The following is a 115,343-nucleotide window of genomic DNA, read 5'->3' as shown; positions in this document are numbered from 1 at the left end:
CATTCGAATGGCCCGCAGCCCGGGACGCGCACAATCCGAGCGGCAGCGGCGACAATTCGAACGGCCGCGACAATTCGAACGGCGGCGACAATTCGAGCGACAACGCCCAGGATCGGAACGGCGCCAAGGCGGCCGGGCAGGATGGTTTCAAGCCTGAAAATCGTTCCGATGACCGCGGCTCCCAGGGGAGCGATCGCGGAAGCCAGGGATCGGATCGCAGCGCCCAGGGACCGCGAGTTCGCCGTCGCGGCCCTCGCGACGGGGAGATCGACATCGTTCTGCCCGAATCCAAGGGTTCCGAAGACAAGCCCGAACATCTTTCGCGGCGTCAGAGGCGCGAACGCAACGAGCGTGTGGCGCGCGAGCGCGCCGAACGCAACAACGAGCGCAATGGCAGGGGAAAGAACCGCGACGATCGCGGGCGCGACGGCGGCATGACCGAATCCGACAAGCGCGCGGCGCTCGACGCGATCGGAGATGCGGCGGAGCGCCGCGCGGGCGGGGACGACACGGCGTCCGACCGTCGGTCGCGCAACCGCAACAGGAACCGCAATCGCGACCGCAGCGAGTTTCAGGAGGCCACGCAGCGCGACGACGAGGACCTTCTGCAAGTCGCCGGCATCCTCGACTTCGAAGGGAACAACGCCTTCCTCCGCACCGGAGGGTATCTTCCGGGCGGGAACGACGCCGCGGTCTCCCAGCAGATCGTCAAGCAGCATGGGCTGCGCCGCGGCGACGCCATCGTCGGCGCGGTCCGGCCGCGCACCGAGGCCGATCAGCATTACAACAACCGCAACCGCAATCGCAACCGCAACCATTACAATCAGCTCAACCAGCTCGTTCAGATCGACACGATCAATTCCCTCGACGTCGAACGTTCGCTCACGCGGCCCGAGTTCAACAAACTCACCCCGCTCTACCCGCAGGACATGCTGCGTTTGGAGACGACGCCGAAGGCCATGACGCCACGCGCGATCGACCTCGTCGCCCCGATCGGAAAGGGCCAGCGCGGCCTCATCGTCGCCCCGCCGAAGGCGGGAAAGACGATGGTGATGCAGCAGATAGCCATGGCAATCGCGTCGAACAATCCGCGCGTCCACCTCATGGTGGTTCTCGTTGACGAGCGCCCCGAGGAAGTCACGGACATGAAGCGCCTGGTCAAGGGGGAGGTCATCGCCTCGACCTTCGACCGCCCGGCCTCCGACCACACGATCGTCGCCGAGCTCGCCATCGAACGGGCCAAGCGCCTCGTGGAGCTCGGCCAAGACGTCGTCGTGCTCCTCGACTCGCTTACCAGGCTCTCTCGCGCCTACAACCTCGCGGCTCCCGCCTCGGGGCGCATCCTTTCGGGAGGCGTCGACGCCGCTGCCCTCTACCCGCCGAAGAAGTTCTTCGGAGCGGCCCGCAACATCGAAAACGGGGGGTCCTTGACGATCATCGCCTCGGCGCTCGTCGAAACCGGCTCGAAGATGGACGAGGTGATTTTCGAGGAGTTCAAGGGCACGGGAAACATGGAGCTGCGCCTGTCGCGCCAGTTGGCGGATCGGCGCATCTTCCCGGCGATCGACGTCAACGCCTCCGGCACGCGCCGCGAGGAGCTGCTCTTCAGCCAGGAGGAACTCAAGGTCATCTGGCAGCTGCGCCGGGCCCTTGGAACGCTCGATGTGGCGGAGGCCTCCGATTTTATGCTCGGGCGTCTGCGCAAGACCGAGTCGAATGCGGAATTCCTCGTGCAGATCATGAAGTCAATGCAGGCGAATTGATCTGCGCTGCAGGCAGCGCCGGCAGCGCCGCGATTCGCCTGTCCTCCCACGGCGTAAGCAGATGTACAAAAGCGGCGAGTTGTGTAAAAATAGCTCGTCGGCTTCCGGTTCACCGGTGTCGCGGCCGCAGGCGCTTTTGCTTTGCGGCAAGGGCGGTCTCCTCTGAGAGCTCGTCCGCGCATCGGACCCGGGGCGTTCAACGATCCAAGGAGCTCAAATGAAGCAGGGAATCCATCCCGAATACCATGCCATCAAGGTTTCATGCACATGTGGCAACGAGTTTGAAACTCGTTCGACGATTGAGGGCGACCACCTTCGCGTCGATGTGTGCAGCGCCTGCCACCCCTTCTACACGGGCAAGCAGAAGATTCTCGATACCGGCGGCCGCGTGGCCAAGTTCGAGGCCCGTTACGGCAAGCGGAAGGCCAAGTAGTTCGTGCTCTCGGCGCCGGCGCAGGAAATGCGTCGGCGCCGAGGTGTATTTTCTTTGAGAAGGAGTGTGGCGAGGAATGAGCAGTCAGATTGAGCTTGCCGAGCAGGTGCTCGCCGAGCACCGCAAGATTGAAACGGAGATGTCCAGCCCCGAGGCGCTCTCCAGCCCCGAGAAGATGAAATCCCTCGGGCGCAGATACGCCGAGCTGGGGCGGGTTGTCCGCGTTTATCAGGCCTACCGGCGCGCCGAGGCAGATCTTTCGGAGACCCGGGAGATCGTCGAAGCCGGCGGCGAGGACGCCGAGCTCTTCCGCCCCGAGCTTCCTGGTTTGCAAGAAGCCTATGCGCAGGCCGAGGCTGCGCTCAAGGATGCGCTTATTCCCCGCGACCCCGACGACGCCCGCGACGCCATCGTCGAAGTCAAGGCGGGGGAGGGCGGCGAGGAATCGGCCCTCTTCGCCGGGGATTTGCTGAGAATGTACGAGCGTTACGCCGAGCGGATGGGCTGGCAGACGCAGATCCTCAGCTCGGTGCCCACCGAGCTTGGCGGCTTCAAGGACGTGCAGCTGGCCGTCCGCCTGCGCTCGGCGCCAGAGGACCCCGCCGACGGCGTGTGGGCGCATCTCAAATTCGAGGCCGGGGTGCACCGCGTTCAGCGCGTCCCCGTCACCGAATCGCAGGGCCGCCTGCACACCTCCGCAGCCGGAGTGCTCGTCTTCGCCGAGGTCGACGACCCCGGAGAAGTCGAGATCGCCGACGCCGACATCCGCGTCGACGTGTTTCGTTCCTCGGGCCCGGGCGGGCAGTCCGTGAACACAACGGATTCCGCCGTGCGCATCACGCATATTCCCACCGGCTTGGTCGTCTCTTGTCAGGACGAGAAATCGCAGATCAAGAATCGAGAGGCCGCCATGCGCGTCCTGAGGGCGAGGCTTCGCCAGATGCAGCTCGAACAGCAAGCCGAGGAAAACGCCGCCATGCGCCGTTCGCAGGTGCGCACGGTCGATCGCTCCGAGCGAATCCGCACCTACAACTTCCCCGAAAACAGGATCTCCGACCATCGCACGGGATACAAGGCGTACAACCTCGACCAGGTTCTCGCTGGAAACCTCGGACCCCTCGTCGATTCGGCTCGCGAGATGGACGAGGCCGAACGGATGGCCTCGCAGGAGTGACGCGGGGAAGCTGGCATCGCCTGATTGCTGAGGCGTCCGCGCTTTTGGGCGACGCCGGAGTGACCTCCCCGACGTCGGACGCCCGCGAGCTTGCCGAATTCGCGGCCGGCGTACGCCGCCTGCCGGCCGCAGACCCGACGCCTGACGAACGCGCGATGTTTTCGCGCGCCGTCGCGCGCAGAGCCGCCCGCGAGCCGCTCCAACACATCACCGGGCGCATGTACTTTCGCTGGCTTGAGCTCGTCAGCCGCCCGGGCGCCTTCATAGTCAGGCCCGAAACCGAGGCCGTTGCGCAGGACGCCGTCGACGAGGCCCGGCGAATCGCCGATCGGGGCGAGCGGCCGCGCGTCCTCGACCTGTGCACGGGATCGGGCGCCATCGCCCTCGCCGTGGCGACGGAGGTCCCGGGGTCCGCGGTCGTCGGCGTCGACGCCTCGGCCGAGGCCCTTCAAGTGGCCCGTGAAAACAACGCCGCCTACGGCGGCCCCGTCGAATTCGTCCTCGCCGACGCGCTGGAATTCTCCGGCGCGTGCGAGCCTGACGTGCGCGAAGATCCTGGAGCGAGCGAATCTGGCGCCCTCGGATCCGGCGGCGCGCGCAGGAAGTTCGACGTCGTCGTCACGAATCCCCCGTATGTGCCCGCGCGCTGCGAACTGTCTCCGGAGGTTCTCGCCGACCCCGCCGCCGCCCTGTGGGGAGGCGGAGAAGACGGCCTGGACATGCCGAACGCGTTGGTCAAAAAGGCGGCTGGACTTTTGAAGCCGGGCGGGCTTCTGGTCATGGAACACGCCGAGGAACAAGCGGAGCCGCTGCGGCGCCTTGCGTTGAAGACGGGATTCGTCAAGGCGGAGACGAGGGCGGATCTAGCCGGACGCCCGCGATGGCTGCGAGCTCGGCTACCCTTAGATGAGCATTGAAGTTGGGAGGTGCGATGAGAGTCATCGACAGCGCGGACGCTGCCGCAGCAGGGGCAGCGGCAGCAGCTGTGCGCGAGGGTTTGCTCGTCGTGCTTCCGACCGACACCGTCTACGGGCTCGGGGCCGACCCTCGAAGCCCCCGAGCCGTCGATCGCCTTCTCACGGCGAAGGGACGCGGGCGAGACAAGCCCTCGCCCGTTCTCGTCGCCTCTGTGGCTCAGGCCGAGGAGCTGGCGCGGAAGGCCCCCGACGTCGCGAAAGCCCTCATGGCCGAGTTCTGGCCCGGCGCGCTGACCCTCGTCCTGCCGTCCGAACGGCTTGGATGGGACCTTGGTGAGACGAACGGCACAATCGCGTTGCGGATGCCGAATCATCCCGCCGCCTTGGAATTGCTGAAGGAAGCCGGGCCGCTTGCCGTTTCGTCCGCGAATCTCAGTGGCCGCCCGCCCGCTGCGACTGTGGGCGAAGCCGTCGAGCAGCTCGGAGGGAAGGTCGCCGTCTACCTCGACGGCGGTCCGTGCCCGGGCGGCGCCCCCTCCACGATCGTGTCCTTCGACGGCGGGCTTATGAGGGTTCTGCGAGAAGGCGGCGTCGGTAGGGGCGAACTCGCACGATTCGGAGATGTTGCCTAGTGCGCGTTTACCTTCTCATCATGGCGATCGCAGCCGTTGCGACGTATCTGCTGGTCCCCGTCGTCAAACGTCTGGCGCTTTTGCTCGGTGCCATCACGCAGGTGCGCGAACGCGACGTGCACACCCTTCCCATTCCCAGACTGGGCGGAGTGGCCATGTATCTGGGATTTTCCGCCGCCATTCTCATAGCCTCGCGAATACCCTACCTTTCGGGCGTCTTTCCCCGAGGTTCCGCGATTTGGGGAGTCTTGCTCGGCGCGGGTTTCATGTGTCTGGTCGGCGCGATAGACGACGTTTGGGAGCTCGTCTGGTACGCGAAGCTGGCTGGCGAGGTGCTCGCCGCCGGGACGATGGCGTGGCAGGGAGTCCAGTTGGTCACCGTCCCCCTCATGGGGCTGACTGTCGGGTCGACGCGGCTGACGCTCTTCATCACGACGATCGTCATGGTCATCGTGGCCAACGCCGTGAACTTCGTCGACGGGCTCGACGGTCTGGCCGCAGGAATCGTGGGAATCGCCGGAATGGCCTTCTTCGTTTATTCTTACACGCTTACGCGCGACGCCTCCCCGAGCGACTACGCGTCGGCGGCGTGCGTGGTGGTCGCCGCCGTCGTCGGCATATGCGCAGGTTTCCTTCCCCACAATTTCCACCGGGCCCGGATCTTCATGGGCGATTCCGGCGCCCTCATGCTCGGCGTGCTCATCGCGGCGGCGGGCATCCTCGTCACGGGGCAAATCGATCCGGTCAACACGTCGCCCGGATACGCTTTGCCCGCGGTGATGCCGCTTCTTGTGCCCGCCGCCGTGATTTTCTTGCCGCTCCTCGATTTCACGTGGGCGGTCACCCGGAGGCTCGCCCGCGGGCAGTCCCCATTCGCCGCCGACGCAGGCCATCTTCACCACCGGCTTCTACGCCAGGGGCATTCCCACGCGGGCGCCGTCCTCATTCTCTACATGTGGGCCGCGATGGCCTCTCTGACCTGTGTGGCGCTCGTGAGATTCCCCGCGCGAATCGTCGGGACGGTCGCCTTCGTCTGCCTCATCTTCGGGATATTCGTCACACGACATCAATTCGGCAGGCGCAGGGACGACGCCGACGACGACACGCGGATCCCCTCTGCCAATGCGACGAACGCCCGCTCGCCCGCGGGGGGCGCTCGCTCTTCCGAGGCCAACGCCCGCTCTTCCGACGCCAAGGGCGCGGAATCCGCCGCCCCCGAGCGGGAGGCAGGCGAGGGCCGGATGAAGGCCGCGGCGCCGACGAAAGCCGCGGAGCCGGCGGAGACGCAACCGCTGCGAGGAGCGGGGGCGCCGCTGGAGACGACTCCAGGGGCCACGCTTCAGCGGGCGGGGGGAAAGCATGCCGATTTCGGGGACCCCGAGGTTCGCAAGGCTGATCCTCCGGCGCCCGGAGGATCGTCGTGGCAGGCTGAGCAGGCTCCCGGCGGATCGTTGCTGCCGCGATCGCGGCGCGCGGCCAGACACAAGCTGATCGAGGTTGAGAAGGAAGCCGACGTTCCCCGCGAGCGCACGGCGCCTCGGGAGCTGGCAGCGAGCCCGGGAGACGGCGTCGAAAGCGTTGAACGCGTTCAGGGACGCGCCGATGCGCGGCGAGGGGCATAAGGCGCGGATGGCCGACGCGGCCGACGCCGACAAGACGCTGCGGACGATCGCTCTGTGTAACCTCGCGGCCATGTCCGTGCTCGGTTGCCTCGGAGCAGGCGCTTTCGCGGCGGCGGGAAGATTCGACGTCGCCCGCTCGATTGCCGTCGCCGCGGCGACGGTCGGCGCTGCGGGCGCGCTCACGGCGGTGGCGGCCCGCCGGTGCTCGGGCGCGGCGATGGCTTTCGGCTTCGTTCTGAAAATGGCGGCGGTGCTCGGCGTCTTCAGCGCCCTCGACAGTTGGGCCGGCCTGAATCGCAGAGCACTGGTCGTTGCGGTGGCGCTCGGCGTCGTCGCCTCCCTTGCGATCGATTCGTGGGGTGCGTTGAGACAGCGCGAAGGCTTCGAGGAGCGCGAGGACTTTGAGGAGCGCGAAGGCTTCGAGGAGCGCGAGGACTTTGAGGAGCGCGAAGGCTTCCAGGAGTGCGAGAACTTCGAGGAGCGCGAAGGCCTCGAAGAACGGAACGGGGGACGGGACGACGAGGCGGCCGACGCCCCCTCTTGACGTCTTCTGTCCGCTTGCCTTCTGTCCGCTTCGTTTAGCGTCTTCCCTCCGTTTCGCGTCTGTTTCGCTCGACGGGGAGCGTCTCACCGCTCCGGTTTGACGCGCATGTGGCGCCTCTCTCGGTCAAGGCGTAGTATCGAGAGGTGTACGTGCTCGCGGGCATTCCCGCGAGTGCTGTATGGTGCGAATGCGACAAACCAAGCTGCCGGATCAACGAAGGGGTAGGAAGTGTCGAACGCGTTCACGGCTCTGGCGAACGGCGGGGTCTTGGCCTCAGGCGACTTCGAAGCGCCGTCGATCGACGAGTTCTTTCCCGACCCCATACTCTTCGGCGGGACGCCCTTCGCAATCAACCGCGTGGTCCTCGTCCGGCTCATCGCCGTGGCCGCGCTCTTCCTTCTCTGCTTTCTCTACTACAAGAAGGCGAAGCTTGTGCCAGGCCGTGCGCAGGGAGCTTTTGAATCGATCCTCGATTTTTCGCGCAACCAGGTGGGCCATGAAATCCTGGGGGAGAGGGCGAAGCCGTATCAGCCGCTTCTGGCCACGATCTTCATGGGTTTGCTCTTCATGAACATCACGGGCATCATTCCCGGGCTGCAGATCGCATCGACGTCAATCATCGGCATGCCATTGATTTTCGCGATCGTGGCCTACGTCTCCTTCCTTTACGCGGGAATCAAGGCCAACGGCGCCGGGCATTTCTTCAAGGAACAGCTCTTCCCGCCGGGCGTGCCCAAACCCATCTACATCTTCATGACGCCGATCGAGTTGCTCTCGACCTTCGTCATCCGCCCGCTCACGCTGACCATCCGACTTTTGGCCAACATGGTCTCGGGGCACCTCCTGCTCGTCCTCTGCTTCCTGGGAACCCATTACCTCTACCTTTCGATGAGCGGAGGAATGGGGATCGCACTAGGCTCCCTGACCCTCGCGGCAGGGGTCGTGTTCACGCTTTTCGAGGCTTTCGTGGCCGCCCTGCAGGCATACATCTTCGCCTTGCTGGCCGCGGCCTACATCTCACTGTCCATAGAACACTGATTTATCCACCGAACAAAAGGAACTCGAAATGATCGGCAACATCGCCACCATCGGTTACGGTCTCGCGGCCCTCGGCCCCGGCATCGGCATCGGACTCATCGGCGCGAAGAATCAGGAAGCGACGGCGCGCCAGCCCGAGCTCAAGGGATACTTGCGCGTCAATATGTTCCTGTCGATCGCCTTCACCGAGGCCCTCGGTCTTCTGGGCTTCGTGGCCGGCTTCGCCTTCGGCTCCTGATCATGACGACCGCTTCCGAGCACTCCCTCATACTTCCGGCGACGGCCGACCTGGTCTGGGGAACCGTCTCGTTCGTCATCGTCGCTTTGGCGATCTTCAAGTTCGCCTGGCCCACCTTCATGCGGCTTCTCGACGAGCGCACGCAGAAGATCGACGAAGGACTGAACCAGGCGGAGCGCGCCCGTGAGGAGACAGCCCGCGAACGGGCGGCGCTCGCGGACGAGGTTAACGAGGCCAGACGCGAGGCGGCGCAAATTCGCGAGACCGCTCAGAGCAACGCCGCGGCAATCGTCGAGGACGCCAAGAAGAATGCCTCCGTCGAGGCGAAGAGGGTCGCGGACGCAGCTCAGCGCCAGATAGACGCCGACGCGAAGCTCGCGAGAACCCAGCTTCGACGCGACGTCGGATCGCTGGCCGCCGAACTGGCCGGGCGAATCGTCGGCGAGCAGGCCCTCGACCCCAAGGTCTCTTCCGCCGTGGTCGATTCGTTCCTCGACGAGCTCGAGGCGGATGTGAGCGCCCCGGCCGGACCGCGGCCGAAGGAGAAGTAGATGCGTGCCGTCAGCCGGGAATCCTACGAGCGTGCAAAGGACCGCTGGGGCGCGCTTCTGCGGCAAAAGAGCGCGCGCGGGCTCGATTTCGGCGAGGAGGCCTTCGCCGTAGCCGACGTTCTTCGCGCGTCCGGCCAGCTTGCGCGTTCGCTTGCGGATTCCAGCCGAGCGGCGCAGGACCGCGCACGTTTAGCCTCCGACGTCTTCTCCCCACGGTTTTCCGAGGAGATGTCCGAGCTCGTCATCGGGCTCGTGCGCGACCGGTGGGCCGACGAGGCGGACATCGCCGACTCCGTCGAACTCCTGGGCGTCCAATCCGTGCTCGCGCACTCCGATTCGGCCGGAAAGCTGGGCGAAACGGAGGGCGAGCTGTATCGGGCCATGAGGCTTTTGGCCGAAGAGCGCGACCTGCGCATCACCCTGTCCGACGACGCCGTTTCCCTCGCGCGCAGGGACGCGCTGGCCGACCGGGTGTGGAAAAAGCACGTCGGCGCGCCCGCGCTGACGCTCATTCGCCGCGCGGTGGCGCGGGCGCCGCTCCCGACGTTGGCCGCTTCGCTGACGGGGTACGTCGACGCCGCAGCGGAGATCCAATCCAAGCTCGTCGCCTCCGTGACGGCGGCGAGCCCGCTCACTCGCAAACAGGAAGAACGGCTGAAGAGGATCCTCTCAGCGCGTTACGGCAAAGACGTGTCCGTTCACGTCGCGATCGACGCCGCAGCCGTGGGCGGCATTCGCATACACATAGGCGACGACGTCATCGACGCGACGCTCGCCACGCGGATCAAGGGCGTCAAGGACGCCGTCATCAAGTAACCGGCGGCCACCGCCTACGTAGTTAAGGAAAGAGGAATGGCTGAACTTACCATCCAGCCCGAGGAGATCCGGGCGGCGCTCGACAACTTCGTGAGCTCCTACGAGCCCGCCAAGTCCGTGAGCGAGGAGGTCGGCCACGTCACCCTGACCGCCGACGGCATCGCTCGCGTCGAGGGGCTTCCCGGCACCATGGCCAACGAACTGCTGACCTTCGAAGACGGAACCCTCGGCCTGGCCATGAACCTGGAGGAGCGCGAGATCGGCGTCGTCGTCCTCGGCGAATTCTCGTCGATCGAAGAGGGCCAGGAAGTGCGGCGCACGGGAGAGGTTCTCTCAGTTCCCGTCGGCGAGGGCTACCTCGGCCGCACCGTGGATCCGCTCGGACGGCCGCTTGACGGGCTCGGCGAGATCCAGGGAGTCGAGGGCCGGCGCGCCTTGGAGCTGCAGGCCCCCGGCGTCATGATGCGCAAATCCGTCCACGAGCCGCTGCAAACCGGCATCAAGGCGATCGATTCGATGATTCCGATCGGGCGCGGCCAGCGCCAGCTCATCATCGGCGACCGCCAGACGGGCAAGACGGCCCTGGCGATCGACACGATCCTCAACCAGAGGGAGAACTGGCTCTCCGGCGACCCGAAGAAGCAGGTCCGGTGCATCTACGTGGCCATCGGCCAGAAGGGCTCGACCATCGCCTCCGTCCGCGGAACGCTCGAGAAGGCCGGAGCGATGGACTACACGACCATCGTCGCCTCTCCGGCGTCCGACCCGGCGGGCTTCAAGTATCTGGCGCCGTACACCGGCTCGGCCATCGGCCAGCATTGGATGTACAACGGCAAACACGTGCTCATCGTCTTCGACGACCTTTCCAAGCAGGCCGAAGCCTATCGAGCGGTTTCCCTGTTGCTGCGCCGCCCGCCGGGGCGCGAGGCCTACCCTGGCGACGTCTTCTATCTGCATTCTCGCCTCCTCGAGCGCTGCGCCAAGCTTTCCGACGAGATGGGCGGGGGGTCGATGACGGGGCTGCCGCTCATCGAAACGAAGGCGAACGACGTCTCCGCCTACATTCCCACAAACGTCATCTCGATCACGGACGGGCAGATCTTCCTCCAGTCGGATCTGTTCAACGCCAATCAGCGCCCGGCCGTCGACGTCGGAATCTCCGTCTCGCGCGTGGGCGGCGACGCCCAGATCAAGGCGATGAAGAAAGTGGCGGGAACGCTGAAGATCACGCTCGCGCAGTACCGCGCGCAGGCGGCGTTCGCCATGTTCGCCTCGGACCTCGACGCGACCACGCGCCAGCAGCTGACAAGAGGCGAGCGCATCATGCAGCTGCTGCGCCAGCAGCAGTACACGCCTTACAAGGTGGAGGACCAGGTCGCCTCGGTGTGGGCGGGGACCAACGGCTTCCTCGACGAGCTTCCGCTGGACAAGGTCCACGACTACGAGAAGCGTCTGCTCGACTATTTGCGCCACAACACCGGAGTGCTGGAGAAGATCGCGGAGACCGGGCTCCTCGAGAAGGAGACGGAAGAAGAGCTTCGCACCGCGGTCAAGGAATTCACACACGGCTACCTCGTCGCCGAAGGGGTCGCCGCGGACGGCGAGGGCGAGGTCGAAGTGGAGACCGAGGTCGCCAAAGAGCAGATCGTCCGGGCGAAGCGAGGCTGACCGTGGCGGGCGCACAGAGGGTCTTCAAGGAGAAGATCAGGGCGACGGCGACGCTGGAAAAGGTCTTCCGCGCGATGGAGCTCATCGCCGCCTCGCGCATCGGCAGGGCGCGAGAGGCTGCGAGCGGCCTGGATCCCTACACCCGGATCCTCACGCGGTCGATAGCGGCCGTGGCCCTCCACGACCACGAGCTCAACCATCCCATGCTCACCCACCGCGAGGACACGAACCGGGTGGCCGTCCTCGTCGTCACGTCGGACAGGGGGATGGCGGGCGCCTACTCCTCGTCCGTCCTTCGCGAGGCCGACAGGCTGGTCGAGGAGCTGCGGACGGAAGGCAGGGAGCCCGTTCTGTACGTGAGCGGGCGCCGCGGCGAGTCCTACTACAGGTTCCAGGGAATCGAGGTGGCGAAGTCGTGGACCGGCAAGTCCGACAACCCCGACATCGACGTCTCCGACGACGTCGCCTCCACCCTTCTCGACGCCTATCTCGCCGCGCCCGAAGACGGCGGCGTCGGCGAGCTCATCGTCGTCTACACGAGGTTCGTCTCGATGGTCCGGCAGATCGTCCAGGTGCGCCACATGCTCCCCCTCGAAGTCGTCGAGGCGGAAGACGACGACGAGCGCGGGCCGGTCGACGACCTGGGGGACAGGCCGGAGGAAACGCGTCCTCTCTTCGAGTTCGAGCCCTCGGCGGAGGACATCTTCGACGCGCTGCTGCCGATGTACGTGAGCCAGCGCATTCATTCGGTTCTCCTCATGGCCGCCGCCTCGGAGCTCGCCTCGCGCCAACAGGCGATGCATTCGGCCACGGAGAACGCCCAGAAGCTCATTGAGGACTACACCCGCCTGGCCAACAACGCGCGCCAGGCGGAGATTACGACAGAGATCACCGAAATCGTCTCGGGCGCCGACGCGCTCAAGCAGGGTGCTTAAAGGAGAAACATGACCACGCTCGTATCCAATCCGGGAACCGGACGCATCGTCCAGGTCATCGGAGCCGTCGTCGACGTCGAATTCCCGGCGGACTCCTTACCCGAGATCAACAACGCCTTGACCACGCACGTGGACCTCAGCGCCCAGGGGGAGGGCGAGGGCTCATACGACATGACGCTCGAGGTCGCCCAGCACCTGGGAGACAACATCGTCCGAGCCATCGCCCTCAAACCGACCGACGGCCTCGTGCGCGGGGCCCTCGTCACGGACACGGGCGCGCCCATCTCCGTGCCGGTCGGCGAGGCGACGAAGGGGCACGTCTTCAACGTGTTCGGCGAATGCCTCAACCTCGACGGCGACGAGGTCCTCCAGGTCGAAGAACGGTGGCCGATCCACCGCAAGCCGCCCGCCTTCGACGAGCTCGAGCCCGAGACGCGGATGTTCCAGACGGGAATCAAGGTCATCGACCTTCTCACTCCGTACGTCCAGGGCGGCAAGATCGGCCTGTTCGGAGGCGCGGGCGTCGGCAAGACGGTCCTCATCCAGGAGATGATCCAGCGCGTGGCCCAGGACCACGACGGCGTCTCCGTGTTCGCCGGAGTCGGCGAGCGCACCCGAGAGGGCAACGACCTCATCAACGAGATGGGCGAAGCCGGCGTCCTCGACAAGACGGCCCTGGTATTCGGGCAGATGGACGAGCCTCCGGGCGTGCGCCTTCGGGTGGCGCTGTCCGGGCTGACGATGGCGGAGTACTTCCGCGACGTCGAGAACCAGGACGTCCTTCTGTTCATCGACAACATCTTCCGATTCACCCAGGCCGGCTCGGAGGTCTCCACGCTGCTGGGCCGCATGCCCTCCGCCGTCGGATACCAGCCGACCCTCGCCGACGAGATGGGCTCCCTCCAGGAGCGCATCACGTCCACGAGGGGCCATTCGATCACCTCGCTGCAGGCGATCTACGTGCCCGCGGACGATTACACCGATCCTGCCCCGGCCACGACGTTCGCCCACTTGGACGCGACCACTCAGCTCTCGCGAGAGATTGCCTCGCGCGGGCTCTACCCGGCAGTCGATCCGCTGACGTCGACCTCGCGCATCCTCGACCCGCAGGTGGTGGGGCAGGAGCATTACGAGGTCGCCACCCGAGTCAAGGCCATCCTTCAGAAGAACAAGGAGCTGCAGGACATCATCTCCATCCTGGGCGTCGACGAGCTGTCCGAAGAGGACAAGGTGACGGTCGCCCGGGCCCGGCGCATTCAGCAGTACCTCTCCCAAAACACCTACACGGCGCTCAAGTTCACCGGCGTCGAGGGGTCGACGGTTCCCGTGGACGAGACGGTCGAGGCCTTCCGCCGGCTGTGTGACGGCGAGTACGATCACATTCCCGAGCAGGCGTTCTTCAACATCGGCGGCATCGAGGACATCGAGCGTTCGTGGGAGAAGATTCGCCAGGAGCAGGGCTGATGAAGGTCGAGATCGTCGACAGGCAGGCGCTCGTGTGGTCGGGAGACACCGGCCACCTCGTCGTTCCGTCTCAGGAAGGCGCCATGGGGATCCTACCCGGGCACACTCCCCTCATGGCGCTCCTCGTGCCCGGCAGGGTCGAGGTGAACCTTTCGGAGGGCCGCTCGCTCGTCTTCGAGGTCGACGGCGGCTTTGTGACGGTCGACGAGGACCGCGCCTACGTCGTCGTCGAGCATTCGGACACCGGGCACACCGAGTAGCCGGGCGCAGGTCAGCCGGGCGCGTTGCGGCCGGGAACACGCAGCAAAGGCACGAAAGGCGGGGATATGAGGGCGCTTGACGTCATATTGGCCGTTGCCTTCGCAGGCGCCCTGGCGGGCCTCGCGTTTCTCAGCGTCTACTTCGTGCGTTTGAGAGGGCTTCTGCACAAGTACGGCACGTTCCAATGCGCGCTGCGGCGAAAGGGAGGCCGTTGGATTCCCGGGATCATCGCGCTCCAAGCCGATGCAATCGAATGGTATCCGCGCAGGTCCCTGGTGCTGAACTCCAAATGGAGCTTTCCCCGCGAGCTCCTGGAGATCCGAGGGCATCGCCAGGGAATCCTCCCGGGGACCACGGTCGTCGAGTTCCTCGGCGACGGGGTCGAATACGAGGCCGCGCTGCGCACCGCCCAATTCGCGGGGCTCGTCTCATGGATCGATTCCGCGCCGCCGGCCGAGGAGCCGGCCGACTTCTGATCGATTCGCTGCACGTCGGGCGTGTGCCTAGTGGGCGAGCGAGGCGCGACGTCAGGCGCATCGGGTAGGCTGTGAGGCTATGCGCGTAGTCTTTGCTGAGTGTTCCGTCGATTACTCGGGCCGCCTCGACGCCCACCTGGAGAAGGCGACGAGGCTTCTCATGGTCAAAGCCGACGGCTCGGTGCTCGTCCACGCCGACGGCGGCTCCTACAAGCCGCTGAACTGGATGAGCCCTCCCTGCTCGATGTCCGTGCGCGAGCCCGACGAAGACGAAGCCGCGTCCGGCGTGAGCGAAGTGTGGGAGGTCTCACGCAACAAGAGCGAGGACAGGCTGGTCGTGCGCATCTTCGAGGTGTGCGCCGAGGCCAGCCACGACCTAGGAATCGAGCCGGGCCTCGTCAAAGACGGCGTCGAGGCGCATTTGCAGGCGCTTCTGGCCGAGCAGGTCGAGCGGATCGGCGAGGGCATGAGCCTGGTGCGCCGGGAGTTTCCGACGGCCATCGGGCCTGTCGACCTTCTTGTGCGCGACGGCGACGGCGGGCACGTGGCCGTGGAGGTCAAGCGGCGCGGCGAGATCGACGGCGTCGAACAGCTGACCCGGTATCTCGCGCTGCTTGAGCGCGATCCGCTGCTGGCCCCGGTGCGCGGGGTTTTCGCCGCCCAGGAGATCAAGCCCCAGGCCAGAGTCCTGGCCGAAGACAGGGGCATCGAGTGCGTCGTTCTCGACTACGACGAAATGCGCGGCTTGGACAACCCGGAGGACAGGCTGTTCTGATGCGCCGGTCGAAAAAGTACTCGCGGCCGGTGCGCCCGCTGAATGCGCGTGCGGCCATGGGCGGCGTGAAGCACGAGATCGGCCGCGACGGCGCCGAGTACAAGGTCTTCCACATCCGCGAAGCGGCCAAACGCTACGTGTGCCCCGGATGCGGAGGCTCGATCGACGTCGGCGAGGCGCACGAGGTGGCGTGGACGGAGGACACCGTCCTGGGCTCGCAGTTCGGGATTGATTCGAGACGACACTGGCACACGTCGTGCTGGAGGCATCGCGGAACGAGATGACGCCCTGCGCCGTCGGCGCGAGTTCCGCGTAGGCGGAGGCGGGTGTGCCGCATCGGCGGCGACGCGAGCTCCCCGCCCAGCGAAAGCGAGTGCACGGGCGCGTAACCCTGGCCTGAACGACGATGCGCGGCTAGGGTGGGGATATGACTGTACTAGCTACAAGGCGAACGGGAGACGCGGGAAAGCTCCCGCTCCTTCTTCTTCACGCGATGCCGCTCGATTCGACGATGTGGGATCTGGTTCGCGACAGGCTCGCCCCGATCGACGTCCTCACCGTCGACGCCCCGGGCTTCGGCGGCTCCCCAAGCGGCGCCGAACTTCAAGAGCGCTATGGGCGCCCCGAGCCTTCGCTCGAAGTCTTCGTCGAGGCGATCCGCGAGTCGCTTGACGAGCTCGAGGTCGAGCGCGTCGTCCTCGGGGGCATGTCGATGGGCGGAACCGTGGCGGCGACCTTTGCGCAGACCTACCCCGAGAGGGTCGCCGGCCTGGCGCTTATGGACACGAACATCGGCGTGGACGACGCCGACCATGCCGCCATTCGGCGCGAGAGCATCGCCCTGTGCGAGGAGGGCAAGGGATATGAGTCCGTCAAGGAATGGAGCAATTTCCTTGTTTCCCCCGCCTCGCCGGAATCCGTGCGTCAGAGCCTCGACCGGCGTTTTCGGCTGTTCAACTCGGCTTCGCTCGCCTGGCTTCAGAGGGCTCTGCTCGACCGCGACAGCGCCATCGGCGCGCTGACCGCCATCGACGGGCCAATCCTTCTCGAGCGCGGCGCGGACGACGCCACGTGCAGCTTCGCACTCCTCCAGCAATGGAAGGAGCTTGCTCCGCGTGCGAAAATCATTGAGATTCCAGGCGCCGGCCACTTTGTTGCGGACGAACAGCCCGAGGTGCTGGCAAAGGCTCTGGCCGATTTCTACCGGCAGGCTGCGTAGCGCCCCGGCTGACTCCGCCGGCCTGCTGGAGCAGACGGGGAGCGCCGAAAACAAACGCGGGAGGGGCGCCTTCCCTCCCGCGTGAGCGAACTACGTGCGTGATATCACAAGCTGCGTGAGCCCTTCAGGCGCGTGAGCCCTCAGGACGCTTGCTTCTTCTTTGCGGCCCCTCCCGCTTTCGAGGACGCCGACTTGCCCGAGGCCTTTGCCTGAGGCTTCTTCTTGCCGGCGGCAGACTTCGACTTGTCTTGATCGGCGGGCTTGTCTTCCTCCGATTCGACGGCCCGGGGAACCTCGATTTCGTGGACCTCGGCGCCTTCGTCCCCGCTTTCGGGCGCAGAAGCCGCCGACGCCGCGGACGTGACCGTCGGCGTTTCGGCTCGGGCCTGGCCGGCGCTGACGATGTTGGCCAGCGCGAGCCCGGAATCCGAAGACGCGAGCATCGAGCGCATGTCCTCCAGGTAGGTCAGAAGTGCGTCGCGCTGGCTCTCCAGGGAGGCGACGTGCTCCTCGGCCGAGTGGGCCATCGCGGCGGCCTCCGCGTTGGCCTCAGAGCGGATTCTGCGAGCCTCGTCGCGTGCCGCGGAGACGATGGACGAGGCCTCCTCCTGAGCCTGGTTCAGCGTGGCGGTGGCCGTCTTCTCCGAGTCGGACGTGATCTGCTCGGCCCTCTGCGTGGCCTCCGCCAAGCGCCTTTCGGCAGCCTCGGCCCTGCCTTCGGCGTCGGAGACCATGGCCTCCGTGCGCTCGCGGGCCTCGGCGTCGATGGCGGCGCGCTCATCGGCGCTGCGTTTGCGCAGATTCGCGACCTCGCGGTCCACCGAGGCGCGCAGGGCGGCGACGATCTCGTCGGTCTCGCTGCGAAGCCGTGTGGCGTCGCGGGTTGCCTCCGCGCGGATCTTGGACACTTCTTCTTCCGCTGCGGCGCGCATCTCGGACAGCTCCGCGTCGACGTTGGCCCGCTGGGACTCGACGTAGTGGTCGATCTCCGAGCGCATGGACGAGACCTCGTTCGACGCCGATGTGCGGACCCGATCGGCTTCGCGCTCGGCGGACGCGACGAGTTCTTCCGCGGTGCGGTGTGCGTTGATCGCCAAAGCGTCCGCCTCCTGACGTGATGTAGCTCGCAGTTGATCGGCCTTGGTGCGTGCGCTCGTGAGCGTGTCCTGAGCTTCGGCCTCTGCGCTGCTGGTCAGCAGCGCGGCGCGCTCCTTTGCCCGCGCGATGATGGCTTCGGCGTCGGAATTTGCCCTGGACATGACGTCCATGGCCTGCTCCTCCGTCGAACGCAGGAGGCGTTCGACGCGCGAGCCGAGCCCGCCGTAGCTGGGGCGGGAGTTCTCCCGAACCTGTTGTTTCGCCTCGGCGAGCTCGCCCGACAGGCGCAGGATGCGTGAATCCAGCTCGGTGACCTGGGACTTAGTTTCCTCGAGTGCGGACTCGCTTTCTTCGAGCGCCGACTCCAATTCATGTATGTGTTCGTCGACCTGCGCGCGGTCATACCCCTTTCGCACAAGCGGGAACCTGCTGGTTTCCTCAACCATTCTCCGACCTTTCCGATGGGTGATATGTGGGTTGTGAATCGGATACAGACTAGGCTACTTTCATAGGCCGTGATCGGCCTAACCGGGACGTCGGATCGGACGGCCGATAGTGTTATAAAATCGTTATTAAAGAGGGGCGCCGCGACTCGGAAGAAGCCCGATTCGCGGGCGTGCGAGGCGCCCTTGCCGCTCGACGAGAGGGACAACATGCGAAGGACCGCCGGCATTGCGCTTGCTGCGCTGGGGCTCATAGTGGCCGTGGTCGGTATTATCATCGGGGTCGTCGACAAGACCGAAAGCACGGCGACGGCCGTCGCCGAGGGAGGGTCGGCCCCCTACGTCTACACGGCGCCGGGAGTGCTCGAGTTGGGTGCGGAAACGGTCAAGGTCAAAGTGGCGGGATCCGGGAACGCCAGTGTGACGCTCGCCTTCGGCACCTCCGACGACGTCGAAAGCTGGGTAAAGGGGCTCCCCGCCACCAAGATCACCGGGCTGACGAACTGGAACACGCTGAAAACGGAAAAGGCCAAGGGCGGCAATGCGAAGGGCGCGCCGACCCTTGCGGACTCCGACATGTGGATCGAGAAGAAGACCGAGAAGGGGGCGGTCGAAGAGCAGTATCGAATCGACGAAAACAACGCCGGCTCGATCTCGCTCATCGCGACGAGCTCGGACGGCAAGGCTCCCACCGTGTCGCTCACCTGGGACCGCAACCTCAAGCCGTTCAACAACATACCGATCGTCGTCGTCGGCCTGCTCATGGCCCTCGTAGGGGCCGCCCTGCTGGCGCTTGACCACCAGGATCGCCTGCAAAAGGCCGAGCGGGAGGCCATTCGCGAACGCAAGCTCGCTCGCCGAGCAGCCCGCGCGAACGCAGAGACGACGGTTCTGAGCAAAGCTTCCGACGCCGAGCGGGACGAAGATCTCGAAAGCGGCAAACCGACCGTGCCCATGGCCCCGGTGGACGGAGGGCCCGGGCCGAATCCCTCGGCCGGCCGCGGGGCTTCGTCGGGTCCCGGGGTGGTCCCCGCTGTGGGCGCGCCGGCGGGGGCCGACGCCGATGCAACGCCGACCGAGGCGTTGGCCGCCCACGACGTGAGACAATCGAGGCGGCACGCTGCGCCTGACCGCTCGACGGCGGGCGGCCCCGCGGCCCCCGGCTCCGCGCCGGGCGGCTTGCCTCCGCGGGAGGCTCCCGTGCGCGAGGCGGCTCCGCATAGGGCGGCCCCGCCAAGTGCGCCGCGGCCCAGCGGCGGACAGGCGAGCGGCGCGCAGCCGCACGGCTTGCCCCAAGCCGACGCGGCGCCCGAGATCGCCCAGATCATGGGCGGCCAGACGATGCCTCCGCGCACGAGCGTTCCCGGCCTGGGGAGCGACACGCAGGAAATCGACCTCGGGGCGGTCGCCAAGGGCGGCTTCCCGACGCCGCCTGCCGGGCAGCCGCATGAGACTGCCCGAAACGAACAGGCGAACGCCACAGGGAGAACCCTCGGCGCGGGAATCATCGCCGGCAGCCCTCGCGCCGACGAACTGCGGGGCAGGGAGCTTTCTGCCGAAGACCGCATCGTCATCCCTGAAGCCCCCGGTGCGCAAAAGGGCGACGGAATGCCTCGGGGCGACGGAATGCCCGAGGCCGGCGCGCAAGCGGCCTCCGAGCCCGGCGCCCAGGCCGACGGGGACATGCGCGTGACGGACGCCTCGGTTGTGAGCGACGTCGGCGTCCGCGGCGCCGACGTGCCCAAGACCGCCTGGCGCGGCCGATGGGGATTCGCCCATTCGGAGGACGCTGAAAACCCCGTCGGCGGCAACGACAACGAGGAGGATGCACATGCTTAAGAAAGGAATGGGCCTCGCCCTGGCGGCCGCCCTGGCCGCGGGGGCCTTGGCCGGATGCGGGGAATCGGAGCCGCCCGTGCCCAAGCCGACGGCGGCCAAGTCGACCTCGCGTCCGGCCACGTCGGTCGAGAACTTCATGAAGGTCTCGAAGCGGGTTCTCGAGGCCGTCAACGCCACCGACAAGGATCAGAGCACGGACAAACTCGGAGCGACGACGACGGGCCCCATGACGGTCATCCGCCAGGCTCAGTACAACACGAAACGGCTCCTCGGGGACTCCTACAAATTCCCCGAGTTGGCCACCGAGGTCACGAAAAACCGGGTCGCGATCTCCAGCTCCAAGGGCTATCCGCGGCTGGCGATGACGGTCATGGATCCGTTGAAGGGGAACAACCTCCCGACGATGGACGTCTTCGCCCAGGGAAAGGCGCGCGAGAACTGGAAGCTGTGGGGAAGCCTGCGGCTTTTCCCCGGTGCGGAGTTCCCTTCCGTCGAGGGAGGAAAGACGGGCGCCGAAACAGTCGCCGCCGAGTCGGACAAGGGCCTTGCCGCCAGCCCGAAGAAGACGATCGAGGCATACGTCAACCTCAACAAGACCGGCAGCGATGCCCAGGGGCTGACCTTCTCGCAAGACGCCCTGCGCCAAGAGCTCAAGAAGACTGCGGACAAAAATGCGGCCGCGGTCAATGGAGCGGGCAAGTCGACGATGACCTTCGCCGTCGGCAACGAGGGGCCTGTGGCCATGCGCACGTCTGACGGCGGCGCCGTCGTCGTCGCGCAGCTGAACTACTTCACGACGATCTCCTCGGACTCCCAGCACACGGTGACCGTCGGCGACAAGGCGGGAAGCATCGCAAGCGGCAAAGCAGAGGGCAAAGTCACACTCGACGGGAAGACGCTGACCACCTCCAACACGCGTTTGGTGGCGTTCAGGGTTCCCGCCGCGAAGTCCAAAGACAAGACGATCAGCGTGATCGGATCGAGCGACGACGTCATGCTGGGCGCACAAGTTCAGTGAGGTAGAAATGTCTCAGCCATTGTCCATGTACGGTGCCATCGATCTCGCGGCCGCGGGCTCGGCCTCCGGAGCGACTTCCGCAGGCGGGGACGCGGTTCCCGGCCCCTTCTCGGTGGAAGCGACCGCAGCCAACCTTCAGAGCATTCTGGAGACTTCGGCCCGCGTGCCGGTCGTCGCCGTCTTCTCCGCCGCGCGCTCGGAGGAATCGACCGCGCTGGCCGCCCGCTTGGAGAGCCTCGCCGTCAAGTCCGCGGGAAGCTTCCAGCTGGCCAAGGTCGACGTCGATGCGGCGCCGGAAATCGTTCAGGCGTTCAGGGTCAGCCGCATTCCCGCGGCGGTGGCGTTGCTCCAGGGCCAGCCGCTTCCGCTGTTCGAGGGGGCGCCCGCCGAGGCCGAGCTGGGTCCCCTCATCGATCAGCTGCTCGCGGCGGCCGCGCAATACGGCATCACGGGAAGGCTCGACGGCGCGCAGGCGCCGGCCGAGCCGGCCCTCAGCGCGCATCACGCGGCGGGGCTCGCCGCCCTCGAGGCGCGTGATTTTGCCAAAGCGGAGGAAGAGTTCAGGCTCGCCCTCAAGGAGGAGCCCGGAAACGACGACCTTAAGCGGGGCCTGGCCCAAGCGCGTCTCATGCTCAGGGTCGGCGAGGTGAGCGAGCCGCTCGCCGCGATCGAATCGGCGAACGAGGCGCCGCAGGGGGACGTCGAAGCCCAGCTCGCGGCCGCCGACGTCGAAGTGGCCTACGGCCGGCCGGACGCCGCTTTCACGCGCCTCATCGCGGCGGTCCAGGCGACGGCGGGCGAGGAGCGCGAAAAGCTCAGGGAACGGCTGCTCGACCTCTTCCAGGCGGTCGGCGCCTCCGACCCCCTCGTTTCGCAGGCGAGAAAGGCTCTGGCGAGCGTCCTCTTCTAGGCTCTCTCAAACCACGCCGTGGCGTCTGCGGGGACGGATCCGTCGAGGGCTTCGTCGGTCGAGCAGAGAATCGGCCGCCATCCCTCGGGGATTCGGACCGGCTCGTCGAATGCCGTGATGACGAGGACCTCGCTGCGAGGCTCCCTTGAGGCCTCGTCGACTCCGCCTGAAACGCGGTTGCGCCCCTCTTCGAGGCCGGCGTGCCCTTCAAGGTCGACGCCCCCTTCGAGGCCGGCGTGCCCTTCGAGGCCGCGCTCGCGCCGGTCGTTGCGCGGCTCCTTATGGGCGGCGTCCCCTCCTTCCGTCGGAGCGGGCGTGTTGAGGGACGCAGCGGGCGTGTTGAGGAAAGCCAAGCCGCGGCTGTCCGCGGCGAGGTCGTCCGTGACGTCGACGAGCCCGCCGCAGCCGAGCCGCAGCTCGCGCCGCAGCGCGTACATCCGGCGAAAGAGGTTGAGGGGCGAGCGCGGGTCGGCCGATTCGCGGTCCACCGCGTACTCCTTCCACTCGGGCGGCTGGGGCAGCCAGGACTTCCCGTCGGGGGAGAAACCGAAGGCGGGCGAGTCGGCCTCCCACGGCAAGGGCACCCTGCATCCGTCGCGCCCCGTCTCCTCGCCCTTCGTGCGGAAGTAGGCCGGGTCTTCGCGCAGCTCGTCTGGAAGGGCCATGTGCTCGGGAAGGTTGAGCTCCTCGCCCTGCCAAATGTAGGCCGAGCCGGGCAGCGCCGACATGAGTGCGTGCGCGGCCAGTGCGCGCCTGTGCCCGACTTCGTCGGGGAGCGGGTCGCCCTCCTTGATGCCCTTCGGGTAGTTGCCGGCGTCGGGAAGCCCCAAGCGGGCGGTCGCTCGGATGACGTCGTGGTTGGACAGCACCCATGTGGCAGTCGCGCCGACGGCGTCCATGTTCCGCAGAGAATCGGCTATGACGGTTCTCATGCGGTCGGCGGTCCACGCCGAGGCGAGGAATTCGAAGTTGAAGGACTGGCTCATCTCGTCGGCGCGAACGTATTTCGCGATCGCCGAGGCGGGGGAGACCCACGCTTCGGCCACGAGCATCCGGTCCGGGCCGAATTCGTCGAGAACCTTCCGCCACTGCCTGTAGATGTCGTGCACGCCGTCGAGATTCCACATCGGCGCGGCCTCGTTCCTCTCCTTCGTCTTTTCTCCTTCGACAATCGCGGCCGTGCGCCCCCAATTCGGAAGGGCGGGGTCCTTGACGAGCCCGTGGGCGACGTCGACGCGAAAGCCGTCGACGCCGCGCCTCAGCCAAAACCTCAAAATGTCGCGAAATTCGGCCTGAACCTCCGGATTGGACCAGTTGAGGTCGGGCTGGGAGGAGTCGAAGAGGTGGAGGTACCAGGAGGCGTCGCTTTCCCACGGCGACCCGGGCGCGTCCTCCCGGTCGCATACCCGTGTCCACGCCCCTCCGCCGAAGACCGAGCGCCAGTTGTTGGGCGCCGGCCGGAACCAGTAGCGCTCGCGCTCGGGCGAGCCCGGTCCGGCCTCGAGGGCCTGCCTGAACCAGACGTGGCGGTCGCTCGTGTGGTTGGGCACGATGTCGAAGATTATGCGCAGCCCGAGCGAATGCGCGCGTGCGATGAGGGCGTCGACGTCGTCCATCGTGCCGAAGACGGGGTCGATGTCCCTGTAGTCCTCAACGTCGTATCCGGCGTCGCGCTGCGGGCTTCGATAAAAGGGGCTGAGCCAGACGGCGTCGACGCCGAGGCGCGCCAGGTGGTCCAATCGAGAGATCGCCCCGGGGATGTCGCCGATCGGCCCGCCCGAGGAGGCGAAAGAGCGCGGGTAGATCTGGTAGATGACGGCGTCTCGCCACCATAGGCCCGGCGCTGTGGGGGTGTGGAGAAGCATGGTTGTCACGTCCTGTGAGGCGCAGTCGATTCGCGGACGATGAGCTCGCCGTGGAACTCCATCGACGTCGGCGTCTCGCTGCTGGAGACAAGGGCCATGAGGGAGGAGACGGCGCCCTCGCAAATGGCCCTCACGGGCTGTCGGATAGTGGTCAGGGGAGGGGCGGAGAAGGCCATGAGCGGGGAGTCGTCGAAGCCGACGACGGAGACGTCCTCGGGCACCGAGAGCCCCTGGGAGGCGCATTGGCGAATCACGCCGAGCGCCATGATGTCGCTGCCGCAGACGATGGCTGTGCAGCCGTCGGCCAGAAGCGCTCGGGCGGCGCTCTGGCCGCCTTCGACCGTGTAGAGGGTGTGGACGACCGGAGCGGGCGCACCGGGCGCGAGGGCGTTCATGGCGCTCACGAAGCCCTTGACCTTCAATTGGGAGGGGATGAAACGCTCCGGCCCCATTGCCAGGCCGATCGCGGTGTGGCCGAGCGAGACGAGGTGGCGCACGCATTGCGTCACGGCGTCGACGGTGTCGGTGGAGAAATCCGCCGTCGCGATTTCCGGGTTGGGGCCGTTGACCGTGACGTACGGCAGGCCGATCTGCGTCAGACGCGCGTACCGGCCCACGGAGGCCATCGAGTCGGCGTGCAGGCCGGAGATGAAGACGATCCCCGCGACGTGCTGCTCTATGAGCAGTTCGACGTAGGAGTCCTCGGTGATGCCCCCTGCCGTCTGTGTGCACAGCAGGGGCGTGTAGCCGCGGGAGGACAGCGTGGTTTCGATGTTCTGCGCGAAGATCGGGAAGATCGGATTCGTCAGTTCCGGCACAATGAGGCCGATCCTGCCTCCCGGATGCTCTCGCAGCTTCTCTGGCCGTTCGTACCCGAGAAGGTCGAGCGCCGTCAGGACGGCCTGCCGAGTGGCGGGAGCGACGGTTTCTTTCCCGTTGAGAACGCGAGAAACCGTTGCGGTCGATACCCCCGCCTGCCGAGCCAGATCCGAAAGCCGGATGCGATCCGCCATGCTCACCCCCGGGGGCAACTCCGCCCCTCGTCTTGAGACGTCACGTCGACGTGCCGACGTCAATACGCCAAATCGATGTGCCGACGCCGATGCGCCGACGCCGTTCTGCTCGCCAGTTTACCGCCACATGTGGGGCCCTAGCATATCCGTGCGAAATTCCGCAGCTGACGGCGGCCGTCGTCAGCCGTTGGAAGCGTCCTTTCACCGTCGGAGGCGGCCGTTCGCGAGGCACGCTCAGAACACGCGGCGTATGCATTTGATCGTGTAATGAGTGTTTTTAATCTTTAAAAATTTCTTTTCATATTGCGAACATCAAAAATGGTAACTTTTATATAAAAGGACGTTCCTCATTCCGATCTTGCGTGATTTTGCGCCTTTACCGGTGCTGGCTGCGGCCAGTTGACCGACCGCAGCCAGCGCCTCGCGGCATAGCCGTGTTTGAAGGCGAGGCTTCCGCGCCGCCCACGGCTGACGTCGCGCCGTCGGCGAGTGACGCTTTCACCCCGTCGGAGCGCGACGCCGCACCGCCGCCGCCATGCCAGCGCCCTTGCCCCGGCGCCGGATTACGCTTTCGCGCTCTTCTTGGGCTCGTCCTCTTTTGCCGCGGGTTTCTTGTCGGACGCCTTCGAGCCCTTGGCCGTTTTGCTCGCCTTGGCCGCAGCCTTCTTCGCGGGCTTCTGGCCGGCCTTCGGGGTCAGGTAGATGACGCCGAAGGGCGGGAGTTCCAAGAGGGCGGAGTGGTCGCGGCCGTTCCAGCTGACCTCCTCGGCCTTGACCTCCCCGAAGTTGCCGACGCCGGAGCCGCCGTATTCGAGGCCGTCGGTGTTGAGAATCTCCTCCCACCCCCCGCCGGAAGGCAGGCCCACGCGATAATTGCCGTGCGGTATTCCAGCGAAGTTGCACACGACCACGACGACGTCTTCGTCGTCGGCGGAGCGGCGAAGATAGCTGATGACGTTGTGGTTGCCGTCGGATCCGTCGATCCATTCGAAGCCTTTGTAGGTGAAATCCTGGCTCCACAGAGCCGAATGCTCCTTGTAGACTTCGTTGAGGCGTTTGACGAGCGAGAGCACTCCGTCATGGGAAGGCTCCTCCGTGAGCCACCACTGGAGGCCGATCGCCTCGTTCCATTCGTCGGTCTGGGCGAATTCTTGGCCCATGAACAGCAGCTGCTTGCCGGGATGGGACCACTGGTAGGCGAGGAGCTCGCGGACGCCGGCCAGCTTCTGCCAATCGTCGCCCGGCATCTTCGCGTAGAGGGATCCCTTGCCGTGGACGACCTCGTCGTGGGAGAGCGGCAGGAGGAATTGCTCGGAGAAGGCGTAGACGAGGCTGAAGGTGATTTCGCCGTGGTGCCACGAGCGGTTGATCGGCTTTTCCTCGAGGTAGCGCAGGGTGTCGTTCATCCACCCCATGTTCCACTTGAGGCCGAAGCCGAGGCCGCCGTATTCGGTCATGCCCGTCACGCCCGGGAAGGACGTCGACTCTTCGGCCGCCATGATGATGCCCGGGACCGTCTTGTAGGCGGTGGCGTTGGCTTCCTGGATGAAGGAGATCGCTTCGAGGTTCTCTCGCCCGCCGAAGACGTTGGGCTGCCACTGTCCGGCCTCGCGAGAGTAGTCGAGGTAGAGCATGGAGGCGACGGCGTCGACCCTGATTCCGTCGATGTGGAACTCCTGGAGCCAGTACAGGGCGTTGGCCACCAGGAAGTTGCGAACCTCGGTGCGTCCGAAGTTGAAGACGAAGGTGCCCCAGTCAGGATGCTCGCCGCGCAGAGGGTTGGGGTCCTCGTACAGCGGGGTGCCGTCGAAGCGCGCAAGGGCCCACTCGTCCTTCGGGAAGTGGGCGGGGACCCAGTCGACGATGACGCCGATTCCGGCCTTGTGGAGCTCGTCGATGAGGTAGCGCAGGTCATCGGGGGTGCCATACCGCGCCGTCGGCGCGTAGTAGCCGGTCACCTGATAGCCCCAGGAGGGGGCGAAGGGGTGCTCCGCCAGGGGCATGAACTCAACGTGGGTGAAGCCGCAGTACTTGACGTGGCCGATGAGCTGTTCGGCGATCTCCCGGTAGGACAGCCCGGGCCGCCAGCTTCCCAGATGCACCTCGTAGACGGAGAGCGGGCCGGCGTGGGGGTCCTTCGAGGCGCGTTCGGCCATCCATTCGTCGTCGGTCCATTCATGGCGGGAATCCGTGACGAGGGAGGCGGTCGACGGCGGCACCTCCGTGCGCTGGGCCATTGGGTCGGCCTTTTGATGCCACGAAAGATCGTTGTACTGGATCTCGTACTTGTACCTCTGGCCCTCGAGCGCGCCGGGGATGAAGATCTCCCACACTCCCGACGAGCCGAGCGTGCGCATGGCGTGCAGGCTGCCGTCCCAACCGTTGAAGTCGCCGATGACTCGAACGGACTTGGCGTTGGGCGCCCACACCGCGAAGCTCACGCCGCTGACGTCGCCGAGTTCGCTGGGGAAGGTCTTCACGTGCGAGCCGAGCGCTTCCCACAGCCGCTCGTGGCGGCCCTCCGAGAACAGGTAGAGGTCGAGCTCTCCGACGGTCGGAAGGAACCTGTAGGGATCGTCGCCCCGGTCTTCGACGTCGCCGTAGACCGCGACGACCCGGTAGTCGGGGACTTCGGCCGTCTCTAGGACGGCCCGCCAGATTCCGTTGAACTCGTGCTCGGCCTCGGTGCGGCCCTCGGAGGTTTCTATGAATACGCGATCAGCGAGGCGGCGGAGGACGCGGATGGTTGTCCAGCCGTCTTCGACGTGGGCGCCCAGCACTTCGTGGGGGGCGTGGTACCAGCCGTTCGAGACCGCATTCAGGAGGTCCTCGTCGACGTGAACGTAGTTTGTTTCCTTCATGGCTTTACTCTCCATTAGGTGATTGCGACTTCACTGTGCCACAGATGAAGCGAGTTGGATTTGTCCGTCCATCAGACGGTTGAGCTTGGGGTTTGCGTTGACGGGGAAAGACGTTGATGTTCGATGGCCGGTGCGGCCTTCATCGTCAATCCGCGTCCGCGGCACGAGGGCAGCGGGCGCGGATGGCAACGAAAGACGACCATGCGGCGGACCTCGAAGCCGGGCTAAGAGGGACCCGCCGCTGATTCTGCTTCGGGCGACTCCTCTCTCTGTTCGGGGTCGATGTCCTGGCCTGCGTCCGCGCTTTGGCCGGCGTCGGCGCTCTGATCTGGGACGGCGTCTGCATTTTTCACGGAGGCAACGCTCTTCCCGGCGCCGGCGGGCTCGGCGATCGACTCGGGATTGACCCGGAGGATCGCGGCAACTCCGCCGAGCGGGATACCCAGCCAATCCGGGCGCTGAGCGGCCTCATAGGCCAATTCATAGAGGGCCTTGTCGAGAACGAGCACGTCCAACAGGAGCTTCTCGGCTTCGCTGAGCTCCCCGTATCCACGCAGGAAGGCTGCGACCGCGGCCTTCTCCCAGGCTGCGATCTGCTCGGCCTCGCGCTCTTCGACGTCGCTCGGATCGGGGCGGTCATGGGCGTAGGCGAGGCGGTTGAGGGTCATGCCCGCCGCGTAGCCAAAGCTTCGGACCATTCCGGCGACGTCGCGAACGGCCAGGTCGGGCTTGGTCCTCTCTGAGAGCGGCCGGAGCGGCTCGCCTTCGAAATCGAGGGCCGCCCATCCTCGGCCGGGCACGTCAAGGACCTGGCCCAGGTGGTAGTCGCCGTGAATCCTCTGCAGGGGCGGCCACGCGACGTCTTCCGTCGCCGCATATAGGGCGTCGATCCGTTTGCGATAAGGGGCCAGCCCCGGCACGAGGGCCACGGCCTCGTCGGCCCGTTTGGACCACGCCCGCCTGAGCCGTGCCCGGCTGGCGGCGTCGGCCTCGGACGTTCCGCAGCGGGCGGCGAGCTCCTCGTGAATCTTCCGCGTGAGGGCGCCCAGGCGCTCAATGGAGTCGCGTTCCTCGGGAGTCTGGACAGGTTTGTCGGGATCGAATTGGCTGCCGTCGGCCCCCGGCACCTGCGCGGTCACCGTGCGCCACGCGTCCTGCGAGCCGGCCAGGAACTCCTGCGCCACGAGGATGTCCGCGACCTGCCCCGTCCACGCCATGCGGGCGTTGCCGAGCAGGCGCGGCACCGTGCCGCTGTCGGAGAGGACTCCCGTGAGGAACACGTCCGGGTTTTCTCCCGGGCTGAGCACCCGGAAGACCTTGACTATCGCCCGCGTGGAGTCCGCAAGCTCGTAGATCACGGAGGTGTTGGACTGCTCGCCGGTCAGCTTGTGCGCGCTGACAGCCGCCGCGCCCGCCGCGCGGGGCTCCGAGGCTAGCCGGGCGCCGGATTCGCCGACGACGGACGTCGCTTCGACGCGCTCGCTCGCCGTCGCCAGAGCGAGCAAGGCCCGCTGCCCGGCGGTGTGCTCGGCGGCGTCGACCGGCCCGTCCTCCGTGACCACGACGGGGACGTTGTACTCCCTGCCGTCGGCGGAGACGGCGAGCCAGAAGACCTTTTCGTCCCAGGGGCCGCCGAGCGCGAACGCACGGTCGATCTTCGGCTTTCCACCCCCGAACCATCGCATTCCGCCGAGCCATGTCAGAAGGTCGGATGCTTCGAAGCCAAGCAGTTTCGCTTCGCTCATAGTGTTGCCCTCCATCAGATTGCTTTGACTGAGAGAATGTGTGCGCACTGTCCGCGCGGGTCGAGGCTGACGTACGGGCTCTCGTTCCACAGGAACGTCTGCCCGGACAGCTCGTCGGTGACCCGCAGAATCGGGCCGGCATCCCACCTCGGATTCACGCCGAAAGGCGTCAGGTCGAGGTAGACGAGGGCGTCGCGGGTCGCGTACGGGTCGAGGTTGAGGACCACGATGACGGCGTCGAACTTTCCGTTGGGGGTCTCCTCCGGGCGGGCGAAGCGCGTGAAAGAAAGGATCTTCTCATTCGACGTCGGGTTGATGACGAGCCCGCGCAGACGCTGAAGCGCCGGATGGTCCCTGCGAATCCGATTGAGGTTGCCGAGTAGGTGGGGGATGCCGTTGTCCTCGCCCGGCGTGTAGTCGCGGGCCTTGAACTCGTACTTTTCGTTGTTGATCTGCTCTTCGGCGCCAGGGCGCGCCACATTCTCGACGAGCTCATAGCCCGAATAGATGCCCCACGTGGGAGCGCCGGTCGCCGCCAGCACGGCGCGAATGGAGAAGGCCGCGAGGCCGCCGCGCTGCATGTAGGGCGTGAGAATGTCATGGGTCGTGGGCCAGAAGGCCGGGCGCATGCGATCGTCGGAGATTCGAGCAAGCTCCCACAGGTAGTCTTCGATCTCCTTCTTTTCGTTGCGCCAGGTGAAGTACGTGTAACTCTGATGGAAGCCGACGGCGCCCAGCCCCCGCACCATCGGCGGCTGCGTGAACGCCTCGGCCAGGAAGATCACCTCGGGATGGCTCTCCCTGAAGTCTGCAAGCAACCGCTCCCAGAAGTTCACCGGCTTCGTATGCGGGTTGTCCACACGGAAGATCGTCACCCCGTGCTCCACCCACAGTTCCAGAATTCTCTTGATCTCCCGATAGATTCCCTCCGGGTCGTTGTCGAAGTTGAGGGGGTAGATGTCTTGATACTTCTTCGGAGGGTTCTCTGCGTAGGCGATCGTTCCGTCGGCCCTCGTCGTGAACCACTCCGGATGCTCGGTCAGCCACGGGTGGTCGGGCGAACACTGGAGGGCGACGTCCAAAGCCACCTCCATCCCGCGTTTTTTTGCCTCGCCGACGAGGAAGTCGAAGTCTTCGAATGTCCCAAGGTCGGGGTGGATGGCGTCGTGCCCGCCCTCGTGCGAGCCGATGGCATAGGGGCTTCCCGGGTCGCCCGGCTCGGCCGTCAGCGTGTTGTTGCGGCCCTTTCTGTTCGTCGAACCGATTGGATGGACGGGCGTGAGGTACAGGACGTCGAAGCCCATGCCGGCGATGCGGTCAAGGTCGCCCGCGGCAGTGCGCAGCGTTCCCGAATGCCAGCCGTCGCCGTCCTTGTATGCCCCGATCGAGCGCGGGAAGATCTCGTACCAGGAACCTACGAGCGCCCGGATGCGGTCGACGTTCACGGGCAGCGCCGCGCTTTCCGTTTCAAGGTCGCGCAGGGGGGCCTCCTCGAAGGCCGCCCGCACCTCGGGCGACGTCGCGGCGGCGAAGCGGTCGTCTGCCGAGGCCCCGTCGTTCGCGGCGGCAGCGGCGGCGGCCTCGAAGACCCGTCTGGCTTCGGAGCCTTCGGGGGCGCCCTCGGCAGCACGCCTGAAAAGCGCGACGGCTTCGAGGAAGACGAGTTCGACGTCGACTTCGGCCTCCAACTTCACCTCGGCGTTGTGGAGCCACGTCGCGTAAGGGTCGGACCACGCGCGCACGCGAAAGGACCACGAGCCCGGGTATCCGGGAGTGAGCCACCCTTCGTATCTGCCGAGCCCGGGAAGGACGAGGACCATGGGGGAGGTTTGGACGACCTGGCCGGAGGGGTCGATCAGCTCCGCCTGGGCCGCGAACTTGTCGTGGCCCTCGCGGAAAACGGTTGCTTGGACGGGGAAAGACTCGCCTTCTGTGCCTTTGGCGGCCAGGCGTCCGCCTTCGACCTGGGGCGTGACCTCCATGATCGGTATTCGGCCGATTGCAGGGGCAAAGGCCGAGGACGACGCCGCCTCCGCAGGCGCTGACGCGCTGTCCGGGGCGGCTGGGACTTCATGCGCTCGCGGCGCGGACTGCTTCTTCGGAGTGCTCACAGTTCACAGCCTAAAGGGTGCGCGTTGTTATTGCACGGAGCGCTCGAAGAGTGGACCGGAAGAGTCCGCAACGTGGGACTGGCAAACGCCCTCGCAGGCCCCGGAAGCAACCGTCCCGGTTGGGGAATGGTGCTCCTTTCCCCGGAGCGAAGTGAAACATTAGGATGTTTCCTGACGGCTTGAGGCGGCCGGAAGTTGCCTGAAAGTCGTCCGGCGGCGGTGTGAGGCATCAGGCGGTCGCTCGGAATCGTTCGGCGATTGCGCGGGATCGTCGGCCTTGGCCCATGCATTCGAGACGGGGGTTTCCATGAAGTATGACGTGTTTGTGTCGTATCGGCATGTGCGTCCGGATGCGGATGTGGCGAGGGCTGTTGCGCGGTTGGTGGAGGGGTATGTGGTTGCGGGGTCTGTTGGGGGTGTGGTGAAGAGGCGGGGGTTTCGTGTGTTTCGTGATGTGGAGGAGTTGGCGTCGGGTGAGTTGGGTGTGTTGATTGAGTCGGCGTTGGCTGAGTCGGAGTTTTTGGTGGTGGTGTGTTCGCCGCGGACGGCGGGGTCGGTGTGGTGTATGCGTGAGGTGGAGTTTTTTTCGCGGGTGCGGGGTGTGGATCATGTGTTGGCTGTTGTGGTGGAGGGTGATCCTGGTGTGGTTGTGGGGGATGTTGTGGGTGGGGATGTGTTGGCTGTGGATGTGCGTGCGGGTGCGGTGAGGTCGGAGGGGTTTGGTGGGTTTGAGGGGTGTGGGTCGGGTGTGGTGGATCGGTTGGTGCGTCAGTCGGTGGGTGTGTTGCGTCGGGATGGGATTGATCGGTTGATGGCTGGTGTTGTGGGGGTGTCGTTGGGTGATTTGCGGCAGCGTCAGCGTGAGCGTCGGATGCGCCGAATCACCGCAGCAACAGCCGCCGCGGCGCTTGTCATGGGCGGCATCGGCGTGTCAGTCACCGGCCTGTGGCTGCGGGCAAGGAGCGCCGAACGCGCGGCCCACGAGGAGAGCGCGACGGTGACGATGAGGATGGCGTCGGATACCATCGCCTCGGGCGACCGGATCCGAGGGCTTCTGTACGCGAAGGAGGCTTGGAAGAAAGCCGACCCCGGCAGCCCCTCGTACGACGCTTTGAGGACCAAGTACTATGAGAATCTTGCCGAAGGCGCCGTCTACCCGCCGATGACGGTCCTTTCGAAAATCGATACCGGCGCCCTGGGCGACAAGGCCGGCATGTTGGTCGTTCCCGGAAGCGGCGATTTGTTCCTCACTGCGGGCGAAGGCGCCCGCGTGACGATGTGGAACGCGTCCACCGGCAGACGCGTCAAAACGATCGACGTCGCAGAGAAGCCTTTGTACTTGGAAAAGACGGACTCGCACGGCGGCTTCTTGGTCATGACGAAGGATGGGAAGGCGAGCGTCTTCGACGCCGGGGGCAAGCGCCTGAGCCATTTCAAGGTGAAGCTCGGCGCGTCGTCGTCCATGCGGGCAAGCGTGGTGCGCGGCCGCCTTTATTTGCCCTACAAGGACGGCGGAAACGTGCATATCGCGGCGTACGACATAAACAAGGGCACGGCGCTCTTCGACAAAGAGTTCCCCGGATTCGAGAGCTACGACGTTCAGTCGGACGGCAAGGAGTTCGCCGTCTCCTATGAAGAAGGCGGAGCGTTTCGCTACGACTCGACGGGCAACGAGAAAGAGGCTGTCGTCTCGCGTGAAGAGGACGCTGCGCACCGAGCGGAGGAACGGAAGCGCAGCCCGAACGTCAACGGTATGGTGAGTTATGCGTTTGGTGCGAAAAAGTTGCTCTACTACTCCGCGACGCATCTCTACAGGGTGGACACCGGCACCGGAGAGCGTTTGATCCGTCACAAGGATTCCTTTCCGACCAGAGTGACGTCTTTGTCCCTGTCCGAGGACGGTCGATGGGCCTATCTCATCGGCGGAGGGAGCTCTCTCTCCTCAAATCGGATAGACCTGTCCGACGAGTACGCGCGCTCCGTGAGCTTGCTCCTCCCCAATCAGACAAGGGGCAAGAGGGAAGGCCAAATCGAAGACGGCGTCTTGCTTTCTGCTCAGTCGCTCTTCATCGGCGTCAATTCGGACAACTCCCTGGCCGCATGGGACCCCCGTTCCAACGGGGTCCTTTCCATCCGCGCGATCGGCAAGACGGACGACCTCGGAGCGCAGATCGTGCAGGTCAGGATGACGAAAGACGCCTCGAGGCTTCTCTCTCTCGGCCAGGACGGCACGGTCAGCGTCGTCGACGTGCGTGGGACCGACCGATCGTATGAGGGGAACTCTCAACTGCTCGCGCGCTCCAACGACAGGAGGCAGATTTATGCATACGACGGCGTGACCGGCTTCGTCCACGAGGCGGGGACGAAGAAGGGCTCGCCTGCCGCGCCCCCGTACAGCCTGAGCAGGGTCGCCGTGAGCAACGGCGGGAAAGTCGCCTGGGTGTCCCGGGAAAACGCCGACCGGCTGATCGTCTCCCATGGCCGCAAGGCTCTGTATTCTCCTGAAGAAAAGGTCGGCACTGAGTACACGGGCGATCGCCCGTTGGTTGTGTTCGGCAGGCGCGACGACGTCGTCTATGTGACTGCGAAGGGAAAAGTGGTCCGCTATGACGCCTCCGGCAAACGCGAAACCTACCTCGATTTTGGGGGCGAGGTCCTCTCCCTCAGGGCGAGTGCGGACGGCAGCCTTTTGGCCGTCACGCGTTCGAACCAGCCCGCGAACGCCGAAGCGAGCTGGCAGGTCTTCAAGGTCGACGGAGGCAGGCCTGTGGCAATGGGGTCCGGCGAAATGCTCAGCGTCGTCGGAAGCGCGGGAAAGCTCGAATCGACGCTGTCCGTCGGCGGAGGCAGAATCGTTCGCCGGGACAGCCGCGGAGAGGAGCTCTCGAACGTCGCGCTTCCCTCCGGCGCCCGCTCAGACGGCGAGGTTCTTTTCGAAGGGTCGGAAGACGGCACGGAGGTCGTCGTGCCGTCTTCCGAAAGCTCGTACTTCGTCATCGACGCCCAGACGGGAAAGGTGCTCAGAAGGATATCGACGGACGCGCGGTACCCTAAAGCGTTCATTTCGGGACGGTATATCGTGTACAGCGTTCTGGGCACCGATTTGCGGGACGGTTTCAAGGAGACGCAGATGCGTTCTCTTGCCCAGCTTGAGAAAACGGCCGACAAGGTGCTCGGCGGGCGGCGGCTCTCCGAAGAGGACAAGGAGGAAATACGGTGAAGTATGACGTGTTTGTGTCGTATCGGCATGTGCGTCCGGATGCGGATGTGGCGAGGGCTGTTGCGCGGTTGGTGGAGGGGTATGTGGTTGCGGGGTCTGTTGGGGGTGTGGTGAAGAGGCGGGGGTTTCGTGTGTTTCGTGATGTGGAGGAGTTGGCGTCGGGTGAGTTGGGTGTGTTGATTGAGTCGGCGTTGGCTGAGTCGGAGTTTTTGGTGGTGGTGTGTTCGCCGCGGACGGCGGGGTCGGTGTGGTGTATGCGTGAGGTGGAGTTTTTTTCGCGGGTGCGGGGTGTGGATCATGTGTTGGCTGTTGTGGTGGAGGGTGATCCTGGTGTGGTTGTGGGGGATGTTGTGGGTGGGGATGTGTTGGCTGTGGATGTGCGTGCGGGTGCGGTGAGGTCGGAGGGGTTTGGTGGGTTTGAGGGGTGTGGGTCGGGTGTGGTGGATCGGTTGGTGCGTCAGTCGGTGGGTGTGTTGCGTCGGGATGGGATTGATCGGTTGATGGCTGGTGTTGTGGGGGTGTCGTTGGGTGATTTGCGGCAGCGTCAGCGTGAGCGTCGGATGCGCCGAATCACCGCAGCAACAGCCGCCGCCACGCTGGTGACCGGTCTGTTCGCCGCCACCAGCGCAGGGCTGTGGATCAAGGCGCGCCGCGACAGCGACGTGGCGAACCGGCGAAGCGTGGAAACCCTTATGGACCTTGCGGACACGACGATCGCCGGAGGCGACAGGGAGCTCGGCCTTCTCTACAGCAATCTTGCTCTGTCCAGGGCGAAACAGTCCTGGGACTCCTACGCCGGGCTGCGAGGAAGGCACTACGTCAACGTCAACGGTGCGACGTCGCAGGGCCCGCTGGCGCCGCTGACGAGGATCAAGACGGATTCAGGCGTTGCGAGTTTCGGGATCGGATCCAACGGCACGATCGTCACGGCGGGCAAGAGCGCGAATCTCAGCGTGTGGAGCAGCGAGAACGGCAAGCGTCTGCGCTCGGTCACCCTTTCGGAGAAGCCCATCGACGTCGGCGCGTCGACCGACGGGACGCGTTTCTACGGCATCGACCGCCGAGGGCGGCTGACGGTCACTCCCGCAGACGGGGGCCCTGCCAGAACCGTTCGAATCGCGGATGCGCGGGCCATACTCGGCACTGTTCTCGCCGGCGATCGTCTCTTCGTGGCCCACGACCCGGCAAAAGGCAGCTCCCGCGTCCGCGGCTACGACGTAAAAACGGGGGCGCAGATCTTCGACGTCGATTTTTCCAACAGGCCGTTCGCCCACTTCGACTGCGCCCCGGACGGCTCGGAATTCGCCGTTGCGTTCAAAGGAGGCGGCGCCGAGAGGTACGACGGCGCCACCGGCGCCCTTCGCCAATCGATTGTCGATTCCGCCCAGGACGCCGCCGCGCTGGCCGATTCTCACACGGAAGGCGGATCCTTGGACTATTCGAGGTCGGGAAACAAGCTTGTTTATTTCTCCGCGGCGACGATGTATGTGGTTTCCCTGCCGTCGGGATCCGTCGCCTCTCATTCCTTCGAAAAACGTTACGGTGGAGGAATGGCCAAGATTTCGAGAGACGGCACGTTCGTCATCGACCCCGCCACGAGGAGGAAGATCGACGCCGCGACGGGCAGAGAACTCTCCTCTTACGCGCTGATGGAAGGCGACGCTCGAAGCCTGGCGTGGCTTTCCCCGCGCGACGACGCATTCATCGTCGGCACGAACGGCAGGGAGCTCATGCTGTGGGACGATTTGTCCGACGCCGCCTCGGACGACGCCTTTAAATTGCCGGTCGCGAAGAGGGCCTATACCGGATCGCCCATCGAGTACGGGAGGTTCACCCAGAACGGGAAGCGATTCGTCACGGCAAGCTCCGACGGCAACCTGACGGTCTACGACGTCGCGGCCCCCGACGGAGGAGTCCAAACCTCGGGCTCCGTCGTCGTCCGTTCCAACAACCGCAATTTCCTCTACAGCCGCGGCAGGAACGGAGGGGTGATCGTCGATGCGCGCAAGAAAAGGGGGAAAGCCACTCTGACGGAGATTCAGAGTTCCAGCGACTCAGCTGTGAGCAACGACGGAAAGGCGCTCGCATTCATGTCGCAGGCGCATGCGGAAGGGGTGAGCGTCCTTTCTGACTCCGGCAAAACCGAGTACAGGACTCCCGAGAGCATGCCCTTGGGAGTTTCGGAAACCTCGATCGTCTTCGGCCCGTCTCACGACGTCGTATACGTGACGGTCAAAGGGGAGGTCGTCCATTACGGCGCGAGCGGAAAACTTGGCTCCTACGGATCGAAAAAGGACGGCGACGTCGCCTCGCTCCGGGCGAGCGCCGACGGATCGGTTCTCGTCGTCAATCGGGAAGGGGGAAAGTGGCAGGCCCACAATGTCAAGACGGGCAAGCTCCTCAAACGAGGGACAGGGGCGGTCTATGACGTTTCCGGGAAGAACGGCGCCTTCGAATCCGCGACGCTGCTGGCGGGGAACTCGATCAGCGCCGTCGACGCGTCGGGCGAGGTCAAGCGGAAGGTCGAGATGCCGAGGGAAATCGGCCGCCACGTTCGCTCGGGGCAAGTGCTTGACGCAAACGAAAACAAGTTCCTCATCCGGACGCAGAAGCAAATCGTCGTCTTTGACCTCACCGTCGGCCAGGTGGTTCAGCGGCTTAGAGCGCCGGCGGCCAATGCGCGGGCTCTGCTGGTCTCCGACGGCATCGCCTACGACGTCGACGACGCCCAATCCGGGAGCTTTCGCCTCGTCAAAGACGTGAAGCTAGCCGATGCGGAAGCGGCCGCAAAGAAGATGGTGGGGGACAGAAAGCTCACGGAGGCTGAGAAAGAAGTGATCGGCCAGTGAGCTCCCGCGAGGGCGTCGCCCCCCGAAAGTCGATTGCCCGCTCTCCCTACTTCATGACTTTTGCCGCGGTGGCCTTCCTTGCTGCGCTCATAGCCGGATTGCAGGTCGAGTGGGGGAAGAACGGAAACTCGTGGACCGACGCCTCGATGACGGTGTACGCCGTCATGAAGCTCTTCCTTTTCGACTCCGTGCTTGAGGGGGACCCCGGGCCTCCCGTCTACGAGGTTGCCAGATGGCTCGCGCCCATGACCACGGCGGCCGGCGTTCTCGCCGTCTTCGAGGTATTCGCGGTGGACCTGCGTCTGCGGCTCCACCCGGTGTCCGGCAACCACGTGGTGGTGCTCGGGTGCGGCGAGCGGTCGCGGGCGATCATGCATGAGATTCTCGGCTGGAAGGAGGCCAGCGGCGTCGTTTGCGTCGTCCCGGACACGACGCCGCTCGACGACGTCCGCTCCTTAAAATCCGCCGGAATCCAGGTGGTCGCCGTCGATTACGACGCCAACGACACGGCCGAGGAGGCCAGGGCGATCGCCAGAATCCACTTGGAGTCGGCCCGCGGGATCATCTCCATGGAGCCGGAGCCGGCCACCTTCGGCCACGTTCGCTGGCTCGCGGCGAGGGCGCCGAAGGGCGTGGGGGCGACGGTCCACGTCAACTCGGAAAGCCGCCGCCTGCGCGAGATCGTCGAACGGGACATGGACAATTTCCCCGATTTCGACATGCACTACTTTTCCCTCTCGGAGCTGGCTTCCTATCAGCTTCTCGGGTCGGGCGAGTTTTCGATCCTGCCGTCGGCCCTGGACGCCTCGCGCAGGTTTATGGCCGGCGACCCCGCCCCGTGGAACGAGGAGCCCGGCCGCATCCTCCCATACGGCGGGTTGACTTTCGAACAGATCGACGCGGCCGTGGCCGAGCCGCACGTGCTCGTCGTCGGCATGGGGCAGGTGGGCGGCGAGCTTCTGGCCATGCTGGCGAATCTGGGGATCACCAGCCCGAACAGGCCTCTGCGGGTGACGGTGGCGGGGCGCGGGGTGGGCGAGCAGATCGACGACGTCTTCGCGCAGGTCGAGGATCTGTCGAAAGTCATCGATCTGACCGTCCTCGACGTCAACCCCGAGGGCCGCGCCATGCGCGACGCTCTGGCGGGCATCTCCGCCGAGCGTCCCTTCAGCGCGGCCGTCTACGCCCTGGAAGACTCCAGGGGATCACTCCTGTCCGCCGATTTCATGATGCCCGTGCTCGCGGGGATCAACACCGCCGTGTGGTGCCCGCATCGCGCCGACGTCGATCCCATTCTCAATGCGATGCCCGAAGGCTCGCGGATCCGCCTGTTCGGCTTGGACTCGGAGGTGCTCAATCCCGGGGCAATCCTCGCCGAGCGCTACCTGGAGCAGGCGCGGCATTTCAACCTCGTCTACGCTCAGACGGACGCCCGCATTTCCGGCGGGCTTCCGCCGATCAACGCGCAAGAGGCGTGGACGGGGCTGAGCACGGTCAAGAAGGAGTCAAGCTTCGCGCAGGCCCTGCATCGCCACGTCAAAGGCGCCGTGCTCGACGCGACGGCCCGGGCTTTCGCAGGAGTCAACGGCTTTCAGCTCATCAACCACTGGGAGCGGGTCTTGGAGGGACTGACGGCGGCTGAGCAGGCCGACGCCATCGCCGCCGATCCGTTGCTGAGCTACATGTCGGCCCTGGAGCACCGCCGGTGGGCGACCTTCTATTACCTGCGCGGCTTCACCTGGGGCGAGACCAAGGACGAGGTCGGCAGAACCCACGATTGCCTCGTCGACGATTGGGACGCCTTCATCGCGGGCCCGCGCCGCGAGACTATCGCATACGACGCCTTTGCGAGCTTGATCCTCGACGGCCCTGAATGATCGCGAGCTCGGCTCATGGCCGGGTTGGACGGCGAGGACTTCGACTCGACGTCGGCCGTTGATTCGCGGCCGTCGTCGCAAAGCCTTCTCAGTAAACCATTTTCATGGCCTTGCGCACCTCGTCGAGGGTGGCGTCTGCCATGGCGTTCGCCCGCTCGTTGCCCTCGTGCAGGACCTTCTCGACGTATCCGGGGTCGGCCTCGACCTCCGCGCGGCGGGCGCGGATCGGCGCGAGGAAATCGTTGAGCGACTCGGTGACGACCGCTTTGAGCCTTCCAGCTCCGGCGTCGCCGATCTTCTCCGCAATTTCGCGGGGCGAGCGCCCTTGGGCGAGGCCCGCGAGCGTCAGGAGGTTCGAGACCTCGGGGCGATTCTCGGGGTCGAAGGCGATGAAGCGCTCGGAGTCGGTCACGGCCTTCTTGATCCGCTTGGCCGTCTCGTCGGCGTCCATTCGCAGCTCGATCGTGTTGTTGCGGGATTTGCTCATCTTGTCCCCGTCGAGGCCGAGGATCATGTCCGCTTCGGAAAGCAGGCCGTGCGGGCGGGGAAACACTTTGCCGTAGCGGGAATTGAAGCGGTCGGCGACGACGCGCGTCTGCTCGATGTGCGGCAGCTGGTCTTTGCCCACGGGGACGAGATTCGCCTTGCAGAAGAGGATGTCGGCGGCCTGGTGCACGGGATAGGTGAGCATGAGGCCGGACATCGCCCGGTTTCCCGCCGCTTCGAGCTCAGCCTTGACCGTCGGATTGCGGTGAAGCTCGGATTCCGTGACGAGCGAAAGGAAGGGGAGCATGAGCTGATTGAGGGCGGGCACAGCCGAATGGGTGAAGATCGTTGCCCTGGCAGGGTCGATTCCCACGGCGAGGTAGTCGGCAACGAGCGAGCGGACGCGTTCCCCGATGGGGCCGACGCCGTCTCGGTCGGTGATCACCTGGTAGTCGGCGATGACGAGCCACGTCTCGACTCCCGCGTTCTGAAGGCGCACGCGGTTATGCAAAGAGCCGAAATAATGGCCGACGTGAAGATGGCCGGTCGGCCGGTCGCCCGTCAACACGCGGAACTGGCCGGGGTCCTCCTCGATCGCCTTCTCGATCTTGCGGGAGATGTCGCGAGCCTTGGCGAGGGTCGCGCTCGCCTCCGGCGCCTCGCCCGCGGCTTGCTTGCGGCCGTGCGACCGGCCGGCCACGTCGGATCGATCGGCGTCGCCAGCTCGCCCGTCGCTGACTGCCGCGGCGTCGGCAGTCCGATTGTCCTCGGTCATATGTCCCTTCTTTCGGCGTCGGACGCATGGTTCGTCTCATCTGACGCGCAGCTTGTCTCGTCGTCGGTTCGGTTCGCGGTCGGACGCGCGCTAAGCCATCAGACGCGTTTTCGACACACAGTCTAGTAGGTTTGCCTGTCAGTCTGCCGGAGCCGCCGTTTCGCGCGGCTTTGGCGGCGCGGTGTACACCTGCATCGACAGTGCGCCGATCGACGTCCTTGCTCCGGGGGCATAGGAGGGCTGGTTCGCTTTCGGGCGTTCCCAGGCCGAATCCCAAGCCAGGCGGAAAATGGTTCCTCGGCCCTCCGGCAGGTGAATCTCCTTGTCGTGGGGCGAGCCGTTGAGGATGACGAGGACGTCGTTGTCTTTTCCCCGTCCCGAGCGCAGCATCTGGATCGTTCGGTACCCGCGGTCGAACCAGAGATATTGGGGCATGGTGTTGCCTTCGGCGTCGAACCAGTCCAAATCGGTGAGAACGTCGTCCTTGTAGGAGGTTTCAGTGTAAAAGCCGGTGGGGCGGCACGCGTTCGACTCTCTGCGCAGGCGCAGGAGGAAGGCCGTCGTCTCCCACAGGTCGCGCTGCCAAGGGGCCAGATCCCAATTCACCCAGGTCAGCTCGTTGTCCTGGCAGTAGGCGTTGTTGTTGCCCTTTTGGGTTCGCCCGAATTCGTCGCCGGCGGTGATCATGGGCGTTCCGGCGGAAAGGATAAGCGTCCCCAAGAGGTTGCGCATGGCCTTGCGCCGCTCCGCTTTGACGGGGCCGGGCGCATCGGTCGCGCCTTCGAATCCGAAGTTCCAGGAGAGGTTGTTCGTGGTCCCGTCGCGATTGTCCTCGCGGTTGGCCTCGTTGTGCTTGGCGTCGTAGGAGACGAGGTCGTGCAGCGTGAATCCGTCGTGGGCCGTTATGAAATTGATCGAGGCGTACACGCCGCGGCCGCCGGGTATGCGCCCGTGCCCGAAAAGATCGGCCGATCCGGCCAGCCGCGTCGCTATGTCCCGCAGGTCGCCGCCGCTTCCGCCGTGTGCGAGCACCCGTGGATCGGCTACCCAGAACGAGCGCATCGTGTTGCGGAAATGGTCGTTCCAATCGGCCATCGGGGCCGGGAACTGGCCTGTCCGCCAGCCGAAGGGGCCGAGGTCCCAGGGTTCGTTGACAAGCTTGAGGCTGCCGAGGATCGGGTCGGTCAACATGGCCATGAGGAAGGGATGGTTCGTGTCGAAATGCTCTCCGTTGCGCCCCAGCGTCACGGCGAGGTCGAATCGGAAACCGTCGACTCCGATTTTGTCCGCCCAGTAGCGCAGCGAGTTGAGCGCCAAGAGGAGCACGGATCGTCGCCGGAAATCGAGCGAGTTGCCGCATCCCGTGGTGTCCATGAGGCGTCCAGGGTTGTCCGGCTGAGCCATGTAATAGGAGGTGTTGTCGATGCCCCGCCACGAAATCGTCGGCCCGTCGCCGCCGCCTTCGCACGTGTGGTTGTAGACGACGTCGAGGATTACCTCGATTCCTGCCTCGTGCAGGGCCGCGACCATGCCCTTGACCTCGTCTATGACGGCTTGGGGGCCGGCCTCCTGTGCGGCCTGCGTCGCGTAGCTGGGTTCGGGGGCGAAGAAATCGAGCGTGCTGTAGCCCCAATAGTTGGTCAATCCGATGTCCGCAAGGAAGGTCTCGTCCATCTTGGCTTGAATCGGCAGAAGCTCGACAGCCGTGATTCCCAGTCGCTTGAGGTAGTCGACGGCGGCGGGGTGGGCCAGGCCGGCGTAGGTCCCCCGGAGCTCCTCCGGGATGCCCTCGCACAGCGCCGTTATGCCTTTGACGTGGCATTCGTAGATGACGGTGTTGCGCCAAGGAATGCGGGGGTGATGGGTGACGGACTCTTCCGGTTCCGTCACAACGCCGAGGCTCATGAAAGGAGCGGAGTCAAGGGGGTCGGGGTCGAGGATTCGGGAGCGGTCCAGGCTGAACCCCGGCGAGAAGAGGGCGCCGTCGAGGATGGGCGCGCGCGTGACGGCTTTGGCGTAAGGGTCCAGAAGAAGCTTGGCAGGATTGTGGAGGAGTCCCAATTCGGGCGCCCAGCGCCCGGCGACGCGGTATCCGTAGCGCTGCCCGACGCTGACGCCGGGAACGTGGCCCGCCCAAAGGCCCTGCCCCAGCGAGTGGAGTGCGAATCTTCGCTCGCCGCTGGTGTCGTCGCCGTCGAAAAGGCACAGCATCACTGAGCTGGCGTGCGGCGCCATGAGCGCAAAATCTGTGCCGGACCCTACGACGTGTGCGCCTGCGGCGACGGGTGAGCGGACGGCGTGCTCCGTCGGCATCGTTTCTGTTTCTGCGAAGACCGCGGCGTTCGACAACGGGTGGGATTTCACAGTGCAAGTATGGCAAAGATTCAACCCCAGAACATGCCGATGCGAGGGCTTGCCCGGCGAGAAAGCGCAGACGCGGATGAGAAGGCCCGGATTTCCGCGGAATGCCGCGATTGCGCGATGTTGGGAAAAACGTTGCGAAAAACGAGTTCCGCGCGTCTTTTCCTTGGCAGTTCGTCATTCTTCAACCAATTTTCGCGTGCATATGTGAAGTTCGCCCCTTGAATAGCCCTTCTTGCGCGTAAACGGTCCGAAACTGCGTGCGCAAATAGGCTGTGTTGACTGTGCTTGTCGACGGGCCTTTTCTATTGACGAGCCCTTTTTGTTGGCGGGCCTTTTCCCGTGGTCGGCCGATTTTTCTGCTGATAAGCCCGCTTTTCCGCTGGTCGGCCTTTCTTTCGTTTGGCGGGCCTTCCTTTCCGCTGGTCGGCCTTTCCCGCTGTCGGCGCGCCCGTCGCCGTGGCTGAGTTTTGCGTGCGATGCGCGCAGCACTAGGCTGGTTGGGCCAAGGCCGAGGACGGGAGCAATGTGATGGCGGGAACCAAGCGCGCGGGTGCGGAGCACGAGCTGGCGGGCGCCAAACACGGGCTTGCAGACGCCGAGCGTGTGGGCGCGAAGCGCGGATCGGCGGGCGTTCGGCAGGCGGGCGAAGAGTGTGTTGGCTCTTGGACAGGCGCTGTTCGGGTGGGAGTCGAAAGGGACGAGGCCACCCGGCGCGATTCGAACGCGCTTGCCGCGGCCGCAGAGAATCCCCGCGCTCGATTTCTCTTTGTCTCGGGGGCGAGGGTGGCCGTCGAGCCCGGCGCCGAACGCGTGCTCGCAGTTTCCGCGGAGTCCATTGACCCAGAAGCGCGGCGCCGCGCCGTATACCTCGGCTTGGCGGACGGCACCCCCTATTTCGCCTGCGACGTAGGCGACGCGGACGATTCCGCACGTGACCCTAGGGTCGTCTCGCGTGCAATTCCGGCCTCTTCTCGGCTGGCGGCCGTTGCAGAGGGTAACGAGAGGGCAAGGTCCGAGGCAGCCGGTTCCGAGAGGCCCGGCTCTGGGAACGCGGGTTCCGAGCGCGCTGGCTCTGAGAAAGTGGGCTTCGAGGGTACCGGCTCTGGGAACGTGAGTTCTGGGCATGCTGGCTCTGAGAAAGTGGGCTTCGAGGGTTCGGAGGGCTCCGGCTCCAAGAGAGCGAGTTCCGAGCGGGTCGGCTCACAGGGAACGAATTTTGAGAGCGCCGGATGCCAGAGAGCATGGTCTGTGAGCGCCGACTTCGCTTCGGTGCCGTTGACGTCCCATCTGTGGCCTTCGGTCGAGGCCGAGCTCGCCGTTGAGGCCGTGGCCATCTCGAACTGGATAGGCGGCACCCGTTTCTGCCACAGATGCGGCGAGCCTTTGTCGCTGCGGTCCGGGGGATGGGAGATGGTCTGCGGGCGCGGGCACACGGTTTTCCCGCGTGTGGATCCTGCCGTCATCATGGCCGTCCGCGACGCCGAGGACAGGCTTCTCCTCGCGCGCAACGGGCGATGGGCCCCCGGAAGGCTGTCGGTTCTCGCGGGTTTCGTCGAGGCCGGCGAGCCGCTCGAGTCGGCTGTCGCGCGGGAGGTTTTGGAGGAGACCGGCGTCGTCGTCAACGACGTCGCATACGTCACCTCCCAACCGTGGCCTTTCCCGCGTTCTCTCATGCTTGCGTTTGAGGGGCGCACCCGTGCCCGCCAGGAAGACGTGAAGGTCGACGGCGAGGAGCTCGTTTTCGCCCGGTTCTTTTCGCGGGAGGAGTTTTCGGGAGCTCTGGCCTCGGGGGAGATCGGTTTGCCGACGCCGACGTCGGTCTCCGCGAGGCTCATCGAGCGATGGCTGGGCCGGCCGCTGGCCGACGCCTAACTGACGTTGGCCAGCGGCCGTGTGTTCGTTCGGTCTTAGCCTGCGTCGTCTTGTTGTTTTGGTTCGCCGTTGCGTGATCGACAGAGCGTGCTCTCTTGCGGTTCGGGGACGGCAACGGCGAGTTCGTCCTTTCGTTTTAGCTTCAGGAAATTGAAGTTTGCCTTCTTTCGTGTTGGCTTGGGGAGAGCGATGAAAGCACCCACGGCGAAGATCGCTGTCAGGTTCATGTAGAGCCTGCGGTTGTCGCGTGCGAGGTTGCAGCCTTCGATGGCCTTGTCGCGCCCTCTTCGTTGCTCCGCCAATTCTTCTCCAATGTCGTTGGTTGAGGAGAACCTGTCCATGTCGTCGGCGCTGTGAATGTCGAAAAAACCAGACGCGCTATAAGGTTCGCCTAGATAGTCCCAACCGACCGCCCGGCAGTGGATCCGGCTGGCACCGACGGTTATGACCGGACCGCTCAAGAACAGCCATTTGAGGGTGAAGAATGTCAGCGCGACGATGAGAATGCGCAGGGTGATGAATATGGGTTTCGTCATTGCCATTCCTTTCTATTTCTTTCTGCTGGTGCTCTGGCCGTTCCGGTTTGCGAGTGGCTGATTGACGGAGCTGAGTTCTACTGCGATTCGGGAATGGTGACGAGCTCGTCATCCTTTCGTTTTAACTTCAAGAAGTTGAGGTTAAGCTTCTTCTGTGTTGGCTTGGGGAGTGTGACGAAGGCGGTCGCGGCGAAGATCGCTGTCAGGTTCATGTAGAGCCTGCGGTTGTCGCGTGCGAGGCTGCATGCTTCGATGGCCTTGTCGCGCGCTCTTCGTTGCTCGGCCAATTCTCCCCCGATGTTGTTGGTTGCCGTGAACTGATCCATTTCTTCGGAGTTGTCTATGTCGAAAAAACCAGACGTGTTATAGCCTTCTCTCAGATAGTCCCAGCCCGCGGGCTTGCAGTGGATCTCACTGGCGTTGAGGGTTATGGTCGGGCTGCTTAAGAACAGCCATTTGAGGGTGAAGAAGGTCAGCGCGACGATGAGGATGCGCAGGGTGATGAATATGGGTTTCGTCATCGCTCTTCCTTTCTATTATTTGTCATTGCCTTTGATACTCATTCGCTTTCCGGGTGAATGACTCCGCCCCGCCTCCTATTTTGTCTCTGACGTATGCGTCAATGGCTGCGCGCTTGAGCCGACCGATGGATTCGTCTAGGTCGTCGTACTTCTCGTTTTCGCTCATTGTTTCTCCTTTGGGTTGTGGCGCGGTGTGCGCGGGTCTGGATTGGTTTCGTTGTGGACCGAATTCAAGTAGGATGCCGCTCGAACGGTATGTCGCTCAAAACGACGAGTGGACAGGTATGTTATGAGGGCCGCTTGCCTGTCATCGACTCTTGTGGTCGGTTGACGTTGCGGCACTGAGTGCAGGCGTGAAAGCGGAGCTCGCTGCGTCAAACCATTGCGGTTTAACCGCGCAAATCCGCGGATTCTCAGTTGTGCGAATCGAAGTTATAAGTATTTTGACGTAGACGATGATTCTCGGTTACGAGATTCATCTGCCCGACGATCTTTAGCCTACGATGCGGTTGAGGTAGTTGCAAGAACTTACACTCTACTGTGGGCTGTTTCACTTTTCTTCAAATAGTCGCCCCATGCTTCTTTGCTTCCTGCTTGCGGTCGGTTGGGTGCAAGGATGCGATCCGGCCGGGGCGGCCTCCGTTGCGGCAGGCGGCGGTCGTGGCTCTTTGGGGTCTGGGGGTTTTCGAGGCCGCGAAGCGTTCCAGCGGCGAGGCATTAGGGTGTGGGGCGAGGCGTCCGCGAAAGGCTTCGCGGACGCGGAAAAGCCCCCGAGGCCGGGCCTCGGGGGCTGTGAAAGGTTTCGACGCGACGGGGTTTAGGAGTCTTCGTGGACCGTCACCGCGTACCCATCGGGGTCAAGGAAGGTGAAGGTCGGTCCAAAGGGGCCTAGGGTCGGTTCGTTCAGGGTCGGCGTTCCGGCCGCCGTGAGCGAACCGTGCAGCTCGCGTACGTCGTCGCAGCGAAGCCAGAGTGCAACGCCAAGGCCGGGGCGTGGGGCCGCTTGGTCGAGGTCTACGCCGGGCAGGGGCTCGCGGACGGCGAAGGGGATCGGTGCGGTGGCAAAGACGACGGCGCCCTTCGGTGAAGAGGGGGTGCGGCGAAGCCCGAGCTTCGTCTCGTAGAAGCGCGCCGAGCGTTCGAGGTCGCGAACCTGCAGTGCGATGAAATCCGGTCCTGTGACGGTCATGTTTCTCCTCTGTTCATGGGCGGTTTTATGCGTCTGTTTTGTGGACACAAACCCAATGTCAGTATTCTGACATTAAAAAGGGTATGTCAGAATACTGCTATGGGTCAAGGGGCGGTCGAAGCCGGCTGGAAGTCTGAAGTCGTTTCAGGCCCTCGAAACCGGTTGAAGGCGCTGAAAATGGTTTGAGGGAGGTTCGAAAGTGGGTCAAGAAGGGGTTCGAGTATGACTCAAAATGGCGATCCGAGGCAGTTTCTCGGTTACAAACTCAAAGAGCTGCAAACTGCGCTGAGGGCTCGCATGGACGAAGCGCTTCGTCCGATGGGGCTGACCGCGCCCCAGTATGCCTGCCTTGAATTGCTCCACAGGGATCCCGGAGCCTCCGCTTCCGATCTGGCGCGCGGCGCATTCGTCGCGCGCCAGACGATGAGCTCGCTTCTTCGCGGCGTCGTCGATCGAGGGTTGGCCGAACGCGCGGAGCGCGCTCCTGAGGGGCGGGCATTGCCTCTCCGGCTTACAGAGAAAGGGCAGGCACTGCTCAAACGCGCGTCCGGGGAGGTTGCCCGGATCGAAAGGCAGATGACGTCCGGTTTTGACGGCGATCGGCTCGCCCGCCTGCGGGAGGATCTGTCCGCATGCGTCGAGGCGTTGACGGAGAGAGGGGATTCGTTGCCCGCAGACTGATCTTGGCCCTGGGCGACGGCGGGAGGCGGCCCACGTCAAGCCGGGTCGGCGTCGAACGTCGCCGCGCCGAGCGGTCGAACTCAGACGAGGTCGCGGTTCTCGGCATAAAAGTCGGCAAGATGGCGAACGCCGGTTGCGGACCCGACGCAGTCGTGCAGCATGTTCCACGTCGCGAAACGCGCGGCGTCCGCCAGGCGTCTGCTGAACAGCGACGTCAGCCCCAGCGCGGGCGGAAGGATCCACGTCGGAATTTTGCCCACGCGCGGCCGTTTCTCCATGGCTGCAAGAGCTGTTCGCGCCAACTCGTCCCATGTGAAGACGTCGGGTCCGCCGACGTCCCACGATCCCTTCTCGCCCTTTTCCATGAGGTCGCAGATGCAAACTGCGAGGTCCGCCCCGTGGATCGGGTTGAGACGGATGGCTGGGTCGAATATGTGCACCTTGCCCCGCTTGGCCATCTTCAAAACCGACATCATGTCGGAAAAGTACGCCGACGGATTGACGATCTGATAGAGGACGTCGGCTCGTTCCAAGGCTCGTGCGAAAGCGGTTTTGGCCCGCGTCAGTTTGGCCGGGCATTTCTCTCCGCCAAGGACGTTGACGTACGCGAACGAGGCGGCGCCGTGACGAAGCGCGGAGGCGAGAATGGCGCGGTTGGCGAGGTTGTCGATCTGCCACGGGTCGGCTTTCTGCCGCGTCACGCCCAGGGCCGAGACGACTTGGGCGGCGCCCTTTGCGAGGTCTTTGGCGAAGTCGGGGTCGGCGACGTCGCCGACGGCCCATTCTTCGACGAGCCCCTCCAACGACGGCGACTTCCAGGGCCCCTCCTTTTCGGCCCGCGCCCTATCGCGCACGGCTGCTCGCACGCGACGGCCGCGGCGGTGGAGCTCCTCGACGATGTGGCGGCCGAGGTAGCCGGTTGCTCCGGCAACGAGAACGGTGGACATTGTTCTTCCTTTCGCGTCTTTGCGCTCGTTTTTCGCGTCGCTGAGTCGGCCCCGTCAGCCTCGCTGTTTCGTTCCGTCTGACTGTTTGTTCCGTCCCAGTGAGCCTGGCGGGGATGTGTCGAGCGATCACGGCCGGCCCTTGCGGGAATGCGGGGTCCAGGGGCTTGCTGAACGGTTGCTTCCCGCAGGCTTCGTCGAAGTACGGCTGCGCGAGCGCCTGAAACCATGCTAGCGTTTATGGACAATGTTGTCCACGAATTTGGGGAAGGGAAATCGGGACGGCACAGAGAACAGCGCAGAGAAAGGAATCGAGACAATGAATCACGCACATCGTTCGGCGGCCGAGCGCGAGCTGCGGCGTCGCCGGGTGCTCGGGGCGGCCTACCTCGCAGCCGGCGTCGGCAAGTGTTTTCCGGCCATAGAAAGCACGCCTGGGCGTTTGGCACAGGCGCTGCAGGCCAATCGCGGGCATGCAGAAGAGGGCGTCACCCGCTGGCTGGGCGATCACGCCGAGGAGGCCAACACCGTCGTCGCAGTCGCGATGGCGAGCGCGGGATGCGTTCTCCTTGAACGCGACAGCCGCCTCGCCGACGCCGCCTTGGCGATGACGCTTCCCATGCTCGGCAGTTTCATGCTGATCTTGCGACGGGCTCTTCCGCAGGTCGTCCCGATCGACGTCGCCTTCGGCGGCGCAGCAGTTCACTTGCTCTTCGCCCGGCGCCGTCTGCGCCGAAGCGCGGCGCCTCGAGCGCTCGCGTCATAGAAGCCGGGCCAGCGCTGAGTAGAGCCGAACATGGGAGCGGCGGCGCCGAGCATAGGCCTAATGGCGCCGCGCAATGGGCGTGGTGGCGCCGAGCATAGGCCCAATGGCGCCGAGCCTGCGTGCCATGTCGCCGAGCACTCGCGTCATGAGGGTGCCCCGAGCACTCGCGTCATGAGAATGCGGCTGAGCCCGCGTCCGTCAACGGCGCCGGCGGCCTGCGAGGCCATCCAGCGGTCGAGCGCAATGGCGATGCTCCACACCAGCTCGACGTGAAGGCTCACGGGGATTTCGCGATCGAGCACGCCGAGCGCCCGCCCGGTGCGTACAGCACGCTCGCACCACTGCCTGGCCGCCCTGCCAAAATCGACGCGGGCGGCGCATTCCGGAGCGTCCGGCATGTGGAAAAGGCGCGGGATCATCGAGATGTCTTGGTCTGCACCGGCTTCTTCAAGATCGTCGAGGAACCCGAGAATCGAGGGCCAGAACGACTCTGCGTCCAGCGAATCGACGTCGGGCACTCGCACCCTTTCGGCCAGGCGCGCCAGGCCGTCGGAGAATGCCGCTTCGAACAGGGCGGCCTTGCCGCCGAAGAAATAATAGAAGGAGCTGCGCGGAAACTCGGCGGCGGAGAGGATCTCGCTCAGCGAGGCTCCGGTGTATCCGCAGTGCACAAAGTGCGCGCGAGCCTGCCGCATGAGCCTGTCGCGCCGCCCGGCTTCGATGGGTTTGCGAGGCCTGGCCATGTCTCACCCCGTCTCAATTCCCCGCGGCTTGTCTCGGCTCGAGCCCTCGCCGCATTGCCGAAGGTTCGAGCCGGTCGGCTCACAGTTCCGCGAGCTTGGCCTCCACCTGGCTCAGACTCGGATTGGTCAGCGCGCTGCCGTCCTCGAACTCGAGGGTGGGAACGGTGCGGTTCCCGCCGTTGAACGACATGACGCGCTCGGCTGCCGCAGGGTCCTTTTCGACGTCGACCTCGTCGTAGGCTATCCCCGCTTTGTCCAATTGGCGCTTGAGGTTCTTGCAGTAGCCGCACCACGTGGTCGTGTACATTTTGAATTGTGCCATGACGCAAGTTTAGGTCCGTCTGCGCGCCGCTTCGCGCTTGCGGGGCTCTTGTTCGCGAACGGCGGGAACGGGAATGGACGACGTCGGCGATCATGGACGACGCCGGCGATCCGGGGAAACTGCCGTTCCGGAAAGTGTCGGAGGGACGTGCCAGACTTAAACCATGGAATCGGCGGACGAATTGCTCGAGCACCTCGATCCGGAGCAGCGTGAAGTCGCCACGCGCTTCGGAGTTCCACTGTGTGTGCGTGCGGGGGCCGGAACGGGGAAGACGCGCGCGATAACGTACCGGATCGCATATGCCGCGCGGGCGGGGATCCTCGACCCCCGAAACGTCATGGCCCTCACGTTTACGTCGCGTGCTGCGGGGGAGCTGCGCTCGCGCCTGCGCGATCTCGGCGTGCGCGGGGCGTCGGCCCACACTTTTCATGCCGCGGCCCTGCGTCAGCTCGGTTATTTTTGGGGGACGGCGATCGGCGGCGCCGTCCCGCCGATCGCGGAGAACAAGCTTTCCATGGTTGCGCAGGCCGCCGGCCAGCTCGGCATGACAACCGATTCGGTCTCGTTGCGGGACATGGCTTCCGAGATCGAATGGTCGCGCGTCAGCCTCGTGACCCCCGACGATTACCCAGACCGGGCCCGGAGCCTTCAGCGGGATCAGGCCGCTGGCTATCCCGCAGAAGAAATCGCTCGGCTCATACGGGCCTACGAGGATGTTAAACAGAATCGGGGAGTCATCGACTTTGAGGACGTCCTGCTGTTGCTCATCGGCATTCTCATCGACCGTCCCGACGTCGCCCGCATGGTGCGCGACCAGTACCGTCACTTCGTCGTCGACGAGTATCAGGACGTCTCCCCGCTCCAGCACAGGTTGCTGCAGCTGTGGATGGGCGAGCGCCGCGACCTGTGCGTGGTGGGCGACGTCTCCCAGACCATCTACTCCTTCGCGGGGGCGTCCTCCCGTTACCTGGCCGATTTTGCGCGAGAGTTTCGGGGTGCCCAGATTCTCGAGCTCATCCGGGACTATCGTTCCAGCCCCCAGATCGTCGCGTGCGCCAACGAGGTCATCGCGCCCGACTCCTCGAAAGGCGCCGTCAGGCTCGTCTCGCAGCTGCCCTCGTCGGTTCCGGTCGTCTTCAAGGAGTACGGGGACGACGTCGAAGAAGCCGAAGCCGTGGCCGCCGAGATTCTCCAGCTGCGCGAAAAGGGAGTGGGACTCGCTGACATCGCCGTCCTCTACCGGACGAATGCCCAGTCGGCAGAGTTCGAGGCTGCCCTGGGGCGGGCCGGCGTCGATTACTCCATTCGCGGGTCCGAGCGTTTCTTTTCCAGGCGCGAAGTGCGCGAAGCGATGGTGGGCATGCGCGCAGCCGCCCGGGCGGAAGCTGGCGGGGCGCTTGCAGACGACGTCAAGGCGGTGCTCATGCAACGCGGGTGGCGCGAACAGCCGCCGGAAGGCGCGGGCGCCGCGCGCGAAAGATGGTCCGCGCTGGCCGCGTTGCTCAAGATGGCCGAAGAAATGGAGCGGGCTCGCGGCGCGGGGATGGCCGAGTTCGTCGCCGAGCTTGAGGAACGGGCGCAGATTCAGGCTGCGCCCGAGACCGATTCAGTGACGCTCGCCTCCCTCCACTCGGCGAAGGGCCTCGAGTGGCACGCCGTCTTTCTGGTGGGCATGAGCGAGGGCCTCATGCCAATTTCCCTGGCCAAGGGCGAGGATGCGATAGACGAAGAGCGGCGTCTCATGTATGTGGGCATCACACGCGCCAAGCAGTGCCTCCAGATTTCCTACGCCAAGGGCAACGGGCAGCGATCCGCCCGGAAAATGTCGCGTTTTCTGCAGGGGACGTGGCCCCGGCCAAGCGAGCCCGTTTCCCGCGCGACGAGCTACAGGGAGCGCAAAGCGGCAGCGGCGCGACAATTCGCGGCCGAACATGAAGACGACGTTCCTCTTTTCGAAGCGCTCGTCGAATGGAGGCTCGAGGCATCGCGGCGCATAGACAAACCCGCATACGTCATCCTCCACGATTCGACGCTTCGCGCCGTCGCCGTCGCCAAACCCGCGACGCTCGCCCAGTTGGGGAAGATCCGGGGCATAGGCGCCTCAAAACTCGCCGAATGGGGGGAGGAGATCCTCGGGGTCGTCGCCCAATCGGGTTCCGGTCGGTGAGGCGCCCGAGGCGTTGGGCGCCGGCCCCGCCTCCCCGTTGGCCGCGGCAGCCGCCTCGAAGCAGGACCTGGAACTCGCCTTGACGCTGCGCTCTGCATTCGCTCCGACGCCGTTCGCCTCGAAATCGGATTCGCCGTCTGTTTTGTCGATCTTGCCCAGGAGAAGGGAGTGCGCGCTGCACGGGCACGCCGGGTGCGCGACGACGGCCACTTGGCGGGGCGCCGCCGTGCCGCGAGGCACCCTCCACTGAGCCTCTCGCAGACTGTTGCCGTCGCCCGCTAGAAAGCCCAAGATGCAGCGGACGGCCAGATCGCAAGCAAGGTTCCTGACATTCGTCGGGGCGACGATCGGCTTGGCGAAAACGGCCTGGGGCGCGAGGTTGACCCAGGCCGGATCGGCTTCGCACCGCGCTTCGTACACGCAGCCGGCGCAGGCGTTCTCGCCCGGTTCGACCAGCGGACCGATGCAGGCATCGACCTCCTCGACCCACGCGAGGAGGTGGGGGACGCCTCGCCCGCACAGATCGCCGGTTGCGCTCGGATCGATGAGGCGCGAGCCGGTGACGACGGCGACGTCGGGAGTCCCGCTTGTGCGAATCTCGACGGAGGCAGAACGCAACGCGGTCAGGAAAGCCTGAGCTCGCGGCATCCCGAGCCGCTTCGCGAGGGCCGGATGATCCTCCTGTCCCACCGTTCCCATGTTTGGGCTGAAGACGATCGCGCCCACTCCCGCCTCGGCGAGAGCCAACGCTATGGACACGCCAAGGGCATCGAGGTTTGTCAGCTGCACGCATGTTCCGGACAGACTCCGGAGCGGCTGCGCGAGGACGGCCGCGCGATCAAGCATGTCGAGGATTTCAGTGCGGCGCGCAGGCGCGATGTGCATTCGATGCGCCGAAGACTCAACCTCGGTTGCCGACAATGGGCGCGAAAGGGCGGCGACGAAATCCTGCTCGGTTCGATTGAGCCCGCCTACCGTCACGCCCGTGCGGGGATCAAGACCGATCTGCAGGGTGTCGCGGTCGCGCCAGAACACTCCGAGGCCCTCGCGAATGTGAAAGACCCTTTCCATGGGCTAAAGCTACCGTTATCCCAGATTTCCACCGCAGAGTTATGCACAGGCGTTATCAGTCTTCGCGAGAGCCTTGTCGACGGCGGTTGGCGTCGCATGGGTGCAGTGGAAACTCTTAGGCTTTGAATGACACGGAGATCACTCGGCTTCAGTCGGCGGATCGTCCTCGCCCAAAAGCTCGGCGAGGAAGGCGTCAAGCTCCTCCGCCACGGCGGGGGAGGGCCCCGACGAATCGAAGAACGCGTCAGGATCCTCTATAGCCTCGCTGGTCGGAAGCAGATCGGGATGCTTCCACAGTCCGTCGCGGCCCTCGGCACCGAGCTTGGCGTAGGCGACCTCCCAAAAACGCTGGGCCTCGCGATTGGCGCGCGGCCGGATGTGAAGACCGACGAGCGGCCCGAACACCCGTTGGGCGGGCGAGCTGACAGCCGCGCGCCTGCCGAACATTTCGCCCAGCGCCACGGCATGGGGCAGCTGCGCCGAGGCGACCTGTAGGGAGACCGCGCTCACCCATCCCTCGACGAGGGAAAGCAGGTGCTCCAATTGCGCCAGGGCGGCCGACTGACTCTCGGTGGGCTTGCTGGAGAAGACCTTCGACAGGTCAAACTCTTGGAGCTTTTGGGGGTCGAAGCCGGTCTCGCGGACCTGCTCTTCCATCGAGCTCATGTCGATCTGAATTTCGCGAGCATAGGCGGCCACGGCGTCGAGGACGCGCGGACGCAGCCAGGGAACCTTCGAGTACAGCCGCGCAACGGCCTGCTCGCGTATTGCAACGAACATGCGGACTTCCTTCTCGGGCGCGTCCAGGCCTTCGGCGAAGTCGGAGACGTTCGAGGGGACGAGTGCGGCCGTGTGCCCTTCGACCAACGGCAGGCCGGCGTCGGCGGTGCCGAAGCACACGGTGGAAAGCTCGGCCATGCCCCGTCCGTACTGGAGGCCCATGACGGCGGAGATCAGATTTCGCATGCCGGGAAGGGACTCGGAGTCGCCGAGAACCGAATGGAATTCCTCGGGGATGTTCCCAAGCTGGCCGAGAATGGCATGGATGAAGGCGCGCCCGACGTTCTCGGCGACCGGCTCGGTCAGCCTCTTGAACGTGGGAAGCGAATGGGCGAGCCAATCCAGCCGGCTCCACGCCTGGTTCGGGCCGGTGCAAGGATCGACGTCGACGGCGGGGTCCAACCACAAGGAAGCGACGGAAAGTGCCTCCCGCGCCCGTTCGCCTTCCGCGGAACTGAGGGAGTCGTAGTGCTCGTTCTGGATCTGATAGCGCGCCGCCTTCTCGGCGATGCTCCAATCCACGGGACCGTCGCCGGAAGAGCCGAGCATGGACCTGACCTGATTCATGACGGCTGTTACGTCTAGGTTTTCCATGCCTTGCAGGGCCGCTGCGGGATTGACCCCCGACTCGCGCATCTGCTCAATGATGCGTTCGGCGGTTTCGTCTCCCATCACAGCCCGGAGCATTTCCATCCACTGGTCGGGGTCTTGCGGCAGTTCGTTCTCACTCACGTTGGGCACCTCTCATCCACTGGCTCAAGTTTATTTGTTCGACGTCGAATATGGTGCGGCTGTCCGCCGAGGGCTAAGACCATGCGCCGCGAGCGCACGACCGCCGCCCGAACGCGGCCTGCGCAGTGCAAAGACCCCGCACAGTGCAGGGGCATTGCCGGCAGACGGCGCCCGCGTATGCGAAGACGCGCTCGTTGGGCCGGTGGTCGGGTTTTGACGCTTGGCCTCTCCGCGTATGCGAGGACGCGCCGTTCCTTGAGGAGGTGTTTGAAGATGTGTGGCCGGCCTCTCTGCGCATGCGAAGACGCGCCTCCCTCGGGCATGATAGACGAGTGAATCCAACACGCAGACGCCTCGTTTCCGGAGGGGCATTCGCTTTGCTTGCCGTCATAGGCCTCGTCATGCCCAGCGCCTACGTCGTCGAGACAGCCGGCCCTGCCATCGACGTCGCCGGGAAGTACCAGGGCAAGCAGCTCGTCACGCTTTCGGGCGCCAAGACGTACACTTCTTCGACGAAACTTTTCATGACGACGGTCAGCTCGTACGGAACCGCCGACAACGGGGTTCCCTCCGCCCAGGTGTTCGCTTCGCTCTTCGCGCCGGACATGCAGGCCGTCCCGGTGCGGGCTCTCTACTCTGAGAACGAGACGTCCAGCGACGTCGACAAGAAGAACGCCGCTCTCATGACTGACTCTCAGGACAACGCGGCCGTCGTCGCCCTGGGGAAGACGGGCCACACCGTCGCGATGAAACTCGTGGTGGCAGGCGTGCCGAAAAGCTCCCGCGCGTCCGGCAAGCTCACCAAGGGGGACATTCTCACCTCGATCTCGGCCGCAGGGCAGAAGACCGAGATACGGACGTATTCCGATTTGGTCCAACGGCTGGCCAAGATCGCGCCGGGAACGACAGTCACGGTGGGATTCGCCCGCGACGGAAAAGAAAAGACGGCCGAGATCGTCACGGCGGCGCACGAGGCCGACGCAACCGGCTGGACCCATCCCGGCTCCAAGCTCGGCGTCTACCTTTCAAGCAAGAACCTCAAGTACCCGGTGAAGGTCAATTACGGCGTCGAACAGATCGGAGGCCCCTCGGCCGGATTGATGTTCAGCCTCGCCATTTACGACGATCTGACTCCGGGCTCGCTGGGCGGCGACAAGGTGATCGCGGGCACCGGAACGATGTCGATGGGCGGCGACGTCGGCCCGATCGGCGGCATCCAGCACAAGCTCGTCGGGGCTTCGCAAAAGGGAGCGAAGCATTTCCTCGCGCCCGCGGAAAACTGCGCCGAGACGGTCGGGTACGAGCCGAAGGGGATGAAGGTCTACTCCGTGCGCACCTTCGACGAGGCGGTCAAGGCGGTCCAGGCCATCGGCGCGGGCAAAACCTCGGATTTGCAGACGTGCCGCGACGTAGTCGCCAAATCTCCGAAAAAGTGAGGAGCTGAAAGTTCCGAAGAAGCGACGGGTTGGGCGCTCCGCGGAAAACTAGGAGCTCTGAAAGCGGAAAGCGGCAGGCCGAGTCCCTTGGAAGGCGACGCGCCCGAACGCGGAAAGCGACGCGCCTGCAAGGAGGGCGTGGCCGCTCGTCAAGCGTCGCGGGTCGCTCGTCGAGCGTCGCGGGTTACTCGGCGAACGTCGCCAGGAGAGCCTCAACCATCTGGGGAACCAAATCGGCGCCGGAGATCGCCTCGGCCTGAGAATCGTGCGAGCGCAGCCTGATTGTGCACCAGCTTTCGCCGTTGCGAAGAACGCCGACGACCATCCTTATGTCCTCGCGGCGAGGGTCGGCGGCGACGAAACGCCGGGCCTCTTCCGCGTCGTCGGGAATCTCGGCCTCCGCCTCGGGCGGAAGCGTCACGCGTTCAAGGCTGATCGCCGCGCCGTCGACGGCGTCGGGCCAGGCGAGCCTGCCAAGCAGCTCGTCGATCGAGTCCGAGCTGGGAAGCCCCTCCTGCTCAATGGACAGCAGGCCCGTGGCGTCGGCCGGCAGCTCCGCGGCCAGGGTCGAATTGACGGCCATCGCCGCTTCCGCGTCGACGAGGGAAAAGACGCGAACCGGCCCGTCCCATCCGTCTGCGGCGACGTAGGCTTCGATCTCTTTGACTGCTTGTTCGATTTCACTCACGCCACAAGTGTGCCACGGGCGCACCGCAGCCGACGTCGCCCCGCCCCAAGGCGCCGCCCGCATTGAACTGCAGGCGAGGTTCGCGTTCGCTGCGGGCGTTGGTAGGATTGCAACCAAGCCGTGCGTCGTCTTCTCTGCCGACACGAGGATGGCCGACCCTGGGAATCCCACCGGGCCCTGTGTTTCTTTTGATGCGTCAAAGGGCGTCGTTCCGGGCCGAATCGGGCGTCGAAGGCCTCGAGCGTCTGGGAATGTCGCCGCGCATCGGCTAGTTTTGGAATAGCGCGGTCGACCGACCGCGGAGTCGAAACACGTGAGGCGAAGTTGTCCGCTACAAGCATTAACCCCAGTCCCTCCAAGGACGGCGGCCGAAGCCGGTCGGTCGGCGTTTTCGTGCCGACCCTCGTCGTCCTTGCCGTCCTCTTGGCCGGCCTTGTCGTCTTCGCCAATGTGTGGACAGATGTGCAGTGGTATTCCCAGCTGAAAGCCGCCAAGGTCTTCTGGACCCAATGGGGGTGGGCCATCGCCCTCGGCACGTTCGGAACACTCCTTGTGGGCCTGTCTGCCTTCGTCAACCACATCGTCGCCCGAACAGGGGAAAAAACGGCCGTTCGAAAGGGAATAGACCAGTATCGCCAGCAGATAGAGGCGCACCCGTGGCTGGCCCGCCTTTTCGTTCCGCTCGCCCTGGGAATTGTCTTCGGCGCTCAGCTCGGCAGCCAATGGCGCACCTACGTTCTGTGGCTTCACCGCACGCCTTTCGGTCAGAAGGATGCAGAATTCGGCAATGACGTGAGCTTTTACGTTTTCACCCTTCCGGTTCTGCAATCGCTCCTTGCATTGTCGGTCACGCTTCTCGCCGTCGGCGCGGTGGTGGCCATCGTCAGCCATTATCTTTACGGCGGGATTTCCTCCGACGGCTCGAAGGTCGTCCTCACCTCTCGCGTCCGGGTCCACTTCGGCGTGCTCGGAGCGCTCGCGGCGCTTGTCGTGGCCGGCTTCCTTTGGCTTCGTCGGTACAACATGCTTCTTGCCAACAACGAGAAGTTTTCCGGCGCCTCCTTCACGGACATCAACGCCTCCCTTCCCGGCATCACGATCTTGTCGCTGGCCGCGGTGCTCATCGCCGGCCTTTTCGTTCTCGCGGCAGTCAAGGGGCTGTGGAAGTTCACGGTCATCGGAATCGCCGTCACGGCCGTGGCGGGCCTTGTCGTCACGACGGCGATTCCCTACTTCGTCCAGCGCTTCCAGGTGGTCCCGAACGCCGCCGAGAAGGAATCGACCTTCATACAGCGCAACATCAACGCCACCCTCGCCGCCTACGGCCTCGACAACGTGAAGAAGAGCGGATATAAGGCGCAGACCGACGCCGCCGCGGGCCAGCTCCGTTCCGACGCCGAGACCACGGCGCAGATCCGCGTTCTCGACCCCAATATCATCTCGCCGACCTTTACCCAGCTCCAGCGCAACAGGCCGTACTATTCCTTCGATCAGCAGCTCTCCGTGGACCGCTACACAATCAAGGACACTCCGCGCGACACGGTCATCTCCGTTCGCGAGCTCAACCTCAGCGGGCTTTCGGAGGGGCAGCGTACGTGGGTCAACGACCACACCGTCTACACCCATGGTTTCGGCGTCGTCTCGGCTTACGGCAACACGACGACGTCGGACGGCGAACCGTCCTTCTTCCAGCAGGGCATCCCCTCGACGGGCGAACTCGGCAAGTACGAGCCGCGCGTCTACTTCGGAAAGTCTTCGCCCGACTATTCCGTGGTCGGTGCACCGAAGGGAACGACGCCGTGGGAGCTCGACTATCCGACCGGCGGGTCGAAGAACGGAGTCAAGTCCACAACCTATGCCGGCGACGGCGGCCCGAAGATCGGCAACGCCTTCTCCAAGCTCATGTTCGCCATCAAATTCCGCGACACGGACCTCTTCTTCTCCGACCGCGTCACGAAGGACTCGCAGATCCTCTACGACCGCGATCCCCGTGTGAGAGTTTCCAAGGTTGCGCCCTATCTGACCTTGGATTCGAGGGTCTACCCCGCCGTCGTCGACATGGACGGCAACCCCAAGACGCCCAAGCGCCTCGTGTGGATCCTCGACGGGTACACGACCACCAACCAGTACCCGTACTCGGCCCGTCAATCCTTGAACGAGGCCACGGTGGACGCGAAGTCCAAGGGCGCAGGCCAGTACGGGGAGTCTCCCGAGCAGGTCAACTACATACGCAACTCGGTCAAGGCGGTTGTGGACGCCTACGACGGATCCGTCAAGCTCTACCAGTGGGACAAGAAGGACCCGATCGTCAACGCGTGGTCGAAGGTTTTCCCGGGAACGCTGACTCCCATGTCGAAGATGTCGGGCGATCTGATGTCCCACATGCGCTACCCGGAAGATATGTTTAAGGTCCAGCGCACGCTCTTGTCTCGCTACCACGTGACCAACGCCAAGGAATTCTATTCGGGAGGGGACTTCTGGGACGTTCCGCAGGAGCCGACGGCGCCCAAGGGCTCGACGGAGGATCAGCCCCCGTACTACCTGACCCTCCAGATGCCCGGCCAGGACAAGGCGCAGTTCTCGCTTTCCACGGGATTCATCTTGGGTGGAGCGGACAAGCAAAATGTCATGACGGGATTCTTGGCGGTGGATTCGGAAGCCGGCAGCGAACCCGGCAAGGTTCGCAAGGGATACGGGCAATTGAGGTTGATAGAGCTACCGAGGGACGTGACGGTACCCGGCCCAGGCCAGGCGGAGAACAACTTCCTGACAGACTCGAAGGTCTCGACTACCCTCAACCTTCTCAAACAGGGAGGGACGCAGGTCATCATGGGCAACCTTCTGACGTTGCCAATAGGCGGCGGGCTCCTGTACGTCCAACCTGTCTACGTCCAAGCATCTAAGACGAGCGGAAGCACCTCCTACCCGATCGCGCAGTACGTGCTGACGACCTTCGGCAAGGGAAGCAAGATTGGATTTGCGCCGACGCTCGAAGAGTCGCTCAACCAGACCTTCGGCGGTGATTCCGGTGCACAGGCCGGCGACGCAAACGTTTCCGGGCACAAGGAGGCTCCGTCGGCGGATTCGAACAACAAACCGAAAGCAGATCCGAGCGCCTCGCCGAGCCCGAGCGGCTCTCCTTCGGCTTCGCCTAGCTCGCCCAGCGCGTCGCCGAGCGGGGGAGGGGCGACGCCGGCTGACGAGCTTCAGTCCGCGTTGAGCGACGCTCAGAAGGCAATGGAAGAGTCGAATTCGGCGATGAAGGAAGGCAACTGGTCGGCCTATGGCGAGGCGCAGAAGAAGCTGCAGAGTGCGCTTGAGCGCGCCGTCAAAGCTCGCCGAGAAACGGAGGGCGGCAAGTAGCGGCGGGCATCGCCTATGCGGCGGGCATCGCCTATGCGACCGAACTGGGGCGGGGCGGAGCCTGTAGCATACGCCCTGCCCTCAACGTGACACCTCACACTCCCTCCCTCCTTGCTAGCGGGCTTGGAACGTCGGTAGACTAGACGGGCCGACGCGGGGTGGAGCAGTTCGGTAGCTCGCCGGGCTCATAACCCGGAGGTCGTAGGTTCAAATCCTGCCCCCGCCACAGACAAAGGCCCGGACCCGTCAAGGTCCGGGCCTTTCCCACGCCCCGACGACGCGCTTCTCGTTTGAACTGCCGGATGAATCAGGCTTCTCCTGGTCTAAGAAGATTCCGGCAGCGCTCTTGAACGCGCGAAATTAGATCACGTAATTACTCCTGCTAAATGCTCTATTACTTACTATTATTTCTGTTATGAGTCTCAAGCATTCCGGATCCCAAAGCGTTCGTCGCGATGCCCCTTCGGCTGCGGTTTTGGATGTTTTCGTCGTGTGGCATCCGAACGACTTAGACGGTGCCGATGTTTGCTCCACGCTTTTTGAGCACTATCACTCCGATTCTTTTTCAGGGTTGGCGGGCAGCGCTGTCGAAGTGTATGGCCGCTCGCTCCCTATGCCAGGCGGAAATGGTAATCTTCTTCCGATCGTCACGCCCAATGGAATTATAGGAGAGGAACGATTCTCGGCGCAGTCAGAAAACGCGCCGTTTTGTGTTGTGCTGCCGGTTGTTGGCAGGAATCTCGTACAAGCGTCCTTGGACGTCGGCTCGCCGTGGGCTCGATACCTCGAAAGTGCCGTAAGACTCCGTGAAATGAATGCAGACAAGAAGACACAAACTCTTATTTTGCCTGTTCTTCCTGCTGTTTCGCCCGACTATTCAAATGCTCCCATTGTTGGCCGTCTCATGGGGAGGCAAGGCGTCAACCAGGGATACATTGAGTGTCTTCGAACCTCTAGTGAGGAGTCTTTCCCTGCCGCGAAAGGAGAATTGGCGAGAGATCTCGGGCAGGCAGTTATCCAAGGTCTTCTTCGTGACTCAAAGTTGTCCGATCGTTTGACAATATTCGTTTCACACGCCCGCTCGGACGCTCCCCGCGAAGATCAATTTGGAACGATGCCCACAGGCCCCGTCGCCAAGGTTGAGGCTGTGGCAAAAAAGACGAAACTGGCAACTTTCGTCGATGTTCACGACCTTCAAGCAGGAGTTGATTGGGACAGCGAAATCCGTGAGCGCGCTCGAAGAAGTGCGCTGCTTATGGTGCGAACAGATGCATATGCGAGCCGCGAATGGACGCAGTGGGAAGTTCTCGAGGCGAAGAAAGCGGATATGCCCATCGTCTGTCTAAGTGCGCTTTCCAATGGCGAGCAGCGTGGCTCTTTTCTTCTTGACCATGTCCCAACTGTCGCTTTTCGCGAGTCTGACATTGATAAAACCGATGCTCGGCAAGTGCACGAGGGAGATGCCGTTATAGTCTCTGCGCTCAATCGCCTGGTCGATGAGACTCTCAAGCGTGCTCTTTGGTTTCATCAAGACATTCCTTTCGCTGTCGAATGCGAGAAGGAGGCAGGCTTTGCGCAAGGATGCGAGGTTGGCATCGAAGCGAAAAGAATGAAAAACTCCAATAGCATCGGCTTCGACGCTGCACCCGCCCGTGCTCCCGAGCCTTTGATGCTTACAGCTTTCCTCGCCGAGCACAAGCAAAGATTCCCTGATGACACTCATCTTTGGCTTTTGCATCCCGATCCTCCCCTTCTTCCTCCCGAACACGAGGTCATGGTTGATTTATGCGTTCTTTCGGGGTATGAGAGAAAACACGTTCATCTGCTTACGCCTCGGACTTTCTTCGCTGCCGGGGGCACTCACGGTGATGGAGAACCGACGCTCCACACGCCCAATCTGGCTCTTCAACGTCCGCTCAGCGGCCTTATGCTCGGAATATCCATGGCTAGGAATGAAGACTTGGAGGCCCTGGGGCTGCAACCAGGCCATCTCCAGCTCGCTGTTGCGGAGGTTGCACAGATGGTGCTTTTAGCCGGCGGCGGAATCACCTATGCCGGTGCGCCTGGCACGCATGCTCCCGATCTCGCCACTCCCGTTCTCGACACCGTGAGACGCTATATCGAGACCGCGAAATTGGAGCGGCATCGCCACAATGGGACCAGCGTTGAGAATGTTGAGAGTCTTCACCCTGGTCGAATGTTCGAATTAACCGTCCCGTGCACCAGTGTTCTGACAGCGGACGTTCTTAAGCAGCTGGCAGACGCAGCCGACACGTTCGCTTCCACTGGACGAATTCAGGTTCTTGACGAGCGTGGCATTGCACAAGACGTTACAGAATCGTCGGCGTGGGAGAATCGCACTGCAGAGGAGACTTCGATGGCGTTGACACAAATTCGAAAACGCCTGCCTGAGCACTGCAACGCTAGGCTTGTCATCGGTGGGAAAACCACGCCTCGATCAAGCTTGAATCCGAAAGGTTACTCGGGCCGTCTCCCCGGGATCGTGGAGGAAGCACTTTATGCGGTGAGAGCAGGACAACCTCTTTTTATTGCCGGTGGTTTTGGCGGGGCTGCGGCTGTTCTCGCGAGTTTGCTCAGTCCCGAGGCAAAGCTTCCGATTGCGCGCGAGTCGATTGCGGCGATCGAGGCGAATTCTCAGTACAAATCGGCAATCGACGAGATTCTCGGCAGCTACGACGTCAGTCTTACAGGATTGGAGGAAACCGACAGAGTCAGAATGATGACGACCCAACGCGCTTCTGATCTTGCTGGCCTGATAGTCAAAGGACTCGCGAATCGAGACTGGGGTGCTTCTACACAGAGCGGTTCTTCGGGAGGGCAGTGCTAATGGAAGGACTGAAGCTGTTTCTCAGTTACGTCGAAGATGACGAAGGAGAACGGATCACAGATCAATTGCATAACGCGCTTTCGGAATTGCATATCGGCTCGGTTATGGCCAAGCACAACATCAATCCAGGTGCAGACTGGGTTGAAACGATACGGAAGCATCTATGCGACAGCATCGCTCTTGTGTGTGTGGCAACCAGCGGCTATTCCAAGAGCGTCTGGGCTCAACAGGAGATTGGGTACGCGCTGGGGCGCAAATTGCCGGTTTTGTGGATCAGATACGCAAAGGATGAAGTGCCGCTCGGTTTTCTGGCTCATCAGCAGGCATTGGAACCAAAAGACGTTGCGAAACCTGCAGGGATAGCCGACGCTGTCCTTCAGTGGCTCGCTTCGAATGGTCAAACTTCTGATTTCATTGCCGACATGCTGATCTTTGCTCTGGAACAGTCGGAGTCTTATGACGATGCGCGTGCGTTAGTGAAGACTTTGGCGACGTTGAAAGGGCTGACGGGCAGTCAATGGAAGCGCGTAGAGGCCGCTGCGTCATTCAATAGACAGGTTGGCAATGCAGTGATCTGGACCAATCGCCATTCCGTCAACCCAGAAGACCAACCATCCGCTGTGGAGTGGTTGAAAACCGAGCTTTCTGCGTCTCTTTCGGAAGACTCTTCTGATTAGCAGACATCTTCTTGAAGTCGAAGTCCGTATTGTCTGCGACCTAGTAGGGGATCGAGATGTGGACATCGTCCATGCCGACTTCCTTACGCAAGCCGCTTGGCAGCAGCAAATCACAGAAAACGTCGCATCTTGGTGAATGCCCCGCCTCAAGGCGACGACGACCTCAACGCCCGATTTGTCGCGGCGGTGAAGAGGCGCTTTCTCCCGGAGCGCGGAGAGGCGCTTTCTACCAGAACGCCGGCGTAGATGCGCAAATCTCGAATGGAGAGGGATCCGAAAGGCAAGCCGAAAGCCTCGGGGCGTAAAGCTTTGGCTCGGGCGCCGCGCTCGCCGCTGAGGCTTGCGCGGCGCCCGGGGCTTGCCGTTTGCCGGGGTGTATGTTGTGCGTCAGGCGAGGCTTGGCGCCCGCTTTGCCCGCCCGTTATATCCTGGCCGCGATGGGTGACGAAACTTCGACGTCGACCCTTGGTCTCAGGCCAGCGAGGGCTGGAGGCCGAGGCTGCCGACGAGGTGGTCGCGATAGGCCTGCGAAGTGACCTCTTCCAGCCAAGCGCGGGCCGCCGCCAAGCGCTCGTCAAGCCCCAAACGTTCGATGACTTCCTCGTTGTTCTCGCCCTTGTAGAAACGGGCAAGGGCTTCGATCGCCTCTCGAGCCTGCCGTGCGTCGCGGGCCGCCTTGGCGTCCAGACGCTCGGAATACCAGGCCGAGTTCAGAATGTTCTCGCGCTCGAACTGTGCGCGGAACTCCGGGCTTGCCAAATTCCAGCCCTCGCGCGAGACGCCGTCGATCATGATCTCCAGCAGGGCCCGCAGCGGCGGCACGGCCCACTCGATGGAGCCGTCGGCCCGGTAGTGCTCCGCCACAACCTTGTGGGTGGTGACGATGACGTCCACCGAGTCGGCGAAGATCGCCTCGTCCTGCAGCTCGGGGCGCAGCATCTCCTCGGTGAAGACGATGTCGGGATGCAGGAAGATCCGGCCGAAGAAGGTCGAGGCGAATGCCCGGTTCATGCGGTAGCCGAGGCGGGAGGCGTGAACTGTGCGGCCCTCGTATTCGAAGTCCTCGATCTTCTCGAGAAAGCCCCGCTTGACTAGATTGCGGGCGTTGCGCTCCTCGACGCTCATTCGCGAGAAGATTTCGGGGATGAGCAGGGAGATGTCATGCGCCACCTTGACCTTCGGGCCGATGTAGCCGGCGGAGGACAGCCAGCCGTCGTAGCCGCTGAGGGCGTAAGACAGCAGCGCGGCGTTGAGGTCGTATATGGCCGGCAAGGCGTTGAACGGGGCCTTGGTCAGGGCGCCCTCGCTTCCGGCGCCGGTCGTCGAGGGGGACTTCCCGGTCATGGACGAGATGAACTCCATGAACAGCTCGGGAAGCTCCATGTAATGGAGGGGATTATACGCGCACAGCGGCGGCACGCCTTCTTCGGGCGGGTTGTTGCGGCGCCCCGCGGCGACGACGTCGACGCTGTGGCGCAGCGGCTTGTCCAGCGGAACGTCGCGGAAGAGGTGGTTGGACAGATCCGCCAGCGCCACGTCCTTCGGATTGGCGATGTCCGGGCGGACCTGGAGATAGCGCGGATTCTTGGTGGGCACCCCGTTCACCAGGCGCGGGTTCGCCGTGCAAACCCAGTAGGTTTCCTTGGCGGGGTCATCGGCCTTCGGCAGTTTCGCCGCGCGGTTGACCAGGTTTTGCATGGGCTCGGTGAAATGTGACAGCCCGGGGGCGTCCGCGGCCATTGCCCGGGCGTCGTCGGGCGTCAGCGGCTGGAAATTCGAGATGAAGAGGTCGGCGTCGGGGGCGGACATGTCAGATTCGGTCTGCTTGTCGTAACCGCGCACGATCGCGTCGTCGGGCCGCTGGAAGAGCAGGCTCTCGCAATTGGCCACGAACTTGCGTGAAAGCTCGGAATCCGGCGTCGATTCGAGCCCTCCGGGTGCGACGATCGAGGCGGTGATGTCGTCCTCGGTCTGAACCTTCGCGGCGGGCGAGAAATCCGGACGCAGAGAAAGGAGGCGCCAGGCTCCGTCGTTTTCGAAGCCCACACGCAGCATGTTGACTTTGATGACTTCGCCGTCCAGTCGCAGCGAGTTTCCCTTGCGGCCGTTGATGATTCCCACGGAAAAGTGGCTGCGCCAGTCCTTGCCCCAGCTGGGCTGGTAGAAGCGCTTGACGGTGAAAATAAGCTCCTTGATGTGGTCCGGGATGGATTCGAGGAAGGCGTTGTATTCGTCGGTGTACATAGACGACGGCGTCAGCAGCTTGATCACGCTTCCCAGCGAGCGACGCTCGGAAAGGATCGAGCGGTGATGCTCGCTCTTGTTCGCCGGGTCGACGAAGCGGTCGGCGTAGTTGCCGTCGAGGATTCTCTGGACGGTGTCGAAATCTTCGTCGACGTCGCCGACGTAGGCTTCGCCGAATACGAAGGCGTCGAGGAGAGACTTGGATATCTCTGACTTTCCGCCGCCTGAAACTGTGGCGGGCTTGTGCGCCTGGGTCGACCATGGAGCCGTGCCCACCAGATGCCACTGGGTGGCGTCGCCCTCGCGGTGCTTGGCGTGCACCCGATAGCCTCCGGGTGCCACGTAGGTGTTGCCCACGAGCAGCCGAATCGAGGATTCCCCGCCGTCGGGCCGCGTCCACGCGATCGTCTGGCTGCGCATGGAGTAGCGGGCCCCGCCGGGCACCAGCACAACTGTTGGGTCCTCGACGGCGACGGCCGAGCCGTCCTCGCGCACCTCGAAGCGGCCCGGGTTGCTTTCCACAACGTGTTCAAGGGTCAGGCCCTCGGGCGTGTGGACGTCGGTGAACTCTTGACCCAGGTTGTAGCGCGGGTAGGCGATGGCGCCGCCGGCGTGCTCCTCCTCGACGCAGCCGAAGAGGTTCGCCGAGTAGCCGATCTGTGTTTTCACTTCCTTCTTGCAGTAGCCGAAGTAGTTGTCCGCTACGACGGTGACGATGACGCCGCGCTCGTCCCGCGCCACGCACTTGAATGCCTTGCCTCCGTTGTAAAGCTCGTTCTCGTCTTTCCAGCACTGGCCGTCGCGGCGCTGGCGTTCGGTGGCATCCTCCCACGAGGGCAGGCCCAGCTCCTTCTTGGTCAGCTTCGTCAGATGCGGCGCGAGGACGACGCAGCCGGTGTGGCCGGTCCATGACTCCGGCGCGAGCGAGGCGTCGTTCTCGGGAAGATAGGGGTCGCCGCCGTTGCCGAAGATTCCCTCGACGAAGTCGAGATTCGAGACGAGACCGCCCGGGGCGATGAAGCGGATCTCCATCGACCGTTCGGCAGAGAAGCCGGGAACCTCGGGGACGACGATGGGACGCAGCAGCAGCGAGACAAAGCAGCGGGCGGGTTCGGCGCGGGTCGATGCCCACGGCAGGGTCAGCAGGTCGTCCGGCGCGTCGACCGCGTGGGCCAACAGCCGTGCGAAGACGTCACGGTCCACGGCGATCTTGTCATCCGGGATGGGAAGGCCGCCTTCGGCGACGTGGAAGACGCCGGCCGTTGTGCGGCGGTCGTTTCGAGGGTTGTGCAGGACGCCTCCCAGCACTTTGTAGCTCTCGACGTAGTCGGAGACGAAGCTCGTGGAATCCGCCGGGAGCGATAGCGCGCGAGCCAGACCGGGCTGGTCGAGCACGAAAGTGGAGCGCGGCAGCTGGGGAGTTTCGGCGGCGCCCTCCAAGTAGGAGTCGAGGAAGTTCTGGATGCGCTGATCGGCAGCGCAGGGGCGATGCGCCAGGCGGCGAGAAAGCTCGCGCTGGCGTGCCAATATCGGGGACATGAGGCTGTCCGTCTCGCTCTGATCGACCTGCGCCAAAGCGGGAATTCCCAGAAGCTCCAAGCGCAGGGCGATGGCGGAAGCAGTGGCTGCGTCTTTAATCGTCATGATATGAGCCTAGCGAATCCGGGAGCCTCTAACCTGTTACGTTCCGCCTAGAAAGACGAAACGCACGAAGTTCGGACGTCGCCAGGCGGTGCGAAGGCCGGGCGGCGCGGGACGGCGTCGTGAAAGGCCTGCGTCGTAAAAGGCCGACGTCGCGAAACCGGCTGTGGTGCGGCCCCCCAAGGTTTAGGCTGGTGACATGGACAGTCAATGGCGCCAGCTGGCTCAATGGATCGGGCAATCTAATCGCATCGTCTTCTTCGGCGGCGCCGGGGTCTCGACGGAGTCCGGCATACCGGACTTTCGCGGCGCCAAAGGGTTTTTCCATCAGGATCGTGAAATCCCGATCGAGCGCGTTTTGTCCATCGACTTCTTCGAGACGCACCCGCAGGCGTATTGGGAGTGGTTTGCACAGGAAAACGCACGCGAGGGAGTCGCGCCGAATGCCGCGCACAAGTTTCTGGCGGAGCTCGAAAAGAGGGGATCGCTTTCCGCCGTCGTCACGCAGAACATCGACGGGCTGCACCAGTCGGCGGGATCCGAGCGGATTTTCGAACTGCACGGAAATTGGTCGCGCCTGCTATGCACGGGCTGCGGACGGCGTTTTTCGATCGCCGATTTCGACGAGGCGCGGACGGGGGCGGCTCCCCGCTGCCCTTCATGCGCCTGCGTCGTTCGGCCCGACATCGTCTTTTACGGGGAGATGCTCGGCAGCGGCGTTCTGGAGGGCGCGGTTCGAGCGATCGCCGACGCCGACATGCTGATCGTCGCCGGAACGAGCCTTGTCGTGTATCCGGCCGCCGGCCTCGTCGACTACTACGACGGCGACCGCCTTGTGCTCATGAACGCCACGCCCACCCCATACGACTCGCGGGCAAACCTCGTCATCCGCGACCCGGTGGGAAAGGTGTTCGCAGAACTCGCCCGGGCCGTCTGACCGCGGCAGTTCGGCCACGGCCCTTGGCCCGATGCCTCCGGCAAGAGTCTGGCTCGCACAAAGCCTTGACGGATCTTAAACTATTCAGTGTGAGCATCGGGCTTGGACCGGTGCGCCGTATCTCAGGAGCCCTCCTCCAAGGCGGAGGGCTCCTCGCTTATTTCTTGGGTTTGCCCAGCTTCTATGGGTACATTGGTCAGCGAAAACGATTTTCCATTCAAGTTCGTTCGTTTTCCCGTTCAAAAGGAGGCGGTCAACCGTCATGGTCAGCCTCGCAGACATCGCCGCTGCGACAGGGTACTCGAAGGCCACCGTGTCCCGGGTTCTCAAAGGAGACCCCACGTTCACCGTGCGTGAAGAAACGCGCAGGCGCATCCTTCAAGCGGGCAACGAGATGGGGTATTCCGTGCAGGGGCGTCGCGTAGGAATTCCGCAGGACGTGGCCGTCTTAGACAACATCGACCCAGAGCGCGGGCTGCAGGACGCCTATTTCTTTGAGATCCGCGAGGCTCTGAAAGCCAAAGCCGACGAACACAACACGAAGCTCACCCCGTTTCCCGACACGCGTTCCCTCGTGGGCGCGGGCAAGAAATTCGACGGTTTCATCTCCATAGGCCCGGCGCCGCTGGCCGACGACGATTTCACGGCCCTCAGCCGCGCACTGCCGCACGGCGTGTTCATCGACATCAATCCGGCTCCGGGGCTGTTCCACTCGGTGCGGCCGGATTTGCAGCAAACGGTTCTTGACGGGCTTGACGCGCTGATGGCGGCGGGCCGTCGTCGCATCGCCTTTGTCGGCGGAACGGGCCACATCATGGGCCGGCATTTTTACGACGAGGAGCTTCGCCATTTGGCGTACTCGAACTGGGCGCAGCGTTTGGGCCTCGACGTCGACGGCCTTTCATACGTCGGCGGCGCCTTCACCGTCGAGAACGGCCGCGGCCTGACTGCCCGGTTGATCGCGGAAAACGAGGATCGCATGCCGGATGCGATCCTCGTCGCCGCGGACCCGCTGGCCGTGGGCGCGTTGCAGGCCCTCGACGCCGCAGGCGTCCGCGTGCCTCAAGACGTCGCCGTCGTCTCCATCAACAACCAGGAGGTCTGCCAATACACCTCGCCGACGCTGACCTCGTTCGACATCGACTGCTCGGAGCTGGCGGAGTCTGCCATTCTCCTTCTCTCGGACTCGATCATCGGCCGATACTCCTCCTGTCACCACGTCCTTGTGTCGACGAAGCTCGTGGCTCGCGACAGCTTCGCCCCCGCGGGGTGAATGCGTGGCGGGTGCGGCACGGCGCCCTGGCCCCGTAGCCTCGCGGCCGGGCCCCGCGCCGCTGTTTGGCCGCCCGCATTCCAAGGTCGGGCAGACCGCCCGGCCCACGCCCTGGGCCGGGGAGTTTAGATAAGCTCCAGATCGACGTCGAGCCGCAGCGGCCGGTCAGCGGCGATGTGGTATTTCTCGTGAACTGGCGACCCCCACGAGTCGTCCCCTCCGACGCCCATCTGCCCTGCGAGGAGCCGCAAATGCGTCAGGGGCGTCCTCGACGGATCGGCCAGCTCCCACTGGTGGGAGGCCTCCTCGATTTGCGCGGAAGAGTAGGGGAGCACAGACACGTTGAGCGTCGATCCCTCCGCCGCGTCAAGCGCCGCTCCTTCCGCGTCCGCCGCAGCAAGCGCCGCTCCTTCCGCGTCCGCCGCAGCAAGCGCCGCTCCTTCCGCGTCCGCCGCAGCAAGCGCCGCCCCTTCGACGTCGGCCGCAGCAAGCGCCGATCCGTCGGCGTCGTGCCGCCTGACGCGTATTCCGCTTCCGGCGCCGTCCGTGATCTCGGCCCATCGCACGCCCCGGTGGTTCCCCGTCTCCTGAGGGACGAGGTAAGGGGCGTAGTCGCGCGCGGCGGTCGTCTCCCACACGCCGAGGCGTGCGCCCGAGGAGCGGTCCGCATAGGTTTCCTCGGGGCCCAAGCCGTAGTAGCGCAAATGCCTCAACTCGCCGGGCAGAGCCCATTCGACACCGAAGGCGGGGATCGTGGGCGCGTGCGCCTCGCCCGGGTAGTCGGCGGTCAGGCGTATGCGCGCGGCCGAGTCGATCGCGTAGCGCAGGGTGACCCGGCTCCTGGCCGGAGTGGCGAGTTCGTAGACGTAGGCGACCGCGACGTCCCCTTCGGAGGCGTCGACGGCGACGTCGACGCACCGCGCATAGCGTCCGGCCGTCGCCCACCGCGCCCGGTCGAAGCCGTGGCCCGCGCCGCGGTCGTTGTCGGTCAGCGGCCTGAACGTCGTGATTCTGGGCGGGCGGAGCACGTACTCTCTGCCGCTCTTCGTCCACGAGACGATCCCGCCCTGGGTTCGCGAGAGCAGAGCCTCCCGCGATCCAACTCGCAGGCCGACGTTCCAGCGCCCGACGGTGACCGCGGGGCTTGGCGCTCCGTTGGCCGGCGCCGCACCCCCTTCATCGCCCGGCGACGGAACCGCGGTCGCCCGCCCTGCCTCAGCCGCGACGCCGTGCGCCGCCTCGCCGACGTCGCGCGTCTCCTTGGCGGCTTGCCCCGGTTTCGCGGGGACGCGCACGGTGTGCTGGCCGAAGGCGATTTCGTGCCCGGCCGGCGCCCACAGAGTCTCCTCGGCAAGGCGCACGCCGACGTCGTAGGTGAGTTCGACGCCGGGCGTCTGACTCTCGGCGCTCGGCCATGGGATGGGAAACTCTTCGGCGTTCCCCGCCGGAACGTCGAACCGGTGCGTTTGGGACCAGACGCTCACGCCGTCTGCGAGGAGGCTGGCGACGAACTCGCAGCTTGCGGTTGAAGCAAATAGATTGTCGTTGACTACGCGCACGCCCGCGGGACTGGGGAAAAGGCGGATGTTCGAGTAAACCTGTTTGACCTCCGCCGCCTTCGGGGAGATTGAACGGTCGCCGAACAGCAGGCCGTCGCCGGAAAATTCGTAGTCGCACGGGCGGTCCGCGAATCCCCCTCCATACTCCAAACAGCCCCGAAGCTCGCCCTGGGTTTCGTCGGCGTGCTCCTTCCACAGGGCCTGGTCGATGAGGTCCCAGATGAACCCGCCCTGGTAATGCGGATACCGTTCCAGATCCGTGTACTCGAACAGGCCTCCGACGGAGTTCCCCATGGCGTGCATGTACTCGCACGAAATATAGGGCTTGTTTGGGGAGTGCGAGACATAATCCTCGATCGCGTCCGGATGGGCGTACATGCGGGATTCTATGTCGGTGACGTCGTCGTACTCGCGATTCCAGGTGACTCCCTCGTAGTGGACCGGGCGGACGGGGTCGAGCTCGTGCGCGCGGCGGTACATGCTTCGGAACACCTCGCCTCCGTAGGATTCGTTGCCCAGGGACCAGATGAGGACCGACGGATGGTTGTAGTCGCGGTGGATCATCGATTCGACGCGGTCGACGCAGGGGCCTTCCCATTCCATGCGCGATCCGGGGATAGCGGTTTCCGGCGTTGCGACGTCGCCGGGGACGTTCCACGAGCCGTGGGTCTCCAGATTGGCTTCGTCGATGAGGTAGACGCCGTAGCGGTCGGCGAGCGCGTAGAAGCGCCGGTCGTTGGGATAGTGGCTCGTGCGGATGGCGTTGATGTTGTGGCGCTTGCAAAAGACGATGTCGTCGATCATCTGCTGCTCCGTGAGGGTGCGTCCCTTGTGGCAGTCAAATTCGTGCCGGTTCACGCCCTTGAAGACGATTCTCTTCCCGTTGAGAGTCATGATTCCGTCCTCGACGGCGAATCGCCGGAATCCTATGCGCTGGGAAACGGTCTCGACGACGTCGGAGACGGCTTCGCCCGAGGAGACCGCGGCGTCCGAGGCGGCGCCCCGCCTGGTCAACGTCAACGTGAGCGTGTACAAGGCCGGATCTTCGGCCGACCACGGCCTGATCCCAGAAAGTTCGCCCGAGGACATTCGGGTGCGGCCCTGCTGCCGCGCCGTCGATTGCCACACGACGGCGCCGGCGTCGTCCGTGAGGACCGCTCGAACGTCGCCCTGCTCCTCCGGTTCGGCGACTGCGGCGTCGATGTTGAGCGAACCGGCCCCGGCCAAGTGGTCGTAATCGGCGTTCACGCGCAGATTGTCGAGGTGCGTGCGAGGTTTGCGGGTCAAAACGACGTCGCGGAAAAGGCCGTGGAAACGCCACGAGTCTTGGTCCTCCAGCCATGAGGCGCTCGAGTGTTCGAAGCAGGCGACGGTCAGAACGTGGTCCGCGGCAGAGGGGTCGATGTCGGCGCCCTCCCGCCCGAACAGGATGCCGGTGACGTCGAACTCGCTCGGGGTGTAGCCGTCTTCGGCGTATCCGACGAAGGCGCCGTCGAGCCACACGTATATGGCCGTCGCAAATCCCTCAAAGGCAATCGTGACGTTGCCGCCGTTCGCGGCTTCGGCGAGGGCGGGGTCCAATCGGAACTCCCTGCGGTAGAGGGCCGCGTGGTTGAGTCTGGGGATCTTCGGCGCTTGAGGGTCTTCGTGTCCGTCCCAGGGCATCTGAATGTTGACGTAGGCGGGGCGCCATCCCCCTTCGGTTTCCAGGGTCGAGGGGACGTCGATTGTTCGGAAGTTCGACGTTTGCCCGTCGGTTTTCGCGAACTCAGGGTTCTCGACGTCGATCTCGCTCGCCAGGACGGTGCGGAACGTCCAGGCGCCGGCCAGGCTCTGCGTCGGTGAGTCCGATGCGTGGTCTGAGTGGGAAGGCAGGCGATTGACGGCGAAAACGGCGGGGTCCTCAAGCCAGGAGGATTTCGCCTTGGAAGCCGACGGGGCGGAGGCCGACGCCGGGAAAGGCGCGGGCAATGAAGACGGGGCGGGGAACGGTGTGGGCATTGGGATCTACCTCCAGTGGTGCATCACGTCGTTGTCGTTAAGGTAAACCGGTTAGCTGCAAGTGTAAACCTGATCCTGTGTGCGCCGCAACGAGTTGGTTTTCTTCTGGACAAATGGGAGATTGACAGCTAAAACTAAGGTAATCTTTGTTTACCTGAATAGGTAATCGATTGTCTGTCGGCGGGGCGCGGTCGACCGCGGTCCGCTCTTCGAAGGAGAAGAAGATGTCCACTACAACCACGAAGGGGGCCCCGCGGGGAAGAATCGTCCAGCGAATCTCATACGCTGTGGGCAACCTTGGGCAGGCGGCGTTCTACAACGCGCTCAGCACCTATTTCGTCACGTACTACGCCGCCCAAACCCTGTTCTCTCACTACGGCAAGTCCGAAGCGAAAGCGCTGATCGGCATAATCACAGCCCTTGTTTTCATCGTCCGCATCGCGGAGATCTTCCTCGATCCCCTGCTCGGAAACCTCATCGACAACACCAACACGCGCTTTGGCCGCTTCCGCCCATGGCAAGTGATCGGCGGCGTCGTCTCTTCGGTCCTCATGTTCGCGATCTTCACCGGGCTGTTCGGCCTCGTAAACGTCAACAAAACCGTTTTCATCGTCGTCTTCACCATCGTCTTCATCCTGCTCGACATCTTTTACTCGATCCGCGACATCTCCTACTGGGGAATGATCCCCGCCCTGTCGACCGAATCGCACGAGCGCGGAGTTTTCACAGCCCTGGGAATGTTCACGGGGTCGCTGGGCTACAACGGAATCACCGTCGTCGTCATCCCGATCGTCAGCTTCTTCAGCGGGCTCTTTGCAAGCTCCTCGGGGCAGACCCAGGCGGGATGGACGGCGTTCGGGGCGATCATCGCCGTCCTCGGCATCGTCACGGCGCTCGCGGTCGCCTTCGGAACCACCGAGCAGGAGAGCGCGCTGCGAGCGAAAGCCAAGAAGAACACGAACCCGTTGCAGGCATTCGTCGCGATCGCCCGGAACGATCAGCTGCTTTGGGTGGCGCTCAGCTATTTGCTTTACGCCGTCGCCAATGTGGCCACCACGGGATTTATGCTCTATCTCTTCACATTCGTCCTGAGGATGCCCAGTGAGTATTCGATCGTCGGCGTCATCGCCTTCGTCGCGGGCTTGGCCACGACGCCGCTCTACCCGCTCATCAACCGTCGCGTGCCCCGGCGCAGTCTATACCTGGGCGGCCTGGGCATGCTCATTGCGGCGTACGTGCTCTTCATCCTGTTCTCGAGCAACGTCGTCGTTGTATTCATCGCCCTCGTGCTGTTCTACGTCCCCGCGACCTTCATTCAGATGACGGCGATACTTTCGCTGACGGACTCGGTCGAGTACGGCCAGCTGAAGACCGGAAAGCGAGACGAGGCCGTCACGCTTTCCGTGCGGCCGATGCTCGACAAGATCGCGGGCGCGGTTTCCAACAGCATCGTCGGCTTCGTTGCGATCGCCGCCGCGATGACCAACGGGGCCGACCCCGACAGCCTCACTGCGGGCAACATCCAAACATTCAAAACGGCCGCGTTCTACGCTCCTCTCGCTTTCATCGTCCTCTCGGCCCTCACCTTCATGTTCAAGGTGACGCTGAGCGAAAAGGCCCACGAGGAAATCGTCGCTCAGCTGGAGGCCAAGCTGGGAGAGGAGGGCGATGGGGAACGCGACGAGGAAGGCAGCGCTAAGGCCGAAAAGGAAGGTTGCGTTAAGGCCGAAAAGGGGGTCTGAGGCTCGGATCCGGCAAAAGGCCGAGGCCGGCAAACGCCTCTGAGCGGGTGTTTCGGAGGGCCGCTCTCTGGGTCCCCATCGTGAACCGGCGGGTTTGACGGTGCGCGAGCCCGCCGGTTCGCCTCGCTTCAGCCTGTCGATCGGAAAGCCAGGCGCGACGGAAGAAACGGATGGAATTGCGGCGGGACTGAATTTCGGCGGCTCCTGCATGCGACGGGTACTAAAAACTGCAACTAAGCCTTGACGTCGCCGTATCCGCGAAGGATGCTCTTCATAATTGACTACTGATCGGTAGGGTCCGCTTGGCGGTCCGGGCGGCTGAAAGGTCCAGGCAAAGGGCGGCCCCGAAGGCTTGAGGAGCCCACCATGTCCAACGCATCCCATTCATCGAATCTGTTCGCGCGCATCCGTGACATCGCGCGTCGAACCGGCGACGTCGTCGATGAGCCCGACTGTGTCGCCCGTAGATCCGGCGGCTCGCAAGTTCCTCGTCGAAAATTCGCGGGGCGCCTCGAGGATGCAGGAATCTATGGGCGTCCTCTCGGGGCCGTGCGCGGGAGGCCGTCGCTTCGACGCAGCGGTCGGCCGCCCCGGCGCGGCTCTTTCCCGTTCGGGCTCGGGCACCTGCCGTCGCGACGGAGCGTCCATCCGTCTAGGCTCGGAGCCTCGCCGTCTCGGCTCAAGGTCGCCGTTGCGGCGTCGGCCTTCTTCGTTGCCTCGGCGATCGGTGCGCAAGCCAGCGCCGGCCAGGCTGACAAGGGATCTGCGCCATCCGGCGCCCTCGCCCTGGCCGCGGATGCCCGGGGCGCGGTCTCGAAGGGCGCGGCGGCGGAGGCCAATCCGGGCGGCGTCGCCCGCGATGCGGCGTCGGCCTCCCACAAAACGTCGGCCTCCCACCAGGCGTCGGCGGCCCGCGCGAAGCCGGCGACCGTCCCCGCCGGGAAATACGTCGCCCTCGGGGACTCCTACGCCTCGGGTGAGGGCGTCCCTCCGTACGCCGAAGGGACCGACGAGGCAAATGGAAACCGATGCCACCGCTCGTCTTCCGCGTACGCCCACCGAGTGAGCGGCCAAGCGGGCAAAACACTCGACTTCGGGGCCTGCTCCGGGGCCCGCACCGGCGACTTCTACAACGCCAAGTCCGCCTGGGGAGAGCCGGCGCAGCTTTCGCGGCTCGACGCCTCAACGGGCCTCGTGACGTTTGCGATCGGCGGCAACGACGCCGGCTTCAGCAGGGTTCTCAGCGACTGCATCGGAGGCAAGAGCCTCCTTCCGTTCGTCGCCTGCAGCACCGACCGGGCGGTGACCGGCCCAGTCGATTCCGCCATCGACGCTCTTCGAGGCAAGACGAAGAAAGAAGGCGTCCGCAGCTACGACTCGATCGCGGCGGACATTCGCTCGCGAGCCCCGAGCGCGACGGTCGTGGCAGTGGGCTATCCGCGCATTTTTCCCGCCGGCGGCGGAACGGGCGGGCCGATTCCGGGGCGCTGTCAGGGCGTGAAAAAGGTGGATCAGCGGTGGATGACGGCGAAGACCGACGAGCTCGACGCCGCCCTCAAGGCCGCCGCGCTGCGCCACGGCTTCCTGTTTGCAGACACGGCTTCCGCGTTCGAGGGGCACGAGCTGTGCGGATCGAACGGATCGTGGATCCATGACATTCTCAACGACGGACGCTTCCACCCGACCCAGGCGGGCCACTCGGCCACAGCGGAGGCCGTGACGGGAACCCTGGGAGGCTTTGGCGGCCAGTCGGATTCGTCGGGTTCCGCAAAGGCCGGAAACTCCAGGGCTCGGGATGCCAAAGCGGGAGGCGCCCGGGCCGAGGGCGTCCAGGCCCGAGACGCCCAGGCTCGTAAAGAGCTCCGGGTCGCCGCGGATCGGGCGGACAATGAGCGGCCTGCAGGCGCAATCGCGGTTGAGCGCGACGGAGACCGGATGTCGCTGGACGCCTCGGCTTCGACCGACGCCGACGGGAAGGTCGTCCATGTCGACTGGTATGTCCAGCGCTCCGACGGCGGCGAAACGGTCGTGTCCGGGGCCCGGACGTCGGTCCAAATTCCCTCGGCGGAGAAAGCGACAGTGACCGCCGTCGTGACCGACGACCGCGGCATGGAAGACTTCGTCACGCGGCACGTGCCCGCAGCGAAGCAAGCTCCGCGCGCTGCGAAAAGCCACGGCTCGCGGCGCCGGCAGGCCGCCCAGGCCGAAGGCGGTTACGCGGTCAAAGCCGCGACAGAATGTCCGCCGTCGTGCGAACCTTCGCGAAGCCTCCGGCGGCGAGGTTCATTGCCGTCGCCCGCATGAGGTTTTCCGCGCTCTCCCGCAGCCGTCCGAGGCCGGGGACCTCGACGTCGATGTCGAACGTTCGCGTGGCGTCGAAGGCAACCGTGACGTCGTACCCGAGGTTGCCGGCCATCCGCGCCGTCGTCTCGACGCACATGTTCGTCTGGATTCCGCAGAGCACGAGCGACTCGATGTGCGAACGGCCAAGCCACGCGTGAAGATCGGGGTTCCCGTAGAACGCCGAGTTCACGTGCTTGGAGATCGTGAGGTCGGCCTCGGCTCGGGCGACGTCCTCCTTCAGTTCGTTGCCTGGGCAATCGGGGTGGAGCGGAGAAAGCGGGTTGGGCGAGTCGTGGCGGACGACGACGAGCGGACCGAGCCGTCTCTCCGCCCATTCGTCGATGAGCTGCGAGACGTTGGCTTCGGCATGCGGATTCGCGGTCGGGCCGTAGACGCCGTGGTCGAAGCCTTTTTGAACGTCGATGACGATGAGGGCTGTGTTCTTTCCTTCCATGGCTCAAGGAAACCAGCGCCGACGCGAGGCCGACAGTGGCACGAATGCCGCCTGCCGATAAAATTCTGCCATGAAGGTGCGAGTGGTCCTTTTGCCGGGGATGCGGGGCTTTGACCTCTGTGCCGCGCTCGAGGTCTTCGGCGGCGACCGGCGCGACAGGGGAGTGCCGCTCAACGACGTCGCCGCGGTCTCTCCTTCGCCCGAACCCGAACTGGAAGGCGGCCTGCGCATCCGGGCGCTTCCGCTCCAGGAGGCCGACGGCTCCGATCTGCTCGTCATTCCTGGATTCGCCGACCCGCTCGGGGCGGTCGATCCCGACGTCGTCCGCGCCGTCTCCGGCGGAGGCGGCGTCGTCCCGTCCGCCGCCGCCCGGGAAGACGCCGCCCGTCCCGGCACCGCCAGGTCCGGCGTCGTCCGAGACGACGTCGAGCGCGCCGCGGCCCTCGTGCTTCGGCTTCACAGCTCCGGAACGCACATCGCCTCCCTGTGCACAGGGGCCTTTCTCCTCGCGGCGACCGGCTTGCTCGACGGAGCCGACGCAACGACCCACTGGCGTTTTTGCGACGAGCTTCAACGACTGCACAAGAGGGTGCGGGTCGATCCGAAGGTGCTCTACACGCACGACGCCGCACGGCGGCTGTGGACCTCGGCGGGGGTCGCCGCCGGAATCGACGCCTGCCTGGCGATTCTGGCTCAAGAGTGCGGATCGGCGGCAGCGGCCGCCGTCGCCCGATCGATGGTTCTGCCGGCGGTCCGCCCGGGAGGCCAGGCTCAGTTCATCCCTCCGTTGAGAGGCGAAACCGAGGGGAGGGCGAGCGAGGGCGAAGAACTGCGAGCGGCGATTCTGCGCGATCTCGCCGCCCCGTGGACGGCTCAGACGATGGCCGATTGCGCACACACGTCGCCGCGCACATTGCATCGGAGATTTCTCGCCGAGACCGGGATGCCCCCGATCCGGTGGCTCATCTCCCGCAGGGTGGCGGCCGCGCAGGAGCTTCTGGAGACGACGGCGCTCGGCGTCGAGCAGATCGCCAGCCGCGTGGGCTTCGGCGGCGCCGTGTCCATGCGCAAACATTTCGTCGCCTCCGTCGGAGTGCCGCCGATCGAGTATCGCCGGGCCTTTCAACGCGACGGCGCCGCTTCCCATCGGTGACGGGCCTTCCCGGTGATTCCCTCCGTCGGCAGCGCAGTGAACGGAATTCCGGGACGCTAGTTGTCTGACGGGCAATATGCGTCTCTTTGTCCGTTTGCCGGACGATTGGGGGGACGCGGGACTCGCCGTGTTTTATAGTTGGGCAATGTTGACCAACTCCGTTCTCATTGCCGTGGTTGTCATGCTGGCCCTCTCGCTGGTGCGCGTCCACGTCGTCGTCGCCCTTTTCATCGGCGCAATCGTAGGCGGATTGCTAGGCGGCCTTGGCCTGGACGGAACGCTGGTCGCCTTTCAGGAGGGGCTCTCGGGCGGAGCGAAGATCGCCCTTTCCTACGCCCTCCTCGGCGCCTTCGCGATGGCCGTGGCCAACTCGGGGCTTCCCAAGCTTCTCGCCGATGCGCTCATTTCGCGGATCGGCGAGGAAAACGCGTCGCGCGAACGCGTGCTGACCGTCATGAAGTACACGATGCTCGGCGGGATTCTCGCCATGTCGATCATGAGCCAGAATCTCGTTCCCGTGCACATCGCATTCATCCCGCTGCTCATTCCTCCGCTTTTGACGGTCATGAACAAACTGCGGATCGACCGGAGGCTCGTGGCCTGCGTCTTGACCTTCGGCTTGGTGACCACCTACATGTATCTGCCGATCGGATTCGGCAGCATCTTCCTCAATGACATTCTTCTTGGCAACATCCGCAAAGCCGGAATGAGGACCGACGGCGTCAACGTGATGGCGGCCATGGGGATTCCCGCGCTGGGAATGGTCGCCGGCCTCCTCGTCGCCGTCTTCTTCTCCTATCGAAAGCCCCGCGAATACGCCGACATTGCGATCGACGGATCGAAGTCCGTCGGCAGCGGCGTTTCCGAACTGGACGCGGTCATCGCCGACGACGGCTCGGACGGCAGCGCCTCCGGCGGCCAAACCGGTGCGGGCGGCTCGGGCAAATCCGGTGCGGGCAGGCGCGGTTTGGCAGGTTTGTTCGGCAAGGGCCGCACCAGTGGCTCGGGCGGCGATTCTGACGAGTTGAAAGAAAAGGGGGAGGCTCGCCCATCCGCCTATCCCATCGTCATGTCGCTCGTCGGAATCGTTGCGTGCTTCGGGGTGCAGCTGTGGATGAAGGCGTCCGGAGCCGAAGCGGACGGTCTGCTCATCGGATCGCTCGTGGGGTTGATGGTCTTCCTCGTCACGGGCGCGGTGCCTTGGCGCGACGCCGACGACGTCTTCACCCAAGGGATGAAGATGATGGCCGTCATCGGGTTCATCATGATTTCGGCCCAGGGCTTCGCCGCGGTAATGGAGGCCACTGGCGACGTCAAACCCCTCGTGGCCGACATCGCCAAAGTGTTCGCGGACAATCGGCCGATGGCCGCGTTCGCCATGCTCCTAGTGGGGCTCATTGTCACAATGGGGATCGGCTCGTCGTTCTCGACCCTTCCGATCATCACGGCGATCTACGTTCCGTTGTGCGTGTCCCTGGGCTTTTCGCCGCTCGCGACGGTTTCCATCATCGGCACCGCAGGAGCTCTGGGCGATGCGGGGTCTCCCGCCTCGGATTCGACCCTCGGCCCGACGGCGGGGCTCAACGCCGACGGCCAGCACGACCACGTGCGCGACACCGTCATACCGACCTTCCTCCACTTCAACCTGCCGCTGCTCGCCGCCGGTTGGATTGCAGCCATGGTGCTGTGAGCGCGGTGTTGCGCTGTCGCCGCCGGGATGGAGGCGACAGCGCCGCCAACCCGTGCAGCGAGCGGTCTTAGGACGCCCTGGTCATACACGGGGACTGGCCGGGCGTACTGACTGACACCGGGGGCGGGTTCACATGCCTGCGAGGGCGGAGAATAGCGCGGCGCGCCAGCAGGCCCAATCGTGGCCGCCGCAAAATTCCTTGACGTCGATGCCGGGAACCCGGGCAGCGAGTCGGTGCGCCAGATGCGCTGTGCCCTCGAGCGCGCCGACGTCGATGCGAATCGAATCCCAAGGAGCTTCCGCCAAGGGGCCCGCCAGGTCGAAGCGCCACAGGGAAGGGGATTGGGCAACGACGTGGCGAACCTGCCCTTCGGACAGAGCAGCCGTCCACAGGGCGCTCAGCCCGCCCAGGCTTTGCCCGGCCGCCCAGGTGCTCTCGCCGTCGTGTGCCACGTTGTAGCGGCTGCGAAGCTCGGGAAGCAGCCAATCGAGGACGGCATCAACCTGGCCGCAGGGAACGCCGAGGCTTTCCCACCGGTCGCCCTCGCTGCCGGCTTCGAGCATCGCCACGTGGAGCGGGGCAATGGCCCCGGAGGCGATTGCGGCGTCGAGAAGCCGAGGGAGTTCGATGTCTCGCGCCCACGTGCCGCCGTCGAAAAGCAGGAGCAGCGGTGTGGGTCGGTCGAAATCGGGAACGTCGGCCTTGGGAACATAGATCCATGCTTGCTCGCAACCGTCGGAGATCTGTTCGACGCCGCCTCGCAGCGCAAGCTCGCCGCCCTTCTGTGCGCCGCGGCTGCGTGGCGGACGCGAGTCTCCGGGCCGAGTGCATTCGCCTTGACGGGCGGCTTCGCCTCCGGTGCGGCGCCCGGCGTCCGAGCACTCGGCCTCGTGCCCGACGTCGCAGCGCCAGAGCTCCGGGGGAGCCTCCGGACCGGCGGCCAGCGAGAACTCGCCCGCCGTCGATCGCATGGCCTCGGAAGAACGTCGATCCAAACTCGACGATTCGAGCGCGGACACGCGCACCGGCCCGTATCCGCGAGCCGCTCTCCAGGGGGAATCGCTCGGATCCGCCGCGCTTGTCGCAATCCTGTATGAGGCGCGCCAACTTCGTGGAAGCTTGACGGTAAGCGCCCATATTCCGGTTCCGCCGAGCCGTGAAAACTCGGCGTTCTCGATGCGCTCCGGTTCAATCAGATCTGCGAGCCACAGCAGAACGTTCCGGGCCGACGGCGCTTCGACGAGCCACGTGTACAGGGCGTCGCGGCCGTAAGGCGTGACAATTGGGTTGGGACGCGAAAGGCCCTCGGCCAGGAGCCTCTCGAAATCGTGGGATTGGCGCGCATATGCGGCTTCGATTGGGCCGGTGACTCGCTCGATGGAGGCCGAGTGGATCGGAACGTTGGCCTCGATCTCTCGGTGGGCCCTTCCATGCCTGTCGCGCCAAAGCTTGGGCTGACGGTCAAACCTCATGAAAATCGCCCCGCTGCCCGCTGGCAACAGTTGCCCCGCTGTCCGCTCGCCGCAATCGCCTCGCCCGGCCGAAGGCCTGTTTCGAATCGGCTAGGCGCCTGTGGAAACAGCTTAAGGCGACGCAGCGGACGCGTTTGAAGTTGACGCCGAAGGCTCCGAAATCTCGCGTGGGTCGGGCAACGCGAACGTCGCCCGACCCACATATCGCCTCGCTCTTGCAGTCAGCCTGCGACTGTCTCAGCTCAGCCGGCCTCGAACGGCCTTTGCCGCGCTCACGAGGTTCTCGAGGGTCGCCTTGGTCTCCGGATACGCTCTCGTCTTCAGGCCGCAGTCGGGGTTGACCCACACCCGGGAAGCCGGAATGGCCGCGACGGCGGCCTCAATGAGCTCGGTGAGCTCCTCTGTCGAGGGAACGCGCGGGGAGTGGATGTCCCACACGCCGGGGCCTATGCCGCGAACGTAGCCGTGCTCGGCGAGCTCGGGAAGGATCTCCATGCGAGAGCGCGCGGCTTCGATCGACGTGACGTCGGCGTCGAGGGCGTCGATGGCGTCGATGATCTGCCCGAACTCCGAATAGCACAGGTGGGTGTGGATCTGCGTCGAGGGCTCGGCGACGGCGGTGGCCAGGCGGAAGGAACCGACGGCCCACGCGAGGTAGGCCTCGTGCTCCTCCTCGGCGAGCGGAAGCCGCTCGCGCAGCGCCGGCTCGTCGACCTGGATGATTGCGGCTCCGCCGGCCTGGAGGTCGGCGATCTCGTCGCGCAGCGCCAGGGCGACCTGGTCGGCCACCTGGGCGATCGGAAGGTCGTCGCGCACGAAAGACCACGCGAGGATTGTGACGGGGCCGGTGAGCATTCCCTTGACCGGACGGTCCGTCAGGGATTGGGCGTAGGCCGTCCACTCGGTGGTCAGCGGCTTGGTGCGGGCGACGTCGCCCCAAAGGATCGACGGGCGTGTGCAGCGCGTGCCGTAAGACTGCACCCAGCCCTGCGACGTGACCGCGAAGCCCTCGAGCAGCTCGGCGAAGTACTGCACCATGTCGTTGCGCTCCGGCTCTCCGTGGACGAGGACGTCCACGTCAAGGCCCTCCTGAAGGGCGATGACGTCGGCTATCTCCGCGCGGATCGCCTCGAGGTAGCCCGCTTCGTCGATTTCGCCGCGGTTGAAGGCCGCACGGGTCTTGCGGATCTGCGGAGTCTGGGGGAAGGAGCCGATCGTCGTCGTCGGCAGCGGCGGAAGCCCAAGCCTCTCGCGCTGCTTCGGCTCGCGCTCGGCGTACTCGACGCGGGTTCGCAGCGACTCGTCGACGGCCGCGACCCTGTCGCGCACGTCTTCGCGGACGACGCCGGCGCTGCGCGAGCGCCTGGCGAGGATGTCCTCTGACCGCCTGACCTCGTCGGCGATCGTGCCCCAGCCCTCGGTGAGTCCCGCGGCCAGGACGACGACCTCGCGCACCTTCTGGTCGGCGAAGGCCAGCCACTCGTGGAGGTTCGCGTCCAGCTCGGGGTCGTCCCACTTTTCCACCTCGGTGTTGTACGGGACGTGCTGGAGGGACGTCGTGGTCGAAACGCTCACTCCCGCCGCGCCGAGGGGCTCGAGGGCTTGGAGGGAGCGCTCGGCCCGCCCGAGGTCGGCCGTCCAGATGTTGCGTCCGTCGATCACTCCGGCCACGAGCACGACCTCGGAGAAGTCGACGCCGGATCCGGCGAAGGGCGCGAGCTGGCCGGCCGCGGCGTGGATCGCCTCGACTCCCGTCTGGGTCAGGGCGGGGATCGCCTGGCTGGCGTCGCCGTAAGGCGTGGTGACGAGGATGTTCGGGCGCGGGTCGACGGCGGCGAGCTGCTGCCACGCCCGGAACGCCGCGGCGATGAGGTCGCTGCGCGCCGCCGGAAGGTTGTCGGAGGTCAATGCGGGCTCGTCGAATTGCACCCATTCGGCCCCCGCGGCGGCCAACTCGCCCAAAAGCTCGGCGTATGCGTCGACGACGTCGTCAAGCCGGTCCAGCGGCGAAAACTCGGCGGGGGCGCCGTCGGCCGCCTTGGCGAGCGCGAGGTAGGTCACCGGGCCGACCAGCGTGGGGCGGACGTCGAAACCCGCCTCCCGCGCTTCGGCGAAACGTTCGACGACGCCGCGGTCCGCCAGCCCGATAGGAGTCTCGGGGCCGATTTCAGGGACGAGGTAGTGGTAGTTCGTGTCGAACCACTTTGTCATCTCCTGCGGCGGCGCCGTGTCGTTGCCGCGGGCCAGGGAAAAGTAAAGGTCGTATCCCGTGCGCCCGGCAAAGCGTTCGGGAATGGCGCCGAGGAGCACCGTGACGTCGAGGACCTGGTCGTAGAGCGAGAACGATTCGGGAATCGAGGCGGCCTCGGTCAGGCCCAGCTCGCGCAGCCGCTTGTAGCTCGCCAGGCGAAGGCCGCGCTCCGCGCTCCGCAGCTCGTCCGCGTCGATTTTCCCCGCCCAATAGGATTCGACGGCGCGCTTGAGTTCGCGGGAAGGCCCGATCCTCGGGTACCCAAGGATTGTCGCTGAGGGGAAGCGGGGTGATGTCATGAGGATTCTCCAGGTGTTTGATAGGGGTTGACGGTCCGCTCGCGTCGCGGGCCCGCCGGTTGACGGACGACGTCGCGTTGCGGGGCGGGCCTAGCTTTCGGAGGGCTTGACGCCTGCAGAGGGCTCGACGCTTTCGGCAGGTTCGACGAGCCCGATCTGCTCGAGCAAGGCCAGGGCGGGTTCGGGTTTGTTGTACGTGTACAGGTGCAGTCCGGGCGCGCCGGATTCGAGGACCTCACGGGCGATGCGCGCGGCCTCGGCGACGCCGCAGAGAGAGGCGGCCTCGGCGTTGTCGGCCGCCCTCAAACGCTCGACGAGCGAATCGGGGGGCGTTATTCCGGTCAGATCGCACGTGCGCGAAAGCCTCCGAAGGTTCGAGGGGACGAGGAGGCCCGCGAGGATGGGTATGTAGACGCCGGCCTGCCGGGCCTTGTCGACGAAGGAGATGTAGGTCTGCGCGTCCCAGAACAATTGGGTGATGGCGAAGCTGGCGCCAGCGGCCTGCTTGAGCAGAAGGCGCTCGACCTCCTGCTCGGGATTCGTTCCGGCTGCGGGATTGCCCGAAGGGAAGGCGGCGACCGAGATCGTCAGCGGGCTCACGGCCGCGCGCAGAGCCGCCGACCCGTTCGCCGCGCAGCGCCGCGTCTCGACGCTGCGGATGAGAGCGACGAGTTCGGTGGCCGACGAGACGCCGCCCGGGGGCGGCCTCCAGTCGGGATCGTCGGCAGGCGGGTCTCCGCGCAGGGCGAGAAAGGTTCGGACGTCGGCGTCGAGGTAATCCTCTATCACCGATTCGACGGTGCGCACGGACGTTCCGACGCAGGTCAGATGGGCAATCGGATTGACGGGGGTGTCGCGGGACAGTCGCGTGACGATGTCTCGCGCGCTGAACCGGTTCTTCCCTCCCGCGCCGTAGGTGACGGAGACGAAATCTGGCTGAACTGCCAGCAGTCTGTCGATCATGGTCCAGAAGGCCGGCGTGTTCTCGGGGCGCCTGGGCGGCATGACTTCGAAGGAAACCGTTGTGTGCGCGCGGCTGTGGCTGCGTTCGCCGGAGGAGCCCCCTGTGACGGGCGCTGTGAGAGAAGGTTGAAACATGGGAGAAAGAGGCAACTGTTCACGTCCTAAGGCAGCGTCGCGAATGCGGCGTTCGGAAAAGGGCTTTGTGAGTTACCTAGGCATTCGGGCGCGCGCACTTCCGCGCTTGGCTGTACTCGGCGCACGCTTGATCGTCATGGCTCAATTATGCACGAGAGCGGGGTTCGGTGCATAAGCGGCGCGTATCGGCCCCGCGCGAGACGGATCACGCGAGCTCGGGCGCAAGGCAGGGCCTCATCGGCTCCGTGAGAGACAGACGCCGCAGAATTCGGAGGCGGCGCAAAGCTCGGCGCGGATGCCGCCCATTTTCCGCGTGCGGCCCGGGCATCGAGTGGATGCGCGGGCCGCGGAACGGAAACGATATTCAGTTGTGTCAAGGGGTCACATCTTCTTCAGTTGTTCACGAATGCTGGGCCACAGCGATTGGGCGGCGGGTGCGTCGACGGCGTCCTGGCGGAAGTACCACCAGAAGTATCCTCCGGCGTACCGCGAGCCGACGCTGTTCTTCATCTGCCCGTGCATGCCGTAGTAATAGTTCGCAAGGCGGCTCTTCTCGGCGAAGTCAGGCTCGGCGATCCCGTCATCCTCGGGACGCTGGGCGCCCACTTCGCCGATCCCCAAGTACGCGTTGGGGAAATACTCGCCCAAAGACTTAAGCGTCTTGGAAAGGTCCTGTGCAGACGGGTGTTGGCGCGGCGTGCAGGCTGTTTCATAGACGGAGAGGAAGACGTAGTCGATCTTGCTGAATTCGCTGCGCAGGGTTCGTGCGTACGAGAGGGTCGATTCCCAATCGTGTGTGTAGCAGTCGGAGCCAGACCAATAGTTGAGAGTGATTGCCGTCCTCCCGCCGTGTTTCTTCACGACGTCGTAGGCGGCTTTGGCCTTCGCGTTGATCTCACGGGGGGAGGAGCCGGTCCATTCCCCATTGAGCTCGTTGCCAATCTCCCAAATGCTGACCTTGTCGCCCAATGCCTTGAAGGCCTGCTCGGTTCGCGTTCTGATCCAATCGGCCGAGTGGTCGCTCAGCTCCTCGGAATCCAAGACTTCGACCATGATGTTCGCGTGGGGGGAAAGCGCGTCGACCGCTTTCTTGTAGTCTGCGACGGGAACTCCCGAATCCATGACAAGACGTACGGTCAAACGGGAATCGTGTGTTTTTATAACGGATACAGCCTTGCCAATGTCGTAGGGCGTATCTAATGTCACTCCCTTCAAGGGGAGCGAAGGCGCGGATGTGAGTGCCACTGGATAATCTTCGTCCTCGTTTAGATTGCTTCGATTGACCATGAAGACCAAGGCCGCTAAAGCCGTGACGACAAAGCCAACGAGTGCAAAACGGATCGGTTTGCTTAACGTCATATATATCATTCTGCCTCAAAGGGAGGTTGAAATGTGAAAACTGGGAAAAATTCACGTCAAATCCCTAAGTTTTTCGAGTCGTAACTCAGAATTTTCCCAAGCATTCGAAGGGTTGAGTGGAGACTTCAGCTGAGAAAGAACAGATTTGCGCGGGAAGCAGCGTTTACGTTTTCGGAGGGTCGGACGTGGCCTTCGCCGGCCGAAAACAGGATGGCGGCGGGGGAAATCACCGTACCAAAGCCGGAAGTGTTTCCGGAAAGTGCGGTGACTTGGCGATATCTTCGCGAATTGGCGCGGAAAACGATCCGGCCCCGTCGGGAATTCCGACGGGGCCGGGCGCTCAGGCTGCAAGCTCGGTCGCGTTTGCCTTCTCCCAGGCGTCTTGCGCCGCCTTCAAGCGGAATGCCGCGCGCTCTGCGCGGGACGGCGAAGCGTGACGATCGAGCGAAGCGAACTCAGCGCGAGCCGATTGCAACTCGGCTGCGGCGCGGTCCTTGCGCCGCGTTTCTTTCTCCTTATTCATTTGTACCTACTCCTCAACGGCGAACAGGTGAGGAACGCCGACACTTTCGTGCGTGCTTGCCGCTGGCGGCAAGCCAACGGCTGAGCGCCCTGCTGCGGCGCATCGTCTACGCAACGCAAGCGACCCTTTTCATATTCCGTTTGCGTAGAAGGTATAAAGTACACTCGTGCGCGTGCAATTGCAAGCCAGTGGCGAATGTCGCATTGGCACAACAGTGTTTAAAGTCTTGGGCGGCGTAGTGTTGAACGGCTACGTCGTGAGGAGAAGAAGGCAACTATGCGGATAAGACAATTCATCGGCCGTCGAGAGTGGTTGCTTGCCGCGATCGCCTTCGCGACCATCGTCTTGCAGGTCTACTTCGACCTCAAGGTTCCCGAGTACATGCAGGAGATCACCAAACGCATCGTCACTCCGGGGACTCGCATGCAGGACGTCCTTGGAGAAGGCTCCCTCATGCTTGCGAGCGCGCTCGGCTCAATGGCCGCGATGGTGGCCACGGGATACTGCACGGCCGTCATCGGAACGAGGGTCTCCCGCAGGATGCGCGCCGACGTCTTCGAGAAGGTTCTGAGTTTCTCGCTTCCCGAAGTCGGGAAATTCGGAACGCCCAGCCTCGTCACCCGGTCGACCAACGACGTCAACCAGGTGCAGCTCTTCATCGTCATGGGCGTCCAGATGCTCGTCAAATCCCCGATATTGGCGGTTTGGGCGATGACCAAGATTTCCGGCGCGAACGGGACTTGGACGGCGGCGACGTCGATCGCCGTCGCCGTGCTCGTCGTTCTGCTGGGCGCCGTCACCGCCGTCGTGATGCCTCGCCTCATGCGGATGCAGAGAATCACCGACGACCTCAACCGGGTGACGCGCGAACACCTGACTGGCCTTCGGGTGATCCGCTCGTACAACGCACAGAGGTTTCACGAAGGCAGGTTCGAGGAGACGAACGCGGAGCTGACCCGCAACAACACGCAGGTGATGGCCGCTTTTGCGCTTCTCATGCCCGCCCTGACGGCGCTCATGACCGCCTTGACGCTCGCAATCTACACACTGGGCGCCGGGATGATAGATTCTGCGTCCGGCGCCGAGAGGATCACCCTCTTCACGCAGATGGTCGTCTTCTCGGCCTATGCCTTGCAGATCGTCGGCGCCTTCATGATGCTGGCCTTCATCTTCGTGTTCCTCCCGAGGGCGAGGGTTTCCTGGAAGAGAATCCTGGAGGTTTTGGACGCGAAGCCCTCAATCCGGGACGGCGGGGCCAGCGTCGGCCGCTCGGGCTTCAAAGGGACGGTGGAATTCAAGAACGTCTCCTTCCGCTACCCCGACGCCGAAGACGACGCCCTCAAAGAGATCTCCTTCACAGCGGAGCCGGGCCAGACGGTGGCCGTCATCGGTTCGACCGGATCGGGGAAGTCCTCAATCGTCAATCTCATTCCACGCTTCTACGACGTGCGCGAGGGGCAGGTTCTCTTGGACGGGCGCGACGTCCGCGAGTGGACGCAGGAGGCGCTGCGCAATCGAATATCGCTCGTTCCGCAGAAGGCCACCCTGTTTTCGGGGACGATCGCCTCAAACATCGATTACGGGAAGGGGACGAAAGAGCTTGCCCCCGCCGACGTCGTCGAAGCCGCACGCGTGGCGAACGCCTCCGAATTCATCGCAACGAAAGAGGATGACTACGCCTCGGCCGTCGCGCAGGGCGGATCGAATTTCTCGGGCGGACAAAAGCAGAGGCTGTCGATCGCGCGGGCCGTGGCCCGCGACGGCGAAGTCATGATCTTTGACGATTCATTTTCAGCTCTCGACTACAAGACGGACCGCGACGTGCGCGCCGCGCTGCGAGATGCCGCAGCGGGCGCGACGATCATCATCGTGGCCCAACGGATCGGCACCGTCCGAAATGCAGACAAGATCCTCGTCGTCGACAAGGGGAGGATCGTCGGCATCGGAACCCACGACGAGCTTTTCGCGAGCAATCCCGTGTACCGGGAAATCGCGCTGTCCCAGCTGAGCGAGGGGGAGCTGGCATGAGCGAAGGCAAGGAAACCTCAAAGGGCCAGGGCGCCGTGGAGGCTTTGGGCGGGGGCACCGCAAAGGCCTCGAGCGGCGAGCGCGACCTCGACTCCGTTCGGCGCGGCCTGGAACTGGCCCGCAGCAATCGCGAAAAGGGCCTTTCCGAAGGGGACAACCTCCCATCCGGCGTCTTCGGAGGGGAAGGCGGCGGCGTGGACCGCAAGGCCATAGGCGCCATGGGCCCGACCGTCAAAAAGCTTCTCGCCTACGCCAGGCCGGTGCGGTTGCTGCTCGTCGCCGCGACGTTCATGGCCGTGGCGGGTGCGGTGCTCACCGTCATCGCGCCCGAGTATCTGTCCGACATCACCGACGAGATCGAAAAAGGGCTCGCGGGGCGCGTGAATATGGACGAGGTGCGGAGGCTGACTCTCATCTCGGTTGCGATTCTCGTAGGATCCTTCCTCTTTAACTTCGTCGAGGGCCTGCTCATGGTCCGTGCTACCCAGTGGACCGCCCGAAAGATGCGTTCGGACCTCGACCGCAAGATCGACCGCCTGCCCTTGGCGTACTTTGACAGGCAGTCGGTCGGCGACACGCTTTCCCGCGTTTCCAACGACGTCGACACTCTCTCGCAGACTCTCAACAACTCGGTCGCATCGATCGTCAGCGGGGTCATCACGATTCTCGGCTCGGCGATCATGATGTTTGCGACCGAGTGGAGGATGGCGCTTGCGGGTATCGGCGCGGCCCTCATCGGCGTCTTCGGCTCGGGGGCGATCATGGGCGTCAGCCAGAAGCACTTCGTCGCTCAACAGCGGCAGCTGGGCGCCCTCAACGGACACATCGAAGAGACGTACTCCGGCCATCCGGTCGTCCGCGCGTTCAACGCCGAGGAGAACGCGCGCCAGGAGTTCCACGAGCGCAACGACGCCCTCTACACGAGCGCGTGGAAGGCGCAGTTTCTCTCCAGCCTCATGTGGCCGCTCATGGGATTCGTGGGCAATCTCGGGTACGTCGTCGTGTGTATCGTCGGCGCCGTGCTCGTCCTCAACGGAACCGTGGCAGTGGGCGTCATCGTCGCCTTCATGGTCTATATCCGCATCTTCACCAATCCCCTCGGGCAGATGGCCGAGGCCGCGACGTCGTTCCAATCGGCCGCTGCGGCAGGCAACCGGGTGTTCGAACTGCTGGACGAAACCGAGATGGACCCCGAGTCGGACAAGCCGGCTGGCGTTCCCAAGGTTAGGGGCGACGTCGATTTTGACCATGTGAAGTTCGGCTACGTCGAGGGGCAGGAAGTCATCCACGATTTTTCCGCGAGCGTCAAGGCCGGCCAGAAGGTCGCCATCGTCGGTCCGACCGGCGCCGGAAAGACCACGATGGTCAACCTGCTCATGCGCTTCTACGAGCTGTGGGACGGCGAGATCCGGATCGACGGCATTCCGACGTCGTCCATGCGGCGCGAGGACGTCGACGCCCTCTTCTCGATGGTCCTTCAAGACACGTGGACTTTCGAGGGGACGCTGCGCGAAAACGTCGTCTACCGCAGCGAGGGGGTCTCGCCCGAGCGCCTCGACGAGGTCATGGACAAGGTCGGGCTTTCCGAGCTCGTCTCGCAGCTGCCGCAGGGATACGACTCCGTCCTGTCCGAGCAGACCACGCTTTCCGCCGGGCAAAAGCAGCTTGTGACGATCGCCAGGGCGATGCTCGCCGACAATCCGCTTCTCATCCTCGACGAGGCCACGTCTTCAATCGACACCCGCACAGAGAAGCTCATTCAGGAGGCGCTCGACACGCTCACGAAGGACCGCACGTCCTTCGTCATCGCCCATCGGCTCTCGACCATCCGCAACGCCGACGTCATCTTCGTCATGCGCGACGGCGACATCGTCGAGACGGGGAACCACGAGGAGCTCCTGGCCCGCGGAGGCTTTTACGCGGAGCTGTACAACTCGCAGTTCGACACCGACGGCTGACGAGCCGCGACGTCGTCGCTTCGGCTTGGGTCTCCTGCGCTCGCGGTTTGAAGGAGGCCCCTTTCCGGCGTTCAATGCGCGCAGGAGAAGGCCCGTTTTCGCCGTCCGTCCGGTCTTGGCCGGGCTGGCTCAGGTCCGCGAGGGACCTCGGCCCGCGACGGCTCGAACGACGTCGTCTGCGTTCACTCCCGGCTGGAAGTAGACGGACACGCGATAGTTCAGCCTGCCCGATGCGAGCCAGCCCCGTTCGGGGAGGCCGGCCGCCTTCCGCCAGGAGCCGCCAATCGAAGGCGCAAAGGCGTCGGCGCCTTCGACGTCGACATCGACGTCGGTGACGACTAAGACGTCGGCCACGTTGACGGCCTCTGCGTAAAGGGCGGCTCCTCCGATGATCCAGGCCTGTTCGCAGTGCGACGCCGCCTCCGCCGCCTCGGCCAGGGATCGGACGGCCTCTGCGCCGTCGGCGGCGAAGCTCGGATCGCGAGAGAGGACGATGTTGCGGCGGCCCGGAAGCGGGCGAAATCTGGGCGGCAGCGACTCCCAGGTTTTGCGGCCCATGATCACCGGATGCCCTGAGGTCACCCGTCGAAAGAGCGCGAGATCCTCGGGGAGGCGCCACGGCAAAGCGCCGTCCTTCCCTATGGCCCGTTCGCGGCCCTGCGCCCAGATCGCCCCGAGAATCATGCAGATCCGGCCGTCATACGGCCACGGGGGCGTGGAGCTTGGGATGGTGCCGATACCCCTGTGAGGCGTCGATGTCGTCCATCGCATACTCGAATATCGACGGGGCCTTCCTCAGGCGCAGCGTGGGGAAAGGATAGGGTTCGCGCGTCAGCTGCTCTTTCACCTGCTTGACGTGGTTGAGATAGATGTGGCAGTCCCCGCCCGTCCACACAAAATCGCCGACATCTAAGCCCGCCTGCTGAGCCATCATGTGCGTCAGCAGGGCGTAGGACGCGATGTTGAAGGGGACGCCGAGGAAGAGATCGGCGCTGCGCTGATAAAGCTGGCACGAAAGCCTGCCGTCGGCGACGTAGAACTGGAACATCGCGTGACACGGCTGCAGCGCCATTTTGTCGAGGTCGGCCGGATTCCAGGCGCTGACCACCAGTCGGCGCGAATCGGGATGCGCCCGCAACTCGCCGAGCACCTGCTCGATCTGGTCGATATGGCGACCGTCGGGCGTGGGCCAGCTTCGCCATTGATAGCCGTAGACCGGGCCGAGCTCGCCGGCGTCGTCGGCCCACTCGTCCCAAATCGTTATTCCTCGCTCCTGGAGCCAGCGAACGTTCGTGTCGCCCGAAAGGAACCATAGGAGCTCGCCTTTGACGGCCTTCATCGCCACGAATTTCGTGGTGATGCGTGGAAAGCCCTCGGCGAGGCGGTAGCGGATCTGCCGCCCGAACACGGAGAGAGTCCCCGTGCCCGTGCGGTCGCCTTTCTCCGCCCCGTTTTCCAGGACGTCGGCGAGCAGATCCTCGTAGGCCCGATTGACCGTCATGAGCCCTGTTCTTCGATGACTTCCTCGACCAGCTTGGCGTCTTTGGCAAGCAGGCGATCGACCATTCCGGCGGCCCTCTTCTCGATCTTCCCGCCGAGGAGGGGGATCTTCACCTTGAGGGTGGCAGAGAGGTCGGCCGTCGTGGTCGCGTCGCCGGAAAGCTTGAGGGCCGCCGAAACTTCGGCGGGCAGGCCGTGGGGATCGACGGTGTACGTCACGCTGTCGCCCGACGCGACGGTGGTGATCGTCACTTTTGCGCCGTTTCTTGCGAAAGTTCGAGCCTTGGAGGGGAGCCGTTCAGCGGGGACGTTCACCACGGTCGTGGCCTTGGATCCGTCGACGGTGTGCGTGTAGTCGTCAACGCGTGCCAGCTTGGCCCGCTTGGCCGCCAGCTCGGATGAGAGAAGCGCCTGCGCGACGGCGCTCGGGCTCGCGTTGTACGTCTGTGTGGTAGAGATATCCATGCCATCTATTGTGCACGACCGCGATAGGCTAAGGCACATGCCTTCGCTTTCGAACATGCTCGCCCGCGCTCGGCGCCTCACCACGGCGGACCAGGACTGGATTCACCAGCTTGTGGGGGATTGGCAGACGATAGCGGACGTTTCTTTTTCGGACCTCCTTCTCGTCGTGCAGGACGTGGGCGGCTGCACAACCGTGGTGGCGCAATGCAGGCCCGCCACAGCGAGCACCTTCTACGAGAACGACATCGTGGGGCGTCAGATCGAGCCGTGGCTCGCCGAGGCGATCGACGAAGTCCTCGACGACGGCGTCGAACGCTTGATCCCCCGCCAGGGGTTCAACCTCAAGGTGGTTCCTGTTCGCCGTGAGGGAAAGGCCGTCGCCGCGCTGTGCATTACGGAGGCCGACTCGTTGGACGTCGTTCCGGTCCAAGTTCCGGCGCTGACCACCAACTATTCGACCATCTCTTCGCATCTCGTCCACATGGTGACGACGGGCGAGTTTCCCTTCGACGGCAGACCGACAGGGTACAGGCACGGCACTCCGCGCGTGACGGACGGATTCGTCCACCTCGATCCGGAGGGCGTCGTGCTCTACGCAAGCCCGAATGCTGTCTCCAACTACCATCGGCTCGGGATCGGAGGGCCAATCGTCGGCAGCCTGTTGGCCGAGGTCATCACGGACGTCATAGAGGACCACAGCGTCGTGGACGAGGCGCTTCCCGTCGTCGTCATGGGGCGGGCGCCGTGGCTTGCAGAAGTTGAGGCCCACGGCGTCATCCTTTCGCTGCGGGCGGTGCCCCTGACGGACAAGGGAAGGAAATTGGGCGGGATCCTTATGTGCCGCGACGTCACAGAGGTGCGCCATCGCGAGCTGGAGCTGCTGACCAAGGACGCGACTATCCGCGAGATCAACCATCGGGTGAAGAACAACCTCCAAACGGTCTCAGCCCTTTTGCGCATGCAGGCGCGCAGCGCCGACGTGAACGCGGAAACGAGGCAGGCCTTGGAGAACGCCCAGCGGCGCGTGGCGACGATCGCCCTCGTCCATCAAACGCTCTCGGAGACGGTCGAGGAAAACGTCGATTTCGGAGAAGTGTTCGGCGCGCTGCTCAACCTTGCGCGCGACGTCGCGGCCACTGACGTGTCGGTGACCACGCACCTTACGGGCGATTTCGGCAAAATCGATGCGACGAAGACGACGTCGCTTGCCGTCGTGTTGACCGAGCTTGTGTCCAACGCCGTCGAGCACGGCCTGGTCGACGGCGGTCACATTGAAGTGACGGCTGACCGGGACGGCGATCGCCTGACGATCGACGTCGAGGACGACGGTTTGGGAATAGCCGGCGGCGGGCCCGGCAAAGGGCTGGGCACGAAAATCGTCAAAACGCTGGTTGAGGCGGAACTTCGCGGGTCAATCCAGTGGCGCTCGCGCCCGGGCGGGGGCACTCGGGTTCATATCGAGGCGTTCGTCGGCAAGTAGAGGGGCTCATGGGCCGCCAAAACCGCCTGCGGCTGGCAGGGGCGAGACTGCCGAGTGAGGCCGCGCGGAAGTCAGCGGCGCTGCGGAGCGCCGCCAGACCGCGGTTCCTAGGTCAGACTAGAACGGCGTGCGCGTGCCGTCCTGCGCTTGAGCGAACGCCGCTCTTCTTCGGAAAGCCCGCCCCGTACGCCAGCGTCCTGGCCTGTGTCCAAAGCCCATTTGAGGCAAATGTCCTGGACGGCACAGCGATTGCAAACTCGCTTGGCCTGCTCGACCTGCGCGATGGCCGGGCCCGAATTGCCTATAGGGAAGAACAGCTCCGGGTCCTCAGTGAGGCAGGCAGCCCGGTGACGCCAATCCATATCGATGTATCTCCTTCGTGTGTTAGCACGCCGTGCGTGATGCGTGCAGTTAATAAGGGTGGCAGGTTTGAGCCTCCACGTAAAGACCTTTTTTCGTGATGTTCGGCCTTCCTTATTCTCACGAGTTGGACTTGTGGTCCATTAGCCTTGTGGACTGGGCCAAATGTCTCCCTGTTAACGTCCTTAAAGTGAAATAAATCACTGCACCGATTGTTGTCGCTTCGGCAAGGAGAACGCAGACGAGGCCAAGGGGCGGAAGGGCGCCTTCCACTGCGCCGCCCATGCACGAGAAGAATGCGGCGCCCACGCCCGAGGAAACGAGGATGCCCAGAAGCGCCCCAAGGATCATTCCCGCGGATGTGAGCGCGCATTGACGCGAAGCCTCCGCGCGCCTAATCGAGCGTCCGGACGCGCCTATCGCGCGAAGAATCTCGAAGTCACGCCGTTTGGCTGAAAGCGAGAGAGCGATCGCAAGCGACGCGCCAAGGCCGGATGCGACGGCCAGGCCTGCGAGCGCCCCGGTCAGCAGACGCGCGATCGAGTCGACGGCGGCGGAATAGGCGGATCGTTGACGCAGCAAGGAAGACGTGACCTTTGCCAACACGTCGCCGCTGGCTTCGTTGACGTCGTGGGCGATGGATCGGACCTTTTCAACCGTCGGCTCGTCGCCGCGCGTTCTCAGCCACAGGGCTGCGGGCGTTCCGACGTCGTCGAGCTTCCGCAAGTCTTTGAGCGAAACCGTGGGGGAGACGACGCCGCCGAAAGCGACCGAGAGCCTCAGCTTCTTGCCGTCGCGCCCTGTCACGGCGATCGTCCTCTTGGCCGTTTTCGCCGTGCGCATGTGCTCGGGAAGGGTGACGGTTCCGGCTTTCTCGTACGCCGCACGCGAATCGCCTCGCAGGGCCGACGAGGCGCGAACCGGATCGACGGCGGAAAGGGTGAGTTTGCCGAAGTCCGAATCGACCTTGGTTTCGTAGACCGGCACGACGGCGGCGACGTTGGGATTTGCCGCGGCGGCCTTTTCCTGTGAAGCCGTGATTCCCAGGCCGACGCCCTCCGAGTCGGTCGCCTGGCGCACGTCGACGTCGCGCGGGAAGGAAGCGTCGATGGCGGCGAGCGCGTTTGCGTGGGCGACTCCGATCGTGACCGCCGCCGACGACAGCAGGAAGGTCGAGGCAAACAGCGTCGCCATGGCCGCCCGGGCGAGCTTGCCCCTCGTTCCTTGTTCACGCGCGTCGTGGAAGGCAAGGCGGACTCGGTTGCGTCCGCCGCCCAGGCTTCCGACGAAAAAGTTCGCCAGCGGAATTCCAAGCCTTCGCGCCACGGAGGGCGCGAGCCCGACGATCCCTCTGAAAAGGGCGAAAGCGCCGATGACTACGAGCAGCGGCCCTTCACTGCCGCCCGGATTGGAGAAAAAGACCCCCGTGAACGTCACCGCGACGCCCGCTCCCACCAAACCGAAAGCGACGGTGGGCCGGATGGTCTTTCCGTCGCCGGGCGCGGCTGCGAGGGAATCGTCGGCGACCTCCAAGGGGGCGACCTCGCGAGAGCGGAAAACGAAGGGGACGGCGGCGGAGACCGCGACGAAGGAGCCTGCGACGAGAGCGAAAAAGCCGTAGAGAGGGTTCGCTTCGATCCCCGCGGGAAGCACGGCAGAGGCCGGATCGCCCAGAACGAGCCGCGGCACGAGCTTCGTCAAGCTCACGCCGACAGCCGCCCCGATGGCCGAGGCGACGGCGCCCACCGTGACCGCCTCCCAGGCGATCATCTTGCGTATGCGGCGCGAAGACGCTCCGAGGGTCGCCAGGAGCGCGAGCTGACGGCGTCGGGAGGCGCCCGCCGCCCGGAAGGCGTTCCAAGCGACGGTCCCCGCCAAACCCAGTGCGAACAGGGCAACAGCCAGGGCCATGGCGGCCGCGCCGAAGCTCGCGCGCGAAAGGCTTTCGCCGAGGCCCCGCTCGTCTTCGCCGAGTCGGGATTCGACCGAGGCTCCGGGAATCGCGGAAAGATCGGCGAGCATTTCGGCGTCCGAATGGCCGGCGGCGCTGATGGCGTAGACGGTCGTTTCGGCGTCGGCGGGCGGGCGCCCCTCCCGGTTGCGCCACTCTTTCGCGGCCTCGGGCGTGATGTAGCCGGCGAACGAATGCCCGCCTCGGGCGACGCGGTGGAGTTCCCTGTAGACGCCCGTCACTCGCATGCCTATGGAAAAAGACTGGGAATCCGAGGAATCGGGGGTCTTGTAGTAGACGGTCACCGTCATGGTGTCGCCCGCCTTGAGGCGCATCTGCTGCGCCGTCGTTTGGCTTATGGCGATCTCGTTCGTCAGCCTCGGCGTCTTTCCCTCGAGCAGCCGGTAGAAGCCGAAGCGCGCATTCGGTGTCTCGGTCACCGACAGACCCTTCGAGGCGGTGGTGCGCGTGATCGCGGCACGGTGAACCTGCTGGGAGTAAACTTCCCCGACGGATTTCAGGCGTTCGACGGACTTCGCGACATCCCGATCTTGAGCGGTCTCGGCCAACGTGACTGCAGCCTGTGCCTGCCCGAATTCGCCCGCGGGCGCGGCCGGAAAGGCCGTCCTCATATAACTTGCCACGGCCAGGCACACGACTGTCAGGGCGCTCGCGACGGCAATGGCGAGCGCCGCCAGCAGGTACCTGAGCCGGTTGGCCAGAATCGAGCCGACGAGTTGGTCTATCATCCCGGCCCCGAGCGTAGGCTCAGCGCCTCAAGGGCGGTGAGGATGGAAACTGGAGTGGGGTCGGATATCTCGCCGGCGACGCCGCCGTCGGAGAACAGGATCACCCGCTCGGCCAACGCCGCCTCTGCCAGATCCTGGGTGGACATGAGCACTGTCTGCCCGAATTCCCGCACACATAGGCGCAGCAATTCGACGATCTCCAGCGAGGCCCTCGCGTCGAGGGAATGCGCGGGATCGTCGGCCAAGATGATCGCGGGGCGCCCCAGGATCGCGCGGGCGACGGCCACGCGCTGCTGCATCGCCCGCGGAAGGCGGGCCGGAAGCTCGTCCATGGCGCCCGCAACGCCCATGGTCCTGACCACCGAAGAATACCAGCCTTCGTCGAGCTTCTCGCCCCGCAGCCGCATCGGGAGCTCAATGTTTTGGCGTGCCGTTTGATGGGGCAGGAGGTTCTCCCCGGGGAAGACGAATCCGATGTGTTCGGAACGGATCCGGGCCAGCGCCTCCTCGTCGGCGAAGGGGAGCTTGAGGTCGGCGACCGTCACGCTTCCCGACGTCGGGGCGTCCAAGCCTCCCGCGATGTGCAGGAAGGCAGACTTTCCCGCGCCGGACGGCCCCAGGATCGCGGCGAACCGCCCCCTGGGGAAGGCGAGGCTCACGTCGTTCAAAGCACGAACGGCGAGCGGGCCCTCGCCGTAGACCTTTGTCAGCGACGACGCCGAGAGGATGTCGGTCACGTCAGATCGCCCGGACGAACGAGGCCGGCTTCATAAGCGAGGACGACCGCCTGAACGCGGTCGCGCGCGCCGAGCTTGTAGAAGATGTGGCCGATGTGGGTCTTGATCGTGGCTTCCGCAACCGTCAGGGTCTTCGCAATCTCGCCGTTGGTCAGCCCCTGCGCAACGAGCTTGAGGACCTCGATCTCGCGCTCGGTCAGCCCGTCGAGGATGTGCGGGTCGGTTGCTCGCATTGCGGTGGCCTCCTTGGCCAGCTTCTCGACGAGCTTCTTCGTCGACGACGGGCCGATCACGGCGTCGCCGCGGTGGATCGTCCTGATCGCCTCGAGCATTTGGTCCGGCGGCGCGTCCTTGACTAGGAATCCCGAGGCGCCGGCCTGGACGGCGCCCATGATGTACTCCTCCTCTTCGAACGTCGTGAGGATGAGGATCTTCGGGGAAACGCCGGTGGGAAGCGGTTTGGAGGTGATCGTCGCCGTCGCCTCGAGCCCGTCCATGACGGGCATCCTAATGTCCATGAGGATGACGTCCGCGGGCACGACGGTCAGGCGTTCGAGGGCGATTTTGCCGTTGCTCGCCTCCAGGACCACCTTCATGTCGTCCTGGGAGTCGATCACCATGGCGAAGCCCGTCCGCACGAGGGCTTGGTCGTCGACGAGACCCACGCGGATTTTAGATACCTCAGTCATGTTCGCTCCTATTGCTGTTGTCGAGGTGAGGAATCGGAATGGATGCGAGGACGCGGAAGCCGCCTCCGGGGCGTGGACCGGATGTGACGCTCCCGCCGAATGCCGACGCCCGCTCCGACATCCCGATGAGGCCGTGGCCCTTCCCGTCGCTCGGGGCCGCGGCGCCGCGCCCGTCGTCGTCGACTTGCAAGAGCAGGGCCGCATCGGTGGTCTGAAGCAGCACGGTGATGTGGGGCGTCGGGCCCGCGTGTTTTAGAGAGTTGGTGATGGCTTCCTGGCAGATTCGGTAAACCGCGTTTCCGACGCCGACGGGAAGGGTGCGCGACTGCCCCGTGCGTACGAAGGAGACCCTGACGCCCGAATCGCGCACGTTCCGCACGAGCGTTTCCAGATCGCGCTCAATGGGCTGGGGAAGGGTCGGCTGCTCGTCGCCTTCGGACTCCCGAAGGACGCCGATGATCGAGCGGATGTCTTTGAGCGCGTCCCTGGCCATGTCGGAAATGGTCGCGAGGGCGCGGGTGGAGGCTTCGGGGTCTTTCGTCGCGGCGTAACGTCCGCCGTCGGCCTGCGCGATGACCACCGAAAGCGTGTGCGCGACGATGTCGTGCATTTCCCTGGCGATGCGCGAGCGCTCCTCGAGCACTGCCAGTTCTCTCTCGGTCTTCGCGGCGGCCTGCGCGTCGCTGGCAATGCGCATGAGCGAGAGCATTTTCGCCAGCTGTGAGCGCCTGGCGAGGGCCAGGCCGTAGACGGCGAGGGTTACGGCCATGATATACGTGACGATTCCCAGGAACGGGCCCCACGTCGCCCAGTCGTTGCGTATCGCCCCGCCCATCGTGAGAGTCGGGATCGCGATGAAGAACGACCCGAGCAGTGTGAGGCTCAGAACAAGGCGGTGGGCCCACACGGGCCCGTAGACGGTCACGGCGTAGACTGCGGCCACCACGGCGAAATCGGCGAGGGTGATGTTGGCGGGCTCGAGGAGGAGGTGCACTCCGGCTCCGCAGAGAATTGTCAGCGCGCTCGGCACGGGGTGCGTGCGCCGGAAGGCCATGGGGACGGCGTAGGCCAGCCCGATGAGAAGGTTGGCAAACCAGCCGAGCCCTTGGCGCTCTATCGGAAGCTGGGTGAAGGGGATGAGAAAGGGAGTTGGCTGGAACCAAAAAAGGAGTCCGACGAGTAACGCGGATACGACGTCGATGGGGCTAACCCCCTTGAACGTCACATAGCCACGCCACACTTGTGCCATAGACACAAGGATACGGTCAGGCAGCAGAAAATAGGTCTACGGACGGAGGAGGTTTGCGTGTCGCTCGCATGGTATGTCTGAAATTTCCATGCGAAAGCACGAAAATTAGCCGGAGTCGCATGGAGTTAGTGGCATGCGCCATGTTTTCTTGTGTATGCAACCGATCCTTTGGGGGGATGCTCAGCCCTTCGCGAGGATGAGCGAGCCTCGAGCCGTCAGATGGGCCACAATGGTGAGGTGACTGAGAACTTCGGCGACGCCCGGGAGCGTTGGAACGAGATAGCCCCCCTCGTGTCTTCGGCCCAAAGGGCCTATCATTCGGGCGACGAGCCGATCGTCACCGACGAGCACTACGACCGCCTCGTCCGGGAATTGCGGAGACTCGAGGCGGAGCATCCCGAGTTGGCGGTCGATTCCTCGCCCGCCCAATCCGTCGGCGCCCCCGCAGCAGCGGGCTTTGAAAACGTCGCACACCTCGAAAGGCTCTACTCGTTGCAGGACGTCTTCACCCTCGACGACCTCAAGGAGTGGTACGAGGGAACCGCCGGGGCCGCGAGATGCACCGCCGAGGTGAAAATCGACGGTCTCGCCGTCAACCTTCGCTATGTCGGGGGCGAGCTCGTCGTCGGCGCGACGCGCGGCGACGGGGTGACAGGGGAGGACGTCACTGCGAACGTTCGCACCATTTCGTCCGTGCCGCAGTCGTTGAGAGGGGATTTCCCCGACGTCGTCGAAATTCGGGGCGAAGTCTTTATTCCGCTCGCCAAGTTCGACAGCTTCAACGCGCGGCAGAGGGCCGCCGGGCTCAAGGAGTTCGCCAATCCCCGCAATGCCGCGGCCGGATCGCTCCGGCAGAAAGACCCAAAAGTGGCGGCCGAACGTCCGTTGGATTTCATCGCCCACGGCGCCGGGCGCATCGACGGGACGTCCTCGGCCGTAGACGAGAAGTTGGCGAGCCAAAAGGGCCTCTACGAGCTTTTCCAGGAATGGGGTGTGCCCGTTTCCCCGTATGTGCGGCTCGTCTCAAGCTGGGACGACGTCGAAGGATTCGTCCGCGAGTACGCCGATTTGCGATCTGATCTCATTCACGGCATCGACGGCGCGGTCTTCAAAATAGACTCGCGCGCCGAACAGGAGGACTTGGGGGCCACGTCGCGCGTGCCCAGGTGGGCTGTGGCCTACAAGTATCCGCCGGAGGAGGTCGAGACGCGGCTGCTCGACATCAAGGTGCAGGTGGGGCGCACGGGGCGCGTCACCCCCTTCGCCGTCATGAAGCCCGTGACGGTCGCCGGGTCGACCGTCGCGCAGGCGACGCTCCACAATCCCTCGGAGGTCGCGCGCAAGGGCGTGCTCATAGGCGACGTCGTCGTCGTGCGAAAGGCCGGCGACGTCATTCCCGAGGTCCTCGGCCCCGTGAGCGCGCTGCGCGACGGGAGCGAGCGCGAGTGGACGATGCCGTCCGCCTGCCCGTCGTGTGGAACCGAGCTGGCCCCCGCCAAGGATGGAGACGTCGACATCCGCTGCCCCAACGCCCGCTCGTGCCCGGCCCAGCTGGCCGAGCGCGTCGCCTACATCGGCAGCCGCGCGGCCCTGGACGTCGAGGCGCTCGGCGAGGAGACCTCGCTATGGCTGACCGATCCCGAGCGACGCCGCCCCGATGCGCTCATGGCCTTCGCCGAGGGGCGCAAGCTGTACATCGAAGGCGAAGGCGGCCGCACCCGCGCGGTCTGTGCGCCAACGGAGAAGCTGCGCGAACTCGGCGTCGTCGACCACGACGGCGCGATAATCGACTCCGAGCATATCGTCGCCCCGGACGTCCAGCGAAGCTTCGGAATTCCAGCCCCCCAGACGCCGGCGCTCTCCTCGGAGGCGGGACTGTTCGAGCTTGTCCCCGAGAGCGTCCAAGACGTGTGGATATGGCAGGAGGTCCGGGTCAAAGGCGAGCCTACGGGCGACTTCCGCCGGGTCCGGGCGGCCTGGACGAAGCCGAAATGGCGCCGTCCCCAGGGCAAACCAGCCGAGCTCGCGTCGCCTTCGAAGCCGGGAAAGATGATCGAGCTCGTCGTCGCAGAATTGCAGGCCGCCCGAACGAAGGAGCTGTGGCGAAAGATCGTCGCGCTGTCGATTCGGCACGTCGGCCCGACTGCCGCGAAGGCGATCGCTTCGTCCTTCGGCTCGCTGAGCGCGGCCAGGGAGGCCTCCGTTGAAGAGATGGCGCAAATCGACGGCGTCGGCCGTGTCATCGCCCAGTCTTTCCTCGACTGGTTCGACGTTCCCTGGCACACCGAGATCGTCGAAGCCTGGGAGGCCGCCGGTGTGGTTTTCGCGGACGAGGCCGCCGAAAGGCAGGAGCTTCCGCAGACCCTGAAGGGGATGACCGTGGTCGCAACCGGGGCGCTCGCGGGGTACACCCGCGATTCGGTCAAGGAGGCCATTGAGGCTCGGGGCGGCAAGGCCGCCGGAAGCGTCTCGAAGAAGACCGCGGCCGTCGTCGTCGGGGCAAATCCCGGGTCCAAGGCTGCGAAAGCGGAAGCGCTGGGCGTGCCGACGCTCGACGAGGGGCAGTTTGAAGAGCTCCTTCGCACCGGCGAGATTCCGACGGGGCCGTCGCAGACGTGAGGGGCGAATCGTCCGTACCGGCGTCTCCCCCGGAACGGGAGCCCGCTCGGAAACCGACGCACATTCCTAGAAGGGCGCCCGCTCGGAAACCGGCGCCTAGATCCAAACCGGCAGGCTCTTGAAGCGGTCTGCTTTTACAGCAGCGGCGCCAGAGGGCGCAGCACCGTCTCGAGAACCCTGTCGCGCCTTCCGCGCGCCTGCCACTGCTCGAGGGTCAGCTCGTGCGAGTTGGCGAGATCGACCTCGAATATGCGCTCCATGGCGGCGGCGAATCCGGGGTCGAAGACCTCGACGTTGATCTCGAAGTTGCCGCGAAGCGAAAGCCTGTCGATGTTTGCCGTGCCGACGGTGGACCACCGTCCGTCGGCGGTCATCGTCTTGGAGTGGACCATTGCCTCTTCATAGAGGAAAATACGCACCCCCGAGCGCAGAAGGCGCTCGTAATGGGGACGCCCCGCCCAGTCGCCGACGATGTGGTTCGAGTATTCGGGAATGAGCACTCGGACGTCGACGCCTCGGCGCGCGGCGTTCGTCATGGCGATGAGCATCGGCTCCTCGGGTATGAAATAGCCCATCGTTATCCACACACGGACGGCGGAGCGGTTGATGGCGTCCATGTACAGGGCGCTGATGGGGAAGACATTGAGGGCGGGAGTGTTCATGACCGCGCGGACGGTGGCGTCCCAGTCGGTCACGCCGTCGTCGGCGATGGCCGGATGGTGCTTCTTGCGGTAGTCGTTCCACATGTCGATGAAGGCGTCGTCGAGCTCCCAGGCGGCCGGCCCCTCGATTCGCACGTGGGTGTCGCGCCACTCGTGGGCGTAGAGCGTGCCGATGTTGTATCCGCCCACGTACCCGATGCGCTTGTCGACGGTGAGGATTTTGCGGTGGTCGCGCCCCTTGTCGCGCGCGCGGCCGTTGAACAGGCCGGGGCGGACGAAGGGGAAGAGGAGCGTGTGCAGATGCTCCATCTTGGGCAGGCGGCGGAAACGGGGATCCTGATTGGCGTTGCCCCATGTGTCGATGATCACGTAGGTGTCGACTCCTCGCTGCGCCGCTTCAATGAGGGCGTTGCGGAACTCCGCGCCCGTCTCGTCGGCTTTGATGATGAACCATTCGAAGAAAATGCGGTCCTTGGCGGCGCGGATGTCGGCCAGCATGGCGTCGTAAAGCTCGCGGCCGTAGGTGAAGATCGTCATCGAGTTCGGTCCGACCTGCGCGTTTTGCGGCGGAAGGTGGGGGAAACGGCCCGACTGGGGCGCCCTCTTCTTCCGCATGGCGTCGATGACGCTGACAGTGGCGATTGCGGCGGCCTGCGCGGCAACCGTTCCCAAAACCCACCATTTGGCGGCGGAAAGGACATGGCGCTGCTTGGGGCCACGGAATTTTCGCATGGTCCAACTGTATAGAGAGAGACGTCGTTTTTGCATCGGCCGCTCCGTGAAAAACTACCCCGGACGCACCCCGGCGAGTTCGCTTGCAACCGCGTAATATTGAACGCATGTCGTCTTTCTCAGTTGACGAGGTTGCACGTCTGGCCGGCCTCGCTCGCATTCGCCTCACCGAAGGGGAAATCGAGCGAATGGCCGGGGAACTCGACGTGATCGCCTCCGCCGTAGCCAAGGTCTCCGAGGTCGCCACCCCCGACGTTCCGGCGACGAGCCATCCCATCGCGCTGACCAACGTCATGCGCGCCGACGTCGTCGTTCCGACTCTCGATCGCGACGAGGTTTTGGCCGCCGCCCCCGCGTCCGAGGACGGAAAGTTCCTCGTCCCGCAGATCTTGGGGGAGGAGTGATGAAGGATCTCCTCAAGCTCTCCGCCGCGGAGATGGCTCGCAAGCTCCAGGCGGGCGAGACGACCTCCGTCGAGCTGACGCAGGCCTGCCTCGACCGGATCCACGCCGTCGATGAGCGGGTGCGCGCCTTCCTTTCGGTCGACGACGAAGGCGCGCTGGCCGCCGCCCGCGACGTCGACGCCAGACGCGCCGCGGGCGAGAGCCTCCACCGCTTCGCCGGAGTGCCGATTGCGGTCAAGGACAACATGGTCACCCGCGGCAAGCCCACGACCTGCGCGTCGAAGATACTGGAAGGCTGGCTTCCCCCCTATGACGCGACGGTGGTCGAAAGGCTCCACGAGGTCGGCCTGCCGATCGTCGGCAAAACCAATATGGACGAATTCGCGATGGGGTCCTCCACGGAGCGCTCCGCCTACGGCGAGACGCACAACCCCTGGGACCTCGACCGCATTCCGGGGGGATCCTCGGGAGGGTCCGCTGCGGCGGTCTCGGCCTTTATGGTTCCGTGGGCGCTCGGCTCGGACACCGGCGGCTCCATTCGCCAGCCCGCCGCTGTCACTGGGACCGTCGGAGCGAAGCCGACCTACGGGGGCGTCTCGCGCTATGGCCTCGTCGCCATGGCCTCCTCACTCGACCAGATCGGGCCCTTCGCCAGAAATGTCGCGGACGCCGCCGCTCTCCAAGAGATCGTCGGGGGGCACGACCCGCGCGATTCGACGTCGCTCAATGCGCCCGTTCCGCCTTTCGAGGAAATCGCCGCCGAGGCGGCCTCTTCGGCGAAGCCGCTGGAAGGCGTGCGCGTGGGCGTGGTCAAGCAGCTGGGCGGCGAGGGTTGCCAGGAAGGCGTCGTCGCATCCTTCCAGGAGGCGCTCAAGACGATCGAAGACCTGGGCGCGCAGGTGGTCGAGGTTTCTTGCCCCTCGCTCGAGTACGCGCTGGGGGCCTACTACCTGATTATGCCCGCGGAGGTCTCCTCGAATCTGGCGCGATTCGACGGCATGCGCTACGGAATCCGCGTCGAGCCGGAGGAGGGGCCGGTCACCGCGGAAACGGTCATGGCCGCAACGCGAGGCGCGGGGTTCGGCCCGGAGGTCAAACGCCGGATCGTCTTGGGGACGCACGTTCTGTCCTCGGGTTACTACGATGCTTATTACGGCAGCGCCCAAAAAGTGCGCACGCTCGTACAACGCGATTTCGACGCCGCCTTCGGCGAAGCGGACGTGCTCGTTTCGCCGACGTCGCCCGTGACCGCATGGGAATTGGGCTCCAAACTGGAAGATCCCCTGGCGATGTACGTCCTCGACATTACGACGATTCCCGCGAATTTGGCCGGAATACCAGGGATTTCCATACCCAGCGGGCTCGCCGACGGCCTTCCGGTCGGGCTTCAGATTCTTGCGCCCGCCCATGCTGACGCTCAAATGTACCGGGTCGCAGGCGCCGTCGAGGCGGGGCTTGGAAAACCGCTGGCTGAAAGCTGCCCGGCGGCCGGATGGGAGGAAAAGTGATGGAAGAACTCATGGATTTCGACGAGGCGGTCGCCCGCTTCGACCCCGTCATCGGGCTTGAGGTCCACGTCGAGCTCGGCACCGAAACGAAGATGTTCGACGGCGCCCCCAATGCCTTCGGCGGGGACGCCAACACCTATGTGACTCCGGTTTCGCTGGGGCTTCCCGGCTCGCTTCCCGTCGTCAACGCGAAGGCCGTGGAGTACGCGATCAAGATCGGACTGGCGCTCAACTGCTCAATCGCATCCTCGTGCCGATTCGCGCGCAAGAACTACTTCTATCCCGATCTGACGAAGGCCTTCCAGACCTCCCAGTCGGACGAGCCGATCGCCTACGAGGGCCACCTCGACATCGACCTGTCCGACGGCTCGTCCTATCGTTTCCCGATCGAGCGCGCGCACATGGAGGAGGACGCCGGAAAGAACACCCACGTGGGCGGCGCCGAGGGAAGGATCCAGGGGGCGGACTACTCTCTCGTGGATTACAACCGCGCGGGCGTGCCCCTCGTCGAGATCGTCTCGCACCCGGCCACCGGCGTGGGAGCGAAGGCCCCGCAGATCGCCGCTTCCTACGTTCGCTCCCTGCGCGACGTCTTCCGCGCCCTGGGGGTCTCCGAGGCCAGAATGGAACGAGGCAACGTCCGCGCCGACGTCAACGTGTCGCTGCGCGAAGGGCCCGATGCTCCCTTCGGCACCCGCACTGAGACGAAGAACGTCAACTCCTTCAGAGGCATCGAGAACGCCGTCCGGTACGAGATTTGCCGACAGGCCGCCATCCTCGCAGCCGGCGGGACCGTGGTCCAGGAGACCCGCCACTACCACGAGGGCGACGGGACGACGTCGGCGGGCCGCGTGAAGTCCGACGCCGAGGACTACCGGTACTTTCCCGAGCCCGACCTCGTTCCCGTGGCCCCGGACCTCGCATGGGTCGAGGAGCTCAGGGCGGGCATGCCTGAGCTTCCCGCCGCCAAGCGCCGCCGCGTGAAGGTCGAGTGGGAGCTTACTGACGAGGAGCTGCGCGATCTCGTCAACGCCGACGCCGTCGATCTCGTCGAGGCCACCGTGGCCGCGGGCGCGAGTCCCTCCGGCGCGCGTAAGTGGTGGATGGGCGACATCGCCCGGCACGCCAAGGAAGCCGACGTTGAGCTGCGGGATGCGCCGGTCGCCCCCTCGGACATAGCCGAGCTCGACGGCCTGGTTCGCGACGGCAAGCTGACCGACAAACTCGCCCGTCAGGTGCTCGAGGGCGTGCTCGCGGGCGAAGGGACGCCGTCCGAGGTCGTTTCGGCTCGCGGGCTGGAGGTTGTGAGCGACGACGGCGCCCTCGTCGCCGCGGTCGACGAGGCCCTCGCCGCAAACCCCGACGTGGCGGAGAAGATCCGCGGCGGAAAGGTCCAGGCCGCCGGGGCCATAGTCGGCGCGGTGATGAAGGCGACCGGCGGCAAGGCCAATGCCGCGAGGGTGCGCGAGATCGTCATGGAACGCTGCCAGTAGCGCGATCGGCCCGGCTCGGCCGGGTCTGCCCGGCCAGGCCGGGATGTTCCGAATGGAGGTCCGCTGCGCCGTCGCGCGCCGGAGGCGATTGCCTCGGCCGTCTCGTCAGTCCTGTTGGGATTCTAAAGGCCGTCTTCGGCGCCTGCCGCCATCGCATGCGCCGAAGACGGCCGCGTCGAACCCCTGCATTCCCGCGCCTGTCCTCGTTCCGGCGATCCTCATTTGGGAGGCTTGACCTCGGTTTTGCCGTTTGGCTTTTGGGTTCGGGGTTTATATTCTGATTGAAAGTCTTTGAGGTCATTTCGAGGATTATTCTTTACCAAATTATGACAAATATGGGACAAAGCCAAAGAATTCCAGTAGTCTAGTCCCCATTCGGCCACATAAGGGAAGGGGCTGCGATGTCCGCCGACACCTATCAGTTGCTCGCGATCTTGCTCTACTTCGCCGTCATGCTCGGCATCGGCTACTACGCATACCGTCGCACCGCGAATGTGGACGGCTATATGCTCGCCGAGCGTCAGCTGTCTCCGGGCATCGCCGCTTTGTCGGCCAACGCCGCGGACATGTCCGGCTGGCTGCTCATGGGATTGCCCGGGGCGATCTACGCCGCGGGGCTCATCAAGGCGTGGATAGCGATCGGACTCACGGTCGGGGCTTGGTTCAACTGGCGCTTCATCGCACCGCGCCTGCGGGCGTATTCGGAGGTCGCGGACAATGCGATCACGATTCCGAGCTTCTTCGCCAAGCGACTCAAGCGGAACTCGCGGCAGCTGCGCATCCTGGCGGCTCTGGTCATTCTCGTCTTCTTCACCTTCTACGTCTCGTCGGGAATGGTCGCCGCGGGCAAGTTCTTCGTCAGCTCCTTCGGCTGGAACTACTTCGTCGGAATGGCCGTCGTCGCCGTCGTCACCCTCGTATACACCCTTTTCGGCGGTTTCTTAGGCGCCACTCTGACCGACGTGGCCCAGGGCCTCCTCATGCTCGCCGCGCTCATAGCGGTTCCGATCGTCACGATCTTCGAACTCGGCGGATGGTCCGAGGCAACGAGCCGGATCACCGACGTCAAGCCCGAGGCCTTCAACCTCTTTTCGGGTTTCTCCAACAACGGCATTTTGTGGATCGTCACGGCAATTTCGACGTCGGCCTGGGGGCTGGGCTACTTCGGACAGCCCCACATCATCGTCCGATTCATGGCGCTGCGCAGCCCCGGCGAGGCGAAGACCGCTCGCAGAATCAGCCTCTTTTGGATGGCCCTGAGCGCCTCGGGCGCGATCTTCACGGCCCTCATCGGAATCGGCTACTTCGCAGGCGATCCTGAGATAAAGCTCGGAAAAGGGGAATCCGAGGAGGTGTTCCTCGTCATGAGCCGAATCTTCTTCCACCCCTTTGTTGCGGGGCTCGTCCTCGCGGCGGTGCTCGCTGCGATCATGTCGACGATGTCCAGCCAGATGATCGTCTGCGCCTCGGCGTTGGTGGAGGACCTCTACTCGTTGATGGGCCGCAAGGTCTCAGCCAGGAATCTCCTGATTCTCAGCAGGCTCAGCGTCCTCGGCGTCGCAATCGTGGCCGCCCTCATGGCTCTCGACCGAAACTCGGCCATCCTCCAACTCGTCGAGTTCGCCTGGGCCGGCTTCGGCGCGGCCTTCGGCCCGATCGTCATCCTCTGCCTCTACTGGAGGAAGCTGACGCCTACGGGCGCACTCGCCGGGCTGGTCACGGGCGCCGTCACCGTTTTCGTATGGGCCAATGTGGACTTCCTCAAGGCGAAGATGTATGAGATCGTCCCCGGCTTCCTTCTCAATCTTCTCGTCGCGGTCATCGTGAGCCGCCTGACGTACACCGAGGACCCAGAGGTCGACGCCGAATTCTCCCGCATGGAGGCCGCCGTGAAAGAGGCCTGACGCGCTGCCCGGTTGGCGGCTTCACGTTCGGTCGTCGTCTTGTGCGCTGGTTGGGCAGCCTGGCGTTCGGTTGATGGTTTCACGTTCGGTCGTCGCGTCGTCTTGGTGCGCTGCTTGTTGGTGCGCTGCTTGACGGCCTGGCGCCCGGTTGGCATTTTGACGCGTCGTTTGGCGTTCGGTTGTCGCGGCTCGGCGCGTCAATCCGTCGGATCCCGTGCGGGCCTTTGACGACGGGCCTTGGCCCCGGAACAAGTCTCGTCTGTGACGTGTCCGAGGTCCAGACGTCGACGGAACGGGCCTTGGCGCCGGGCGACGTCCGCCCGTCGAATCTCCCGCCGAGTCTGACCGCTTGCGTCGTTTGGAGCCTTGCCCAAGCTTGACCCTGACACTGTGACAGGGTCTTTCCTTGGGACGAGGAGGTACTTTATGAATACGACCAATGCATCCCCACAGTCCGAGTCGTCTGTGCAGTCCGAGTCGTCTCCGCAGTCCGAGTCTCTTCAACAGCCTCCGGCGTCGTCGGCATCCTCGTCTCTTCCGCCGTCGCGAACGGCATCCCAACGAGAAACCCATCTCGCGGAAGCTTTGAGCGCGTCGAACTCTTCGACTCGGCTGAAAGCAGCCTTGGCGGCGGGCTCGCGCGCCGACCCGAGCGGCTGGAGACGCTCGTCGAGCGTTGCGCGGTCGAACCGGATTTCTTTGTGCGAGACATGCTGTCCTGGGCGCTGACCCGCCTGCCGTTGGAGGCCGTTTTACCCCGGCTCCGCAGAGAACTGGGCTCCCAATGCCGACAAGCTCGCAGCCAGGCGTTGCATACCCTTTCGAAGATCGGCGACAAGAGCGCCTGGGGTTGGATCACCCGCGACATGCTGCGCGATTCCGACGACGAACTTGCCCGGACGGCGTGGCGCTGCGCCGTCGCCCTCGTGCCGGAGAGCGAGAAGAAGACGTTCGGCGGGGAACTGGCGGGCCAGCTTGGCCGCGGGGACCGCGACGTCCAGCTGAGTCTGAGCCGGGCGCTGATCGGCCTCGGCGACGCCGTTGAGCCCGCTCTGGGCAAGGCCGCTGAAAGCTCGAATCCCGCGAAGGCGGCCCACGCCCGCGCCACGGAGTCGCTTCGCCTGGATCCAGAGCCGGGCTTCGACGCGGCGATTGAAGAGGCCAAACGCGCCATTGCCTTGGATGCCGGCGGCGTGTGGCCCGACGCCGCGCCGGCGGCCGAAGCCGAGGCGAAGAGGCCGCAGGGCACGGCGGAGAATGCGGAAGGCGCCGCCGCTGAGGCGAGACGGCTTCAGGAGGGCGCGGATTGCTGATCGGCGATGTGGCCCGCTATACCGGCGTCAGCGTTCGGATGCTTCGACACTACGACGCCATGGGCCTGGTGCGGCCGACGGGCCGCACCATCGGCGGCTATCGGGACTATTCGGACGACGACGTGCGGACGATTCTTCAGGTGAAGACCCTCCGTTCTCTGGGGCTCACGCTCAAGCAGATTGGACGCATTCTGGAGGACCCCGGTCGCGCGCCGGCCCCCTGGTCGGCGACCTCGTTCGTCAGACGGAGGAACGCCTGGATCGGGAACGCGAACTGCTCGACCGGCTCCGGACGATTGCAGCATCCAGGCCCGCTGATTGGCAGGAAGCCGTGCGCATCGTCAAACTCGTTCGGGGTCTGGGCTCGACCAGCGCCTCCCGCAGGCAGCAGGCCGTGCTGTCCTGGCCGGCGGATGTGGCGCCCCCAGTGGATCTGCTGGTTAGAGCGGTCCTGTCCGAATCTGATCCAAACGTCGCCGGAGCCTTGCAATGGGCGCTTGCTCGCTCGGACGGCGACGTCGTCGCTGGGCTGCGCACGGGCGCCCAATCCGACGACGTCGACATCCGGCGTCGCGCCATACTGGCGATCGCCGCTATGCCGGAGGCGCCCGGCGCCGACGTCGTCCTTGTCGGGGCTCTTGGCGATTCGGATGAGACTGCGCGCAAGCATGCGGCTCTGGCGTTGGGGCGGCTGGGCGAGGCGGCTGCCATTCCCGTTCTCGTCGATATGGTGGCCTACGGCGTCAGCGATGTGGAGGCGGCCGAAGCGCTGGAGAGCTTGTCTCGCATTCCGGTGTGCGCGAGGTCGGTCGAAGCCTCCGTAGCGGGCAAGATGAAGGATGTGGCGGCCGATTCGGCGGCGCGGCAGCGTCTTGCAGAGGCGCTGGCGAGTTGTGTCGGGCCTGGTATGGCGGATCCGCTGTGATGTTTGAGCGGTGAGGAAGGCGTTGCGACAGTCACTTGATGACGGCAATGAAGCGATTGCGTGTTTGACATGAAATTTTGAGGGATGATGGCGAAACGGTTTTGCGGCTGTTTAAGGAGAAGCGCAAGGCCATCGGATTCCCGAGGTGTCATTCCGTCCTCGGGGAGGCCTGCGCAGTGGCCCACGATTGGGTCCCCGTGCGATTGAGAGCATCCGCTTCCTGTCAAAACGGCGGAGGCCCGCGATGTGAGAGTTTCTTGCGTGTGCGCGGAGACCGTTGCCTTCGCCGTCGCGAACGCCCCGACGTCTCTGAGATTCTGGTGTGGGCGCGGAAACCGTCTACATCCAAACCGTGTCGAACTTCCGCAAGGCGTCAGCTCCTGGGTGGAAAACAGTTTCGTTTGTTTGGCGGCAGAATGTTTATATTCATTGATTGGGTGCCGTCTGGTGCATAAATTAAGGAGAAAAGCCGTGATTGTCGTCGACGGAAGGGTGGACAGAGAAAAGCTTGTTGAGTTGATGAGGCAGGGCGAGCAGACCGAACTTGAATTCAAGTCGACGCTTGATTTGAAAGACAGGCAGAAGCCCGATCGTCTCAATTTCGTCAAGGACGTCGTCGCGTTGTCGAATCTTCCCAGGGGAGGCTACCTGCTCATCGGCGTGAAAGACGACGGGACGCCTGTTGGGATGGGCGACGTCAATCGGGACGACTGGGACGGGGCATGTTTGCAGGACATTGTGCGCCCCTATATTGAAGGGCAGATCCGCATTGTGTCTCAGATTCACGAACTCGACCAGGGAGCGGTTGTGCTTTTGTACATTGCCCCACATGGCGACGGGTTTCCTGTCCCATTCAGCAAACAAGGAGAGTACACGCCGAAGGGAGACAAACGGCAAAAAAAGGTGTTCGACGTCGGTCAGCTGCTTGTCCGCGAGGGCGCCCAGAACGTTCCTTTGCGACATGCGCATTGGCCCACCCTTCTTAAAAGGCATGACGAGATGATTCGCCGACAGGCGACAGAGCATCTCGATTCTTTCCTGTTCGAGCTCACCGCCGTTCTTCGCTCGAGCAGGGAAAACAAGGAGGAGGCACTCATGCCTTTGTCGATCGGCCTTTCCGATTCCGCTTTCGAAGATGCCGTCAATAGTCATCTCGAGAGGGGACGTGACCAAGACGTTTCGCTATTCGTCAGGACTGTGAGCAACGGAGCGGAAGAGGATGCGGATTCGATTCTTGACAAGTTGACAATGGTGGCGGTCCTCGCCTTGTATCGTGAGAAGCGCGAGGTGGCGTGCAGGGCGATTGACGCACTCTTTGATGTTTACGAACAAGCGGGAGAGTGTGCGGGAGAATGCAATGCGAAGATTCTTCTTGAGATTGTCAACCGCCTCTACGTTATCGGAAGTGCGGCAGTTCGCCTCAAAGCATGGAGCATTCTCTCTTGCTTGGTGATTAAGTTCCCGAGGAACAATCTCAAGCCTGCGAAGCCTGTGGTCTGGATTCGAGACGGACAGGTGCGAGCTATCCGCGCCGGGCTCCTCTCATCAGAAAAGCAAGGGGCTTATATGCTCCCGGCGGCACGCCGTCTGATGGTTGAGCATGCGCCAATGCGGCCTGACGTGCCTGAAAGTCTCCTGCCCGACAATCATGCCGATCTAAAGGATGACGATGTTCTTCTGAATTCCCTCGCTCAGTTCGACATCCTGCACTGTCTTATCGTCGCCGCTGAGACCGGTGATCCTAAAGCGGCGTATCCGGCTTCGTCGGCGTTGAAAGGTTGCAGGGCCGCCCCTGCCCTTCAATGTGTCGCAGTCGACGGCGCCGTACGGCAGGAGCTTTTCGCGGGCGCAGAGGATTCCGTCGTTGCCCAAGCGATGAAAGAAGTCTATGAGCTTGCTTTCCGAGAATCGAAGGAATTTCCTGAGGACGGTTTTGGTAATTGGAATCGGGTGCCGCCGCCTGAGGTGGACGCCTTTATCCGCGAAAACGTGCGGTGGGGCGGTGGGCGTGTTGGGGAGGATTTTCAAGCTCCATGATGACGTCGGTGGCGGGGGCATCTGGCGGGGGGTCGCCGGTCTGGTTTGCGGTGGTTTCTGTTGTGGTGGTCGGCGGGGTTGCGTGGTCCGGTAGTCCCTCAAGGTTGCGTGGTCCGGTGGTCCTTCGGGCTTGTCTGTGGGGTTGTGTGTGGGGTGGGCGTCTTTGTCCGCAAGAGCGTGGGTTGTGTGGGGTGTGTGGTGGGG

General features: G+C 64.5%; 85 protein-coding genes, 1 tRNA gene and 3 pseudogenes (1 of these 89 running past the window's edge). 54 read left to right on the top strand and 35 right to left on the bottom strand.

Annotated elements, in window-relative coordinates; all coding sequences use genetic code 11:
• The 19 genes from rho to A4H34_RS08230 all read left to right on the top strand — a co-directional run.
• Positions 1–1,763: the 3' portion of a transcription termination factor Rho gene (gene rho / locus A4H34_RS08320; protein ID WP_407946324.1), read on the top strand. Its footprint begins 373 nt before the window's first position; only the last 1,763 of its 2,136 coding nucleotides appear in the window; its start codon lies beyond the left edge, outside the window; its stop codon occupies positions 1,761–1,763.
• 217 nt (positions 1,764–1,980) lie between these two features.
• Positions 1,981–2,196: a 50S ribosomal protein L31 gene (rpmE, locus tag A4H34_RS08315; RefSeq protein WP_009200105.1), complete on the top strand. Its 216-nt coding sequence runs from the start codon at positions 1,981–1,983 to the stop codon at positions 2,194–2,196.
• A 76-nt stretch (positions 2,197–2,272) separates the two neighbouring features.
• Positions 2,273–3,370: a peptide chain release factor 1 gene (gene prfA, locus A4H34_RS08310; RefSeq protein ID WP_009200106.1), complete on the top strand. Its 1,098-nt coding sequence runs from the start codon at positions 2,273–2,275 to the stop codon at positions 3,368–3,370.
• Positions 3,367–4,287 (top strand): peptide chain release factor N(5)-glutamine methyltransferase, encoded by a 921-nt coding sequence (prmC, locus tag A4H34_RS08305; protein ID WP_082903170.1) that lies wholly within the window; start codon positions 3,367–3,369, stop codon positions 4,285–4,287. Before prfA ends, prmC begins: the two co-directional genes overlap by 4 nt.
• A gap of 14 nt (positions 4,288–4,301) precedes the next feature.
• Complete coding sequence (locus A4H34_RS08300; RefSeq protein ID WP_064231785.1) at positions 4,302–4,919, top strand: L-threonylcarbamoyladenylate synthase; 618 nt, start codon at positions 4,302–4,304, stop codon at positions 4,917–4,919.
• 20 nt (positions 4,920–4,939) lie between these two features.
• Entirely contained in the window at positions 4,940–6,541 is a 1,602-nt protein-coding gene (locus A4H34_RS11505) for an MraY family glycosyltransferase (RefSeq protein WP_321171002.1), read from the top strand.
• A gap of 7 nt (positions 6,542–6,548) precedes the next feature.
• The gene (locus tag A4H34_RS08290) at positions 6,549–7,085 is read left to right on the top strand and encodes a hypothetical protein (protein WP_064231784.1); all 537 of its coding nucleotides are present in this window, start codon (positions 6,549–6,551) and stop codon (positions 7,083–7,085) included.
• 228 nt (positions 7,086–7,313) lie between these two features.
• On the top strand, positions 7,314–8,123 hold the full coding sequence (gene atpB, locus A4H34_RS08285) for a F0F1 ATP synthase subunit A (RefSeq protein WP_009200111.1): 810 nt from the start codon (positions 7,314–7,316) through the stop codon (positions 8,121–8,123).
• Between the two features lie 28 nt (positions 8,124–8,151).
• Positions 8,152–8,361: an ATP synthase F0 subunit C gene (atpE, locus tag A4H34_RS08280; protein WP_009200112.1), complete on the top strand. Its 210-nt coding sequence runs from the start codon at positions 8,152–8,154 to the stop codon at positions 8,359–8,361.
• A 2-nt stretch (positions 8,362–8,363) separates the two neighbouring features.
• On the top strand, positions 8,364–8,912 hold the full coding sequence (atpF, locus tag A4H34_RS08275) for a F0F1 ATP synthase subunit B (RefSeq protein ID WP_009200113.1): 549 nt from the start codon (positions 8,364–8,366) through the stop codon (positions 8,910–8,912).
• A complete protein-coding gene (locus A4H34_RS08270) occupies positions 8,913–9,728 on the top strand; it encodes a F0F1 ATP synthase subunit delta (protein WP_064231783.1) in 816 nt (271 codons plus the stop codon).
• A gap of 36 nt (positions 9,729–9,764) precedes the next feature.
• Positions 9,765–11,396: a F0F1 ATP synthase subunit alpha gene (gene atpA / locus A4H34_RS08265; RefSeq protein ID WP_009200115.1), complete on the top strand. Its 1,632-nt coding sequence runs from the start codon at positions 9,765–9,767 to the stop codon at positions 11,394–11,396.
• A gap of 2 nt (positions 11,397–11,398) precedes the next feature.
• On the top strand, positions 11,399–12,331 hold the full coding sequence (locus A4H34_RS08260; RefSeq protein WP_064231782.1) for a F0F1 ATP synthase subunit gamma: 933 nt from the start codon (positions 11,399–11,401) through the stop codon (positions 12,329–12,331).
• A gap of 9 nt (positions 12,332–12,340) precedes the next feature.
• Complete coding sequence (atpD, locus tag A4H34_RS08255) at positions 12,341–13,795, top strand: F0F1 ATP synthase subunit beta (RefSeq protein ID WP_009200117.1); 1,455 nt, start codon at positions 12,341–12,343, stop codon at positions 13,793–13,795.
• On the top strand, positions 13,795–14,055 hold the full coding sequence (locus A4H34_RS08250; protein WP_009200118.1) for a F0F1 ATP synthase subunit epsilon: 261 nt from the start codon (positions 13,795–13,797) through the stop codon (positions 14,053–14,055). The genes atpD and A4H34_RS08250 overlap by 1 nt, the downstream gene beginning before the upstream one ends.
• A 66-nt stretch (positions 14,056–14,121) precedes the next feature.
• Positions 14,122–14,532, top strand: coding sequence for a DUF2550 family protein (locus tag A4H34_RS08245; protein WP_009200119.1), 411 nt, complete (start codon positions 14,122–14,124; stop codon positions 14,530–14,532).
• 79 nt (positions 14,533–14,611) lie between these two features.
• Positions 14,612–15,307, top strand: a complete 696-nt coding sequence (gene nucS / locus A4H34_RS08240; protein WP_009200120.1) for an endonuclease NucS — start codon at positions 14,612–14,614, stop codon at positions 15,305–15,307.
• On the top strand, positions 15,307–15,591 hold the full coding sequence (locus A4H34_RS08235) for a hypothetical protein (protein WP_009200121.1): 285 nt from the start codon (positions 15,307–15,309) through the stop codon (positions 15,589–15,591). The genes nucS and A4H34_RS08235 overlap by 1 nt, the downstream gene beginning before the upstream one ends.
• A 143-nt stretch (positions 15,592–15,734) precedes the next feature.
• Positions 15,735–16,526, top strand: coding sequence for an alpha/beta fold hydrolase (locus A4H34_RS08230; RefSeq protein WP_040323682.1), 792 nt, complete (start codon positions 15,735–15,737; stop codon positions 16,524–16,526).
• 140 nt (positions 16,527–16,666) lie between these two features.
• On the opposite strand, the gene A4H34_RS08225 is transcribed toward A4H34_RS08230, so the two are convergent.
• A complete protein-coding gene (locus tag A4H34_RS08225; protein WP_009200123.1) occupies positions 16,667–18,070 on the bottom strand; it encodes a putative cellulose-binding protein in 1,404 nt (467 codons plus the stop codon).
• Between the two features lie 207 nt (positions 18,071–18,277).
• Here A4H34_RS08225 and A4H34_RS08220 point away from each other — a divergent pair, with 207 nt between their 5' ends.
• The 3 genes from A4H34_RS08220 to A4H34_RS08210 are packed head-to-tail and all read left to right on the top strand — an operon-like array spanning position 18,278 to position 21,834.
• Positions 18,278–19,906 (top strand): hypothetical protein, encoded by a 1,629-nt coding sequence (locus A4H34_RS08220; RefSeq protein WP_156510300.1) that lies wholly within the window; start codon positions 18,278–18,280, stop codon positions 19,904–19,906.
• Positions 19,899–20,924 carry a hypothetical protein gene (locus tag A4H34_RS08215; protein ID WP_064231780.1) on the top strand — a complete coding sequence of 342 codons (1,026 nt, stop codon included), beginning with the start codon at positions 19,899–19,901 and terminating at the stop codon, positions 20,922–20,924. Before A4H34_RS08220 ends, A4H34_RS08215 begins: the two co-directional genes overlap by 8 nt.
• Positions 20,925–20,949: 25 nt before the next feature.
• Positions 20,950–21,834 carry a tetratricopeptide repeat protein gene (locus tag A4H34_RS08210; protein ID WP_197480463.1) on the top strand — a complete coding sequence of 295 codons (885 nt, stop codon included), beginning with the start codon at positions 20,950–20,952 and terminating at the stop codon, positions 21,832–21,834.
• On the opposite strand, the gene A4H34_RS08205 is transcribed toward A4H34_RS08210, so the two are convergent.
• The 5 genes from A4H34_RS08205 to A4H34_RS08185 form a co-directional block, all read right to left on the bottom strand.
• Positions 21,831–23,699: a glycoside hydrolase family 13 protein gene (locus tag A4H34_RS08205; protein WP_064231778.1), complete on the bottom strand. Its 1,869-nt coding sequence runs from the start codon at positions 23,697–23,699 to the stop codon at positions 21,831–21,833. The genes A4H34_RS08210 and A4H34_RS08205 overlap by 4 nt on opposite strands.
• A gap of 5 nt (positions 23,700–23,704) precedes the next feature.
• Positions 23,705–24,712 (bottom strand): LacI family DNA-binding transcriptional regulator, encoded by a 1,008-nt coding sequence (locus A4H34_RS08200; protein ID WP_009200129.1) that lies wholly within the window; start codon positions 24,710–24,712, stop codon positions 23,705–23,707.
• A gap of 563 nt (positions 24,713–25,275) precedes the next feature.
• A complete protein-coding gene (glgB, locus tag A4H34_RS08195) occupies positions 25,276–27,573 on the bottom strand; it encodes a 1,4-alpha-glucan branching protein GlgB (RefSeq protein WP_231871009.1) in 2,298 nt (765 codons plus the stop codon).
• Positions 27,574–27,797: 224 nt separating this feature from the next.
• A complete protein-coding gene (locus tag A4H34_RS08190) occupies positions 27,798–29,318 on the bottom strand; it encodes a phosphotransferase (RefSeq protein WP_064231776.1) in 1,521 nt (506 codons plus the stop codon).
• Between the two features lie 14 nt (positions 29,319–29,332).
• Entirely contained in the window at positions 29,333–31,429 is a 2,097-nt protein-coding gene (locus tag A4H34_RS08185; protein ID WP_407946323.1) for an alpha-1,4-glucan--maltose-1-phosphate maltosyltransferase, read from the bottom strand.
• A gap of 307 nt (positions 31,430–31,736) precedes the next feature.
• Between A4H34_RS08185 and A4H34_RS11585 the strand changes: the two are divergent.
• The 5 genes and pseudogenes from A4H34_RS11585 to A4H34_RS08170 all read left to right on the top strand — a co-directional run.
• Positions 31,737–32,114 (top strand): annotated as a pseudogene (locus A4H34_RS11585) (toll/interleukin-1 receptor domain-containing protein); the annotation flags it as partial.
• A 126-nt stretch (positions 32,115–32,240) separates the two neighbouring features.
• Positions 32,241–34,649, top strand: coding sequence for a WD40 repeat domain-containing protein (locus A4H34_RS08180; protein WP_331711616.1), 2,409 nt, complete (start codon positions 32,241–32,243; stop codon positions 34,647–34,649).
• A pseudogene (locus A4H34_RS11580) lies at positions 34,646–35,023 on the top strand (toll/interleukin-1 receptor domain-containing protein); the annotation flags it as partial. The gene A4H34_RS08180 and the pseudogene A4H34_RS11580, both read left to right, overlap by 4 nt.
• Before the next feature lie 126 nt (positions 35,024–35,149).
• The gene (locus tag A4H34_RS08175; protein WP_331711615.1) at positions 35,150–37,498 is read left to right on the top strand and encodes a WD40 repeat domain-containing protein; all 2,349 of its coding nucleotides are present in this window, start codon (positions 35,150–35,152) and stop codon (positions 37,496–37,498) included.
• Positions 37,495–39,375: a hypothetical protein gene (locus A4H34_RS08170; protein WP_009200137.1), complete on the top strand. Its 1,881-nt coding sequence runs from the start codon at positions 37,495–37,497 to the stop codon at positions 39,373–39,375. The genes A4H34_RS08175 and A4H34_RS08170 overlap by 4 nt, the downstream gene beginning before the upstream one ends.
• 88 nt (positions 39,376–39,463) lie before the next feature.
• Here A4H34_RS08170 and trpS read toward each other — a convergent pair whose 3' ends face one another.
• On the bottom strand, positions 39,464–40,636 hold the full coding sequence (gene trpS / locus A4H34_RS08165) for a tryptophan--tRNA ligase (RefSeq protein WP_231871008.1): 1,173 nt from the start codon (positions 40,634–40,636) through the stop codon (positions 39,464–39,466).
• A gap of 138 nt (positions 40,637–40,774) precedes the next feature.
• Entirely contained in the window at positions 40,775–43,000 is a 2,226-nt protein-coding gene (gene glgX / locus A4H34_RS08160) for a glycogen debranching protein GlgX (protein WP_231871007.1), read from the bottom strand.
• A gap of 528 nt (positions 43,001–43,528) precedes the next feature.
• Here glgX and nudC point away from each other — a divergent pair.
• On the top strand, positions 43,529–44,872 hold the full coding sequence (gene nudC, locus A4H34_RS08155) for an NAD(+) diphosphatase (RefSeq protein ID WP_064231772.1): 1,344 nt from the start codon (positions 43,529–43,531) through the stop codon (positions 44,870–44,872).
• Between the two features lie 35 nt (positions 44,873–44,907).
• Here the strand turns inward: nudC and A4H34_RS08150 are convergent, their stop codons facing one another.
• The 4 genes from A4H34_RS08150 to A4H34_RS08140 all read right to left on the bottom strand — a co-directional run bounded on the left by A4H34_RS08150 (position 44,908) and on the right by A4H34_RS08140 (position 47,118).
• The gene (locus tag A4H34_RS08150) at positions 44,908–45,408 is read right to left on the bottom strand and encodes a hypothetical protein (RefSeq protein ID WP_064231771.1); all 501 of its coding nucleotides are present in this window, start codon (positions 45,406–45,408) and stop codon (positions 44,908–44,910) included.
• Between the two features lie 77 nt (positions 45,409–45,485).
• Positions 45,486–45,929, bottom strand: coding sequence for a hypothetical protein (locus A4H34_RS08145; RefSeq protein ID WP_064231770.1), 444 nt, complete (start codon positions 45,927–45,929; stop codon positions 45,486–45,488).
• A 22-nt stretch (positions 45,930–45,951) separates the two neighbouring features.
• Positions 45,952–46,095, bottom strand: coding sequence for a hypothetical protein (locus A4H34_RS11055; RefSeq protein ID WP_156510299.1), 144 nt, complete (start codon positions 46,093–46,095; stop codon positions 45,952–45,954).
• Between the two features lie 651 nt (positions 46,096–46,746).
• Positions 46,747–47,118, bottom strand: coding sequence for a VOC family protein (locus tag A4H34_RS08140; protein ID WP_064231769.1), 372 nt, complete (start codon positions 47,116–47,118; stop codon positions 46,747–46,749).
• 222 nt (positions 47,119–47,340) lie between these two features.
• Here A4H34_RS08140 and A4H34_RS08135 point away from each other — a divergent pair, with 222 nt between their 5' ends.
• Complete coding sequence (locus A4H34_RS08135; protein WP_064231768.1) at positions 47,341–47,799, top strand: MarR family winged helix-turn-helix transcriptional regulator; 459 nt, start codon at positions 47,341–47,343, stop codon at positions 47,797–47,799.
• An 80-nt stretch (positions 47,800–47,879) separates the two neighbouring features.
• Here the strand turns inward: A4H34_RS08135 and A4H34_RS08130 are convergent, their stop codons facing one another.
• Positions 47,880–48,746 (bottom strand): SDR family oxidoreductase, encoded by an 867-nt coding sequence (locus A4H34_RS08130; protein WP_064231767.1) that lies wholly within the window; start codon positions 48,744–48,746, stop codon positions 47,880–47,882.
• Between the two features lie 316 nt (positions 48,747–49,062).
• On the opposite strand from A4H34_RS08130, the gene A4H34_RS08125 reads away from it, so the two are divergent.
• Positions 49,063–49,509 carry a DUF6041 domain-containing protein gene (locus tag A4H34_RS08125; protein ID WP_050758882.1) on the top strand — a complete coding sequence of 149 codons (447 nt, stop codon included), beginning with the start codon at positions 49,063–49,065 and terminating at the stop codon, positions 49,507–49,509.
• A gap of 143 nt (positions 49,510–49,652) precedes the next feature.
• Here A4H34_RS08125 and A4H34_RS08120 read toward each other — a convergent pair whose 3' ends face one another.
• Positions 49,653–50,252 (bottom strand): TetR/AcrR family transcriptional regulator, encoded by a 600-nt coding sequence (locus A4H34_RS08120; RefSeq protein WP_064231766.1) that lies wholly within the window; start codon positions 50,250–50,252, stop codon positions 49,653–49,655.
• A 79-nt stretch (positions 50,253–50,331) separates the two neighbouring features.
• A complete protein-coding gene (locus A4H34_RS08115; RefSeq protein ID WP_009200151.1) occupies positions 50,332–50,574 on the bottom strand; it encodes a mycoredoxin in 243 nt (80 codons plus the stop codon).
• Between the two features lie 163 nt (positions 50,575–50,737).
• On the opposite strand from A4H34_RS08115, the gene A4H34_RS08110 reads away from it, so the two are divergent.
• Positions 50,738–52,741 (top strand): ATP-dependent DNA helicase UvrD2, encoded by a 2,004-nt coding sequence (locus tag A4H34_RS08110; protein WP_064231765.1) that lies wholly within the window; start codon positions 50,738–50,740, stop codon positions 52,739–52,741.
• On the opposite strand, the gene A4H34_RS08105 is transcribed toward A4H34_RS08110, so the two are convergent.
• Together A4H34_RS08105 and A4H34_RS08100 are read right to left on the bottom strand one after the other, a co-directional pair.
• The gene (locus tag A4H34_RS08105) at positions 52,676–53,812 is read right to left on the bottom strand and encodes a hypothetical protein (RefSeq protein WP_064231764.1); all 1,137 of its coding nucleotides are present in this window, start codon (positions 53,810–53,812) and stop codon (positions 52,676–52,678) included. The genes A4H34_RS08110 and A4H34_RS08105 overlap by 66 nt on opposite strands.
• 138 nt (positions 53,813–53,950) lie before the next feature.
• Positions 53,951–55,324, bottom strand: a complete 1,374-nt coding sequence (locus tag A4H34_RS08100; RefSeq protein WP_231871006.1) for a zinc-dependent metalloprotease — start codon at positions 55,322–55,324, stop codon at positions 53,951–53,953.
• Between the two features lie 332 nt (positions 55,325–55,656).
• On the opposite strand from A4H34_RS08100, the gene A4H34_RS08095 reads away from it, so the two are divergent.
• Positions 55,657–56,760, top strand: coding sequence for a YlbL family protein (locus A4H34_RS08095; RefSeq protein ID WP_231871005.1), 1,104 nt, complete (start codon positions 55,657–55,659; stop codon positions 56,758–56,760).
• 184 nt (positions 56,761–56,944) lie between these two features.
• Here A4H34_RS08095 and A4H34_RS08090 read toward each other — a convergent pair whose 3' ends face one another.
• A complete protein-coding gene (locus A4H34_RS08090) occupies positions 56,945–57,448 on the bottom strand; it encodes a PPA1309 family protein (RefSeq protein WP_331711614.1) in 504 nt (167 codons plus the stop codon).
• Between the two features lie 393 nt (positions 57,449–57,841).
• Here A4H34_RS08090 and A4H34_RS08085 point away from each other — a divergent pair, with 393 nt between their 5' ends.
• The 4 genes from A4H34_RS08085 (at position 57,842) to A4H34_RS08065 (ending at position 64,336) form a co-directional block, all read left to right on the top strand.
• Entirely contained in the window at positions 57,842–60,811 is a 2,970-nt protein-coding gene (locus A4H34_RS08085) for a UPF0182 family membrane protein (RefSeq protein ID WP_064231762.1), read from the top strand.
• 152 nt (positions 60,812–60,963) lie between these two features.
• Positions 60,964–61,037, top strand: a tRNA-Met gene (locus A4H34_RS08080).
• A gap of 189 nt (positions 61,038–61,226) precedes the next feature.
• Positions 61,227–63,659, top strand: a complete 2,433-nt coding sequence (locus A4H34_RS11050; protein ID WP_156510298.1) for a hypothetical protein — start codon at positions 61,227–61,229, stop codon at positions 63,657–63,659.
• A complete protein-coding gene (locus A4H34_RS08065) occupies positions 63,659–64,336 on the top strand; it encodes a toll/interleukin-1 receptor domain-containing protein (protein WP_009200186.1) in 678 nt (225 codons plus the stop codon). The genes A4H34_RS11050 and A4H34_RS08065 overlap by 1 nt, the downstream gene beginning before the upstream one ends.
• 471 nt (positions 64,337–64,807) lie before the next feature.
• On the opposite strand, the gene A4H34_RS08060 is transcribed toward A4H34_RS08065, so the two are convergent.
• Positions 64,808–68,224, bottom strand: coding sequence for a hypothetical protein (locus A4H34_RS08060; RefSeq protein ID WP_064231759.1), 3,417 nt, complete (start codon positions 68,222–68,224; stop codon positions 64,808–64,810).
• 196 nt (positions 68,225–68,420) lie between these two features.
• Between A4H34_RS08060 and A4H34_RS08055 the strand changes: the two genes are divergently transcribed.
• Complete coding sequence (locus tag A4H34_RS08055) at positions 68,421–69,158, top strand: NAD-dependent protein deacylase (RefSeq protein WP_064231758.1); 738 nt, start codon at positions 68,421–68,423, stop codon at positions 69,156–69,158.
• A 262-nt stretch (positions 69,159–69,420) separates the two neighbouring features.
• Complete coding sequence (locus A4H34_RS08050; protein ID WP_064231757.1) at positions 69,421–70,431, top strand: LacI family DNA-binding transcriptional regulator; 1,011 nt, start codon at positions 69,421–69,423, stop codon at positions 70,429–70,431.
• Positions 70,432–70,556: 125 nt separating this feature from the next.
• Here the strand turns inward: A4H34_RS08050 and A4H34_RS08045 are convergent, their stop codons facing one another.
• Positions 70,557–73,991 (bottom strand): glycoside hydrolase family 2 TIM barrel-domain containing protein, encoded by a 3,435-nt coding sequence (locus tag A4H34_RS08045; protein ID WP_064231756.1) that lies wholly within the window; start codon positions 73,989–73,991, stop codon positions 70,557–70,559.
• A 224-nt stretch (positions 73,992–74,215) separates the two neighbouring features.
• Here A4H34_RS08045 and A4H34_RS08040 point away from each other — a divergent pair, with 224 nt between their 5' ends.
• Positions 74,216–75,733, top strand: coding sequence for a glycoside-pentoside-hexuronide (GPH):cation symporter (locus A4H34_RS08040; protein ID WP_064231755.1), 1,518 nt, complete (start codon positions 74,216–74,218; stop codon positions 75,731–75,733).
• Between the two features lie 366 nt (positions 75,734–76,099).
• Positions 76,100–78,037 (top strand): SGNH/GDSL hydrolase family protein, encoded by a 1,938-nt coding sequence (locus A4H34_RS08035; protein WP_064231754.1) that lies wholly within the window; start codon positions 76,100–76,102, stop codon positions 78,035–78,037.
• Here A4H34_RS08035 and A4H34_RS08030 read toward each other — a convergent pair.
• A complete protein-coding gene (locus A4H34_RS08030) occupies positions 77,955–78,530 on the bottom strand; it encodes a cysteine hydrolase family protein (protein ID WP_064231753.1) in 576 nt (191 codons plus the stop codon). The two genes, A4H34_RS08035 and A4H34_RS08030, sit on opposite strands and share 83 nt — an antisense overlap.
• Before the next feature lie 70 nt (positions 78,531–78,600).
• Between A4H34_RS08030 and A4H34_RS08025 the strand changes: the two genes are divergently transcribed.
• Entirely contained in the window at positions 78,601–79,683 is a 1,083-nt protein-coding gene (locus tag A4H34_RS08025; RefSeq protein WP_082903163.1) for a GlxA family transcriptional regulator, read from the top strand.
• 145 nt (positions 79,684–79,828) lie between these two features.
• Positions 79,829–81,373 carry a Na+/H+ antiporter family protein gene (locus tag A4H34_RS11425; protein ID WP_064231751.1) on the top strand — a complete coding sequence of 515 codons (1,545 nt, stop codon included), beginning with the start codon at positions 79,829–79,831 and terminating at the stop codon, positions 81,371–81,373.
• A gap of 129 nt (positions 81,374–81,502) precedes the next feature.
• Here the strand turns inward: A4H34_RS11425 and A4H34_RS08015 are convergent, their stop codons facing one another.
• The 5 genes from A4H34_RS08015 to A4H34_RS07995 form a co-directional block, all read right to left on the bottom strand.
• Positions 81,503–82,846 carry an alpha/beta hydrolase-fold protein gene (locus A4H34_RS08015; RefSeq protein ID WP_156510297.1) on the bottom strand — a complete coding sequence of 448 codons (1,344 nt, stop codon included), beginning with the start codon at positions 82,844–82,846 and terminating at the stop codon, positions 81,503–81,505.
• A gap of 237 nt (positions 82,847–83,083) precedes the next feature.
• A complete protein-coding gene (gene metE / locus A4H34_RS08010) occupies positions 83,084–85,396 on the bottom strand; it encodes a 5-methyltetrahydropteroyltriglutamate--homocysteine S-methyltransferase (protein ID WP_009200199.1) in 2,313 nt (770 codons plus the stop codon).
• A gap of 90 nt (positions 85,397–85,486) precedes the next feature.
• On the bottom strand, positions 85,487–86,494 hold the full coding sequence (locus tag A4H34_RS08005) for a methylenetetrahydrofolate reductase (protein WP_082903162.1): 1,008 nt from the start codon (positions 86,492–86,494) through the stop codon (positions 85,487–85,489).
• Positions 86,495–86,875: 381 nt separating this feature from the next.
• The gene (locus A4H34_RS08000) at positions 86,876–87,634 is read right to left on the bottom strand and encodes a Tat pathway signal sequence (protein ID WP_231871003.1); all 759 of its coding nucleotides are present in this window, start codon (positions 87,632–87,634) and stop codon (positions 86,876–86,878) included.
• 559 nt (positions 87,635–88,193) lie between these two features.
• Entirely contained in the window at positions 88,194–88,376 is a 183-nt protein-coding gene (locus tag A4H34_RS07995) for a hypothetical protein (protein ID WP_009200202.1), read from the bottom strand.
• Between the two features lie 276 nt (positions 88,377–88,652).
• Here A4H34_RS07995 and A4H34_RS07990 point away from each other — a divergent pair, with 276 nt between their 5' ends.
• The gene (locus tag A4H34_RS07990) at positions 88,653–90,404 is read left to right on the top strand and encodes an ABC transporter ATP-binding protein (RefSeq protein ID WP_064231748.1); all 1,752 of its coding nucleotides are present in this window, start codon (positions 88,653–88,655) and stop codon (positions 90,402–90,404) included.
• On the top strand, positions 90,401–92,362 hold the full coding sequence (locus tag A4H34_RS07985) for an ABC transporter ATP-binding protein (RefSeq protein ID WP_009200204.1): 1,962 nt from the start codon (positions 90,401–90,403) through the stop codon (positions 92,360–92,362). The genes A4H34_RS07990 and A4H34_RS07985 overlap by 4 nt, the downstream gene beginning before the upstream one ends.
• A 129-nt stretch (positions 92,363–92,491) precedes the next feature.
• Here A4H34_RS07985 and A4H34_RS07980 read toward each other — a convergent pair whose 3' ends face one another.
• From A4H34_RS07980 to A4H34_RS07970, 3 genes are read right to left on the bottom strand one after another with little or no spacing between them, the layout of a single operon-like run.
• Positions 92,492–93,046, bottom strand: a complete 555-nt coding sequence (locus tag A4H34_RS07980) for a dihydrofolate reductase (RefSeq protein WP_009200205.1) — start codon at positions 93,044–93,046, stop codon at positions 92,492–92,494.
• 13 nt (positions 93,047–93,059) lie between these two features.
• Complete coding sequence (locus A4H34_RS07975) at positions 93,060–93,863, bottom strand: thymidylate synthase (protein WP_009200206.1); 804 nt, start codon at positions 93,861–93,863, stop codon at positions 93,060–93,062.
• Entirely contained in the window at positions 93,860–94,327 is a 468-nt protein-coding gene (locus A4H34_RS07970; protein ID WP_040323706.1) for a DUF2505 domain-containing protein, read from the bottom strand. The genes A4H34_RS07975 and A4H34_RS07970 overlap by 4 nt, the downstream gene beginning before the upstream one ends.
• Positions 94,328–94,364: 37 nt before the next feature.
• On the opposite strand from A4H34_RS07970, the gene A4H34_RS07965 reads away from it, so the two are divergent.
• Complete coding sequence (locus A4H34_RS07965) at positions 94,365–95,807, top strand: sensor histidine kinase (RefSeq protein WP_064231747.1); 1,443 nt, start codon at positions 94,365–94,367, stop codon at positions 95,805–95,807.
• 107 nt (positions 95,808–95,914) lie between these two features.
• Here A4H34_RS07965 and A4H34_RS07960 read toward each other — a convergent pair whose 3' ends face one another.
• The 5 genes from A4H34_RS07960 to A4H34_RS07940 form a co-directional block, all read right to left on the bottom strand.
• Positions 95,915–96,169: a WhiB family transcriptional regulator gene (locus A4H34_RS07960; protein ID WP_064231746.1), complete on the bottom strand. Its 255-nt coding sequence runs from the start codon at positions 96,167–96,169 to the stop codon at positions 95,915–95,917.
• Positions 96,170–96,287: 118 nt separating this feature from the next.
• Positions 96,288–98,867, bottom strand: a complete 2,580-nt coding sequence (locus A4H34_RS07955) for an FtsX-like permease family protein (RefSeq protein WP_064231745.1) — start codon at positions 98,865–98,867, stop codon at positions 96,288–96,290.
• On the bottom strand, positions 98,864–99,604 hold the full coding sequence (locus tag A4H34_RS07950) for an ABC transporter ATP-binding protein (protein ID WP_009200212.1): 741 nt from the start codon (positions 99,602–99,604) through the stop codon (positions 98,864–98,866). Before A4H34_RS07950 ends, A4H34_RS07955 begins: the two co-directional genes overlap by 4 nt.
• Positions 99,601–100,293, bottom strand: coding sequence for a response regulator (locus A4H34_RS07945; RefSeq protein ID WP_009200213.1), 693 nt, complete (start codon positions 100,291–100,293; stop codon positions 99,601–99,603). The genes A4H34_RS07950 and A4H34_RS07945 overlap by 4 nt, the downstream gene beginning before the upstream one ends.
• The gene (locus A4H34_RS07940; RefSeq protein WP_009200214.1) at positions 100,286–101,542 is read right to left on the bottom strand and encodes a sensor histidine kinase; all 1,257 of its coding nucleotides are present in this window, start codon (positions 101,540–101,542) and stop codon (positions 100,286–100,288) included. The genes A4H34_RS07945 and A4H34_RS07940 overlap by 8 nt, the downstream gene beginning before the upstream one ends.
• A 237-nt stretch (positions 101,543–101,779) precedes the next feature.
• On the opposite strand from A4H34_RS07940, the gene ligA reads away from it, so the two are divergent.
• On the top strand, positions 101,780–104,161 hold the full coding sequence (gene ligA / locus A4H34_RS07935) for an NAD-dependent DNA ligase LigA (protein ID WP_231871002.1): 2,382 nt from the start codon (positions 101,780–101,782) through the stop codon (positions 104,159–104,161).
• 134 nt (positions 104,162–104,295) lie between these two features.
• Here the strand turns inward: ligA and A4H34_RS07930 are convergent, their stop codons facing one another.
• Positions 104,296–105,555: a phospholipase D-like domain-containing protein gene (locus A4H34_RS07930; protein WP_009200216.1), complete on the bottom strand. Its 1,260-nt coding sequence runs from the start codon at positions 105,553–105,555 to the stop codon at positions 104,296–104,298.
• 107 nt (positions 105,556–105,662) lie between these two features.
• Between A4H34_RS07930 and gatC the strand changes: the two genes are divergently transcribed.
• From gatC to A4H34_RS07895, 8 genes and pseudogenes are all read left to right on the top strand, one after another.
• Complete coding sequence (gene gatC, locus A4H34_RS07925) at positions 105,663–105,959, top strand: Asp-tRNA(Asn)/Glu-tRNA(Gln) amidotransferase subunit GatC (RefSeq protein ID WP_009200217.1); 297 nt, start codon at positions 105,663–105,665, stop codon at positions 105,957–105,959.
• Positions 105,959–107,467 carry an Asp-tRNA(Asn)/Glu-tRNA(Gln) amidotransferase subunit GatA gene (gatA, locus tag A4H34_RS07920; protein WP_064231743.1) on the top strand — a complete coding sequence of 503 codons (1,509 nt, stop codon included), beginning with the start codon at positions 105,959–105,961 and terminating at the stop codon, positions 107,465–107,467. The genes gatC and gatA overlap by 1 nt, the downstream gene beginning before the upstream one ends.
• Positions 107,467–108,960 carry an Asp-tRNA(Asn)/Glu-tRNA(Gln) amidotransferase subunit GatB gene (gene gatB, locus A4H34_RS07915; RefSeq protein WP_064231742.1) on the top strand — a complete coding sequence of 498 codons (1,494 nt, stop codon included), beginning with the start codon at positions 107,467–107,469 and terminating at the stop codon, positions 108,958–108,960. The genes gatA and gatB overlap by 1 nt, the downstream gene beginning before the upstream one ends.
• 401 nt (positions 108,961–109,361) lie before the next feature.
• Complete coding sequence (gene putP, locus A4H34_RS07910; RefSeq protein ID WP_064231741.1) at positions 109,362–110,864, top strand: sodium/proline symporter PutP; 1,503 nt, start codon at positions 109,362–109,364, stop codon at positions 110,862–110,864.
• Positions 110,865–111,574: 710 nt separating this feature from the next.
• Positions 111,575–112,177: a HEAT repeat domain-containing protein gene (locus A4H34_RS07905; protein ID WP_064231740.1), complete on the top strand. Its 603-nt coding sequence runs from the start codon at positions 111,575–111,577 to the stop codon at positions 112,175–112,177.
• Between the two features lie 8 nt (positions 112,178–112,185).
• Positions 112,186–112,362: pseudogene (locus tag A4H34_RS11610) on the top strand (MerR family transcriptional regulator); the annotation flags it as partial.
• A gap of 146 nt (positions 112,363–112,508) precedes the next feature.
• A complete protein-coding gene (locus tag A4H34_RS11415) occupies positions 112,509–113,102 on the top strand; it encodes a HEAT repeat domain-containing protein (RefSeq protein ID WP_064231739.1) in 594 nt (197 codons plus the stop codon).
• A 471-nt stretch (positions 113,103–113,573) separates the two neighbouring features.
• The gene (locus A4H34_RS07895) at positions 113,574–115,139 is read left to right on the top strand and encodes an AlbA family DNA-binding domain-containing protein (protein WP_082903160.1); all 1,566 of its coding nucleotides are present in this window, start codon (positions 113,574–113,576) and stop codon (positions 115,137–115,139) included.
• The last annotated feature ends 204 nt before the right edge of the window (positions 115,140–115,343 follow it).

The sequence above is a fragment of the Peptidiphaga gingivicola genome (assembly GCF_001652275.1).
Taxonomy (GTDB): Bacteria; Actinomycetota; Actinomycetes; order Actinomycetales; family Actinomycetaceae; genus Peptidiphaga; species Peptidiphaga gingivicola.
Note: the sequence above shows the minus strand (reverse complement) of the source record. Positions and strands in the feature narration are given on the sequence as shown.

Bases quoted from the DNA above. Each gene is read 5' to 3' on its own strand.
- rpmE (WP_009200105.1), top strand. From the start codon at position 1,981: ATGAAGCAGGGAATCCATCCCGAATACCATGCCATCAAGGTTTCATGC.
- prfA (WP_009200106.1), top strand. From the start codon at position 2,273: ATGAGCAGTCAGATTGAGCTTGCCGAGCAGGTGCTCGCCGAGCACCGC.
- A4H34_RS08300 (WP_064231785.1), top strand. From the start codon at position 4,302: ATGAGAGTCATCGACAGCGCGGACGCTGCCGCAGCAGGGGCAGCGGCA.
- A4H34_RS11505 (WP_321171002.1), top strand. From the start codon at position 4,940: ATGGCGATCGCAGCCGTTGCGACGTATCTGCTGGTCCCCGTCGTCAAA.
- A4H34_RS08290 (WP_064231784.1), top strand. From the start codon at position 6,549: ATGGCCGACGCGGCCGACGCCGACAAGACGCTGCGGACGATCGCTCTG.
- atpE (WP_009200112.1), top strand. From the start codon at position 8,152: ATGATCGGCAACATCGCCACCATCGGTTACGGTCTCGCGGCCCTCGGC.
- atpF (WP_009200113.1), top strand. From the start codon at position 8,364: ATGACGACCGCTTCCGAGCACTCCCTCATACTTCCGGCGACGGCCGAC.
- A4H34_RS08270 (WP_064231783.1), top strand. From the start codon at position 8,913: ATGCGTGCCGTCAGCCGGGAATCCTACGAGCGTGCAAAGGACCGCTGG.
- atpA (WP_009200115.1), top strand. From the start codon at position 9,765: ATGGCTGAACTTACCATCCAGCCCGAGGAGATCCGGGCGGCGCTCGAC.
- atpD (WP_009200117.1), top strand. From the start codon at position 12,341: ATGACCACGCTCGTATCCAATCCGGGAACCGGACGCATCGTCCAGGTC.
- A4H34_RS08250 (WP_009200118.1), top strand. From the start codon at position 13,795: ATGAAGGTCGAGATCGTCGACAGGCAGGCGCTCGTGTGGTCGGGAGAC.
- A4H34_RS08245 (WP_009200119.1), top strand. From the start codon at position 14,122: ATGAGGGCGCTTGACGTCATATTGGCCGTTGCCTTCGCAGGCGCCCTG.
- nucS (WP_009200120.1), top strand. From the start codon at position 14,612: ATGCGCGTAGTCTTTGCTGAGTGTTCCGTCGATTACTCGGGCCGCCTC.
- A4H34_RS08235 (WP_009200121.1), top strand. From the start codon at position 15,307: ATGCGCCGGTCGAAAAAGTACTCGCGGCCGGTGCGCCCGCTGAATGCG.
- A4H34_RS08230 (WP_040323682.1), top strand. From the start codon at position 15,735: ATGACTGTACTAGCTACAAGGCGAACGGGAGACGCGGGAAAGCTCCCG.
- A4H34_RS08225 (WP_009200123.1), bottom strand. From the start codon at position 18,070: ATGGTTGAGGAAACCAGCAGGTTCCCGCTTGTGCGAAAGGGGTATGAC.
- A4H34_RS08220 (WP_156510300.1), top strand. From the start codon at position 18,278: ATGCGAAGGACCGCCGGCATTGCGCTTGCTGCGCTGGGGCTCATAGTG.
- A4H34_RS08215 (WP_064231780.1), top strand. From the start codon at position 19,899: ATGCTTAAGAAAGGAATGGGCCTCGCCCTGGCGGCCGCCCTGGCCGCG.
- A4H34_RS08210 (WP_197480463.1), top strand. From the start codon at position 20,950: ATGTACGGTGCCATCGATCTCGCGGCCGCGGGCTCGGCCTCCGGAGCG.
- A4H34_RS08205 (WP_064231778.1), bottom strand. From the start codon at position 23,699: ATGCTTCTCCACACCCCCACAGCGCCGGGCCTATGGTGGCGAGACGCC.
- A4H34_RS08200 (WP_009200129.1), bottom strand. From the start codon at position 24,712: ATGGCGGATCGCATCCGGCTTTCGGATCTGGCTCGGCAGGCGGGGGTA.
- glgB (WP_231871009.1), bottom strand. From the start codon at position 27,573: ATGAAGGAAACAAACTACGTTCACGTCGACGAGGACCTCCTGAATGCG.
- A4H34_RS08190 (WP_064231776.1), bottom strand. From the start codon at position 29,318: ATGAGCGAAGCGAAACTGCTTGGCTTCGAAGCATCCGACCTTCTGACA.
- A4H34_RS08180 (WP_331711616.1), top strand. From the start codon at position 32,241: ATGGCTGGTGTTGTGGGGGTGTCGTTGGGTGATTTGCGGCAGCGTCAG.
- A4H34_RS08175 (WP_331711615.1), top strand. From the start codon at position 35,150: ATGGCTGGTGTTGTGGGGGTGTCGTTGGGTGATTTGCGGCAGCGTCAG.
- trpS (WP_231871008.1), bottom strand. From the start codon at position 40,636: ATGACCGAGGACAATCGGACTGCCGACGCCGCGGCAGTCAGCGACGGG.
- nudC (WP_064231772.1), top strand. From the start codon at position 43,529: ATGGCGGGAACCAAGCGCGCGGGTGCGGAGCACGAGCTGGCGGGCGCC.
- A4H34_RS08150 (WP_064231771.1), bottom strand. From the start codon at position 45,408: ATGACGAAACCCATATTCATCACCCTGCGCATTCTCATCGTCGCGCTG.
- A4H34_RS08145 (WP_064231770.1), bottom strand. From the start codon at position 45,929: ATGACGAAACCCATATTCATCACCCTGCGCATCCTCATCGTCGCGCTG.
- A4H34_RS11055 (WP_156510299.1), bottom strand. From the start codon at position 46,095: ATGAGCGAAAACGAGAAGTACGACGACCTAGACGAATCCATCGGTCGG.
- A4H34_RS08140 (WP_064231769.1), bottom strand. From the start codon at position 47,118: ATGACCGTCACAGGACCGGATTTCATCGCACTGCAGGTTCGCGACCTC.
- A4H34_RS08135 (WP_064231768.1), top strand. From the start codon at position 47,341: ATGACTCAAAATGGCGATCCGAGGCAGTTTCTCGGTTACAAACTCAAA.
- A4H34_RS08130 (WP_064231767.1), bottom strand. From the start codon at position 48,746: ATGTCCACCGTTCTCGTTGCCGGAGCAACCGGCTACCTCGGCCGCCAC.
- A4H34_RS08125 (WP_050758882.1), top strand. From the start codon at position 49,063: ATGAATCACGCACATCGTTCGGCGGCCGAGCGCGAGCTGCGGCGTCGC.
- A4H34_RS08120 (WP_064231766.1), bottom strand. From the start codon at position 50,252: ATGGCCAGGCCTCGCAAACCCATCGAAGCCGGGCGGCGCGACAGGCTC.
- A4H34_RS08115 (WP_009200151.1), bottom strand. From the start codon at position 50,574: ATGGCACAATTCAAAATGTACACGACCACGTGGTGCGGCTACTGCAAG.
- A4H34_RS08110 (WP_064231765.1), top strand. From the start codon at position 50,738: ATGGAATCGGCGGACGAATTGCTCGAGCACCTCGATCCGGAGCAGCGT.
- A4H34_RS08105 (WP_064231764.1), bottom strand. From the start codon at position 53,812: ATGGAAAGGGTCTTTCACATTCGCGAGGGCCTCGGAGTGTTCTGGCGC.
- A4H34_RS11050 (WP_156510298.1), top strand. From the start codon at position 61,227: ATGAGTCTCAAGCATTCCGGATCCCAAAGCGTTCGTCGCGATGCCCCT.
- A4H34_RS08065 (WP_009200186.1), top strand. From the start codon at position 63,659: ATGGAAGGACTGAAGCTGTTTCTCAGTTACGTCGAAGATGACGAAGGA.
- A4H34_RS08060 (WP_064231759.1), bottom strand. From the start codon at position 68,224: ATGACGATTAAAGACGCAGCCACTGCTTCCGCCATCGCCCTGCGCTTG.
- A4H34_RS08055 (WP_064231758.1), top strand. From the start codon at position 68,421: ATGGACAGTCAATGGCGCCAGCTGGCTCAATGGATCGGGCAATCTAAT.
- A4H34_RS08050 (WP_064231757.1), top strand. From the start codon at position 69,421: ATGGTCAGCCTCGCAGACATCGCCGCTGCGACAGGGTACTCGAAGGCC.
- A4H34_RS08045 (WP_064231756.1), bottom strand. From the start codon at position 73,991: ATGCCCACACCGTTCCCCGCCCCGTCTTCATTGCCCGCGCCTTTCCCG.
- A4H34_RS08040 (WP_064231755.1), top strand. From the start codon at position 74,216: ATGTCCACTACAACCACGAAGGGGGCCCCGCGGGGAAGAATCGTCCAG.
- A4H34_RS08035 (WP_064231754.1), top strand. From the start codon at position 76,100: ATGTCCAACGCATCCCATTCATCGAATCTGTTCGCGCGCATCCGTGAC.
- A4H34_RS08030 (WP_064231753.1), bottom strand. From the start codon at position 78,530: ATGGAAGGAAAGAACACAGCCCTCATCGTCATCGACGTTCAAAAAGGC.
- A4H34_RS08025 (WP_082903163.1), top strand. From the start codon at position 78,601: ATGAAGGTGCGAGTGGTCCTTTTGCCGGGGATGCGGGGCTTTGACCTC.
- A4H34_RS11425 (WP_064231751.1), top strand. From the start codon at position 79,829: ATGTTGACCAACTCCGTTCTCATTGCCGTGGTTGTCATGCTGGCCCTC.
- A4H34_RS08015 (WP_156510297.1), bottom strand. From the start codon at position 82,846: ATGAGGTTTGACCGTCAGCCCAAGCTTTGGCGCGACAGGCATGGAAGG.
- metE (WP_009200199.1), bottom strand. From the start codon at position 85,396: ATGACATCACCCCGCTTCCCCTCAGCGACAATCCTTGGGTACCCGAGG.
- A4H34_RS08005 (WP_082903162.1), bottom strand. From the start codon at position 86,494: ATGTTTCAACCTTCTCTCACAGCGCCCGTCACAGGGGGCTCCTCCGGC.
- A4H34_RS07995 (WP_009200202.1), bottom strand. From the start codon at position 88,376: ATGAATAAGGAGAAAGAAACGCGGCGCAAGGACCGCGCCGCAGCCGAG.
- A4H34_RS07990 (WP_064231748.1), top strand. From the start codon at position 88,653: ATGCGGATAAGACAATTCATCGGCCGTCGAGAGTGGTTGCTTGCCGCG.
- A4H34_RS07985 (WP_009200204.1), top strand. From the start codon at position 90,401: ATGAGCGAAGGCAAGGAAACCTCAAAGGGCCAGGGCGCCGTGGAGGCT.
- A4H34_RS07980 (WP_009200205.1), bottom strand. From the start codon at position 93,046: ATGATTCTCGGGGCGATCTGGGCGCAGGGCCGCGAACGGGCCATAGGG.
- A4H34_RS07975 (WP_009200206.1), bottom strand. From the start codon at position 93,863: ATGACGGTCAATCGGGCCTACGAGGATCTGCTCGCCGACGTCCTGGAA.
- A4H34_RS07970 (WP_040323706.1), bottom strand. From the start codon at position 94,327: ATGGATATCTCTACCACACAGACGTACAACGCGAGCCCGAGCGCCGTC.
- A4H34_RS07965 (WP_064231747.1), top strand. From the start codon at position 94,365: ATGCCTTCGCTTTCGAACATGCTCGCCCGCGCTCGGCGCCTCACCACG.
- A4H34_RS07960 (WP_064231746.1), bottom strand. From the start codon at position 96,169: ATGGATTGGCGTCACCGGGCTGCCTGCCTCACTGAGGACCCGGAGCTG.
- A4H34_RS07955 (WP_064231745.1), bottom strand. From the start codon at position 98,867: ATGATAGACCAACTCGTCGGCTCGATTCTGGCCAACCGGCTCAGGTAC.
- A4H34_RS07945 (WP_009200213.1), bottom strand. From the start codon at position 100,293: ATGACTGAGGTATCTAAAATCCGCGTGGGTCTCGTCGACGACCAAGCC.
- A4H34_RS07940 (WP_009200214.1), bottom strand. From the start codon at position 101,542: ATGGCACAAGTGTGGCGTGGCTATGTGACGTTCAAGGGGGTTAGCCCC.
- A4H34_RS07930 (WP_009200216.1), bottom strand. From the start codon at position 105,555: ATGCGAAAATTCCGTGGCCCCAAGCAGCGCCATGTCCTTTCCGCCGCC.
- gatC (WP_009200217.1), top strand. From the start codon at position 105,663: ATGTCGTCTTTCTCAGTTGACGAGGTTGCACGTCTGGCCGGCCTCGCT.
- gatA (WP_064231743.1), top strand. From the start codon at position 105,959: ATGAAGGATCTCCTCAAGCTCTCCGCCGCGGAGATGGCTCGCAAGCTC.
- gatB (WP_064231742.1), top strand. From the start codon at position 107,467: ATGGAAGAACTCATGGATTTCGACGAGGCGGTCGCCCGCTTCGACCCC.
- putP (WP_064231741.1), top strand. From the start codon at position 109,362: ATGTCCGCCGACACCTATCAGTTGCTCGCGATCTTGCTCTACTTCGCC.
- A4H34_RS07905 (WP_064231740.1), top strand. From the start codon at position 111,575: ATGCTGTCCTGGGCGCTGACCCGCCTGCCGTTGGAGGCCGTTTTACCC.